The organism is Ructibacterium sp. SJQ-7 (assembly GCF_054696575.1).
This window is the reverse complement of sequence record NZ_CP195193.1, coordinates 1,038,086-1,153,428: the sequence shown is the minus strand read 5'-3', so window position 1 is coordinate 1,153,428 and position 115,343 is coordinate 1,038,086. Positions and strand designations below refer to the sequence as shown.

Below are 115,343 nucleotides of genomic sequence, written 5' to 3'. Positions count from 1 at the left end.
CATATGACCAAATGGATAATGAGGGGATTGGTTGGGGATTTGTACGCAAGAAAGGTGCACCGCCCGAAATACCTAATTCACAAAAGGAAGTGCTTAGAAAATACGATTGCTATTATATAGATGAAAATGCACCGAAAACACTATATCTGACGTTTGACGAGGGCTATGAAAACGGCTACACGTCAAAGATTTTGGACGTTTTGGAGCAGACTTCAACGCCTGCGGCATTCTTTGTGACAGGTCCGTATCTTGAAAATCAGCAGGAATTGGTGCAGAGAATGATTGATGGCGGTCACATTGTCGGAAATCATACCGTAAATCACCCGAATTTACCGAAACAGAGCGTTGAAACGGAGCAAAAAGAACTTTCCGATTTGAATAAAATGTGTGAGGAAATGTACGGCGTGAGTATGAAATATATGCGTCCGCCGGAGGGGGAATACAGTGAACGGGTGCTTGCGGTTGCAAAGGATATGGGATACAGGACAATTCTGTGGAGCTTTGCGTACAAGGATTGGGACATAAATATGCAGCAGGGGGCGGACTATGCGTTTAATCAAGTTACGCCATATCTGCATGACGGAGCTGTTTTACTTCTTCACGCAGTGTCCTCCGACAATGCAAATGCTTTGGAAGATATAATAAATTACGCAAAAAATGAGGGATATACGTTTAAAAGCCTTGATGAATTGCAATAATTAAGAAAAAAACATAAAAACTCTTAAAAAACACTTTATTAATTCATCATTTTGGTGTATAATTAAATTATTATAATGTATTTTAGAGAGGAAATTGATAAAATGAGAGAGGCAAGTTTTGATTTTGGTAAGAAACCGCCTGTTGACGGTTACACAAAAGTGACTGAAAAATCTGTTTACACAAAGGAAAAAGGTTTTGGACTTTCGGAAGCCGCAGAGGCTGACGAAAGAAAAATCGGTGAAAAGGAATTAAACAGAGATTTTCTTTTTATGGGCGGAAAGTCATTTATCGTTGATATTGAAAACGGCGAATATATTGTACGCGTTTCTACGGGCGACTATGTTGACGAAGGCGATGTTATGACATTCTACAACGTCAACGGTGAAAAATACGGCGTATGGGTAAGTGACGGTACTGTTGTGGAAAGAGTGTTTCCTGTTACAGTTACTGACGGTAAGATTGAATTTGCATTTGAAATGGGTAAGCATACTTGCCTTAACAGCATTGATATTGCACAAAAGCAAGACATTGAAGTTAAGAATGTTAAAAGTGCCGTTATCGCAAAACGTGATACAGCTTCGGTTAAATTGACTTGGGATAAAGCCGACGGTGTTATCGGTTACAGAGTGTCACGCAGAAATCCGAAGAATAACGAAATTGATAAGGTTCAGGAAGTTATTACAGAGGAATTTGTTGACGGTGACGTTACAATATGCGATAAATTTGAATACAGCGTGTGTGCATTGTATGCACATAAGTTCTGTTCGGATAAGTCTGTTACGATTGATGTTGAAGTCGTTGACGGCAAGAGCGTTGCAGGCGAGATAACAGAGCTTGACGCAAAGGAAACTCCTAATTCCGTAACACTTGTATGGAACGGATTTAAGGAGGCGGTTTGGTACAACATTTACCAAAAAGCACCTTACGGTATTTACAAGTACATAGGAAAAACAGAAGAAACACATTTCATTGATGATAAAGTAATAACAAACGTACCTTTCGTATATGCGGTTGAGGCTGTTACAACAAGCGGTATATCAAAACGCAGTGAGGTAACAATAGATATGGAGGCTAAGCCGAAGAAACGCAAAATGGAAACGTTGGGCAGAGGTGCCGTTGCAATGATGACAGAAAACGGCGTATTCCTTAGCTGGCGTCTTAATGCGTATGAATACGAACAGGACATTAACTTTATAATTTTAAGAAACGGTGAAAAGATTACAGACGTAATCACCGATTCTACAAACTATCTTGACAAAGACGGTAAACCGGAAGACGTTTACACAATCAAAGCCGTAAAGGGTAATAAGGCTGAGAAAAAGGGTGCGGAAGTTAAAGTCGTAAATGCACCTTATATATCAATTCCTCTTGACAAGCCTGAAAACTTTATTGACCCTGACGGCAATTCATATCCTTATACCGCAAATGACGCGTCTGTTGCAGACCTTGACGGTGACGGCGAATACGAAATTATTCTTCGTTGGGACGCAAACGGTAAGGATAACTCACACAAGGGTATAACGGGTGAATGTTTGCTTGACGCATACAAGCTTGACGGTACAAAGCTATGGAGAATTAATCTCGGACGTAATATCCGTTCGGGTTCACACTATACACAATTTATGGTGTATGACTTTAATAATGACGGTAAGGCAGAACTTGTTTGCAAAACAGCAGACGCAACTGTTGACGGCAAGGGTAACGTAATCGGTGACAAGGACGCGGATTACAGAAATAAGGACGGTTTCATTCTTGAAGGTCCTGAATATTTGACATTGTTCAACGGTGAAACAGGCGAAATTATGGATACTGTCGATTATGATCCGCCGAGAGGCAACGTTCGTGAATGGGGCGACTCTTGGGGTAACAGAGTTGACCGTTTCCTTGCCTGCGTGGCATATCTTGACGGTGAAAATCCGAGCGTTGTAATGTGCAGAGGTTACTATGACCACGGTTGTCCGACAGTGCTTGTTGCATATGACGTAATTGACAATAAACTTGTTAAGCGTTGGAAGTTCCTTGCTAACAAGGATCAGAATATCGAATACACAAATCAAGGTAACCACAATCTTGGTGTCGGTGATATTGACGGCGATGGACTTGACGAAATCGTTTACGGCGCAATGGCTGTTGACCATGACGGTAAGGGTATTTACTCAACAGGCCTTGAACACGGCGACTGTATGAACCTTGGTAACTTCACAAAGAAAACACCTAACCTTGACTTCTTCCAAATTCACGAACACGACAGTGCCGAATACGGTTTTGAAGTGCGTGACCCTGCAACAGGCGAGATTAAGTGGGGTAAGTTTACAGGCCGTGACACAACAAGAGGACTTTGCGCGAAGATTGACCCGAGATATGAAGGCAATCAGTGTTGGGTAATGGACGACGGTATCTACACAATGGAGGGTGAACTTATCAATGAAAAAGGCCCTGAATCAATAGATTTTGCTATTTGGTGGGACGGCGACCTTATCCGTGAACTTCTTGACCACGAATTTGATGATGAAAAGGCAGTCGGTTATCCGAAAATTTATAAGTGGGATTATGAAAACAACAAACTTGTGACAATTCTTGACCCTAAGGGTACTCTGTCAAACAACTGGAAGAAGGGTACACCTTGTATTCAAGCTGATATTTTGGGTGACTGGAGAGAAGAGGCTGTTTGGAGAAATGAGGATGATACGGAACTTCGTATTTACACAACAACAGATCTTACAGACCACAAGTTCTATACGTTTATGCACGACAGTGTTTACAGATTAAGCGTTGCATTCCAAAATACCGCTTACAATCAGTGTACACAAACAGGTTTCTATATAGGCCCTGAAATGGATAAACCGCCTGTACCTAACAACGAATATGTGAGAGGAATTAACATTCCTGACTTTACGGAAGATATTGATGAAATTTAGCATTTAATGTATACTATGTATCAAATCCTTTACAAAACGATTGATATTTTATGTAAATTAGGAAAAAAAACAATAACATTGTTGACCTTTTGCAAAAAGTAGGTTAGAATATAGAAGAATAATATGGAGGATTGTGCATGAGGATAATATCTGGAATCAGACGCGGACATAAACTTTTTGAATTTGAGGGTGATGATGTTCGTCCTACGACTGACAGAGTTAAGGAGTCTGTATTTAATATAATTCAGACGTTTATACCCGATGCGGTGTGCCTTGATATGTTTGCCGGCAGCGGTGCTTTGAGCTTTGAGGCGATTTCACGCGGTGCAAAAAAAGCCGTTTGCCTTGATAAAGACAAGCGTTCGATTGATATTATCAAGAAAAATGCAAATTCTTTGGATTTTTCGGATTACTGTGAAATTATTAATACGTCATGTTTTGATTATATGGAGAGGGCAAAGGAAAAATTCGATGTGATTTTCCTTGACCCTCCGTATAATAAAAACTTTATCGAACCTGTACTTGAGGGTATTGTTAAAAACAATCTGTTAAACGAGGATGGTATAGTGGTTCTGGAAAGTGACGGAACTGATTTTCATGATGATTTTGACGGACTTGAAATGTACAGACAGAGAAAGTACGGCAGAACATATATCACGGTATATAAGAAACATAATTGAGCTTGTCGCTAAAATGTCGGCAGCTACCCAAATTACATCATACGATGTAAGCAATTAAATCGGCTTTTGTGGGATAAGCCTAAGAGGAAAGAAGAACAAATGAGAATTGCAGTTTATCCGGGAAGTTTTGACCCGATAACTAACGGACACCTTGACATTATCGAAAGAGCAAGCCGTGTCTATGACAAATTGGTGGTCGGAGTTTTAAGCAATGCAAGCAAAACCCCTCTTTTTTCTGCCGAAAAAAGAGTTGAGATGATTCGCTTGGTAACTAAACATTTGGATAATGTGGAAGTGGATACTTTTACGGGATTATTGGTTGATTTTGCTGCCAGCAAAAATGCAACGGTGATTGTTAAGGGCCTGAGAACCGTAGCTGACTTTGAATATGAATTTCAAATGGCACTTCTGAATAAGGCTCTTAATCCTGAATACGAAACTATGTTTATGATGACGAATACGAAGTATTCATATATCAGTTCGAGCATGGTTAAGGAGCTTGCGGGATTTCATGGAGATTTGACAGGTCTTGTACCTTGTGAAATAATAGAAACAATCGAAGAAAAATATAAGTAGGGATGAAAGGATTGAACGAAATGGATATGGATATGGATATCATGGAAATTGTCGATATGATGGAGGAGGCTATTGAAAAAGCATCGGCTGTACCTCTAACCGGAAAGGTTATGATTGACAAGGGTGAACTTTTAGACTACATTCAGGAAATTCGTCTTGTATACCCTGACGAGCTAAAGGAAGCAAAGTGGGTTAAGGAAGAAAGACAAAGAATTTTGTCAGAGGCTGAAAACAGAGCCGAGGCTATTCAGAAGAATGCCGAAGAAACTCAAATGCAGCTTATTGACGAACACGAAATTACAAAGGCTGCATATGAACAGGCTAATGAGCTTGTTAATGCCGCACAACAGAAGTCTATCGAAATTAAGACTGATACAGACCAATATGTTGATGACGTTCTTAACGACGTTGAACACAGATTGGACTTGCTACTTAGAAAAGTTCGTGAGGACAGAGGTTATTTCAATAATAACTGATTAAATAACGATTAAATATTTTCGAGCTGGATTAATTTTACTGTTCAGCTCTATTTCACTTTATAAAGATATTAACATTTTAATGCACAATAGAGAATTTAAGGGAGGATATGAATATGCTATCAGATATTGAAATTGCACAAAATGCAAAAATGAAGCATATCCGTGATGTTGCCGCATCAATCGGCATAGCAGAGGACGATTTGGAGTTTTACGGAAAGTATAAGGCTAAGATTGCCTCTGAACTTTTGGGAAAGGTTAAGGACAATGAAAACGGAAAGCTGATTCTTGTTACGGCAATAAATCCTACTCCGGCGGGTGAAGGTAAAACAACGACAACAATCGGACTTGGCGATGCACTTACCAATATGGGCAAAAAGTGCGTATTGGCACTTCGTGAGCCGTCACTCGGACCTGTTATGGGAATTAAAGGCGGTGCTGCAGGCGGCGGTTACAGTCAGGTTGTACCGATGGAGGATATAAATCTTCATTTTACAGGTGATATGCACGCTATAACTGCGGCAAATAACTTGCTTTCGGCAATGATTGACAATCACATTCATCAGGGCAACGCACTTGATATTGATGTTACAAACATTGTTTGGAAACGTGTTGTCGATATGAACGACAGGGCTTTGCGTCACGTTGTTGTCGGTATGGGCGGTAAGGTGAACGGTATTCCGCGTGAGGACGGTTTTATGATTACCGTTGCATCGGAGGTTATGGCGATACTTTGTCTTGCAAACGATTTGGAGGATTTGAAAAACCGTTTGGGTGAAATTATAATCGGATATAACCGCAGCGGTGAGCCTGTTAAGGCTTCGGATTTAAAGGCACAGGGTGCAATGGCGGCACTTTTGAAGGACGCTATAAAGCCTAACCTTGTTCAGACGCTTGAATATACACCTTGCTTTATTCACGGCGGTCCGTTCGCAAACATTGCACACGGCTGTAACAGTGTACAAGCTACAAAGCTTGCTATGAAACTTTCGGACTATACAATAACGGAAGCCGGCTTCGGTGCTGATTTGGGTGCCGAAAAGTTTATGGATATTAAGTGCCGTATGGCCGGAATCAGCCCTGACGCGGTTGTTATTGTTGCGACTGTTCGTGCACTTAAATACAACGGCGGAGTTAAAAAGACCGACCTTAAAGAAGAAAATGTTGACGCTTTGAAAAAGGGTATCGTAAACCTTGAAAAGCATATTGAAAATATGAAGTCATTCGGTGTACCGGTTGTTGTGGCGGTAAACCGTTTTGATACGGACAGTGAAGAAGAACTTAACACTGTCATTGAAAGATGTCACGAATTAGGTGCAGAATGTGCACTTAGCGAAGTCTTTGCAAAAGGCGGTGAGGGCGGATTGGAACTTGCCGAAAAGGTTATTTCGGCGGTTGAAAACCAAAAGGCTGACTTTAAACCGGCATACGATACCGATATGTCAATCAAAGATAAGATTAATGAAATCGTGACAAAAATTTACGGCGGTAAGGGTGTTAATTACACACCGAAAGCACAAAAGCAGATTGCAAGACTTGAAGAACTCGGTCTTGATAAAAAGCCTGTATGTATGGCAAAGACGCAGTATTCATTGTCTGACAACGCAAAACTTTTGGGCAGACCTGAAAATTTTGAAATTACGGTAAGCAACGTAAGAGTTTCAAACGGTGCGGGATTTATCGTTGTTGAAACGGGTAATATAATGGTTATGCCGGGACTTCCGAAAGTACCGGCGGCTGATAACATAGACGTTGATGCAGACGGAAAGATAACAGGGTTATTTTAATTATGGAATTTGAGTCAAACAGTTACGAAGAAACACAAAAATTTGCCGAGAAGTTTTCCAAAACTTTAAAGGCAGGTGACGTACTTTGTATGTACGGTGATTTGGGTGTCGGCAAAACCGCATTCGTGCAGGGACTTGCAAAGGGACTCGGAATTGACGAGCCTATCACAAGTCCGACTTTTACGATTGTGAATGAATACAGCGGCAGACTTCCTTTGTATCATTTTGATGTGTACCGCATAGCAGACAGTGATGAAATGTATGAAATCGGTTATGAAGAATATGTTTACGGTGACGGCGTAAGCGTTATCGAATGGCCACAGCTTATTGACGACATACTTCCCGAAAAAAGATATGACGTTACTATATCAAAGGATTACAGCCGTCACGATAATTACAGAAAAATCGAAATTCAAAAAACGGAGGCAGAAAAATGAGAGTTCTTGCAATAGATACCTCGTCCAATGTCGCTACTGTTGCGGTTATGGAAGATGAGCTTTTGCTTGGTGAGTATATTTTAAATCATAAAAAAACTCATTCGCAGAAGATTATGACAATGATAGAACAGATTTTGTCGGAGCTTGAATTGACCGTTCAGAATATTGACATATTTGCGGCGGCTATCGGACCGGGTTCGTTTACAGGACTTCGTATAGGTGTTGCAACTGTCAAAGCTCTTGCACACGCAACGGGCAAACCTGTGGTGAGCGTCGGAACACTTGAGGCACTTGCATATAACGTGCCGTATGCGGAGCATATAATTGTGCCGATAATGGACGCAAGACGTGACAATGTGTTTACGGCAAGCTATATTTGGGACGAGGGCTTTAAGGAAATCGGAGAGCCTGAGGCAATCAGCATTGATGAATGTCTTGAAAGTTGCGGTGAATTTCTTGATACTATATTTGTCGGTGACGGTGTTAAGGTGCATAGGGAATATATTAAAGAAAAACTTGGTGACAAGGCGATATTTCCGCCTGCAAATGCATTAAATTCAAGAGCGTCATCGGTTGCGGCACTTGCACTTGATAAGGCAAAACGCGGTGAAACGCAATCGTATCTTGAAATGAAACCGTATTATATAAGAAAATCTCAAGCCGAAAGAGAGCTTGAAGAAAAAGAAAACAAAGAAAAAGGAGAAAGCAAATGATAGCAATAGGCAGTGACCACGGCGGTTTTGAATTAAAAGGACATATAATCGAACATTTAAAGGAAAAGGGTATCGAAGTTAAAGACTTCGGAACATACAGTGAGGCAAGCGTTGATTATCCAGACTGTGCAAAGCCTGTATGCAAGGCTGTTCTTGACGGTGAATGTGAATGCGGTATACTTATCTGCGGTACAGGTATAGGAATATCAATGGCGGCAAATAAGTTTAAGGGTATAAGAGCGGCACTTTGCGGTGATGTGTTCAGTGCGAAAATGTCAAAGGAACATAATAACGCAAATGTTATTTGTATGGGCGGTCGTGTTTTGGGCAGAGAGCTTGCAAATATGATTGTTGACACTTATCTTGAAGCGGAATTTCAAGGCGGCAGACATGCCGACAGAATTAAAAAAATTCACGAAATAGAAACTATGTAATAAAAGACAGATTGTCTGCAAAGCCGTTACGGTTTTGCAGACCGTTCATAAAAGAAAAAACATTCAGTCAAATGCTGTAATTGGGGAAGCGTAATGACTGAATGTTTTTTTGTTGATAAATAATTACCAACTGAAATGAGTATAACATAAATCGACATTTTAGTCAACCGTTATTTTAATAAATTAAACTGTTTCTTGATTATAATTTAAACTATTAGTTGATAAAATACAATTAGTATTTTATCTGGAGTGGTAATATGAATAAGAAATTGTTTGAGGATATAGGAAAGAGAGTTAAAAAGAGAAGAATTGAGCTTGGGTATACGCAGGAGTATTTGGCTGAAAAAATGGACGTCAGTATACAGATGATTTCGGGAACGGAATCCGGCAAGAAAGCTTTGAAACTTGAAAACTTTATAAAATTTTGTGAAATTCTCGAAACTACTCCCGACTATTTGATAAAAGGACGTGATCCTACATCAATATTGATTGAAGAAATGGAACAGTTGACAGATACACAGATTGAAAGAATAAATGCGGTGATAAAGCAGTGTATCGAGATGTGCAAAGAACAAAATGAGCAATAGGAGATATTTGCAATCAGAATATTAAATTCAATTTACATTATATACAAAACTATTGACATATATCGAGTATAAGATTTATAATTTTTACAGAGAATAAGGGGTAAAAAGGGGAAAATTATGGAGTTTATACTGCCTGACAGCGTTATGAATATTTTAAGTCGCCTGAACACAGACGGCTTTTCTGCGTTTGTGGCAGGCGGTGCGGTGCGTGATACGATTATGGGCAAAACTCCGCATGATTACGACATTGCAACGAGTGCAAGACCTGAAGAAGTGAAAAAACTTTTCCGCCGTACGATTGATACGGGTATAAAGCACGGTACGGTTACGGTTGTTCACAACAAGACAGGTTATGAAGTTACCACGTTCAGAACTGACGGTGAATACAGTGACGGCAGACATCCGCAGAGTGTATGTTTTGTCGATGATGCAAGGGAAGATTGTGCAAGACGCGATTTTACCATAAATGCGATGATGTATTTGCCGAAAACGGGTATAATTGATTATTTCGGCGGTCAGCATGATATTGAAAATAAGATAATCAGATGTGTAGGTAATCCCGAAAAACGATTTAAAGAGGACGCACTTAGAATGTTAAGAGCGATACGTTTCAGTGCGGTGCTTTCGTTCAGAATTGAGGACGAAACATGGAAAGCAATAAAAAAATGTGCGGTGCTTATAAAAAAAGTCAGTCATGAAAGAATTTTGGAGGAAGTGAATAAAATACTTCTTTCAGAAAATCCCGACTATATCCGAAAATTGCACGAGTGCGGACTACTGCAATATATAATGCCGGAACTTGAAAGATGTTTCGGTGAACCGCAGAGAAACAAGTATCATATTTATGATGTCGGTGAACATATTATGCACACCGTTAAGTGTACGCCGAATGATTTGGTATTGAGATGGGCGGCACTTATGCACGATATTGGCAAGCCGTGTTGTTCGAGTACGGACCAAAACGGTATAATTCATTTTTACGGACATCACAGAGAAAGCTGTAAAATTGCGGTTGACCTTATGCACAGATTGCGTATGGATAACGACACAATTCGTGAAGTTTCGATACTTGTTGAAAATCATGATGTAAGAGTTGAGCCGTCGTTGCCTGCTGTTAAGCGAATGATGGCAAGAACGGGTGAGGTGCTTTTTGAAAAACTTTTGATACTGCAAACGGCGGACAATATGGCGAAAAATCTTGAGCATTTCCCAGAAAAGAAAAACAGAATAGACGCGTCAATGCAGATTTATAAGCAGATTTTGGCTGAAAGACAGCCGTATCTTGTTTCGCATCTTGCGGTAAACGGCAAGGAGCTTATACGTCTTGGCTACCGCCCCGGCAGAGAAATCGGCGATGTGCTGAGAAAGTTGATAGACGAGGTTATCATAGATGCGAACCTTAACAACAGAGATTATCTTTTAAAAGAAGCAAGAATATTAAAGAAAAGCAATTCAAAAAACGGCTCACAAAGGTGAGCCGTTTTCTGTATTCTCTTGTAAAAGTTCGGTATAGTATTTTTCAAGTTCGGGATATTCCAAAAGTCCTTTGCGTCCTTCTGTCGTTATACCGTAGACTCCTTTTTTGATGTTATAAAACCAACCGTAAACATTCATTCTTAGAATATTATACGCGCGATCAATACCGCTGATTTCCTTTATGCGTTTCGGCGACAAATCGCCGTACATATCAAGGATACACGCGATATGTATACATTGTTCGGTGTAAGCGGTTATGATTTTGGTGTTCGTCACACCGCCTGTGTTTGTGTCAATCGTTCTGCCGTTGATTTCTGTGAGAATTTCACGCCTTTTTCGATAGTCGCGTGTTGTCGGTTTGAATTCGGTCGGCTCAAATACGATTTCCGCAAATGAATGACTGCCGCGAACTGAAACGAATATAAGTCCGAGTTCAAGTTTTTTTATAACCGCAAAAGTGTTACGGAATTTTTTCAGTGAATATTTTTTCGGCTTGGGTACGGCGATATATACGTCTGCGCCTGTTTTGAGCCTTTTCAGACCTTGTGCCAAAAGTGTTACGGATAAATTTTTCTTTAACTCGATAATAATAAATTCGTCATCTTTCGTTGCGGTAACGTCACAGTCACGCACCTCTGCATTGACTTTGTATCCGCGTTTTACGAATAAATCACGTACAGGAGGAAAAAGTTCTTTTTCCGTCATATTTCTTTAAGTTCTCCCGGTTTGATTTCGTAATGCTGACCATCAACTTCAATCCATACAGATATTGCGTTGGGGTTGTAAACTTTGTCTCCCTTAGCGGTGTATTTAAGATTTTTGGCGGCATTCATATAGTCAACGATTTCAATATTTGTAGCGTACCATATATCGTCACGTCCGCCGATAAATTTACAGAAACCTTCGATTAAATCCCAGCTGTTGTCGCGGTCAAATTCATAACTGTGTCCCCAAACGTACATCATATAAAGATATTGTGTCTTATGTAGGTCGGCAAAACGTTCTGCATTCTGCATAAGGTTGTGACCGTGGTGACAGGTAGATTTCCATTCAAGGAAGTTGTCGGGAAATGCAAAATCGTCCGTACTTCCGACAACACGACTGTATTCTATGCCGCAGGCAGGAAGAAGATTGATAATATCCTTGCTGTATGAGCCGTTAGGGTAGCTAAGACCTCTTACGGGATAGCCGACTGCGTCCTCAAGTGCTTTTCTGTCCTCAATTACTTGCTGAACAACTTGGTCAAGCGGACAACGTTCAATAGTTGGGTGAGTGCTTGTATGGCACGATACTTCGTGGCCTTTGTAAAGTTCCTTGACTTCCGAAAGCTGTATTCTGTCCTCATCAACAGGCATAATACCTGTGTTAAGGTGGAATGTACCCTTGATACCGTATTTGTTGAAAATCTCGATAAGCTTTCTGTCGAAAATCTTACCGTCATCGTAACTCATTGTAAGTACCTTGTGTTTTCCTTGTGGGAAACAAGTGTAAATTGTTTTGAAAGGTCTTTTGTTTTCCATTTTTTATATCTCCTTTTTGTGTTTTAATGTAATGACCGTTATTTCAGGTCGGTTAAACAATCTCGGCAAAAGCATAGGGTTGCCTATACCTCTGTTTACAATCATATCGGTGTGCGGTGCGTGGTAATGCCCGGCAAAGTATTTCGGAAAAAACATTGACGATTTACTGCCCCAGCTTGATTTAGGTGCAACGACACCTCTGCCTTTCGGTATTCTGAATTGCCCGCCGTGCATATGACCTGCAAGAATAAGGTTGAAACCTCGGTATTTTAATCTGTCAAATAAATTCGCACGGTGAAAAAGCAGTATGTCATATCCGTTGTAACGTGGCAGTTTCGCAAGTGAATCTTCGATATTTTCGGCGATTTTGACACTGTTTAAAGCAAACGGATCGTCAATTCCCGAAAGTGAAATTTCACTTTCGTTACGATTTAAAATGACACGCTCGTCATGCAATGTTTTAACGCCGACTTCGGTAAGTTCCCGCTCAAATTCATCGTAGTCACTTCGCCATAAATCGTGATTGCCCGTTACCGCATAAACGGGTGCAATGTCGATAAGATGTTTGCATAGACGTACTCCGGGTGTGTATGAGCCTGTGTCGTGAACAAGGTCGCCTGTCGAAACTATAATGTCGGGCGATTCGTGTTCGATTTCCTCAATCAGCCCCGGTACGCTGTCTGCATGGTAATCTGAAATTTGCAAAATTTTATATCCGTCAAATCCTTCGGGGATTTTCGGTGACGATATATCGTAATGTGTAACTTCAATTCTGTTGTCCAAACCTTTGACGGCAAATAATATTCCGCCCGTAAGCACTGCTGTTTTTAAAAGCTTTTTCACAATAATCTGTCCTTTCAGATATTTATGGGTTTATTATACCACTATTTTTTAATAAAAACCACATATTTTATTGAAAAAATTAAAATAAGATGATATAATAAATGTATATGTATTTAGGAGGAATTTAACGTGGTTAAGCATATAGTAATGTGGAGAATGGCAGAGAGTGAAGACAAAGAGCAGAGAGCAAAGGATATAAAGGAAAATCTTGAGGCTTTAAAGGGTAAAATAGATGTTTTGGTAAACATTGAAGTCGGACTTAATTTCAACGATACAGACGCCGCGTCAGATGTAGTACTTGTATCGGAGTTTGAAACAAAAGAGGATTTAAACACTTACCAAAATCACCCTGAACACAAAGCTGTCGGTGCAACGTATGTGCGTCCGTATGTAGCGGAAAGACGTGTTTGCGATTATGAATTTTAAGTTGTAATTACAATTTAAATGTGATATAATTAACTTTACTTTTGAAGTATAGGAGAAATGTAAATGGCAAAGCTTATAACTAAGGAGCAGATGGCGGAGCAAGAAAGCTATATAATGAAACTCAAAGAAGAAAATATGCGTTATGCTGCTCAAAACGGACACGCAAAATTAGCGCTTACCGAAACATACGGTTGTCAGCAGAATGAAAACGACACTGAACGTATAAGAGGTATGCTAAGACAGGCAGGGTTTGACTTTACGGACGACAGCAACAAAGCTGATGTTGTTATATATAATACTTGTGCGGTGCGTGAAAATGCGGAGCAAAAGGTTTTCGGCAGACTCGGTATTTTAAAGCACATCAAAGAAGAAAGAAAAGATATGGTTATCGGTGTATGCGGTTGTATGGTACAACAGGAGCATATTACCGAGAAAATCAAAAAAGTACACGAACACGTTGACCTTGTTTTCGGAACACACGCACTTTACAAAATGCCGGAGCTTTTATACAGAGCAATTCACGAAAAGAAAACAGTTGTCGATATTGACAGCAGTGACGGTGCAATCGCAGAGGATATTCCTATTATGCGTGACGATGATAAAAAAGCATGGGTATCTGTAATGTACGGCTGCAACAATTTCTGCTCATACTGTATTGTACCGTATGTACGCGGACGTGAAAGAAGCCGTACACCTGAGGCGGTTATAGCCGAAGTTAAGGAACTTGTGGCAAGAGGTTGCAGTGAAATTGCACTTTTAGGACAGAATGTAAATTCATACGGCAAAGACCTTGACACAGATGTTGACTTTGCAGACCTTATTCGTATGGTAAATGATATTGAGGGCGTTGAACGTATCAGATTTATGACATCACACCCAAAGGATTTAAGCGATAAACTTATTGATGCGATTGCGGAATGTGACAAGGTTTGTAAACAACTTCATCTTCCTGTTCAAGCAGGTTCAAACAAGATTTTGAAAGAAATGAACAGAAAGTACACAAAAGAAGATTATCTTGCAAAGATTGAAAAGGTTAAAAAGAGAATACCGAACATTTCTCTTTCAACCGATATTATAGTCGGTTTTCCAACGGAAACAAAGGAAGATTTTGAGGAAACACTTGACGTACTTCGTAAGGTTGAGTATGATAACATATTCTCATTTATATATTCAAGACGTGAGGGAACTCCTGCGGCAAAGCTTGATTTTGTACTTACAGACGAAGAAATACACGAGAATTTCAACAAGCTTTTGGAAGTACAGAATGAAATTTCAAAACGCAAAAATGAGGCGTATGTAGGACTGGTTGAAAAGGTGCTTGTCGACGGTGTAAGCAAGAATGACGAAACAACACTTTCGGGCCGTTGTGACAGTTCAAAGATAGTAAACTTTAAGGGCGATAAATCGCTTATAGGAAAATATATAGACGTAAGAATTACCGAGGCACACACATGGAGCCTTAACGGTGAGATTGCAGAATAAGAAAGGAATTTAATAATATGAACGAAATAATCGAAAAGACAAGAGAACTTGGAGAACTTATCCAAAATTCAGAAGAAATGAAAAATGCAAAGAATGCCGAGATTTTACAAGAAAATGATGACGAGGCACAGGCACTTTTAAAGGAATTCAACTTGCAGAGAATGAACCTTGCACGCGATATGCAAAACAACAAGATTTCGCGTGAAGAAGCTATACAGAAGAATAATGAAGCATTTGAAGAAATGCTTGAAAAATCGGAATCAATAAAGAAGTACATTGATGCAAAGAAAGAATTTGACGCAATGGTTAATCAAGTTAATCAAATGCTGAATTTCTACATCACAGGACAAGATCCAAACTGTACGCATGATTGCAGCACTTGCGGCGGCTGTCACTAATTTATACACAAATCTAAAGACAAGGAGATAAAGCGGAATGGCAAAAGAGCAGATGACGCCGATGATGACTCAATATCTGAAAACAAAGGAGGAATACGAGGACTGTATATTATTTTACAGATTGGGTGATTTCTATGAAATGTTTTTTGATGATGCCATAAAAGCTTCAAAGGAGCTTGAAATAACGCTTACAGGTAAAGACTGCGGACTTTCGGAACGCGCACCAATGTGTGGCGTTCCTTTTCACAGTGCGTCGGTTTATATTGCAAAGCTGATTGAAAAGGGGTATAAGGTTGCTATATGCGAACAGGTTGAGGACCCTAAAACCGCTAAAGGTATTGTAAAACGTGAGGTTATTCGTGTAGTGACACCGGGTACGGTTGTTGATGAGGAGTTGCTTGACGAAAAGAATAATAATTATCTTGCGGTTATATACAGTCAGCGTGACAAATACGGATTTGCGGTTTCGGATATTTCAACGGGTGAGATTTATACAACCGAAATCAGCGGAGCGGACGAGGCACTAAACGAAATAGCGAGATATGAGCCGAAAGAAATACTCTTAAATTCGGACGCAGCGGAAAAATTATCTGCACAGGTTGAGTTGAGATTTCATATAACTCCCGACGAATGTACGGACGATTTCTTTGAAAATTCGGAATTTGAAAAGAATATCCTGCAGCAGTTCGGTAAAAATTCCTTGTCGGAAATAGCACTTGACACAAAACCTTATGCGGTTCGTGCGGTCGGTGCTATGATTGCGTATTTGGAACATACGCAAAAAACAAGTCTTACATATTTAAACACGATTAATACATACGAAGTTAATCAGTATATGGATATTGACGTGAATACAAGACGTAACCTTGAAATAACCGAAACAATGCGTGACAAGGTTAAAAGAGGTTCGCTTTTGTGGGTGCTTGACAATACAGAAACGTCAATGGGTGCAAGACTTCTAAAACAGTGGATTGAAAAGCCGCTTATCAATCCTATTGAGATAAACAAGAGACTGTATTCGGTAAAGGAGCTTACGGAGAATATAATGCTCCGCGATGACCTTTCGGCAGTACTTTCGGGAACATATGATATATCAAGAATCATCAGCCGTATTTCGCTTGGCACTGTTACACCGAAAGATTTAATTGCACTTAAAATGACGCTTTTACAGTTACCTGAACTTGAGTACACTTTAAGCAACGTCAAGTCACCGATGCTTGGTGATATGCGTAAAAATTTTGATTTGCTTGAAGATGTGTGCGATTTGCTTGAAAGAGCGATAAATGACGAACCGCCGGCACTTTTGCGTGACGGCAATGTTATAAAAGAGGGCTTTAATGAGGAAATCGACAATTTGCGTATTGCAATGCGTGACGGTAAAAAGTGGCTTGCGGCACTTGAAAACGAAGAACGTGAATCAACGGGCATAAGCAAGCTGAAAGTCGGCTATAACAAGGTTTTCGGTTACTATATAGAGATTACAAAATCGGCGATAAAAGACGTACCCGATTATTATATCAGAAAGCAAACGCTTGCAAACTGTGAAAGATACATTACTCCGAAACTAAAGGAAATCGAAAACACAATTCTCGGTGCATCGGAAAAAATCGTGACGCTTGAAAGCTATGTTTTTGAACAGGTCAGAACAAGCGTGAGTGAGGAAATCGAGCGTTTGAAAAATGCGGCACATATTATCGCAACGACTGACGTACTTTTGTCGCTGGCACAGACTGCATACAAAAACAACTTTACCATGCCTGAAATATCGGATAACGGCAAAATCGAAATTACGGACGGACGACACCCTGTTGTTGAGAAAATGTCAAAAAATTCGATGTTTGTACCGAATGACACTCTTTTGAATAACGATGACGACCGAATGATTATTATAACAGGTCCGAATATGGCAGGTAAGTCAACGTATATGCGACAAGTTGCACTTATAACTCTTATGGCACAAATCGGAAGTTTTGTGCCTGCAAAGTCGGCTAAAATCGGTATTGTGGACAAGATTTTTACAAGAGTCGGTGCGTCTGACGATATTTCGTCGGGACAGAGTACGTTTATGCTTGAAATGACGGAAGTAAGTCACATTTTGAAGAATGCAACGTCAAAATCGCTTATTATTCTTGATGAAATCGGACGCGGTACAAGCACATTTGACGGATTGTCAATAGCTTGGGCGGTTGTTGAGTACATACAAAATAAGCACAAAATCGGCGCAAAGACGCTTTTTGCAACTCATTATCACGAGCTTACCGAACTTGAGGAAGAACTTGACGGTGTTAAAAATTACAGAATTGCCGTTAAAAAACGTGGTGACGATATTACGTTTTTGCGTAAAATCGTCAGAGGCGGTGCGGACGACAGTTACGGTATTGAAGTTGCGGCACTTGCAGGTGTTCCGAAAGAAGTAATCAACGGTGCAAAGAAGATTTTGAAAAAGATTGAGAATGATGAAATCGTTGTAGAACATACGGCGAAGAAACACGAGGACACAACAAATCAAATCGGTTTCGGTGACAGTATAGCAAACGAAATTGCAGACGAACTTAAAAATATGGACGTCACAACGTACACACCGATTGAGGCGATGAACAAGCTTTACGAATTGGCAAACAGGGCGAAGGAAATATAAACATTTGTGGCTGTTAAAGTCACGAGTATTAACGGTTGAAAGGGTTTAAAATGGGAAAAATTCATGTACTGAGCAGTGAAGTTTCAAATAAAATAGCGGCGGGCGAAGTTGTTGAACGTCCGTCAAGCGTTATAAAGGAACTTGTTGAAAACAGCATAGATGCCGGTGCAACTCTGATAAGCGTGGAGATAAAAAAAGGCGGAAGCATATATATGCGCGTCAGCGACAACGGCAGCGGTATGTCGGAGGAGGATGCGAAAATATGCTTTTTACGCCATGCGACAAGTAAGGTGCAGACGAGCAGTGACCTTGACGCAATTTATACGCTTGGTTTCAGAGGTGAGGCACTTTCAAGTATAGGTGCTGTTGCCGAAGTTGAACTTTTTACAAAGCGACACGAGGATGAAACAGGCGTATGTGTAACGTGCAAAGGCGGAGAAATACTTTCTTCTGACGAGGCAGGTATTCCCGACGGTACATCGATACTTGTCGAAAATCTGTTTTTCAACACACCTGCAAGACGTAAATTCTTGAAAAAAGACGCAACTGAGGCAGGATACATAACGGATATAATGACAAGATTTATATTCGCACACCCCGAAATATCCTTTAAGCTGATAATCGACAACAAAGAAAAATTGTTTTCACCGGGCGATAATTCGCTTGAAAATTCGGTTTATACAGTTTACGGCAGAGATTATGCCAAGGGTACAATTCCCGTAGAATACGAATCGGACGGCATTAAAATTACAGGTCTTATCGGCAAGGGAACTCTTGCACGGCCTAAGCGAAATTATCAGAGCTTTTTTGTAAACAGAAGATACATAACAAGCAGAACAATAATCGCCGCACTTGAAAATGCCTATAAAAATCAGATTATGATAGGCAAATTCCCTATGGCGATACTTAATATAGAAATCAATCCGTCACTTATTGACATTAACGTTCACCCGACAAAACTTGAAGTGAAGTTTTCAGATGAAAAGGCGGTTTATAATGCGGTGTATTACGGTGTGAAAAACGCACTTTACGAAATACCGAATGTACCGAAAATCGAGCGTACTTCGGAAGAATTTAAACGTGATACGCCAAAGGGACAGTTAAATCTAAGCGACATTGCGGTTGCACTTCCGAAGACAATGACAAAACGTCCGGAAACGACCGCATATAATCCACGAGAAAATCATTTCCTGAAAAACAGTGGGGACACTAAAAATAATTCGGTGAGTGACAATAAAACGGATAAAGTTGGGGACACTAAAACACAAAATAATTTTGTATCACTAAAACCCGATTTTATAAAATCAAGACAACCCGAAATTCCTTATACAAGAACTGTATCGCTTGAAACTCCGAAGGCGGAAACAAACGGAATACTTCCTAAAAAGGACGCGGTTAAAGCGGAAGAAGCCACAGTTGAAGAAATAAAGAATGAGGAAAAAACTGTTACTGAAACATTAAGGGTTGAAACCGTTAAGGAAGAAAAGCCGACAGAGCAAAATGTTGAAACCGAAGTTCCGAAACGCGAAGAAACTGTTTTTGCAGACGAATATTTTGAAATAGTCGGTCAGGTTTTTGATTCGTACATCATAGCCGAAAAGGGCGACGAAATGATGATTATAGACCAGCACGCGGCACACGAACGTTTGAAATATGAAGAATTGAAGAAAGATATTGCGTCAAAACAAGTTGTGTCACAAATGCTTATCGAGCCTGTTATAGTAAATCTTACCGGCAGTGAAATGACTGCGTATCGTGACAATAAACAGCTTTTTGACGATATAGGCTTTGAGTCGGAAGAATTCGGCGATGACGCGGTTATTGTACGAAGTGTTCCGGGTGAAGTTGAACTCGGTGAAGTTGAACCGCTTGTGCTTGAACTTGTCGCACAAGGCGAGGAACTGAGGAAAGAACTTATAACGGAAAAGAACGAAAGACTTTTATATACGATTGCGTGTAAATCGGCGGTTAAAGCGAATATGCGTATGAGTAAGATAGAAATGGAAACGCTTGTGAGAAATGTGTTAAGGCTTAAAAATATTAATACTTGCCCTCACGGCAGACCTATTATAGTAACAATGAGCAAAAAGGAACTTGAAAAGGAGTTTAAGAGAATTGTCTAAGATACCTCTTATTGTTGTTGTCGGACCGACCGCGTCGGGAAAAACGGCACTTGCGATTGATATTGCAAATTATGTCGGCGGTGAAATCGTCAGTGCCGACAGTATGCAGATTTATAAATATATGGATATAGGCTCGGCAAAACCGACTGCGGAAGAAATGAGTCAAGCCGTTCATCATCTTATCGGTTTTCTTGAACCTGATGATGAGTTCAGTGTTGCGGACTATACCGAGCTTGCACATAAGACTATCGCCGATATTACCAGCCGCGGCAAAATTGCCGTAATGGCAGGCGGTACGGGACTTTATATAAATTCTGTTGTAAATGACGTTACATTCGGTGAGATTGACACTGATTACGAACTTCGTGAAAAACTGCAAAAGACAGCAGAGGAAAAAGGCAGTGAATATTTGCTCGATATGCTTGCGGAATTTGATAAGGAGTCAGCTGAAAGACTGCACCCTAATAACGTCAGACGTATTATTCGTGCGATAGAGTTTTATAAAACGACAGGCAAACCGATTTCTAAACACCAAGAGGAAACAAAGCGAGTTGAAAGCCGATATAATCCGCTTATGATTTGTATTGATTGGGATAGGGACGTACTGTATGACAGAATAAACAGACGTGTCGATATTATGATAAAAAGCGGACTTTTGGAGGAAGTTAAATGTCTTATGGATATGGGCTATACGCAGGAATTAAATTCAATGAAGGGTATAGGCTATAAAGAAGTTATGGACTATTATGACGGTAAAATGAGCCTTGAAGATGCCGTAGAACTCATAAAGCAAAGCTCACGCCGTTATGCCAAACGTCAGCTTACGTGGTTCAGACGCGACGATAGGATACATTATGTAAGCAGTAAAAATCCTTTTGAAGAATCGAAAAAATTAATTGATGAATTTTTGAATAGGTAGTTTTGAAACGGTTAAAAAATAAAGGCAAGCTATAGATGTGGCTTGCCTTTTGTTTTATCTTCGTTTATTATCTTCTGTATCTTGAATTTGAACCTTTTGTTTCGCGGTCAATTCTTTCTGTTCTTGATGCATTTCTGTTTGGTGTGCGTGTACCTGTTTCATTTTCTGATGATGAACGCTGTCTGTTTTTCTTTAACTGCTGAATACGTCTTTGTCTTTCGCGTTTCTTCTTCTGATATCTGGCGTACATAATAAGAAGTATAAGAAGTATTGCCGGAATGAAGAAGAATGGACTTGTTATAACCTTTAACACAAGGTGGAATGCGTGAAGAATATTATTTCTTTCAACATCATTTGTTGCGATAAGGTTAGCCGAACCGACTTCAATACCTTTATATGAATATGTCACTGTACCAAGTACGTCACCTTTTGTAATAGGTGCCTCTAATTTTTCGGGCATATCGATATTCGTTGTTATTTGCTCTGCGTTGCCTTCACCGCTCGGAATAAGTGCTGACACGTCGTTTTCAACAGTTACAGCAACACGCATATCTTGTTTTGCCTCATAAACCTTTGAATCGGAAACTATATCTCCGACTGCCGCAAGCGGTTGATGTGTGTAATTATCAAAACCAAAATTGAACAAAGTCTTTGAATCGATATATGAATAAGCCTGTTCCTTTGTATCTACGTTTTTACAGTTCATAACGATTGCAAGAAATTCAGTATCGTTATATGAAGCGGCTGATACAAGACAGTATCCGGCTTGTGAGGTGTGACCTGTTTTAATACCTATTGCCGGTGGGTAATAGTAGTAAGTCGAACGTGATGTTCCGAGGAATAGGTTTGTATTTACAAGAATACGCTCTGATGCATACTTATTTGTTGCCGGAATTTTGTATATAGGCATTTTTACAATTTCACGGAATTGATCGTTTTTCATTGCGTACTTTGCAAGTATTGCAAGGTCGCGAGCCGTTGTATAGTGGTTATCGTCATGTGAACCGCAAGGATTTACGAAGTGAGTGCCTGTCATTCCTAATTCCTGTGCCTTTTGATTCATCAAATCGACAAATGCGTCCAGCGAGCCTGCAATGTGAATTGCAATAACATTTGCCGCATCATTGGCACTGTATACAAGCATACCTTTTACAAGTTGGTCTAAAGTAAGTTCCTCGCCGGTAAGTATACCCATATGAGAATCTTCAAGAGTTATTGATTTCAGCGCGTCATATGTGGCGGTTACCGTATCGTCCATATTACCCATTTCAAGTGCAAGTATAGCTGTCATAATCTTTGTTGTACTTGCAGGGTAAACTTTTTCGTCAAGGTTTTTACTGTATAAAACTCGTCCCGACGCCATATCCATAAGAAGTGCGGACTGTGCATACTGCACGTTCGGAGGCGTAAGTGACGGATCTTCCATAGTTATGCCGTTCGGAAGTGAATTTGCGTTTTGCGATGTTGTATCTGTATCGCTTTGCGAAGTTGTATCAGATGTGCTTGATGTATCCGATGAAGTATCTGACGGTGTTTCGGTTGCGGATGTTGTTTCCGTATCGCTTGATGTATCTGTGCTTTCGGTTGCCTTTGGTGTTGATTTTACATCATTGCCGTCGGAAGTTACTGTTCTGGTTGTTCCGTCAGGTGAAGTTACGGTTGAAGTTGTGTTATCAGTAGTCGGCTCCGGAGTCGGTGCCGCAAAAGAAAATGATAGCGGCATAACCGTTATAAATGCCGCAAGCAGTAAAGAAATTAACCTTTTCTTTTTCATTATAGTATCATTGCCTCCATAAATCTATATTCTAATTTTAATACATTATATCTCAATTTACTATTATATCGAAATTCTAATTATATTGCAATAAAATTTTCTTTAAATTCGTAAAAAAAGATGAAAAAATGAAAAATTTATGTTATACTATTAATATAACACATTTTCAGAGGTAGCAAAATGTTAGTTTTGAACAAAAAATCAAAAATATTCTTATACATAATCATTTTTGTATTGTTGGTTTTGGGCGGATTTGCCGTTGAACACTTTGAAAAAGACGCTTTTGTTATGGAAACCGTGGCAACGGAGGATTATATTCCGTATGAATCGGACACGAAAGAAGTCACCGACGGTAAAATCAATATCAATTCCGCAGATACAGAACAGCTTGTAAAGCTGAAAGGTATCGGAGAGAAAATGTCTGAAAGAATTATCAAATACAGACAGGAAAACGGCCCTTTTATGTCAATAGAGGAGATAATGAAGGTGTCGGGAATAAGTGAGAAGAAATTTGAGGATATTAAGGAATATATTTCGGTAGAATAAATCTGTTTTTTAATTAATATAAATATTACAGTGAGTTGAAAGGATGGGACAGATGAAAATATTAGTGGTAGATGACGAAAAACTTTTGGTGAAAGGTATAAAGTTTAACCTTGAGCAAGACGGTTATGCGGTAGTGACTGCATTTGACGGTGAGGAGGCTATTCGTCTTGCACATGATGAAAGCATAGACTTAATTTTGCTTGATTTGATGTTGCCGAAAGTGGACGGATTTACCGTATGCCGTACGATAAGAAGTTTTTCAAATGTACCTATAATTATGGTTACGGCGAAAAGTGAAGATATAGATAAGATACTCGGACTTGAATACGGTGCGGACGATTATATAACCAAGCCTTTTAACATTCGTGAGGTTACGGCAAGAATCAAGGCGATTTTGCGCAGAGTAAATCCTGCACCGAAAGGCGAAAGGGACAAGCTTATCATATCGGGCGATATAACTTTGGACTATAATTTCAGACGCGTTGTGATAAATGATAAGGTTATTGAACTTACAAGCAAGGAATTTGACCTTTTGGAACTGTTTATGAGAAATCCGGGTAAGGTTTATACAAGAGAAAATCTTTTGGATATAGCGTGGGGCTTTGATTATCCGGGTGATGTACGAACGGTTGACGTTCATATAAGAAGGCTTAGAGAAAAAATTGAGAAAAATCCTGCCGAGCCTTCATATATAAAGACAAAGTGGGGAGTTGGTTACTATTATAAGAAGGATTAAGGAAAAGATTAAAAACATCACCAATTCAATGCGTTTTACGATGATTGCAACTTATCTTGCAATTATTGTTACAACGCTTGTTTTGATGAGTATTTATATAATCAGTCTGCTTAGCGAAAATCTGTACAGTACGGAAACGATAAATATGTTTGCAAAGGCGAATATTATATCTGAAACCATTGCGGACGTATGGGGAAGTGATACATCTGCGACTTCGGCTCAAAAGTTTTCGGATGTTGTTGAGCGAAGCCTTGCAGGTACGAATATAAGAGGTGTTGTGACAAATAAATCGTATTCGGTTTTGTATGACACGAACGAAGAATCACAGCTTATCGGCAAGGTTTTTATGCGTGACGTTTTAAAACGTGCGCTTGACGGCGAACAAGCCGATATTATAACGACAGGCGAAAACAATATGCGTCTTATAAGCGTTGCGGTGCCTGTAACATTCAGCGGTGAAATAATCGGAAGTGTGTATTTGGCAGAATCGATAAACACGATTGATGATACAGTCCGAACGACAAGGAACAGTCTTATAGTTTTCAGTACGCTTATTGTAATTCTTATCGGTATGCTTAGTTTGGGTATGAGCTATATTATAACGTCACCGATTGAAGAATTTATTGCCGTTGCAAAGGAAATTTCAAAGGGTAATTTCTCAAAGCATGTTGAAGTTAAAGGTCATAATGAGATTGCACAAATGGCACAAATGCTTAATTATATGTGTGACGAACTTGAACTTTTGGAAGAAAAAAGACGTAAGTTTGTTTCGGACGCGTCACACGAACTTAAAACCCCTATGGCTGGTATAAAACTTATATGCGACAGTCTTGTTGCGGCAGAAAATCCCGATCCGGCTATGGTAAAGGAATTCCTCGGCGATATGTCGGACGAGGTTGACAGACTTACAAGAATTGTCGAAAGACTGCTTGTGCTTACAAAACTTGACGCAGGCGGTAATTCGCTGAAACTTGAAGAAGTCGATATTAAGATGCTTATAAGTCAGGTTGTAAAAAAACTCACACCGATTGCAAATGCAAAGGATATTGTTATATATGTTGACAATCATCAGACAGAATTTAGCCCGATTTTGCTTGACTATGACAAAATGTATGAGGCGATATACAATATCGCGGATAATGCGATTAAATATTCGCCGGAGGGCGGTTTTGTCCATATCGACCTTACGGCTGATAATGACTATCTGACAATAAAAATTGAGGACAACGGTCCGGGAATACCGGAGGGCGAGCGTGACAGAATATTTGAACGTTTTTACAGACTTGACGATTCGAGAGCGAGAGATACCGGCGGAACGGGTCTTGGACTTGCTATCACAAAAGAGGCTGTACTTATGCATAACGGTACTATAGACGTTGCAAATGTGTCGGATATAGGCAGTGTATTCACAATACGTTTACCTTACAAGATTACTATTGGAGGACAGAATGAAAAGTAAAAAGGGAGTAATAGCTATCGTTGCGGTTGCGGTGCTGACAGTGGCGGCGGTTGTCGGAATACTTATAAAAAAAGATTACGGCAGTTATCGCTACAACAGTGAACTGTATTTCTTTAATGAAACGGCGACTTCGATAGTTATGGAAAATCGTGAAATTAAATATAAGGACGATAAGGAACTTGCGGAGTCTGTAATTGAGGCACTTATGAAAGGTCCCGACAACAGCCGTTATATGAAAATTATTGAAAAAAATACGAAGTTGCTGTCGCTTAACGACGTTGATTCCGGTAATATTGTTGTAAACTTTTCAGGTGAATTTTTGACAGGCGACAATACAAAAGATGTGCTTGCGGTTTATGCAGTTGTGAAATCGTTGTGTGCAATCAGCAGTGTTGACAGTGTTAAAGTAATTGTTGAGGGCAAGGATATTGCAACGGCGGACGGCTCGATTATAGGGTATTTGAGAAATCAAGACATTAATCTGTCAACCGATACATATAACAGTGAAACACGTGAAATTGCATTGTATTTTCCAAATAAAGACGGCAACAAGCTTGTTATGGAAACAAGAACAATTAAAGTCACCGACCAACAACCTTTGGCACAATATATTATAAATGAACTTATCAAAGGTCCTGAAAACAAGGAACTGTCAGTACCGCTCAGCAAGGATACCGTACTTTTGAGTGTGGAAACTTCGGATAATATTTGCTTTGTAAATTTCAAAGCTAATTTTACCGATAAAAATTCAGGTACTGCGGAAAAAGAAAAAATGACGATATATTCAATCGTTGATTCGCTTACAGAGCTTGACAATATTCAGCGTGTTCAATTCCTTATGGACGGTAAAAAAGTTGATAATTTCGGTAATATCAATATCGGAAGTATGTTCGGACGTGACGGAAGTATAATTGCCGAATAAATTTAGAATATGCAGTTGACAGTTTGGTAATAATATGATATTATACAATCAATAAAGGGGAGTAGCTTGCGCATTTTATATGCGTAATATGATGTCGTCAATACACGTTCGGAAGAACCGTATCATATTCTATGAAGCAAGACTTTTATTGCAGATAATTTTTTGTGCTGCAATAAAAAGTCTTGCTTTTTTGTTTGCGGCATAAGTGAGAAGATGGAGGAATTGATTATGAACCCATATCAAATGAAAAAAGAAGATGTGCTTACAATGCTCGGGACTGATGAAAATGGTCTTACGCAAAATCAAGCAAAGGAAAATCAGAAAAAGTACGGCAAAAACGAACTTGCGGAGGGTAAAAAGAAAAATCCGTTTATATTGTTTTTGGAGCAGTACAAGGATTTTCTTGTTATAATTCTTATTATTGCGGCGATTATATCCGGTGTGCTCGGCGATATAGAAAGTGCGATCGTAATATTTGTAGTTATAACGATAAATGCGATTTTGGGTACTGTACAGCATATCAAAGCGGAACAGTCGCTTGACAGTCTTAAAGAAATGTCTGCGCCGACTGCAAAGGTTATCCGTGACGGTGAAATAAAAGTCGTTGAGGGAAAAGATGTGACAGTAGGCGATATTGTGGTCATTGAGGCAGGTGATTACGTCTGTTCGGACGGACGTATAATTGAAAATGCCTCCTTGAAGGTTGATGAAAGTGCAATGACCGGCGAGAGTGAGCCTGTCGAAAAACAGGAAACTGTACTTGACGGCGAAAAACCGCTGGGTGACAGAGTGAATATGCTGTATTCGGGAAGTTTTGCGACTTACGGCAGAGCGAAAATGGTTGTAACGTCAGTCGGTATGGAAACCGAAATCGGCAAAATTGCGTCACTGTTAAAAAGTACGCAGGAAAAGAAAACACCGTTGCAGGAAAGCCTTGATAATTTCGGTAAAAAGCTGTCGCTTATCATAATCGGAATATGCGTTATTGTTTTGGGTTTGGAACTGTTCCGCAGTGACGGTATAAATTTGACAGTGTTTACGGACGCATTTGTGTTTGCGGTTGCACTTGCCGTTGCGGCAATTCCGGAGGCTTTAAGCTCGATTGTTACGATAGTTTTGTCAGTCGGAACACAGAAACTTGCAAAAGAAAATGCGATTATACGAAAATTGCAGGCTGTTGAGGGACTGGGCAGTGTTTCTATAATTTGTTCAGACAAAACGGGTACGCTTACGCAAAATAAAATGACTGTTCAAAAAATTTATTTTGACGGTCAAATTATTGATAAAGACGATGAAATCAATGCACGTCAAGGTCAGCTTATAATAGACGGTGCATTGTGTAATGACTCCGTTCAAAAAGAAGGTCAGGAAATCGGTGATCCGACAGAAATTGCACTTGTGAATTTTTCGGAAAAGCATGATTTGCCTGTTGAAAAAATGCGTGAAAAATATCAGCGTTTGGGTGAAATCCCTTTTGATTCAGACAGAAAATTGATGAGTACCGTTCATAAAATCGGCGACAATTATAAAATGCTGACAAAAGGTGCGGTTGACGTTTTGTCGGGCAGAATTGATGAAGTCAAAACTATGGACGGAAAAAGACCGTTTACTGCCGAAGATTTGGCAGAGTTAAAGAAAGTTAATACGGAATTTTCTCAAATGGGACTTCGTGTACTTGCTGTGTGCGAACGTGACGTTGATACAGTCGACATAAGCGTTGACGATGAAAAGGACTATATCTTGCTAGGACTTGTTGCAATGCAAGACCCGCCTAGAGAAGAAAGTGCAGAGGCAGTAAGAAAATGTAAAACCGCCGGAATACGTCCTATAATGATAACCGGCGACCACCTTGTGACCGCGTCGGCGATTGCAAGAAAAATCGGTATATTGGATGATAACGGCCGTGCGGTAGAGGGCAGAGAGATTGAAAATCTGTCAGATGAAGAACTTGATGAATTTGTTTCGGACGTGTCGGTTTATGCGCGAGTTTCGCCTGAACATAAAATAAGAATAGTCAGCGCATGGCAGAGAAAAGGCTACATCGTTTCAATGACCGGTGACGGAGTGAATGACGCACCGGCACTTAAACAGGCGGATATAGGTGTGGCAATGGGTATAACGGGCAGTGAAGTGGCAAAAGACGCCGCGTCAATGGTGCTTACGGACGATAATTTTGCAACGATAGTCAAGGCAATCGAAAACGGACGTAATCTGTACAGAAATATTCAACGTGCAATTCAATTCTTGCTTTCGGGTAATACGGCAGGTATACTTGCGGTATTGTATGCGTCATTTATGGCGTTGCCTGTTCCGTTTAAAGCGGTGCATCTGTTGTTTATAAACTTGCTTACGGACAGTTTGCCTGCGATTGCACTCGGTGTTGAACCGCACAGCAGTGATGTTATGAATGAAAAGCCACGACCGAAAAATCAATCTATACTTACAAAAAAGGTACTTACAAATATATGTGTTGAGGGCATTGTGATAGGTGTTATGACTATGATCGCATTCTATGTCGGATTTATGAGAAATGCCGAAGTTGCAAGTACAATGGCTTTTTCAACATTGTGTCTGTCAAGACTTGTACATGGCTTTAATTGTAAATCGGATAAACCTGTTTGGTTTACAAAAACAATGTGGAACAATAAAAGTATGATAGGTGCGTTTTTTGTTGGATTTGTGCTTTTAAATGCCGTATTGCTTGTACCTGTACTGCAAGGTATATTTGCGGTTGCACCGCTTACGATTGCGGAACTGTTGACGGTTTACGGATTGTCGCTCGGTACATTCGTGATTGTGCAAATTTTGAAAATGATTAGAAAATAAATTAAAAGAGGTGACGGTCTGAAAAGACTTGATGTGACCCCAAAAAGTTAGACTTTTTATAGCGTAGTAGTTTTAACGACTGCTACGCTATTTTTATGCAGCCAAGGTGTTGAGCCGATACTCAACCGGACTCATCCACCCAAGTTTTTCTTTTATTCTTTTCTCGTTGTAATATTTTATATATCTTTCAATAGCATCTTTAAGCTCTTCAAAGCTGTAATATGTAGTTCCATAATACATTTCCTGCTTTAATATTCCAAAGAAATTTTCCATCACAGAGTTATCATAACAATTTCCTTTCCGAGACATACTTTGAAATATTTTGTTTTCTTTAAGAACAGAGGAATATGCACCCATTTGATATGCCCAACCTCTGTCTGAATGGAATGTTCTTCTGTATGGGCAATCAGATGTTATTTCTATTGCTTGTTTCTGTGCCGATAAAACACTTGCCGCTGATGGAGTTTTGCTTATACCATAGCTTAACACTTCACCATTAAACATATCAAGAAATGGGTCTAAATACAATTTCTTAATTACCATTCGGCCTTTGTTGTCAATCTCATAATACTTAAATTCGGTCGTGTCAGTAGTTATCTTTTGATGCGGTACAGATGTATTAAATCGCCTGTTAATTCTGTTTGGTGCTATTTTACCAACATTGCCTTTGTACGAATTATATCTGCGACTTTTTCGAGTAAATGATGTGACCTGGAAACATAATTTTTGCATGATTCTTTGAACTTTCTTTTTATTCACAAAAATCTTTCTGTTTCGTAATTCTCTATATACCCGTCTGTAACCGTAATCCTTGTTTTCTATATGGATTTTAGTGATTTCATCCTCCAACTGTTTATCAGGATTTTCTCTGTCAAATCGTTTTTGCCAATACATATATGTTGCCTTTGGAAAACCGACTACTGCGAGAATGTCTTTTAATTTGAACTGTCCTCGGAGACTGTGGACAATTCTCGCTGTTTTTTCAGAAGAGTTTCCTCCTCTAAACGCAGTCTCCTCAATTCTTTTAAATATGCATTTTCTATTCTAAGTTTAAGTAGTTCGTCTTCAAGTTCTTTGACATGCTCGGCACTTGTATCCACGGGTTTTTCTCCGTCATATTTAGAAGGCTTTTTACATTCTCTTATATCCAATGTTTTCTTACGACCTTTCTTTTTAGGTCTCAAAGCATCAGGTCCGGCAATTCTGAAATCATTGACCCATTTTACAATCAATGATGGATTACTAATTCCTTGTGATAGTGCTAATTCCTGATATGAGACCTCACTTGATAGATACAATTCTACCATAGAAAGCTTAAATTGAAAAGTATATTTCTTATTTTGTCTCGAACGCATTAACCCTTCTTCACCAAATTCTCTGTATGCGTGTACCCATTCTTCAATTCTCCTCTTTGCAGGAATGTTATATTTACTTGCTAAATATCTATACCCACCTTCAGCATTTAGATATGCCTGCACAACCTCCATTTTAAATTCAAAACTATATTTTGCCATGAAAAAACCGACCTCCCAATAGTTAGATTTTTGGTCTAACTTTTGGGGGTCGGTTCAACTGTCACCTCTTGTTTAATTTTTGTTGTCATTTGAAGAAAGCCAAGCACCGATTACCATAAAAATTAATGCTATAAAATAAGTAACCGTAGGAATTTGCTTGAAAATAATTAATGACAGAATAGCGGCTATAAACGGTGAAATTGCGTAATAAGCACTTGTCCGTGCCGCACCGAGAATCCTTTGAGCGTAGACATAAAAATATATACTCAATCCGTATGCGATAAATCCGACCAAAAGCACAGGTATAATGCTCCAAAATACAGTTAAACGTTCACCTATGCACAAGCCTATAATTATCGAGCCTAAGCCTGAGAAAATACCTTTAAGTAAAACGATTTGAAGCGGATCTTTTGAAGATAGTTTTCTTGTACAGTTATTTTCAAATCCCCAACAGACGGCGGCAAGAAGTACGAACAGCGAGCCGTACGTAAATTGCAGACTTGATAAATCTTCAAACGACAAAATTCCGCATGAAACAGTTATAAACAATATACCGAACCACAATCGCGGACTGATTTTTTCTTTGAATATCATAAGTGCGATAATTGCCGTTGCGACAATTTCAAAATTGTTAAGCAGTGACGCATTGGCGGCGGTTGTCGCGTTCAATCCGAACATCAAGCAAATCGGTGCGGCTATGTCCAAAAGTATCATTGCCACAGTGTACGGCAATTCCGATTTTGTCAGTTTTAATTCGTTTGTTTCTGTTTTTCTGATTTTGCGGACGAGTGCAATTATAATCATTCCTATTCCTGCACCGACATAAAGAAAACCCGCCATTAAAGTCGGCGGAATGCAGTCGAGCAATATTTTTGAAAACGGAGCGTTGACGGCGTATAATGCAGCCGCAAGTATTGCAAATGCTATGCCTTTTTTCATATTTAAACCTCCAAAAACCATAGTAAGGATATTGTATCACAAATTTTTGTGAAAATAAAGGTATTAAATCATTATTTTGGTCATAAAAAATTAACAATTTGTTTATAGACAATTACGGTTACATTTGATATAATGTAAACTGTAAATTAATCTGTTAAAAAGGAGTTGAGGTGTTTGAAGGTCAGGAAGAAGGCAGTATTATGTGCTATATTAGCCGGAATAATGTTGTCAACAGCTACACCCAGCTTAAAATTAACCGTTTTTGCCGATTCTGCAATAACAGAAACAGAGGCTTTGGATAAGGCAGTTGCTTTATATGAACATCTTACGGATAAAGAAGTCGAAATCCCACAGGGACTTGACGAAACGGGACTTGATACAAATTTAATAAAACCTATTGTGTTGGGATATATTAATTTTGAAGATACCGAAGAGGCAAAACAAGAGAAAAGTATAACAAAACAGGATTTTATGACAATCCTATACAAAACAATAATTACATACAACGACAGTTACACGATTTATGAAGATGAGGCAAACTCAATTCTGAATGAATGTTACGACAACGCATATATTAATGATGAAAACAGAATTGCATATGCGTTTATGATGAAACAAGGCATAATTACAGCAAAATTCGGTACAGAGCCGAACAAAGAGCTTACAAAAGAAGAATGTGAAACTCTTATCGACACTGTATATGATTATTTTGCACAGAATGTAATGGTGACAGTCGGCGGAAAAGAAATAAGAGTCGGTGCGAATGTCAGCACAATTCTTGATACGTTCGGCGAGCCTAACAGAATTGACCAGACAGAATACGGATTTGAATGGTATGTTTATGATTCAAACTATTCGGAATTTTGTATGGTAGGTGTTGAGGCAGACAGAGTTTGTGCCTTGTACACAAACAGTTCAAGCTTTGATTTTAACGGGATGAAGTCGGGTGATGACTATTCAAAAACAGCGGATTATCTTGATAATCGTTGTTACAGATTTTATGCCGACTCGGAAGGACATCTTGATTCGATATTGTACAATCCGCGTTATCGAGGTGTTGATGACAGCACATCTGTAAAACGTTCAAAGTCAATGCTTCTTCTTGATATGATAAACTCATACAGAAGTAAACATAACAAGACTATATACGTTGAAGATTCCGATATGAATGCGGCGGCATGGCTTTCGTCACTTGATTTTATGAATGAAAAGGAATATGAAAGTGATGTGATTACACAGTCGGGTTATGATGTGTTCTCTGTATATCGTCAGTTGCTTGAAAGCGATAACGATATTCTTGTACAGGACACACAATACACATCTCCTATCGGTTTGAATACAACAACAGACTTATCGGGTGGTATTCAGGCAAAAATAGTTGCGGATACAACATCAATAGCCGTACCGGAAGAAAAGACAACTGTTGAAATACCGCAAAAGGATTACAGAATAACACCTGTTGAGGAGGTTACAACGCCTATACTCAATTCGCCGGTAACGGAAGATAATTATGAAGAAGGCGATGACGTTGTAATTGAGCTTGCTATGCAGGCGGCAACGGAATATCATATAGAAATGTTTGACGTTGAAAACGATGAATATGCGGTAAATGAGTATATCACTACCGATTCAACGGAAATTACATTGCCGTCTGAATTATTCAAAACGGGCAGAGATTACAGACTTATCGTAAGCTCAATCACAGATGACGGCGAAGCTTTAAGTGCCGATGAAGTGCTTATAAGCTACGGTACTGCATACGATACAGGCGTTAATATCGTTACTCCTTACAATAACGGTGTTACAGATGACGACTATGTGTCAATCGCATGGGAATCCGACAAGTATCACGATTTTTACGTCGATTTGTATGACTCGGACGGAAATCTTGTTGTGAGCAAGATTGTCGAAGACGAATATGAGGCACTTATTCAGGGCGTTGATCCGGGTAAGTATTTCTTATATATAACTGCGTTAAGACGTGGAAGTAAAGTTGAAAAGGCACAGGATTGCGTGACGTTTGAAGTAACTCAGGCAGAGCCTGTTATAAATGAAATTATTCTTGATAAGGATGATACATATTACTTTGTTTATGAGGACGAGGCTTTGGGACTTTTGTACTTCTATGACGAAGAATTGGTTGACGTTGACGAAGAGGACGAAAACGGCAACATGCAGACAGTCACAAAGAAGAAAATCATTCAGAAACAAGTTAAGGCGACAAAGGGGTACAGACAACTTGCCAAGTATAGAAATAAAATGGAATACACAACGGGCGACCCTGTTATAAGAACGCATATGCTTACGGGCGATAATGAAAAGGGTAATGCGATAGTGAGCGAGGCTGAGAAGTATTTGGGCGTGCCGTATGTATGGGGCGGAACAACTCCGAACGGCTTTGACTGCAGCGGACTTGTTCAGTATGTATGTAATTCGCTTGGCATAAACGTAAATCGTGTTGCGGAAGACCAGTTTAAGAACGGTACTGCGGTGAATAAAGATGAACTTCAACCGGGTGACCTTGTATTCTTTGAACAAAACGGATACATTCACCATGTCGGTATTTATGCCGGTGACGGAATGATGATTCACGCACCGAGAACAGGTGATGTGGTAAAATATCAGTCTATGGAAACTGATTATTACCGCAGTCAGTACGCAGGAGCAAGAAGAGTTTACTAATGATACAGGGGGGATTGAAATGGCATCATCTGTAAAAGCTTGTACAAATTCACGTTACAGAAAAACCAATATAGTGATTATTACAATATTGAGTTTGCTTTCGTGTTTTGCACTTGTAATGGTGATATATAATCTTATAAAGGGCAGTTATTTGTTTTCGATTGCGTGGTTTATCGCTACGGTATTGGCGTCAACATATGTTCTTATAAGAATTAATACCGTCTTTGCAACATATATTTCAACAGACAGAATGAATTTGTTTATGAAAAATTGGAATAATGACTTTTTACCGTATGATTACGATAATAAAGTTAAAATTTTGAGTGAATTTATACCGGCGAAAACGAAAATTGTTGAGATACCTCTTAATGAAATAAGTAAGGTGCTTATCGGTACAAAGAATTTTATAAAGAGAAATGTTGCACCTGATTCTGATTTTGTGAAGAATATACGCGTGCTTGAAAAGTCGAAAGATTTTTATAAGAAGAAAACCGTTTCGAGTATGGATATATTATATGTAGAAACTTTTGAAAAAGAGTGCTATTATATGCCGATTGTAAAGTTTGATACGAGAAATGTGACTAAAATTGTGCAAATAATTCAAAGGATTAATCCTGAATTGCTTATAAGAGTAAGCAGTAGGGAATACAGAACGCTTAGAATGGCGTCAAAATAATTAAAAGCGAGCCGTAAGGTTCGCTTTTTTGATGTTTAGTTGTTGAAAATGCACAAAATATAAATGCTGATTTAATTCATAATCACGAAAAATAACATAAAACCAAAAAAGAATTGAAATTTTTGTTCTTATAGTTTATAATGTAAATATATGAATGTAACTTGTATGCGTGTCCGGATTTTATAGACACTCAAACAAAAAAACAAAAAATTTATTTTAGAAAAGGGGTAAAACAAAATGAAGAAATTCTCAAAACTATTTCTATCATGCGCAGCAGTAGCAGCAGTTACAGCTGCAGTCGCAACATCAGCTATGGCAGCTGGAGAAGTTTCAGCTACATACACACCGGCAGAAACTGGTGCTACAACAGCAAGTCTAAAGATCACAACAAAATATACAGCTGATCAAAAGACATTGCTTATCGTTCCTTCAAGTGTAAGTCTTGATAAGGTTACAGCTGACGATGTTGTACAAATCGACCAAAATGCAGAAATCGTAGACGTTGTACTTCCGGCAGATCTTAAAGACGGTACATACACAGTTTACATGGGTGGCGACGGTCAGGTTTACAGCGATACATTTAGAGTTGGCGCAGGTAAAGTCCTTATCGGTGACGCAGACCAAGACGGATTTGTTGATGGCGGTGACGCAACAACAATTTTGAAGTATAATGTTGGTAGTGTTGAACTTGTAGGCGATGGTCAAGCTGCAGCAGACGCAGACCAAGACGGATTTGTTGATGGTGGTGACGCAACAGCAATCTTGAAGTATAATGTTGGTGTTGTAGATTCAAGTACAGAAAAAATCGGTACTTACAAATAATATTATAATCTCGTAATATGAAATAGCCATAAATTTTAAATTTATAGGATATTGAAAGGGGTAAAAATTAAAATGAACAAAAACAAAAAAATTGTAGCACTAATATGTGCTATGGCGATGATTTTCTCTATGTTTGCAAGCTTTACAGTAGTAAACGCAGAGGAAATAACAAAAGGTATTGTGCTTGAATATGAATCAAGCAGCCGTACAGCTGATACAGCTGTAGTAGTAGCGAAAGCCGTAGGCTTTGAAAAGGTAGATTCATACACAGTAAATATCAATGTTCCTGATGGTGTAACAAAAGTAACAGCTTCAGGTTTGTTGATTAGCGGTGGTGTAGAAAACCTTGCAAACGGTGTTTACGGATACTCAGTTGCAACAGCAACAGCAGTAGATGTACCATCAGATGGCGTACTTGGTAAGTTTGAAATTTCTCTACCAAGTTCAGTAACAGATTCATTTGATGTATCATTACAAGAAAAATCAGGTATTTCATATGGTAGTGAAAAGCTTTCAACAGTAAGAAATAACCTTACAATATCAACTACAACAGTTGAAAAGTATGTTGATCCAAGCATTACTCCAGCTCCAACCCCTGTTACAACTCGTGCTCCTAAGCCAACAAAGGCTCCTGTTCCTACAGTAGATCCTGATGCAACAGTAGTTCCAACAAAAGCTCCTGTTGAGGTAACAAAGGGTATTTCTCTTGAAGCAGAAACAGCTGCAAATGGTAAAGTTGCAGTAGTAGCAAAAGCCGTAGGCTTTGAAAAGGTAGATTCATACACAGTAAATATTAATGTTCCTGATGGTGTAACAGAAGTAACAGCTTCAGGTCTATTAATCAGCGGTGGTGTAGAAAATCTTGCAAACGGTGTTTACGGATATTCAGTTGCAACAGCAACAGCAGTAGATGTACCGGCAGATGGCGTACTTGGTAGATTTGAATTTACTTTGCCAAGCACAGTTACAGATTCATTTGATGTAACTCTACAAGAAAAGTCAGGTATTTCATATGGTAGTGAAAAGCTTTCAACAGTAAGAAATAACCTTCCACTTGCATGGACAACAGTTAAAATTTCTTCAGCTGAACCAACTCCAACAGCTGCTCCAAGCGTTGTAGGTTCAGTAGCTTTGAATAAACTTGTATCATCAGATAAGGTAACAGGTGAAAATGTTGCAAATAATGAATCAGATTATCGTATCGGTATCGTTGTAACAAAGAACGGTGCTGAAGCTGAATATGGTACAGACTTTATTGCTTTCTATGGCGATAAGGAACTTACAGAAGATGAATATGTGGGTCTTGTAAATGGTTACCTTGATTCTATTGATGGCGTTACAAGTCTAAAGGATGTTATTGATAACATTACATTCAAGACATATAATTCTGGCGTTAAGATTTATGCTGAATTGGTAAATGCTAATAATGAAGTTGTTGACAACAGTACAGTAAATGCTGATCCAACACCAACAGCTAAGCCAACAGAACCATCAATCTCAGTTAAGGCTTCATCAACAACTGTTGAATTTGATAAGAAGTTCACTGTAACAGCTACAGTTAAGAACGCAAAAGACGGTGCTAAGGTTGCATTCACAACAAATGATGATGAAAAATATGCAGTAATCTTCGGTACACCTACAGAAATCAATTCTAAGGGTGAAACAAAGGCTACTTACGTTGCAAATGATAAGGCTGGTACAGTTACAATCACAGCAACATACAAAGATACTGAAGGTAACGAAAAGTCAGCATCTGTAAAGGTTACAGTTAAGAAGGCTTCTACAACAACTGGTGGTAATGACGGTACAACTTCAGGTGGTGGCCCTAGCATAATCGCTCCTGGTCACACAGGTGCTGTAACAACACCTAACACAAATACTAACTACAAGCCAGACTTCCAGGATCTTGACTCAGTTGAATGGGCAAGAACAGCTATCAACGGACTTGCTATGAGAGGTATGATTAGTGGTAGAGATCAATATACATTCGATCCTAATGCAAACATCACAAGAGCAGAATACTGCCAGATTCTAATGGGTGCTATCAACGCTCTTAACGCCAAAGGTGAATCAACATTCGCAGACGTTCCTTCAACCGCTTGGTACTACAATGCAGTATCAGTTGCAAGTCAACTTGGTATCGTTTCAGGCTACGGTGACGGTAACTTCGGTCCTAATGACCTAATCACAAGACAAGATATGGCTCTTATGACATATAAGACAGCTAAAATCATGAACAAGTCACTTGAACCTGTAAATGCTGAAATCACATTTGAGGATTCACATGAAATCTCAGATTACGCATTTGAAGCAGTTATGACTCTTCAAAAGGCCGGTATTATCAACGGTATGACTGAAACAACATTTGAACCACATTCAAATGCTACAAGAGCTCAGTCAGCTAAGGTAATCTTCGATACATTCGTTGATGCTCAATAATTGATATTAAAGTATCTTAAAAGAACAGTCCATATGGACTGTTCTTTTTTGTATTTCAAATCAAATCTATTTTACAAATATAAATATTTGTTTATAATTTTATAATCTAATTGCAATTTAAACGATTTTTTGGTATAATATATATAAGATAATTATTTAGGAGTGAATTGAGTGGTTAATATAGGAAATGATTGGGACGAAATTCTTAAAGATGAATTTAGTAAAGAATATTATCTGAAACTTCGAGCTTTTTTGAAATCTGAATATAAATCGCATTGTATTCATCCGGATATGTATGATATTTTTAATGCTTTGAAATGGACCTCTTATGCAAATACGAAGATTGTCATTCTTGGTCAAGATCCGTATCATGAAGTAGGTCAAGCACACGGATTGGCTTTCTCTGTTCAAAAAGGTGTTAAAATTCCTCCGACATTATTGAATATGTATAAGGAACTTTATAATGAATTGGGATTGTACATTCCAAATAACGGTTATCTTGAAAAATGGGCAAGACAAGGTGTGTTGTTGCTTAACTCAGCATTGACTGTCCGTGACGGTCAGGCAAATTCGCACAGAAACAAAGGTTGGGAGATATTTACCAACAGAGTTGTCGAGTGCTTGAATGAACGCAAAGACCCGGTAATATTTATGCTTTGGGGTAACAATGCGAAAGAGAAAATAAAGGTTATTACTAATCATTATCATAAAATTTTAACTGCCGCACATCCGAGTCCGTTGTCGGCAAACAGAGGATTTTTCGGCTGCGGTCATTTTGAAACGGCAAACAGAATGTTGACGGAAATGGGTAAAACACCGATAGATTGGCAAATTGAGAACATTTAAGAGGGGATAGAAATGGTTGTTTTCGGTATAACAGGTGGAAGCGGAAGCGGAAAAACATCTGTTTCAAAAATGCTTGAAAAACTGGGTGTGCATATTATTGACACAGATGTAATTGCACACGAAATCGTAGAACCAAACAGTGATTGTCTTAATGAATTGGTCGATTATTTCGGTGATAGCATACTAAATGACGATAAGACATTGAATAGAAAGAAATTAGCATCAATCGCTTTTTCTGACAAACAAAAAACAGAGGCATTAAGCAACATAACGCATAAATATATAAAGGCGGAAGTGGTAAAAGACATAAACACGACTGATGCCGAATGGGTTGGTATAGACGGAGCAGTGATAATCGGAAGTAATGTTGAACCGCTTTGTGAATTTATAGTGTCGGTTATTGCTGATAAACAAAGCAGAATCACACGAATTAAGACGCGTGACAATATTACCGATGAACAGGCGATACAAAGAATTAATGCTCAAAATGATGATGAGTTCTATAAGGAAAATTCAATGTATATCATATATAATAACGGTGATATTGCACAGCTTGAAAGTGATGTTGTCGGGTTATTTAATAAAATAAAGGGGAATAGTTTTGAGTAAAATTTTTAAAGCATTCCTTGTACTTCTTGCAATATTTGTTGCGGTACTGGGTATATTAGGCGGTTATCAAACAAGTCAAAAATTCAAATATCCTGTTGCGTATGCAGATTATATTGTAAAATATTCAAAAGCCAACGACCTTGATCCGTTCTTGGTTATGGCGGTTATAAAGGTTGAAAGTAATTTTGTGCCTGAGGCACATTCGGGTGTTGCCGGCGGACTTATGCAGCTTACTAAGGAAACTGCCGAATGGAACGCTAAAGAATTAGGGATAACGACTGAATATGATTATATGGACCCCGAAACAAATATACGTTTTGGCTGTCATTATTTACGTCACTTGATTGACGTTTACGGAAATATTGACACCGCCTTGGCGGCTTACAACGGTGGTATGGGAAATGTTTATAGTTGGCTTAATGACTCGCGATACAGTGATGACGGAGTGACACTCAAGTATATTCCGTTTTCTGAAACTCGTAATTATGTTGTAAAGGTAAATTCGAGTTGGGAACACTATAAAGAAATGTATCAGTAATGTATATCATTAACATAAAATTAAAACAGAGAGGAGAATGAATTATGTCATTGATAATTACAATAGGAAGACAGTTCGGAAGTGGCGGACGTGATGTAGGTGAAAAGGTTGCGGAGTATTTTAACATACCTTTTTATGACAAGGAGCTTGTTGAACTTGCGGCACAAAAGAGCAATATCAGCAAAGAGGCGTTAAAAGAGGTTGACGAACACGCAACGAACAGTTTTCTTTACTCGCTTGCAAGCGGCAACTACTCAATGAGAGGTATAAACGCACCGATTTATTACGAAATGCCTATAAACGATAAATTATTTATCGCACAGGCTGACGTTATTAAAGAGGTTGCAAAGAGAGGCTCTTGCGTTATCGTCGGACGTTGTGCAGATTATGTTCTTGAAAATGAAAATGTGGACGTTTTAAGTGTATTTGTATACGGCTCGGTTGATTATCGTGCAAAGAGAGTTATGTCGGCACTTGATATTACTCAAGCCAAAGCAAAAGACAAGGTTTTGAAAACCGACAAACAACGTCGTACATATTACGATTACTACACAAGCAAAAATTGGGGAGTTATGTCTAATTACGACTTGTGTATTGATGCTGAAAAATTCGGCATTGAAGAAACTGCAAATATGATAATAAATGCAGCAAAGAAGAAAATTAAATAAGGAGTTGTTATATTTTGTTTCTCGAAATGATTAAATCGATTGTTCTGGGCATTGTTGAAGGTATATCCGAATGGTTGCCTATAAGTTCGACAGGACATATGATACTTGTAAACGAACTTATAAACAATACAGAGGGATTTACCGCATCTGATTTGTATTTGTATGTAATACAGCTTGGCGCAATTTTGGCGGTAGTAACGCTATATTTTCACAAGTTAAATCCGTTTTCACCGAAAAAGACAAATGCTGAAAAAGAGAATACTTGGAAAATGTGGTTCAAGGTTATTATTGCCTGTGTACCGGCTGCGGTTATCGGTCTTGTACTTGATAACTTTATGTCGGCTTGGGAAAATTGGCAGGTCGTTTCGGCGATGCTTATTTTGTACGGTGTAGCGTTCATAGTTGTTGAATCGTTGCATAAGGAAACAAAAATTGAAAGCATGGACGATATGACATACAAAACAGCACTTTTAATCGGACTGTTTCAAGTGTTGTCAATCGTTCCGGGTACATCGCGTTCAGGTGCAACAATACTTGGTGCAATGCTTATAGGTTGTTCACGTTCGGTTGCGGCTGAATTTTCATTCTTCTTGGCTATACCGGTTATGTTCGGTGTAAGCCTACTGAAAGTGCTTAAATACGGCTTGGCTATGCCTATGCAGGATGTAATTGTGCTTTTGACAGGTATGGTTGTTGCGTATATTGTGTCAATGCTTGCAATTAAGTTCTTGATGAACTATGTAAGAAAACACAATTTTAAATCATTCGGTTATTACAGAATTATACTTGGTATATTGGTAATTTTATATTTTAGTTTTATACACTAAAAACAACAACAAAAAAAGCTCCGTAAGCATTGCTTACGGAGCTTTTATTATACAAGTCTTATTGTTTTTATAATTTGGTCTTCGATTGGCTTATCCTGCATATCTGTCGGTGTCTCTGCTATTTCGTCAACAACCTCGATACCCTCTGTAACTTTACCGAAAGCGGCATACTGACCGTCAAGATGAGGTGCATCCTCGTGCATAATGAAGAATTGACTTGACGCACTGTTCGGGAACATTGTTCTTGCCATTGAAAGCACACCTCTTGTATGCTTTAATGGATTTGTAACACCGTTACCGTCAAATTCGCCCTTGATTGAATCTGCTTCTTTGTGTTGACCGTCTGCCGTAAAACCGCCGCCTTGAATCATAAAGCCCGGAATTACACGGTGGAAAATAAGACCGTCAAAGAAGTTTCTTTCGATTAGTGAAACAAAGTTTTCTACTGTGATTGGTGCAACGTCCGGATAAAGCTCTGCTTTTATAATTCCGCCGTTTTCCATTTCGATTTCAATATTCATAATTTATCTCCTTGATTTTTAAGAATTTGACTCTGTTGAGTCTGACTGTAAGAATGGAAGAATGTCATTAAGTTCATCTTCACTTAATTCATCATCATTTGAACTGTTTGATTTACTGCTTGATGAAGAATTTGAACTGCTCGATTTTGAACTTGAATTTGACTTAGGTGTTGATTTCGGAGCAGTTGTTGATTTTGATGATGATTTAGATGACTTTGAAGATGATGTATCTTCGTCTTCATCATCAGTATCTTTTGAGTTTTTATCTGTGTCTTTATCTTTTGACGGCTTTGAAGTAGCCTTTGTTTTGCTTGATTTACCGCTTGATACAGATGTGTCAATGGTGATTGTGTCAATCACGATAGGCTCGATAGGGACGTCCTCCATATTTGATGAGGCAACCGTACCTGTTTTTACAGACGCGATTTCATCAACTATATCCATACCCTCTGTAACTCTGCCGAATGCGGCATATTGACCGTCAAGGTAAGTCGCATCTTTTTGAACGATAAAGAATTGGCTTGTTGCACTGTCATAATCCTGTGCTCTTGCCATTGAAATCACACCTCTGGTGTGAGAAAGTGTGTTTTCAAAACCGTTCTTTGCAAATTCACCTTTGATAGACTCAGTTTTTTGCTCTTTCAGATTTTCGTCATAGCCGCCGCCTTGAATCATAAAATCTTCAATAACTCTGTGGAATATTGTGCCGTCATAAAAACCGTCTTCTGCAAGTTCAACGAAGTTTTCAACCGTATCAGGTGCAAGGTCCGGATATAATTCAAGCATAATTTCGTCACCGTCTTCAAGTTCTATTGTGGCGTTGACTGTGTTTTTTACAAGTTCCGGATCGGGTGTTGAAACGGGCTCTTCATCTTTGCCGTTTTGGTTTGTGCCGCATGACGCAAGCACCATTACCATTGATAGAATTATAGCTATAACACTAATTGATTTTTTCATAATTACTCGACATCTCCTTCTGTTTCGCTTTCGTCAGCAATTTGAGTTTCGGTTGTATCATCAGCAATAACTTCTTCAGAATTTTCTGCTTCTTCATCAGTTTCTTCTTCACGTTCTGTTCGTGCGATACTCATAACACTTACACCGTCGTCAAGACGCATAACTCTTACACCTTGAGTTTGACGGCTGTATGAAGAAATTTCATCTGTGTGCATTCTTATAATAACACCGTCAGATGTGATAAGAATAATATCGTCATTATCTGTGACAGTTTTCATACCGGCAAGTTTGCCTGTTTTATCGGTAATACGATAAGTGAAAATACCTTTACCGCCTCTTGACTGAATACGATACTCGTCAAGCGGTGTTTTCTTGCCGTAACCGTTTTCTGTGACAGTAAGAAGCTGGCTGTCAGGCAGTGCAACAGACGCACCGATAACATAGTCGCCGTTGTGAAGGCGGATACCCATAACACCTCTTGTTGTACGGCCTGTTGAACGTACCTCAGTTTCGTTAAAGCGGATTGCATAACCGTCATGTGTGGCAATAATAATATCTTGAGTATTATCTGTAAGTTTAACTCTGATAAGTTCATCGTTTTCGTCAAGGTCAATCGCACGAAGTCCGCCGTTACGGATTTTTGAGTAATCCATAACGTTTGTCTTTTTGACAATACCGTTTTTGGTGATGAATGTAAGGTATTTGCCGTCCTCGAAGTCCTTAATAGGAATCATTGCGGAAATCTTTTCATCATTTTCAAGCGGAAGTAGGTTTACAATCGCCGTACCCTTTGCCTGTCTGCTTGCCTCAGGGATTTGATAACCTTTCAGCTTGTACACAACACCGCGAGTTGTAAAGAATAACAATGTGTGGTGCGTTGTGGTTGTAAACAGGTGTTCAACGAAGTCCTCTTCACGAGTTGTAAGACCTGAAATACCGCGACCTCCGCGTCTTTGCGATTTATAAGTATCAACAGGCAGACGTTTTGTGTAACCTTTATGAGTAACAGTAACGACAATATCTTCTTCGTCGATAAGGTCGTCAATATCAATTTCAGTTGTAACCATTGATATTTCAGTTCTTCTTTCATCGCCGTACTTATTCTTAATATCGGTAAGGTCGTTCTTAATTATTTCAAGAACTTTGCTTTCATCTGCAAGAATTGAACGTAAGTCTTCGATTTTTACAACAAGTGCTTGATATTCTTCCTCAATCTTGTCACGTTCCATACCGGACAAACGACCGAGCTGCATTTTTACGATTGCGTCTGACTGTGCGTCTGTAAGTGAGAAACGTTCGCACAAGGTCTGCTTTGCGTCAGGAATACTCTTTGATGCGCGGATTATTCTGATTACTTCGTCAACATTGTCTATAACAATTTTGTAACCCTCTAAGATATGTGCACGGTCAAGTGCTTTGTCAAGTTCAAACTGTGTACGTCTTGAAATAACATCTTCCTGGTGGGCGATGTAGTAGTCAATCATCTCACGAAGTGTAAGAATTTTCGGCTGTTTGTCTACAAGTGCAAGCAAGATTATGCCGAAAGTATCCTGCATTTGTGTATACTTGAACAGATTGTTAAGTACAACATTAGGGTTTGCGTCACGTTTAAGTTCGATAACAAGACGAATATGTTCGGTGGATTCATCGCGTGTTGATGAAATACCGTCAATCTTGCCGTCACGAACAAGTTCGTTAATATGTTTTTCAAGCTTTGCTTTGTTTACTTGATAAGGTATTTCTGTGACAACAATTCTGTTTCGGTCATTGTGTTCTTCTATTTCGGCTTTCGCACGAAGAATGATTTTTCCGCGACCTGTTGTATAAGCGTTTCTTATACCGCTTTTGCCCATAATAACGCCGCCGGTTGGAAAATCGGGACCTTGAATATGAGTCATAAGTTCCTCGGTTGTTATCATAGGGTCGTCTATAACTGCGATTATACCGTCAACAACTTCTGTAAGATTGTGCGGCGGAATATTTGTCGCCATACCGACTGCGATACCGGCAGAGCCGTTTACAAGCAAATTCGGAAATCTTGACGGAAGAACGTCAGGCTCTTTTAATTTGTCATCATAGTTAGGTACATAGTCAACCGTATTTTTCTCAATATCGGTAAGCATAAGTGCCGATATTTTAGACATTTTCGCCTCGGTATAACGGTAAGCTGCAGGCGGGTCACCGTCGACAGAACCGAAGTTACCTTTACCTTGTACAAGCGGATATCTAAGTGAGAAATCCTGTGCCAAACGTACCATTGCGTCATATACGGACGCGTCACCGTGAGGGTGATATTTAGCAAGCACGTCACCGACAGTTGCGGCAGACTTTTTAAAATCATTTTCGTATAATAGGTTTGCCTCATACATATCATATAATATACGTCTGTGAACAGGTTTCATACCGTCACGAACGTCAGGAAGGGCACGGCTTACTATAACGCTCATAGCATAATCAATATAAGCTTTTTTCATTTCACTGTTAAGGTCAACATCAATAATATGTTGGTTATTGATTGCGTCCATATCCAGTTTCAATTCTTTGGACTTTTTTGCCATAATTTCCTCCTAATTTTCAGACTTGAAATGTAAATTCCAAGTACAAAATTTAATACTTTTAACTTATTTATTATACCACAAATTGGGCTTAAAATCAAGGAAAATCCTATAAATATTCAGTATTTAACGACATACGAACACTATGCGTTCGCTGTCTTTTTTCGGTTTGTCAAACGACAGTTCGTCATATGTATCGACAGACTTAAAACCGGCTTTTTTGAGAAGTAATGTAAGTTCATTTACCGAATATGCTCTTTGCAGATGACGTTCTTCAAAACGGCTGTATTTTTTGCCTTGCTTTACAAAGAAAGTAAGGAACATATCGGATAATTTGTGTTTTTCGATAAAGCGATTTTGCCAGGTATAAAATATGTTTTTATCGCTGTGCACAAATGTGTTTGAGCCTATCACGTTTTTTAACTTATATTCCGTGCTTATATCAAATATAAAAAGACCGTCGGGATCGATAAAGCAAGTTTTGATTTTGGTAAAAAGAGTTAATAACGATTTCGGCGGAAGAATGTAATTTATACCGTCAATCATACATAGAAATGCACCCATTGTGCCGAAAAGGTCAAGATCGGTCATGCTTTGGTTCAGAAAAAGTATGTCAAGTCCGTTGGCTTTTTCGCGGGCAATGTTAAGCATATCCTCCGAAATATCAACACCTGTCATATCGTATCCGCGTTTGGCAAGAGGTATTGTTATATTGCCCGTACCGCATGCGAGGTCGCATACAAGGTCGGGGTTTACGTCATACATAATAAAAAGATTTTCTATATAGTCCGCCCATTTTTCATAATCAATATCCTTGTGCATAAGCGAATCGTAAATATAGGCGAAATCGGTATAGCTATTCATCTTTATTCTCCATTCTGTCAATTACTAAATTGTAGCCGTCTGAGCCGTAATTTATACATCTGTTTACGCGACTGATTGTTGCGGTTGATGCACCTGTTTTTGCGGCAATGTCCGTATAGATGTTTTTGTCTTTAAGCATAAGTGCGACTTCCATACGTTGACTCATTGATTTAAGTTCCGAAATAGTGCATAAATCAGTAAAAAATCTTCTGCATTCATCAACGGTTTTTAATTCAAGAACTGCTTTGAAAAGCGTGTCAATTCGTTCGTCATTTATTTCTTTCATTTGTTATCAGTAACCTTTCTGCTCACAATAAATCACTAATGCACATATATCTGCGAGCCGATAGTGTGCATTACAAAATATACTTTGATTATACCACTTTAACGCGTGAAAGTAAAGTGAAATACATAAATATTGTGCTTAAAGAGAATAATATGCAAAAGAAAATGTCTGAGGTGAAATATGCTTATACTTGTTGTTAGAACTTTGATTTTGTACGGTATGGTTATTGCCGCTATGCGTATAATGGGTAAAAGACAGCTCGGGGAATTGCAGCCGTCGGAGCTTGTTGTCGCTATAATGATTTCCGATTTGGCGTCTGTGCCTATGCAGGCTATCGATATACCGCTTTTGTCGGGGATTATTCCTGTGCTGACGTTGATTGTTGCGGAAGTTATGATGTCATATTTGAGCCTTAAAAGTAAAAATATTCGCAAGTTTTTGAGCGGTGAACCGAGTATTGTCGTGTATGACGGGTGCATAAATGAAGCCGAGTTAAAAAAACTTCGGTTCAATATTAATGATTTGCTTGAGGAACTTCGCCTTAACGGTTGTCATGATATATCCGATGTGGCGGTGGCGGTTTTGGAAACAAGCGGTAAATTGAGCGTTATACCGAAAGATAAGGCAAGACCTGTGACGGTGGAGGATTTACAGCTTGAAAATGTTCGTCACGACGGATTGCCTTGTGTTATCGTGTCGGACGGAACACTTAACGAGGGTGAATTGACTCGCGCGAAAAAAGACCACATTTGGCTTACAAAGGAATTGAAAAAACGTAATATTAAAGATGTAAAAGAGATATTTGTTGCGTCACTTGACGCGGAGGACGAATTATTTATACAGTTAAAAGGGGAATGGAGAAAATGAAAGGAGTTATAGCATCAGCGGTTATTGCGGTGGTTATTGTGGCAGGGAGTGTTGCGTATACAAATCATATTGATAAAGTGTCGAGAGATCTGGGGGAGATTAATGACAGAGTTATGGCGTTTTTGTATGACGGCGATTATGAGAGTGCCGGTGATGAAATCGAAAAACTTGTACAGTATCTTGACGAAAATCGTACTGTACTTGCCGCAACAGGCAATCACGAGGATTTTGATAAAATTGAAATGAATATATCCGAAGTGGAGGGGTATATTAACGGCGGAGAGCAAACAGACGCAGTTTCACATTGTCGTGTGCTTGGTTTTTTGTTTGAACATTTGCCGAAAAATTATAAGTTTAAATTGGAGAATATATTGTAGGTTTAGGGCAACCGATGGTCGCCTGTACGAAGGATTGCACAAAATGAGAGTATTAAAAAAGCGACTGTCAGTCGCTTTTTTTAATTAAAGAATTGATATGAGACATCGTCAACTTTTGTCAATGTACCGACTATTGAATCATCATTGCGTTTAATGATGTAGTTATCGCCGTCAGCTACGAGTTTTACGGGAACGATTGTTCTGTCATATTCTATATTATAAAAATTGCAAACACCCTCAATATCAATAAACGGTTTAAGTTTATGAATATCTCCGTAAGTGAAAGGCATAACGTTATTTGTATTCGCAGCGCCGGTGATATGTCGCATACAACCTGTAAAATCAGCATAATTACCGCTGACGCCTCTTATATGATCGAGCCAGCTTACACATTTTGTTTCGTCATAGTAATGCTGACCGCTGAATACATATACGTTTTTGTCTGTATTCGTGATATTCTCTTTGGTGTCAAGGTTTATAAGCTGTGATGTAAGAGCGACGTCAATGTCAGATGTTTTTTGATAATCGCTTACTTCACCGATACCTGTAACTGTAAATGAAAATGCCGAAACTGTAAGTAAAACCGCACATAAAATTCTGCTAAACGATAGCGGTAAAAGAACTATAAGTTCATCAATTACTATGCCTATTCCGAGATATGCGAAAAATACAAGTCTTAACGGTATTCTGTCAGAACCGAGAATGTAGTTTAGCGAAAGTCCGCCGAAAAACATCACAATTCCAAGCACAAGGATTTTCCAAGAAAATTTACGCTTTTTAATACATACAGCCGAAAATACACCGAATATAATCGAAAGTATTGCGATAAGTAATATTTTTATAAATTTATGACCGCCGAAAACGATAATAATACCTTTATCGTAACCGTTTTTAAATATTGAATTTGTAAAATCGGTGAATATATTTTTCGTATAATCGGTAACGAGTGCGGTATGCTCCAATATATCTGTTTCAAGGAAACCGCCTCGCGATTCTATTTCGCCGGAACCGGAATTTAAAATGTAGTAAATTCCGATAATCGCTATATGTGCCGCCATTATTGCAAGCGGAAGCAAATCTTTTTTATTCTTATAATTGTTCCAAACAATGAAAAGCGTAAGTATGATATAAACCACTATTGCCGGTTCGTAAAAACATACACTGAGCATACCGAATACGGCAAACATAACTAAAAATTTCACTTTATCCGATTTATAACAGTAATCAAGCGAAAGTGTGGCACAACCTATAAACAGCAGTGAATATACAACTCTTGTTGCGGCGGCAATCCAATAAGTAGCCTCAAGTCCAACAGGAAAAAGGCACACAAGGCACAAGAAGAATCCGCCGCTTGCAAAATTGTTTCTGCGAAGTGCTTTTATAATCAGAAATGAACCGAAAAGCAGTGAAAATGTCAAAAACAATTCGACAATCCACAAATGATTAAACAACGGTGCGTTTACGAAACAGTCAAACACTCCTGCGAGCGGGCGTATTGCAAACTTTTCGTTCGGAATTGCAAAGTTTGCAAGTCGGTTTGATATACCTTTATACAAATCACCGTACAGAAACCAGTCGTCCATAACAGGCTTGTATACTCCGCTCAAAAATCGTTGAACAATCATAAGCAATCCCAAAGCGAAAGTCATAATATATTCACAATGTGAAGAAAGCAGTTCAAAAAACGAGGATATTTTGCTTTTTCGATTGATTTGATTCATACGAAAATCCTCCCAATATAATAGTTTTTACAAAAATAGGCGTGTTAAAAAGCACGCCCGAATTTGTTGTATTTATAATATTATTCGTATAAATGTTCAAGAATTTGAACAACTTCTTCCTTCGTAGGTACGCGAGGATTTGTTGCTGTACAAGCGTCTGCAAGAGCTTTTTCAGCCATTGAGTCGATTGCATTGAAGTATTCTGTTCTGTCAACACCGCATTGTGAAACCGAAACAGGAACGTTCATTTCCTTTAACATAAACTGAATCCAGCTTACAAGAGCGCGAACTGTTGTGATTTCATTGAAGTTATTTACACCAAGAAGTTTAGCAACGTTTACATACTTTTCAACGCACTTAGGATAGTGGCTTTGACTTCTTGAATGTTTGTTAATTCCTGAGTTGTATTCGATAACGTGAGGAAGTAACATTGCATTGGCTCTGCCGTGCGGAATGTGGAACTTAGCACCGATTGCGTGAGCAATACCGTGGTTAAGACCAAGTGATGCACTGTTAAATGCAAGACCTGCAAGACATGACGCAACGTGCATTTTCTTTCTTGCGTGTGTATCGTTATTGTCAAGATATGAACGAAGTAGAAAAGTACCGCATATCTCGATTGACTTTTCTGCAAGTGCGGCTGAAAATTCGTTGTTGTTGATACTTACATAGGCTTCAATTGCGTGAGTAAGTACATCCATACCTGTGTCGGCTGTTATGTTTGCCGGAACACTCTTTACAAGGTCGGCGTCCAAAATAGCCTCTGTCGGCAACATACTGTCTGATACAAGCGGATATTTTATATCATTTGCCGGATCAGATACAACGGCAAAACTTGTAACTTCACTGCCTGTACCGGAAGTTGTAGGAATAGCGATAAGTGCAACTTCTTTTTGAGATGCTCTTGTTGCAAATTCACGAATTGATTTTGCGCTGTCAATGGCACTGCCGCCGCCGATTGCGATAACAACGTCAGGATCATAGTCAAGCATTGCCTTAACACCAAGAGAAATTTTTTCAATCGGTGGGTCCGGAACAACGTCTGAAAATACGTCAAATTCAGTATAACCGTCGTTTAAACGATATGTAATCATCTGTAGCATACCGCTCTTTACAACAAACGGGTCTGTGATGATAAGCGCTTTCTTATAAGGAAGGTCTGCAAGTCTGTCAAGTGCATTGTCACCGAAATAAATTTTTGTTTTTATATCGAAACTTTTCATTAAGTTTTTCACCCCTGTTTCATTGATACATTTATTATACAATATTTAAACAAATATTACAAGGGAAATTTGAAAAAAATAATGTAGAAAATTCGATTTTCCGGTATTGCATTTTTTGTTATGCTATGCTATAATAAATTTAGATTAGACGAGATGAGCAAAATTAAAAAGATGTTTTATATTCTATAGGGATATTACGCTCGTTTTGGTCAAAAACGGGCTTTTCTTTTACATTTTGCCTGAGATTAGAGGAGGACTATAATTATGAAAGAACTATTAAAAAAAGTAACAGAAGGACAAAATCTTACGCGTGAAGAGGCTGCAAAAGCAATGGATATGATGCTTGAGGGTACAGCGTCACCGGTGTTGGTGTCGGCATTTTTGACGGCACTTCGCATGAAAGGCGAAACGGTAGACGAGATTGTCGGTTGTACGGAAATGATGAAGTCAAAGGGCGGCAGCGTCAAGCTTGATACTGATGAGTACATAGACTTTGTCGGAACGGGCGGTGACGGTGCTAATTCGTTTAACATATCGACAACATCAATGTTTGTTTGTGCGGCGGCAGGTGTGACTGTGGCAAAGCACGGAAACAGAGCCGCATCTTCAAAGAGCGGTGCGTCCGATTTGCTTGAGGCACTCGGTGCAAACATTATGCTTGAGCCGAAACAGGTTGAGCAATGTATAAATGAAACAGGTATGGGCTTTATGAATGCTATGAAGTTCCATAAGGCAATGAAAAATGTAGGACCTATCAGAAAACAAATCGGTATCAGAACTATATTCAATATGCTTGGACCGCTTTCAAATCCGTCAAATGCATCAAGACAGGTTATAGGTGTTTTCTCACCTGAAAAAGTCAGCGTTTTTGCTAAGGTAATGAGTGAAATGGGCGTTAAACGCGCTATGATCGTTTGCGGCAGTGACGGTATGGACGAAATTACGGTTACGGGTAAAACATTGGTAAACGAAATTATTGACGGTAAGATTGTCGTGTATGAAATCGATCCACACGATTACGGTATCGAATATGCGGCTGCAAGCGATATTACCGGCGGTGACGGTAAGGAAAATGCCGAAATCGCAAAAAGTATTTTTAACGGCGAAAAGAGTTCAAGACGCGATATTATCGTTCTTAACAGTGCGGCAGGTATATATATCGGCGGTAAAGCAGATTCATACAAAGAGGCTGTCGAAATCGCAAAACAGACTATTGACAGCGGTAATGTTATGGATAAAGTAAACGAATTTGTGGCTGAAACTAAGAAATTTAATTAAGAAGAAAGGCTGCGGAATTTGATATGATACTTGATAAAATTATTGCATCTACGAAAATCAGAGTAGCGAAGGCGAAAGAAAATTTAAGCCCAAGCGGGCTTTTAAAGGCTTTGGATAAAGTGGAACTTAAAGCACTGAATTTCAAAAACGGACTTGTGTCGATTGACGATGTTTCAATTATTGCGGAAATAAAAAAAGCATCGCCGTCAAAGGGACTTATACGCGGAGATTTTGACCATATGAAGATTGCCGAAGAATATGACAAATGCAATATTCAAGCAATGTCGGTACTTACCGAACCGGAATATTTTAAAGGCAATATAGAATTTGTTAAGGATATTAAAAGTAAATTCAGCATTCCCGTACTTCGCAAGGATTTTACGGTTGACGAGTATCAGATATATGAGGCTAAACTGTACGGTGCGGACGCAATTTTGCTTATAATGGCGGCACTTACCGACGCGGAATACAAGAAGTTTCACGCTTTGGCAGACAGTATCGGACTTGATGTGCTTGTTGAAACGCACAACGAAGAAGAAGTCAAAAGAGCGGTTGAATACGGCAGGATAATAGGCGTAAACAACAGAAATCTTCAGACGTTTGACGAGGATATAACGACGTGCGAAAGACTTTTACCGCTGATACCCGACGGTAAAGTAAAGGTTGCGGAAAGTGCGATAAGGAAACACAGTGACTTTGAATATCTGAGAGGATTAAAGTTTGACGCCGCACTTATCGGTGAGGCGTTTATGCGTGAAAAGGATATTAAAAAAGCTGTTGATAATTTGAGATATGGAAATTAAAATATGCGGTATTCGCCGTAAGGAAGATATAGATATAATTAATAAGTACAAACCCGATTACATCGGTTTTATATTCGCAAAGAGCAAACGTGAAGTCACACCAGAAACGGTTGCTGAAATCACGAAAAATCTTGATAAGAATATAAAAAAAGTCGGTGTGTTCGTCAATGCAACGTATGAAAAGATAAATGAGGCGATACAGGTAGCAAAGCTTGACGTTGTTCAGCTTCACGGAGATGAAAACGAGGAGTATATTTCAAACCTTGACTGCAAATGTGAAATTTGGAAAGCCGTAAGAGTGCGTGACGGAGAAGATATTTATGATGTAAAAGGGGTTGACAGACTGCTTTTAGACAAGTATACTGATAAAGAGTACGGTGGCAGCGGTCAAACTTTTGACTGGCACGGCGGCAGTAGGATAAAGACCGATAAGCCGATTATGCTTGCCGGAGGAATTAAAACCGAAAATGTTATAGAGGGTATTAATATTTTTAAGCCTGTCGGAGTGGATATTTCTTCTTCGGTTGAAACGGACGGTTTTAAAGATGAACAGAAGATAAAGAAATTTATAGAGACAGTGAGGAGTTATGAGAATGAATAGAATAGACGAGAGATTTGCTAAGGTGAAAGCAGATGGCAGAAAGGCACTTATTACATTTTTGACGGTAGGCGACCCTAATATGGAAGTGAGTGAAAAGGCTATATACACAATGCAGGAGGAGGGCGTTGACCTTATTGAATTGGGCGTACCTTTTTCGGATCCTGCGGCGGACGGTCCTGTAATTCAGCGTGCCGATGAAAGAGCTTTGGCGCAAGGTGTGGATATTTTCAAGGTGTTTGAACTTGTCCGAAAAATCAGAAATAATGTGGAAGTACCTATGGTATTTTTGCTTTACTATAATGTAATGGTACAATACGGAATTGAAAAATTCTTTAAACGTTGTCAGGAAACAGGCGTCGACGGACTTATTATTCCCGATTTGCCTTATGAAGAAAGTGATGAAATCAAGGAATATACCGAAAAATACGGTGTATATCAGATAAGCCTTGTATCACCGACTTCAAAAGACAGAATTAAAAATATTGCGAAAGACGCAAAAGGATTTTTGTATTGTATTTCTTCACTCGGCGTTACGGGTGAGAAATCATCATTTGTCACAAATTTTGATGAATTTGTGGGAACGATAAAGAAATATACTGACGTTCCGGCTTGCGTGGGATTTGGTGTTTCAAACGGCAGGCAGGTTAAGGAACTTACAAAATATTTCGACGGTGCTATTGTCGGCAGTGCAATCGTTAAGTCTATTGCAACCGGTGAGAGTGTAGAAGAAAGAATTAATAATCTTCGTGCAAAAATAAAAGATTTAAAGTCGGGATTGTGATAAATGTCCCGAAGAAGGGGTAGTTTAATTATGAAATTAAAAAAAACGGTCAGTGCGGTACTTGCAGGTGCAATGCTTTTAGGCACAAGTGCATTTGCAAAAGATAACATATATGCTTATAATAAGTTTATTTCGACAGTGATTGGCCCTCAGGTCGGTTATTGTGATTTTGCGGCGTCATTTGCCGGTCACGAAAATGAATATGACAATGTAAATAATTATTTTTCGGGACTTATCTCTGCATTTTACGATGATATAGATATGGACTTTGACAATGAACTTATTACTGTTGAGAGCAGCGGTGTATCGGTTTATCAAGGCAGCGAAAACGGTGTTACGTTCCTTGGCTCGATAGATACCGATTTAATTGCAAATTACGGTAATTCTTATGCAAACGTTTTTACTATCCCTGTCGGAAATAAGAAATATATAGGTGTTGAAACGTTCAGCAGTGTTGATACGACATATCTTCTTCAAATGTATATGCTTGATCCCGATACGGACGAATTACAGCCGAAAGTAAAAATCGAAAAGACTGTAAATGAGGACGGCCGTGAAGAAAATGTTTGGGCAAACGGTAAAACATATTATTCATATACGTTGGGTGAGGGATTGCAGACTGTTATGAATCCTGATAATTATAAGGATTCGGTTGCGGCGGCAAGAGCGGCTTTGACAGAAAGCAATATTCCGGATGCATTCGTTGCGTCATATGATAGAATGTGGTTTGGTGACGATAAAAACAATACGGATAATTTAACTCAAAATCAAATTTCAAACAGAGATAATTTAAAGGATCAAGATGATTTCAGAATTTCTCATATTGAAAGCAATGCAAGTCAGAAAACTTATATTCGTGCAAAGGGTGTAAGATTTGACGAAAAGCCTGTTGTGCTGTTTGAAGATTACAGCAGTTTGAGCGAGCTTAGCAAAAAGCCTGATATTGTGACTGTAGTTCTTGACGGTCAGACTTTGCAGTTCCCGACGCAAGACCCTGTTATAAAAAATGACTCTACACTTGTGCCTATGCGTACGATTTTTGAGGCGTTGAATGCAGAAGTTGAATGGGTTGATGAAAACGGTGTGCAACAAATCATTGCAAAAACGGCAGATAAAACTATAACAATGACAATAAACAGCAAGGAATTTTATGTGAACGGCGAAAAACAACCGGAACTTAACGAGCCTGCGCAACTTATGAATGATAAAACAATGGTACCTTTAAGAGCGGTAAGCGAATCGCTTGATTGTACCGTTGAATGGGACCAAGAAACAAAAACTGTTATAATACAGTCTAAAAAATGATAAAAAGGAGAGATAAGGTATGTCTAACATTTGGCACGATATTAACCCAAGAAGAATTTCGCCTGAAAAATTTATGGCGGTAATCGAAATTCCGAAAGGCGTTAAAAACAAGTATGAAATGGATAAGGAAACAGGACTTTTGCGTCTTGACCGCGTACTTTACACATCAACTCACTATCCTGCAAACTACGGATTTATTCCGAGAACGTATGCGGCGGATAATGACCCGCTTGACGTTCTTGTACTTTGTCAGGAATCAATAGTTCCGATGACGCTTGTTGAATGTTATCCGATTGGTGTTATGAAAATGATTGATGATGACCAAGTCGATGAAAAGATAATTGCAATTCCGTTTAATGACCCGTCATATGCGGAATTTAAGGATATTAACCAATTACCTCAACATACTTTCAGTGAAATTTCTCACTTCTTCAGAGTGTATAAATCTCTTGAGGGTAAGGAAACTGTTGTAAATGAGGTGCTTGGTCCGGACGAGGCAAAAGAAGTTATTAAGAATTGTATTGCGGCATACAAGGATATGTACTGCTAACGAAAATGACTGTCGGTTTATCGGCAGTCATTTTTTTGTTCACTTTTGAAATAAAATGTCGCATTGTGAAAAGTGTTGTATAATTATAAATTAGAAATAAAATATTTTTGCAGGTTTTACAAATATTCCTTGACTTTTTGGAATTAAAATGATATACTACGGTTTGTACTTATATCAGAGGGAAGAATAGGTGACGGTATTGGAAACGGAAAGAAAAAATCTAAAGACGTTATCGGACGAAGAACTTGTTAAAGCCGCTCAAAGTGGCAATAACGAGGCTTTGGAGGCGATATTGTCGAGATATAAAAATCTTGTTTATGCAAAATCAAAACCTTATTTTCTTGCCGGTGCCGATGATGACGATATTATTCAGGAGGGACTTATAGGACTGTACAAAGCCGTTATGGATTTTGACGGCAACAGATTTCCGTTCTTTAAAGTCTTTGCAGGAGTATGCGTGACAAGGCACATTATAACTGCCGTTAAAGCGGCGTCGAGAAAAAAACACCTTCCCTTAAATTCTTATGTATCACTTGATAAGAATACTTATGACGATGACAGCGATACAACCTTGCTTGATATCATAGCGTTCAGTGAGCTTCAAGACCCTGAGGCCATATTGATTGATCGAGAGAATATGGATGGTATGGAGTATAAAATCAATAAAGTACTCAGCAAGCTTGAAACAGAAGTGCTTGTATATTATCTTGAGGGGCTTTCCTATCAGGAAATTGCGGAAAAGTTGGGAAAAGATACGAAAGCGGTTGACAATGCCGTCCAACGTATTAAGAAAAAACTTGAAAGCACTTTGCGTGAGGGCAACGAGGGGAATTATTGAAGGCAGAAAACAAACAAATAACCAAAGTGAGGTAAAAACAATGTACGAAGACAAGACATTAGTATGTAAGGATTGCGGTAAGGAATTTACATTCTCAGCCGGTGAACAGGAATTTTACGCTGAAAAGGGTTTTGAAAATGAACCTCAGCGTTGTAAGGAATGTCGTCAGGCAAGAAAGAACAGTATGCGTCAAAACAAGGAGATGTATGAGATAGTTTGTGCATCTTGCGGTAAGGTTGACAAAGTTCCTTTTGAACCGAGAAACGACAAGCCTGTATATTGCAGTGAATGTTTCGCAAAACAAAACAACTAATACGGTCCAAGACCCGTATGAATAATTGTCTTTCGGACAGTTTTTCATAGAAATGATTTAAAAACAGTATCTTTCCTCAAAGATACTGTTTTTGTTTTGTACTTTATTACGTTAAAGTTGCATAAAATGTGTTTTAATGTTTTGGAAATATCGTTAATTGACAATCTTTGCGATATGTGATAAAATTTTATTGCATTTTTGTAAAAAGGAAGGATTGATAAAGAAAATGACAGGTGAAGGTTTTAAGACGTTCGGCGAGATTTTGAAACAAATCGACGGATTTGTATGGGGAGTTCCGCTTATTGTATTGATAATTCTTACAGGTATTTATCTTACAATCAGAGTAAGAGGATTGCAGGTAAGACACCTCGGTAAGGCTTTGAAGTTTATGGTTAAAAACGAAGAAGGCGGAGAGGGCGAAGTTACAAGTTTCGGTGCTTTGTGTACGGCACTTTCGGCGACTATCGGAACAGGTAATATTGTCGGTGTTGCAACTGCTCTTGCGGCTGGTGGTCCGGGTGCGTTGTTCTGGATGATTGTAGCGGCATTTTTCGGAATGGCCACAAAGTATACCGAAGGTTTCTTGGCTATTAAGTATCGTACTATAGATGAAGAAGGTCACGTTCTTGGCGGACCTTTCTATTACATAGAAAACGGTATGGGTAAAAAGTGGAAGTGGCTTGCAAAGATTTTTGCGTTTTTCGGTGTTTGTGTAGGTCTTATGGGTATAGGTACTTTTACACAGGTAAACGGTATCGCAAGTGCGGTTACTAATTTCTTTGACCCAAATACAAGCTGGGCAATTCATTTGTTCGGCAGAGATATTTCTTGGGTGGTTGTAATTGCCGGTCTTATTGTAACGGTATGTACGGCACTTGTTATTATTGGCGGTATCAAGAGAATTGCTAATGTATCACAAGTTGTTGTACCGTTTATGGCAGTGCTTTATGTTGTATTTGCTGTGTTGTTGTTACTTTGCAATGTTACAAAAATTCCTGATGCGATTGTGCAAATTGTTCAAGGTGCGTTTGGATACGGTGACGGCATACAGGGAATCAGAGCGGTTGCCGGAGGTGTGCTTGGTGCAATGATGGCGGCGATGCAAAACGGTGTTGCAAGAGGTATATTCTCGAACGAGGCAGGTCTTGGTTCTGCTCCGATTGCGGCAGCTGCGGCAAAAACTAAGGATACAGTTCGTCAAGGTCTTGTTTCAATGACAGGTACATTTATTGATACTATCGTTATTTGTACAATGACAGGTCTTGCAATCGTAATAGCAGGTTCATGGGCAAATCCTGACTTAAAGGGTGTTGCGATAACGACAGTCGCATTCCAAAGCGGTCTTCCGTTCCCATCGGTTGTGTCATCATTTGTTCTTATGATTTGTCTTGCATTCTTTGCATTTACAACAATTCTTGGTTGGGACTATTACAGCGAACGTTGTCTTGAATACCTATCAAACAGAAATAAAACTGTTGTTAAGGTTTATAGATGGATATATGTACTTGCAGTGTTCATCGGTCCGTACCTTACTGTTGCGGCTGTTTGGACTATTGCAGATATTTTCAACGGACTTATGGCGATACCAAACGTAATCGCACTTATCGCACTTAGCGGTGTTGTCGCGAAAGAAACGAGAGATTATTTTAAAGAATTTGATAGATTGTCAAAGTGATTTAAGCGGTCGGAAACGACCGCTTTTTTGTATGTTAGAAAAGAATGTATAAAAATAACGGTTTATTCTGTAACTAAGAATAAACCGCTATCGGATTGATTATATAATTATTTGTTTTTTATAGCCTCTAATAACTTGATAATCTCGGCAAAGCTTAAGCAAGTAATTCCACTTGTTAATGTAATTCCCCAATAAATTAGAGCAGTAAAAAATGAAAAATCGCTATATCTATCAGCATTTTCAACTCCCATATAAATGCCAAGAATAAAACCGAGAATAAAAATAATACAAGCTATAACGGTTAATATATTGGCTATAATATTGTTGTTAGATATTACTTTAAATTCGTTGGTGTTTATTGCTTCTTTTATTGATTCAAGTTCTTCATCGGTTAAAGAAATTGGTTCCTTTTTATATTTTCGCAAACATTTTAAGGTGGAATCATATTCAGTAAATGGATATTCAGAATATTCATCTTTTTGTATTATATCTAATTTGTCAATAGTAACCTTAACTTTTTCATTGTTATCGGTAATCCAAATTTCATCACCAACTTTTACATTGGTAGAAGACTTAACTGTGAAATTTAAAGTCTTATTGCCGGTATGCCCATGACAAACTATTTCAAATGGAGCATATATGGTGTTATATATACCATTTCTTGTTAAATAATCAGATATTTTTTTCTTTTCAATTAATTTTTTGGATTGTAAAAATTGTTCTACCTTTTCGTTCATATGTATTCCTCCCATTAAAAACTTTTCATAATTATATCATTATTAGATATAGTTGTCAATATTGATAGAGTAGGGTCGGCGCCCACGACGTCTCGATTAGGAGATTTGCAGGGGCGACCATTGGTCGCCCGTTAAGAGAGATAACCGAAAGAACGTCGAGCCACCCCTCAGTCAACTGTGTTGACAGCTCCCCTCAATGGGAGCCTTTTGAAAGCCTCTCCTTGAGGAGAGGTGTCACGAAGTGACGGAGTGGTGGCAATATAAAAAATCCGCAAAAAAACAGGTATGCGTTGCACACCTGTTTCAAAACAAAATTAATCAACGATTGTCTTAACGTATTCGGCAATCTTATCGCATTTGCAGTTAGCGAAGAACAAGTCTTTGAATTGCTTACCTGCAACAGCACCCTTAACAAGGTCTTGGTCAAGGTTAGGAAGAATATCAAGAAGGTCTCTGTGAGTAACCTTTTTAACTTCGTTAAGAATTTTAGCGTTTCTCTGTTCAGGAACTGCTCTTTCTTTAGGATAACCGCCGCCCCATTCTTCAACGAACAGTTTTTCAAACACATATTGTAGGTTAAGCTCAGCACCCCAGCCCCAGCCTTTTGCGAAAGGCATTGCGATACAGTTACCGTTATTAACCTGTGTAAACTGATAAGCGTCTGTAGGATCTACAACGTGACCGCAAAGTACACCAGGGAATGCGTTACAAGCAAGGCAAGCACCTTCACCTGTACCACAACCTGTGATTACAAGGTCAGCTGCACCTGAGTTTAGAAGTATTGCGGCAAGAATACCGATTTGTACATATGTAAGTTGTTCTGCATCGTCAGCTGAGTACATACCGTAGTTAAATACTTCGTGACCAAGCGGTTCAACAACTTTCTTTAGTGTTTCAACAATAACGCCATTCTTTGCAGCTTGGCTGTTTTCGTTAATTAAAGCAATTTTCATTTGAAATTTACCTTCTTTCTTTTATTTTACACTTCTATTATATCTAATTCTCAATAAGTTTGCAATATATAAATTAAAAAATAATATACTATTGACAAATAATATTATACGGTATATAATATTATTAAATTAAAACATATTATAAATAAAACAGTAAAAGGCGGTGAATATATGATATTTAATATTAATGCGGCACTGCTTGACGCACTCGTACTTGCGATAGTGAAAAAAGAGGACACTTACGGATATGAAATAACAAGAGTTTTAAAAAACGAACTTGATGTATCGGAATCTACTTTATATCCCGTTCTTCGCAGATTGCAAAAGGACGATTGTCTTGAAATTTATGACAAAGAGTATTCCGGACGAAACAGGCGTTATTACAAGATAACCGACAGAGGTCGGAAACAGCTTGATATGTACCGTGACGAATGGCAGAACTACAAAGCGACTATAACAAATATATTTGAGGGAGTGATAGATGATGAATAAAACGGAATTTCTTGCGGCGTTAAGGCGTGAGCTTGGTTTTCTTCCGAAAGATGAGCTTGATGACGCTATTCGTTATTATGATGAATATATCAATGACGCCGGAGATGACGAAGAGAAAGTGATTGCGGAAATGGGTACTCCGCATAAAGTGGCGGAAGAGTTTAAAAATGAGTATTACGACAGAAAAATCGTTAATGATGAAAGTGCAAAACACAATAACCAAATTTCTTGGAAAACAGTGCTTGTATGTATATTGGCGGTTGGGTTTGGCGTACCTGTATTAAATATGATAAGAAACGCTCTTCCGGGGATAACCGGAATTGTAATTCTTGTTGTGGTAATAGTATTGCTTATAAAATTTCTCGGCAACAAGACCAATCAACAAATTGCTGTTTCAAATGCAACAGTTCAAACTTGCTCTGATATTGAAAACATATATCTTGACTTGAAAGCAGGAAATTTTGAATTCAGAACGGGTGACAGCTTTGCTGTTGATACAATGTCAGCCGGTGAAGTAAAGGTTAAAAGTTATATTGCAAACAATACTTGGACAGTTGAGGGTTCAAAGACTATCGGAAATAATGAAAACGGGGTTGTTTCTATAATAATACCAAAAGGATTTCACGCAAAGAAAGCTGTTATGAAATTAACCGCAGGAAATATTCTTGTGTCGGGATTGTCAGCCGATAATACAAAAGTTGAAGTCGGTATGGGAAAATGTGAAATTAAAAATATGTATTCTCAGCGTTTGGATATGAAGTGCGGAATGGGTGACATAGTCGGCAGTTGCAGTATGAACGGTGACGTGAATGTTGACTGCGGAATGGGTAATGTAACTCTAACGCTCACAAACAGTGCAGACAACTTTAATATGTCGGCGACGGCGGGTATGGGATGCGTTGATATTGGCGGCACGAAAATTCATGGTGCAGGAAGTAAGTTGGATAACAATATCGGCGCGTCGCATAATATTAATGTAAAATGCGGAATGGGTAACGTCAAAATTGGATTTAATGAAAGGGATGAGGCTTAATGACTAAGGAAGAATTTTTAGACGAAATCAAAAAAGAACTTGGATTTATGCCGTATGAGGAAGTAATAAAAGCCGAAAAATATTTTAAATCATATTTCAATGGCAGTGAGGCGGACGAAAAAGTGATTGAAAGATTCGGAAGCCCTAAATATGCGGCACAAAATTATTACAGAACGCATGTAGCAAACAGCAATGCAAACATTAAACCGCCAAAGAAAAACGGCGTCGGAATATGGGCGTTGATAATTATTCTTATATTATTGTCACCGATACTTATACCGTTGGCAATAGTAATCGGATTTTTTGCGGTAGCGATAATATTCGGTATATTGTGCATTTTTCCGTTTGCATTTTTCAGCGGTGTTTCAATGTGGCTCGGCGGTGCGGGAATGATAATTAAAAGCTTTTTTGCTCACGCAGGATTTGCAAATATGGTTATGCAAATAGGCATTGGATGTATATTCTTCGGCTTGGGACTGTTTATAGCTTGGGCGACTGTGGTTGTATGTATAAAACTGTTCCCATGGGTAATCAGAAAAATCGTTGATTTAGGCTCAAGACTTTTTAATAAAAAAGCGTGATGGATAAGGAGGACAAAATGAGAAAGACTATAACAAAAGTTGTACTTATTATCTGTGCTGTGTCGGTCGCACTCGGAATTGCGTTGTGTGCAAGCGGTGTTGTGATGGGCGCTGATGTTGAAAAAGCACTTCGCGGAATTGGAATTAACGTCGAAACAAGAATAGAGCCGAATAATATGTATGATGATTATAATGATGATATAAATGATTTCTTTAAAGAATTCGGAATAGATAATATGGAGGGTGATTATAATGAAGAAACTGTTTAGAAGTTCAACTGACAGAAAAATATGCGGCGTGTGCGGCGGTATTGCCGAATATTTCAATATTGATTCTACTTTGGTAAGGTTGGGTGTGGTATTGTTATCGTGTCTTGCATTCGGTACGGGTGTGCTTGCCTATATTATTGCCGCAATAGTAATGCCGGAGGCGTAAAACTTTTTGTCATTGACAAACTATTTGTTAATATGTATAATAGAAGTAATATGATAAATAGTGAGGATTGAAAAAATGGCAATATTTAAAAAGAACAAAAAAGAAGAAACGAAAAAAGTTTCAACTCAAGAGGATAATGAACTAAAGGACGAAATATCCAAGGCTTATGATGAAATAATGAGCGGCAACAAAGAAGAAAAAGCTGAAGAGCAACCGCAACAAGCACCTAAAGACGACATAGCTTTTGAAAATGAAGTTTTTAAATCGAAGGTGAAAGCATTTAAACAAGAAAGAAATCAACAGAATTTGATTGCTGTATTAAAAATGCTGTCAGGCAGAAAGTTTTTGCTTCCGTCAGTATGTAATGTGGAAGACCCGTTTGAAAAACTTGAAAACGGTAATGTAAGATTGAAAGAGGGAACTGTATTTAACCCGGCATTTTTGACAAGTACGGATAAGAAGGTATTTCTACCTATATTTACTGATGAAGAATCTATGGTTCAAAAGTCACCGTCTGGTGTATTATTGAAACTTAACTTCGAGCAATGCGTTACAGTAGTGTATGATGAAAAGAATCCTGTTGAGGCGGTTGTAATTAATCCGTTTACCGAAAATATGATAATCGGTATTGATTTGCTTAAGATGGTTTTCAAAGAAAAGAAAAAAGAAGAAAAACAAGATTAATATGAAATATGCCGACGGAAGTCGGCATATTTTTTTGATTTTATAGCATGAATAGTATATATGAAAGAAAGTGATCCACAATATATAGTGTAGCAAAAAGAAAAGCAAAAAAAGTTCAAAAAAAATGAAAAAAAGTGTTGACAAAAGGGGTAATAGAGTGTATAATAATCAAGTCGTCAGTTGAGAGGGCTAAAGAACACGGGGAAGAAAAGTGTTCGGGTTGAGAGAAAGTTAAAAACTTTTTCAAAAAACTTTTAAAAAAGTCTTGACAAACTGAAAACGATGTGATAGAATAAAAAAGCTGTCGCAAGAGAGCATGTACATTGAAAGATGAATAGTGCAGGTTTTATGTCAAACATTTGCTTTGCAAATGTAAAACTATTGAGTTTTTTATGACAGAAATTCGGATAAAAATTACGAAGAGAAGTCAGTTAGTAATTAAGAGCTAACAAACAATCGAGTATATAAGAGCAGAGATGCTTTAATATAACCATTTAAACGAGAGTTTGATCCTGGCTCAGGACGAACGCTGGCGGCGTGCCTAACACATGCAAGTCGAACGAGAATCTTTGAACAGATCTTTTCGGAGTGACGTTCAAAGAGGAAAGTGGCGGACGGGCGAGTAACGCGTGAGTAACCTGCCCATAAGAGGGGGATAATCCATGGAAACGTGGACTAATACCGCATATTGTAGTTAAGTTGCATGACTTGATTATGAAAGATTTATCGCTTATGGATGGACTCGCGTCAGATTAGATAGTTGGTGAGGTAACGGCTCACCAAGTCAACGATCTGTAGCCGAACTGAGAGGTTGATCGGCCGCATTGGGACTGAGACACGGCCCAGACTCCTACGGGAGGCAGCAGTGGGGAATATTGCGCAATGGGGGCAACCCTGACGCAGCAACGCCGCGTGCAGGAAGAAGGTCTTCGGATTGTAAACTGTTGTCGCAAGGGAAGAAGACAGTGACGGTACCTTGTGAGAAAGTCACGGCTAACTACGTGCCAGCAGCCGCGGTAATACGTAGGTGACAAGCGTTGTCCGGATTTACTGGGTGTAAAGGGCGCGTAGGCGGACTGTCAAGTCAGTCGTGAAATACCGGGGCTTAACCCCGGGGCTGCGATTGAAACTGACAGCCTTGAGTATCGGAGAGGAAAGCGGAATTCCTAGTGTAGCGGTGAAATGCGTAGATATTAGGAGGAACACCAGTGGCGAAGGCGGCTTTCTGGACGACAACTGACGCTGAGGCGCGAAAGTGTGGGGAGCAAACAGGATTAGATACCCTGGTAGTCCACACCGTAAACGATGGATACTAGGTGTAGGAGGTATCGACCCCTTCTGTGCCGCAGTTAACACAATAAGTATCCCACCTGGGGAGTACGACCGCAAGGTTGAAACTCAAAGGAATTGACGGGGGCCCGCACAAGCAGTGGAGTATGTGGTTTAATTCGAAGCAACGCGAAGAACCTTACCTGGGCTTGACATCCCTGGAATCGAGTAGAGATACTTGAGTGCCTTCGGGAATCAGGTGACAGGTGGTGCATGGTTGTCGTCAGCTCGTGTCGTGAGATGTTGGGTTAAGTCCCGCAACGAGCGCAACCCCTATTGTCAGTTGCCATCATTAAGTTGGGCACTCTGGCGAGACTGCCGGTGACAAATCGGAGGAAGGTGGGGACGACGTCAAATCATCATGCCCCTTATGCCCAGGGCTACACACGTACTACAATGGCCGATAACAAAGTGCAGCGAAACCGTGAGGTGGAGCGAATCACAAAACTCGGTCTCAGTTCAGATTGCAGGCTGCAACTCGCCTGCATGAAGTTGGAATTGCTAGTAATCGCGGATCAGAATGCCGCGGTGAATACGTTCCCGGGCCTTGTACACACCGCCCGTCACACCATGAGAGTCGATAACACCCGAAGCCTGTGAGCTAACCTATTAGGAGGCAGCAGTCGAAGGTGGGGTTGATGATTGGGGTGAAGTCGTAACAAGGTAGCCGTATCGGAAGGTGCGGCTGGATCACCTCCTTTCTAAGGAGAACCGATTGAGCGAATAGCTTAGTCAAAATTCCTAAGGTCGAACGATAGAAATATCGTCAGAGACAGAACTTGTACTGTTTATCTTTGAATGTACATGTGAAAGCATGAACATTTAAAACACAAAATATTGATATAAGTGGGAAAAGGAAACTGAACCCAATAGAAACCCTGCATGGGCCTATAGCTCAGCCGGTTAGAGCGCACGCCTGATAAGCGTGAGGTCGGTGGTTCGAGTCCACTTAGGCCCACCAATTTTGCGAATTTCGAATTTTTTCTCGGTCTTGCGTACAATGAGTACGCGACGACGTCGAAGAAAATCCGAACTTCATCAAAATTAACCAAAGTAAAATTTGGGGGTGTAGCTCAGCTGGGAGAGCACCTGCCTTGCAAGCAGGGGGTCAGGAGTTCGATTCTCCTCATCTCCACCAATTCAAACAATTTCACGCACATTTCGCATTTTTTCTCAGTCTTGCGTACCGATGTACGCGACGACGTCGAAGAAAAAGCGAACTGCACGCAAACTTGTTTGAATTTAAAATCAATATAAAAGATTGTACCTTGAAAACTAAACAATGTAACAAACGATGATAGAGAGAAACGAGGAAATGACATAGTAATGTCAAACCCCGATAACTAAATTAGTTATCAAACTAATGTGGAAAGGTTTTTTCGATATACGAGAGTATATGGGTAAAAACTTCAATTTCAAAAACAAATCTCTAATTCTTATGTAATTCAAGAACCAAACCAAGTTGGTCAAGCTATAAAGAGCGTAGGGAGAATGACTTGGCATCAGGAGCCGAAGAAGGACGTGACAAGCTGCGAAAAGCTGCGGTTAGGAGCAAATATCCATAGACCCGCAGATATCCGAATGGGGAAACCCGGTACGGCAATACCGTATCACTGCATGGTAAATACATAGCCATGTGGAGGAAACCCTCTGAACTGAAACATCTAAGTAGGAGGAGGAAGAGAAAGAAACATCGATTTCCTAAGTAGCGGCGAGCGAAAGGGAAAGAGGCCAAACCAGAGATAGCAATATCTTTGGGGTTGCGGACTGCATAATTGATTTAACATCTTTAGCAGAAGTGTATGGGAAGACACACCATAGTAGGTAATAGTCCTGTAAGCGAAAGGGATGTTAACATGGCAGTATCCAGAGTACCACCGGACACGAGGAACCCGGTGGGAAGCCGGGGGGACCACCCCCCAAGCCTAAATACTACCTGATGACCGATAGTGAAAAGTACAGTGATGGAAAGTTGAAAAGAACCCCGGAAGGGGAGTGAAAAAGAATCTGAAACCCTATGTTTACAAGCTGCTAAAGCACTATATATGTGCGATAGCGTACTTTTTGTAGAACGGTCCGGCGAGTGTATGTTGCAAGCGAGGTTAAGGTGTTAAGCACTGAAGCCGAAGGGAGACCGAGTGTGAATAGCGCGTACAGTTTGCAGTATACGACCCGAAACCGGGTGACCTAACCATGGACAGGTTGAAGTGGAAGTAAAATTCCATGGAGGACCGAACCCACGTCTGTTGAAAAAGGCGGGGATGAGCTGTGGTTAGCGGTGAAATTCCAATCGAACTCGGATATAGCTGGTTCTCATCGAAATAGCTTTAGGGCTAGCCTCAGGATAGTTTAGCGGAGGTAAAGCACTGAATGGGCTAGGGGGCTTCACGGCTTACCGAACCCTATCAAACTCTGAATGCCGCATAAATGTTTCCTGGGAGTCAGACTGCGTGAGATAAGTTTCGTAGTCAAAAGGGAAAGAGCCCAGACCTACAGCTAAGGTCCCTAAATGAATTTAAGTGGAAAAGGATGTGCAGTTGCGTAGACAACTAGGACGTTGGCTTAGAAGCAGCCACTCATTTAAAGAGTGCGTAATAGCTCACTAGTCGAGTGATTGTGCGCCGAAAATGTAACGGGGCTAAAATTCATACCGAAGCTTAGGAATGATAGTAATATTGTTGGTAGATGAGCGTTGTGTAAGTCTGCGAAGCTACACCGAAAGGAGTAGTGGAGATATCACAAGTGAGAATGCCGGAATGAGTAGCGAGAATTATGTGAGAATCATAATGGTCGAAAATCTAAGGTTTCTTGAGGAAGGTTCGTCCGCTCAAGGTAAGCCGGGAGCTAAGGCGAGGCCGAGAGGCGTAGTCGATGCACATACGGTAAAGATTCCGTAGCCACCGAAGTCGTTAAATACAGGGACACAGGAACATAGCCTAACCCCACCGTTGGTTGAGTGGGGCGTAAGGGAGCGAAAATTAGTAGCGAAGTAGGTGATTGTACACTGGCGAGAAAAGCTGTATGGATTGACAAGGTGCCCGTACCGCAAACCGACACAGGTAGATGAGGAGAGAATCCTAAGACCAGCGGGAGAAGTGTTGTTAAGGAACTCGGCAAAATGACCCCGTAACTTCGGGATAAGGGGAGCCTACGCGAGTAGGCCGCAGAGAATAGTCTCAAGCGACTGTTTAGCAAAAACACAGGTCTATGCTAAATCGAAAGATGATGTATATGGGCTGACGCCTGCCCGGTGCTGGAAGGTTAAGGGGAAGTGTTAGAGCAATCGAAGCACTGAACTTAAGCCCCAGTAAACGGCGGCCGTAACTATAACGGTCCTAAGGTAGCGAAATTCCTTGTCAGGTAAGTTCTGACCCGCACGAATGGCGTAACGACTTGAGAGCTGTCTCAACAACATACCCGGCGAAATTGAAGTACTGGTAAAGATGCCAGTTACCCGTGATAAGACGGAAAGACCCCATGGAGCTTTACTGTAACTTGATATTGAATTTTTGTATTACATGTACAGGATAGGTGGGAGACAGAGAACTAATGCCGCCAGGTGTTAGGGAGTCGATGTTGGGATACCACTCTTGTAATATGAAGGTTCTAACCTGCACCCGTGAATCCGGGTGGGGGACACTGTCAGGTGGACAGTTTGACTGGGGCGGTCGCCTCCTAAAAGGTAACGGAGGCGTTCAAAGGTTGGTTCAGCACGGACGGAAATCGTGCAACGAGTGCAAACGCATAAACCAGCCTAACTGCGAGACCGACAAGTCGAGCAGTAACGAAAGTTGGAGTTAGTGATCCGGCGGTATGAGAGTGGAATTGCCGTCGCTCAACGGATAAAAGCTACCCTGGGGATAACAGGCTGATCTCCCCCAAGAGTCCACATCGACGGGGAGGTTTGGCACCTCGATGTCGGCTCATCGCATCCTGGAGCTGTAGTCGGTTCCAAGGGTTGGGCTGTTCGCCCATTAAAGCGGTACGCGAGCTGGGTTCAGAACGTCGCGAGACAGTTCGGTCCCTATCTATCACGGGCGTAGGAAATTTGAGGAGAGCTGACCTTAGTACGAGAGGACCGGGTTGGACGTACCGCTGGTGCACCTGTTGTTCTGCCAAGGGCATAGCAGGGTAGCTAAGTACGGACGGGATAAACGCTGAAGGCATCTAAGCGTGAAGCCCCCTTCGAGATAAGATTTCCCATAGCGTAGGCTAGTAAGGACCCATGAAGACTACATGGTTGATAGGCCGGAGGTGGAAGTGCAGTAATGTATGCAGCTGACCGGTACTAATAGTCCGAGGGCTTGACCAAGCATTTTAATCTGCGAAGCAGATAAAAATGCGAATATGTACGTAAGCAAAGGAGCAGAAGCAACTTGAAAAGTTGCGAGGAGCGACTGGTTGCCGTAAGGCAATGCGGAGTACATACAAGCGTTAGCTTGAGCATAAAGAAAGCAAAAGCAGATTAAAATACAGATGTATCGCTACATCAAAGGTTAGGAACGAGAAAGATAAGAAATTAGAGAAAACGCATTGTGAAGTTATGTTGTTTAGTTTTGAGGGTATGACCTCAAAAGAGAAGATCCGGTGACGATAGCAAGGAGGAACCACCTGTTCCCATGCCGAACACAGAAGTTAAGCTCCTTAACGTCGATGATACTTGGTGGGTGACTGCCTGGGAAAGTAGAAAGTTGCCGGAACGAAGAATGCTGAAGATAACGACAAAAGTCGTTATCTTTGGTGTTTAAAGAAAAAGTTAGCGAAAGCTAAAGAAGATATTCCTCTATAGCTCAGTTGGCAGAGCGCATGACTGTTAATCATGATGTCGCTGGTTCGAGCCCAGCTGGAGGAGCCACACAAAAAAATCAGAATAAGCCAATTACTTATTCTGATTTTTTGACTAATATGGCCCGTTGGTCAAGCGGTTAAGACACCGCCCTTTCACGGCGGTAACGCGGGTTCGATTCCCGCACGGGTCACCATAAAAAAGCTTTTCATTATGAAAGGCTTTTTTTGCTTTTATATTACCCACGTTTACGTGTCAATTCGATTGCTTCTTTACCTGTCATATGTTCTATCTTGATTTCAATACAGGACAGGGCATTCCACTCACGTTTAATTTCCTTTTCCACTGCGGTCACATCATTATTATACTTCAAACCAAAAACTTTTGCCGAGTGAAAAATTTCTTTATCTGTCTTGAATTTACAATATAAGTGCAACAAGTAAAAAAATAATGACTCAAAGGGAAAAATCCAGTATAATAGAATTGCAACGACTATTATTGAAAGGATGATTCCCATGAGCCACTACAAACATTTTACCACAAAAGAACGAGAAAAGATACTATTTTTTCTTGCACAAGAAAAAACAATTAGTTTTATAGCCAAAGAATTGCAGAGAGATAAATCATCGGTATCTCGTGAAATTAAGCGTAATACTAATACTGAAGTCATTTACTCGCCATCATACACACAAAAGCAATATGAAATTCGCAGACGCAAATGTGGTAGAAAACCATTGTTATTAAATGTAGATATTCATAAAACTGTTCAATTCTTGTTTCTTCAATATCAATGGTCTCCAGAGCAAATTTCATTTCGTTTAAAACATGAGAAAAATCCTATACAAATTAGTTATGCTACAATTTATCGTGAAATATATCGAAGATTTTTAGAAGAAGGGAAATTATCTCCCGGTCAACGTGGAGTTGCAAGAAAGTTAAGACATAGAGGAAAAACCAGACATAAAAATGGTTGTATTGAAACGAGAGGCAAAATTAAAATTAGTCATCACATTTCAGAACGACCAGAACAAGCAAATCAACGAGAGAGAATAGTCGATTGGGAAGCTGATACTGTTGCAGGCGTAACAGGAAAAGCGTGTTTAGTAACGCTTGTTGACCGAAAGAGTCGTTATTTGTTGTGCGAAAAAGTAGCAAAAAAAGATTCTATCAGTGTAAAACAAGCGATAATTCATATGTTAAAAGATAGTCAACCAAAAACAATTACACCTGATAGGGGTAAAGAATTTTCACGACATGAAGAAATCAGCAAAGCTCTAAATGATGTGCAATTCTATTTTCCTGAACCACATCAACCATGGCAAAGAGGTACTAATGAGAATACTAATGGACTTCTACGCGAATATTTTCCTAAAAAACAGGATTTGACAGAAATTAAACCATCATTAATTAGAGATAAAACTCTTATTTTAAATCAGCGTCCACGCAAATGCTTGAACTGGAAATCGCCTTTTGAAGTTTATTTTGATATATCGTTGCATTTGACTTGACAATTCAAGGTATTTAAAATGCTTGCTTTACCGAACAAAATAACGCTTTTAAAATAAGTTGTAAGTTCTTCTTCAACAACATCGTCTTTATCAACAACGCAAAGCGACACTTTATTACACTTGTTTATAGCGTCGATTTTATGACCGTTTTTTGCACCGTGGAAATATATTTTATCATTTGCATATACAAAATTAATCGGCACGGTATAAGGATAGCCATCATCACCGACAACACCTAGTACGGCTGTTTTAGCGGTTTGTAATATATCAATACATTCTTCTTTACTCAATTCCTGTTTTTTTCTACGCATTTCTCTAAACATTTCATTCACCTTTCAAAATTATACAATTAAAAATAAGTACACTCGTTATACATCTTCTAAGACCTGACGATGTGTAACGAGTGCTTTGATTTATTCTACCCGGTGGCAGACTTATTATATTTTTTAGAATTATACCACAGTAATTTTTTTTGTGTCAACAAGACTGTTAAAAAAGTATGAAGAATAGTTTAAAATTTGAATAAACTATGAATATTTCGTTGATTTTTTAAATTTTTTATGATAGAATGTAATCTACAAAAACAAAAAATTAATGAAAGGAAATTTACCATGGAAAAACTTTTCAAACTAAAGGAACACGGTACAGATGTCAAAACTGAGATTATTGCCGGTATTACAACATTCCTTGCAATGGCATATATTCTTGCCGTAAACCCATCATATTTGGGTGGAATTGACGGAATGTCAGCCGGAGCGGTATTCTCTGCAACTGCAATTTCAGCAGGTATAGCTACATTATGTATGGCGTTCTTTGCAAACTATCCTGTTGCTCTTGCGTCAGGTATGGGACTAAATGCATTCTTTGCATTTACAGTATGCGGTGCTATGGGTTACAGCTACAAAGTTGCATTGACCGCAGTATTTATTGAAGGTATCATATTTATGTTGCTTTCACTATTCAAATTCAGAGAGGCTCTTGTAAACAAGATTCCTTCAAACCTTAAATTTGCTATCACAGCAGGTATCGGTCTGTTTATTGCTATCATAGCATTGCTTAATGCAAACGTTGTTGTAGCAAGTGAATCAACAACTGTTGCACTTGGTGAACTTTCTTCACCGACTGTTGTACTTTCGCTTGTAGGCTTGCTTATAATCGGTGCTTTACAGCACTATAAAGTTCCTGGCGGAATACTTTTAGGTATACTTATAACTTGGGTTCTTGGCATTATAGCACAGCTTGTAGGTTGGTATGTGCCAAATCCTGAGGCAGGCGTATATTCAGTTATTCCTCAATTCTCACTAAGTTCTTTTGAGGCTCCGAAGATGTTCCAATTTGACTTTGGATTTATAGCAAAGAATGTTCCTGCATTTATACTTATCGTATTCACATTCTTGTACACAGATATTTTTGATACAGTAGGTACACTTATAGGTGTAGCGGAAAAAGGAAAGCTTCTTGATAAAGACGGTTCACTTCCAAACGCAACAGGCGCTCTTATGGCTGACGCTGTAGGTACTGTTGTAGGTGCTTGCTTCGGTACATCAACTGTTACAAGTTACGTTGAATCAAGTGCCGGTGTTGCGGCAGGCGGTAGAACAGGTCTTACAGCAGTTACAACTGCGGTATTGTTCTTCATATCATTGATATTTGCACCAATCTTTACATCAATACCTTCATTCGCAACAACTCCTGCTATGCTTTATGTTGGCTTGTTGATGCTTTCATCAATCAGACAAGTTAAGTTTGACGGTGATATTGCCGATGCAATCGGTGCATTCTTGGCAATCATTATGATGCCGCTTACTTATTCAATCGCTAACGGTATTATGTTCGGTATCGTATCATGGGTAATACTAAAGCTTGTTACAGGTAAGGCAAAGGACATCAGCGCTGTTATGTGGATTTCAGTTGTATTATTTGCAATCTACATCGGTCTAAAAGCAGCAGGCTTGGCTTAAGACAATTTGTTAATTTTAGAACACTCAAATTTTGAGTGTTCTTTTTTTATTAATTAATTGCAAAAATATTCAGTGTATGTTATAATATAAAATACAAATTAATGAGTAAACGGAGAAAAACAATGACGTATTTTCTTAAAGAAGATTATGAAATATATGATTCATTGCCGTGCAGTGCGGTGGTGTTTTCTGTTGATGATGATTACAAAATATATTACACCAATGACACATACAACAACGGAAATTTTAACCAAGATAATATTATAGTTGAAGAAGAATGTCGCAAATCATTTGATGATACAATCCGAAGTGCCGACACTCCCAAGCGACTGTATTTCAAAAGTAAAAACTTGAGCGGTGGCAGTATATATATTTGTATGTTTGCCGTAAAGCTTGATGATAAGCACATATTTGCATTGTTGTTTGACGACTCTGAAAACAAGAAGAAATTTATGGAGCTTGAAAATCAATGTTCAAAGTATATCATCGCATTAAGTGCGACAAATGAGTACTTTTTTGAATATGATTCTCAAAAAGATACAAACACGATATTTTATATGTCGTCTATCGACAATGAAATGTTGGAACGTCCTGTTCCGAATTTTATGAAAAATCTTGATAATAATACGTATATGTTTCAGGAAGATACAATACTGCTCAAGTCTTTAAAAGGGAGACCCGTAAAAGGCGAATTGACGATTGACGCACGTATGCGTATGAATGACTCAGAGTCGTTTGAATGGTACAGACTTGTATTGAAACCGTCCGAGAAAACGAACACATATATCGGCTGTGCACGAAACATAAACGAAACAAAGAAAAAGGAAGAACAGCTGAAATTAAAAGCACATATAGATCCGCTTTCAAAAGTGCTTAACAGAGAAACGGCAATCGAGAAAATTCGAGAGAGATTGAAAACTCAAAAAATGAACGAAGAATGTGCATTTATCGTTCTTGATATAGATAATTTTAAAAACATAAACGATACATTCGGTCATTTGTACGGTGACGCGGTTATCGCGATGGTTGCGGGAAGTATAAAGAGTACGCTTGACAGCAAGGATATAATCGGTCGTTTCGGCGGTGATGAATTTCTTGTGTATATAGATAACACAAAGCCGGAAAAGTTGGAGAGAAAACTTGAAAATATACGTCTTGCCATACTAAAAATGCGTATAGATAAAAATGACGAAAAAGATATTTCGTGCAGTATGGGTGTTACTTTGGGACGTGGCGGAGTGAAGTATGAGGATCTTTTCAGACAAGCCGACAGTGCTTTGTATACGGCAAAGACGAACGGAAAAAATCGCTTTGAATATTTCAACGGTGAATTTATTGATAAAAATGCTTTGACATACGCCGGAATTATGACCGAAGAAGACGAAAGCGAAGAAGTTTCGGAAAATCACGATATAATAATGGTTGCACTTGAAATTGCGTCTAAATCAACCGATTCGGATAATGCCATATCAAATCTTATGCGTCATATCGGTGTTGCAGTTAATCTTGACTGTATTCAGATTATGAAATACGATATGATTAACGATAAAGTTGAAATAGAATTTCAGTGGTGGAAAGAACATGACGGTGATTATAATGTTGTGTTCACCGATAAAAAGAGCGGTTATTACGAGCATAATGACCTTGTTTTGTTTAAAAAGAAATTTCAAAAGGATAATATATTTAAGTATACTCCTGATTTTAAAGAGGGATTTACGAAAAAATACAGGAACATATTTGAGGCGGCGGAACACGTTCAAATGATATATTCATCAAATACCGAAAACGAAGATGTATATTATGTTGTCTGTTATCAGTGTTGGGACAAACAACGTATTTGGGAAAAGAACGAATTTGACGATATGTTTGAAATAACAAAGATACTGTCAATGTTTATGAAATCGTCACACATAATCACGGAACGTGAAAAATTCCTTCAAAATAAAGTTGATAATGACGATTGTGGCGTATTTACGTTGAGTAAGTTTGAAGAAGAAGTCGGACGAATTACGAGAAACGCTCACGTGACAAACAAAAAAATCGGATTTGTGTATTTTAATTTTAACAGATTTTATGAGTTTAACCGTATTTACGGTCGTGAAGAGGGTGACAGAGTTTTAAAACAATTTGCAAAGTTCTTGCTTGTTAGCTCTGAAGAGGTATGCGTGAATTGTCATTTGAACGGAACGGATAAATTTATCAGTTGTTTTATGTTTGAAGAAGGTGTGGACTTAGAAACGAAAATACAACAAAAGCTTGAAGCTTTTTCTGATACGGTCGGAAATTATAAAGAATGTCCTGTTGTGATAACCGCAGGCGTTGCGACGATTAATCCGGGTGAAAACGTTACCGAGGCACTTGATTTGGCTAATCATACGTTGAAAGGTGCAAATGCAGAAAAAAGCATTTGCATAATGGCTAAGGAATAGTAGCCACTTGATTTTAAAAGTAATATATGTTAAAATGTAATGTAGAAAGTATTTAATACAAGGAGGAATTTTAAAATGGATTTAAGATGTGCATCAAACCCAAAAGATGTAAAGCATTACACAACTGAAAGATTAAGAGAGGAATTTCATATCAGCGGATTGTTTACTCCGGATAATTCAAAAATGGTATACAGCCATATTGACCGTATTATCACAGCCGGATTTATGCCTGTAAAACAAGAGCTTGTATTGGAGGCCGGTAAGGAACTTGCTGCTGACTACTTCCTACAAAGACGTGAAATGGGCTGTATCAATATCGGCGGAAAAGGTATAATCACAGTTGACGGTACAGATTATGAAATGAACCCTCGTGACGGTATCTATATCGGCAGAGGCAATAAGGAAATTACTTTCAAGTGCGTTGACGAAGCAAACCCACCGAAGTTCTATGTTTCATCATGTCCTGCTCATAAGGAATATCCGACAGTAAAGATTGATATTACAAAGGCTAAGAAAGTTCCTTGCGGCAGTGTTGAAGATTGTAATAAGAGAGTTATAAATCAATATATCCACCCTGAAGTTATGCAGAGCTGTCAGCTTGCAATGGGTCTTACAATGCTTGACGTAGGTTCAAACTGGAACACTATGCCTTGTCATACACATGACAGACGTATGGAAGTTTATCTATATCTTGATATGGGCGAAAATGACGCAGTATTCCATATGATGGGCGAGCCTGACGAAACAAGACATATCATTATGCATAATGAAGAAGCTGTAATTTCACCAAGCTGGTCAATACATACAGGTGTCGGCACAAAGAATTACTCATTCATTTGGGCAATGTGCGGTGAAAACCAAGAGTTTGACGATATGGACTTCATTGAAACAAAGGACTTGAAGTAATAGGAGAAGTAAAATGTATATTGGAATGAGAGGTCATGACTTCGATACTAATACGCTTGACGCTTTGTGCGAAAAGTGTAAAGAGTACGGCGTTGGCGGTGTTCAGCTTGTGCTTTTGAGATCGTTGGCTGATTTTAAGAAAGGTAATTTTACACCTGAATATGCTAAGTCAATAGGTGATAAATTGCGTGAAAACGGTATTCGTGTGCCGATTTTGGGCTGTTATATCAATCCGTCTGACGCAAACGAGGAAAGCCTTAATGAAAGCCTTGATTATTTTATCGAGAATTTGCATTATGCAAAATATATCGGTGCGGAAATGGTCGGTCTTGAAACTTGCCGTTTCAGTGATGACGATGAAATAAATAACTCCGAAGAAACATATCAGTATCTTTTGAAGAATATGAAAAAACTTGTTTCTGCGGCGGAAGAAATAGGCGTAAATGTGGGTATTGAGGGCGTTCATTTTCATGTTATAAATACTCCGACAAAGATGAAAAGATTGGTCGATGACCTTAATTCACCAAATGTCAGAGTTATATTTGACCCTGTTAATTATATCAATACCGCAAATTATAAAAATCAAGATGAAATTATTAATACTCATTTTGATTTGTTGGGCGAGAAAACAAAGTTGCTTCACTTGAAAGATTTTAAACTTGTTGACGGTGAAGTTGCTTATGAATTCCCGTGCGACGGATTGCTTAATAAAGATTTGCTTTGGGATAAGCTAAAGCAATATAATCCGGATATTGCAGTTATTCTTGAAGAAGTTAAGGAAGATCACCTTGCAAAAGTTAAGACTGCGGTTGAAAAGAGATTTGTATAAATAAAAAGCCTTGATGTGGGCGGATGACTCACATCAAGGCTTTTTTACTGTGGTATAATAGGTAGACGGTGAGGATAATAATATTAAATTGTATGAAGTAAAAGAAATAATCAGCTTATAAATTCTCTTTTGAATGTTTGGGGAAATTCCGTTCGTGCAATACATCTTTTTCTTTCTGATTAGCAAGTAAATAAGATTAAAGAATATGTTCCGCAAACTATAAAAAGCGTAAAATATCTTGTTGTTGCCGAAACGGATAACATTGTCGGTTTTATGGGAACTTAAAATAATCGTTTGAAAATGTTGTTCATTTCACCATAGAAACGAGAAAAAGAAATAGGTAAACAATTTGTGCGATATGGCGTTCAAAATTATAATATACAGTAAGTAACCGTCAATGAAAATAACCTTAAAACGGTTGGATTTTATAAACACTTAGGCTTTTAAATATATAAAAGAACAGTCTGCAATGAAGAAGGAAATCCCTATCTGAAGTTGTTGGGATAAAGTTTTGAATTTAGAAAGGAAGAATTATATGATAAAAATACTATTTGTCTGCCACGGCAATAGTATGAGTGTAAAAGACGTATCGCCTTTTGATTGGGTAAATCGGGGCAAATCGTGCCGTTAGAAAAAGTCCTGTACTACGGTTTTACTACTATTCAGCAGATGAAAAAATATATATGTACTTATCCTATTTTATTGTGATTAGACACCATACAGGTGTCTTTTTTGACAAATAAATATTGTATATTTTTTATATAATGCCGGAATTTAAAATTTTGGCTTTATTAATCTAACTTCTTTTGATTCATAAAAGTATCTCTAATTTAGTGAATTTTATGATAAAAAATTATTTTAGTCTAATGAAAATATAAGTGTATCAATATTTATTAATGTCTATTAAATTTAAAAAATTGCATAAAATCAATAGATTTATTCGATTTGTATGAAGATTTGAAAGATACATTAATAAGGAAAAATAGTACATTGTTAAGACTTTATATCTAATGGATTGCCTAAAAAATTATAATAAATTTCTTTGAAAAAATTAAATAATTGGACTATAATAAAAGTGATAGAAACATTTGTAAAAAGTTGATTGTGTTTATTATTAAAATATGATATATTGTATACAAGATAAATTGCTATTTAAGTGCTTATTAAATTGTTATACATACACTTTAATAATTAAAAAAAAGAAGAATAGATTTAAAGGAGGTTATAATATGTCAGCATACGCATATAGAGATAGGAATAGAACAGAGGTTATATATGCATCTGAGGCAATGACAGAAAATATAGATACGCTCTTTTTCTGCCCTAATAAAGATTGCAATGCACATTTGCATATATGTGCAGTAGATGGTAGTAGAAAAGCATATTTTAGAGCTACTCACAAACAATTTCCTCATATAGACAATTGCCCTTTTGCTTCAAGTGCGAATCATTTTGATTCTGATAAGTTTAATGAAGAAGCATTTTCATTTGATGATGCAATAAATAATCTTTTTTTGGTAAAGAAGGAATCAGAAAGGAATAGGAATCAGAGGAATATAGGAGAACATAATAATGGAGAACCCAACAAACAACCGATAAAAACATTACGACAGATATATTCAATGTGTAAAAGTCGTCCGGTGACTGATATGTATGCAGGTAAAAAAATACGAGATATGATATTGGATGATAGAAGTGCATATTACTATACTAAAGGTTGTTTTGAAAATAAAATCGTTGAAGCACGACGACAAGTAGGTCACTTTTTTGAAGATGAAAGCAAACGAGTTTTTTTAAAAGCACCAACTGAAAGTGGAAAATATACGTTTGTTTTGCAATTTGATGAAGAAAAAATTTATGAAAAAATTAAAACGGAAATTAAAAAAAATCGTGATAAACTTTTTATTGTAGCAGGTAAATGGGAAAGTGCAGAGAAATATAATCACTTTATTTCGAATATTTATAGCGACAGACAAGTAAAAGTGATTAGATAACTTGATGTATTGGTTAGTTTAAAAGATGTTAAAAAATGCAAAGAGTCTCATTTAGAATTGAGTATTACACAATATGACTAAGACATCTAAACCACTAATGATTTATCTGCGCTTATTGATGAATGCTCAGATTATATTTCATTAAATGCAATAGGTTTCCGTGTGAATTTGTATGAATTACTTAATGAATAGATAAAACATACAAAACAAATAAGTTTATTGTTTTTTCAAAACTGTCATTTTTGTAATTCCCGTCATTAAAGCAAAAACCGCCTTGAAATTCAAGGCGGTTCTCTAAAGAATAGTTATTTGGCAGGCGTGGCGTTCTCCTGCATCTCTCGGGTTACCCCTGTCGTTACCATCGGCGTGTGGATGCCACGAAATTGTCCACCTCAAATAACCTTATCTTATCCTACTAATATTATAGCACTTTTATTCATTTTTGTAAAGAATTTTTTTAGTACGAAGATAACGATTATATCTTTTATCATCAACTTTAAGAAAGGTTATAACAGAGTTTTTATAACCAATAGGGTCTTGTGATGTCTTCAATCGCAATATAAGTTGATAATTCTTACCATTATCACAAATGTGTTTTAAAATAAATGCCGTATTTGGTTTGTTAGCCTCAAGTATATAATCTGGACTTTCCAATATTTCATTTACATATTTAAAATATCGTTCGTAATCGTTAGGGTGACGTTCTTGTATATGCTCAATCTGTTGTTGTGTTATGATAACATCGCTTGTCTGTATATCAGCTGTCACGCATCGATATATTTCAATGTCTATTTTTCCAATAATATGCACAACTGTACCTACCGTGAATACAGCGGACAAGGTTGAACACCTCGGCCGCTAAAGTTGAACAGTGTCGTCGCTTAAAACTGAACACCTTCGTCGCACAAATTGAACAGTGCGGATTTTTGCGGTAAAATGTTTGCACGTGCTTATGCACGAATAAATATTAAGGAGGTCAACATTATGACCAATTACCGTGAAATTCTGAGACTGAGCAGCTTAGGATTAAACAAATCTCAAATTGCTCAAAGTATAGGCTGTTCCAGAACTACAGTAATTCAAGTTCTGAATATCGCCGAAGAAAAAGGAGTTTGTTATCCTCTTCCGCCGGAGCTTACGGACAGGAAACTGGCTGAATTGTTGTTCCCAAGCAACAAATCTCGCCCCGGATACAAAATGCCAGATTATGAATATGTCCATAAAGAGCTTCAACGTTCGGGTACAACACTTAATCTGTTATGGTTAGAGTATTGTGAGCAATGCAGTGCATCAAACGAGGTTCCCTATCAACTGACACAGTTCAAAAAGCATTACCGTGATTATGCTGTAAAAACCAATGCAACAATGCATCTGAAGCATAAACCGGGCGAAATATTGCAGGTTGACTGGGCAGGACAAACGGCAGAGGTTATTGACACCGATACAGGCGAAGTGATTCCGGCGTATATTTTTGTTTCCTCATTACCTTACAGCGGATATGTTTATGTAGAAGCCTTTTTCTCTATGAATCAGGAGTGCTGGATTTCTGCCCATGTAAACGCTTTCAAATATTTTGGTGGCATAACGAAAATATTACAGTGTGACAATCTTAAAACAGGCGTTATCAAACACGGAAGAAGTGAGATCACATTAAACAAGGCATACAATGAAATGGCGGAACATTATGGAACAGCAATTCTCCCGTGTAGAGTTCGTTCTCCAAAGGATAAAGCGATGGTCGAAGGCTCCGTAGGTGTTATCTCTAATTTCATACTGGCAGCATTGCGTAATCGTCGTTTTTTGTCCCTTAAGGAATTGAACGAGGCAATTTTCGAACGCTTATACAAATTCAACCACAAGGATTTTCAAAAGCGTGACGGAAGTCGTGCCGATGCTTTTGAAGAAGAAAAAGCTTTCCTGCTTCCGTTGCCGCCAAAACCATTTGAACTTTCGGAATGGAAAATTGCAACGGTTGCGCCTAACTATCATATATCCGTTTACAAACAAAATTACTCTGTGCCATATGAATATATCAAGCAAAAGGTTGATGTTCGCATTACAAAATCAACAGTAGAAGTATTTTATAGCGGTAATCGCATATCTTCTCATCCAAGGCTTTATGGGCATTCCAATCAATACAGCACTCTTGAAGCACATATGCCGCCAAACCACCTGCAATATGTTCAATGGAACGGTGAGCGTTTCAGAAGGTGGGCATCAAAAATCGGCAAAAGCACTGAAACTGTTGTTTCTGCCATATTAAGTGGCTACAAGGTTGAACAACAGGGCTACAAGGCTTGTATGGGTATTTTGAAGTTGGCAGACAAATATTCCGCCGAGCGTTTGGAAAATGCTTGCTTTAAGGCATTGACTTTTACACCAAGACCATCTCTCAAAAACATACAGGCAATACTGTCCTCAGGTCAAGACAGAATTGAACCTGAAAAGCCGGAAAAACCATCAACATCACAGTATGGATTCACTCGAGGTGCTGAGTATTATGGAAGGAGAGATGGATGATGTTAATTGAAAATACCATAAGCAAATTACAGGAAATGAAGATGGCAACAATGGCAAAAGCATTTAGGGAGCAGCTTACAGATACTAATATTACAAGTTTACCATTTGAAGATCGTTTTGGATTAATAGTTGACCAAGAATGGACTTCACGAAAGAACAACCATTTGAAACGTTTAATCAAACAGGCAAAATTTTCGGATGCGGGGGCTTGCGTTGAAGATATCGAATATCATGCAGACCGCAATCTTGACAAAACTCAGATTGCAAGGCTTTCAACTTGTGATTTCATTATCGAACATCACAATCTTTTACTGCTTGGAGCAACCGGCAGTGGTAAAACATATATTGCTTGTGCTCTTGGTATGTCAGCTGTTCGCAATTTTCTTCCGGTAAAATATATACGTTTACCTGAATTACTTACAGAACTTGCAATTGCACGCGGAAATGGTACATACAGAAAAGTTGTTCAACAATACAAAAAGCCGGCTCTATTGATTCTGGACGAATGGCTTCTTTATCCGCTGAAAGAAACAGAGGCAAGAGACCTGCTGGAGATTGCGGAAGCAAGATACAAGAAAGCTTCAACCATTTTCTGCTCTCAATTCGATATTCCGGGTTGGCGCGAAAAAATCGGTGATCCCATACTTGCTGATGCGATATGTGACAGAATTGTACATAACTCATATTCAATTTTAATTGAGTGCAAGGAATCAATGCGAAAGCGTAAAGGTGTAACAGATATTTAAGACACCTTCAGTGCATCGGGCTTTGACCAAACCCAAGTTTTAACGCTTTAAGGTTTTCCAAGGAGGGTGGTTATGTACCAGCAAAAAGAAAAGAGTGACATACCCAAAGTATCACTCTCCTTGCTAAACCCCATATGCGGCGCTCAGGTCGCTCCTCAGTGTTGCCTTATCCTCTGAAATGGTTAAAAGCAATTTAATGATACCATTCATATTAAGGAATGTTAATGTACGGTTATTCCGTCGCTACTGTTCAGTTTTAAGCGACGAAGGTGTTCAATTTGAAACGGCCAGGGTGTTCAATTCGATCGCCGTATTCATACCGTTCTAATCTGTAATATTCAATAATATTATTATACATTATTTAATGATTTTTTACAAGATATTTCGTATTATCGACAAATTAAAAGTGTGACAATTTTGTGAGGGTATATAATAAGTGACACTGAATGTAGGGGAGAGTATAGTAAACGAATGCAACTGTATGTTTGCTAAATACATAATTTACAACCAAATGCAATACATACAACTAAGCTGATGAAATGAAGAGATATATTGGAGAGAACAAAACCAGAAATGAAAAGTCAATCATATAAATTAATTTTATACTTGTTTTTGGTTATTTTATAGGGATTTTTAAATCGTAAATTGAACGCATTAGTAGAAATAAAGGTATTAATGGAACAGCTTTAGTTATTACAAATCTTCTTTTGTGTGTAGAGGTATATAAAGCTGGTCGATTTACACATGAAAAATAAAATGTCTAATAATGTTGAACTCGTATTATAATGTTCTGACATTGCGGCGGTAATTGCCACTTCATAAATCGCACAAAATTCGAGAATCATTTTAACCAAACTTCTACGATATAAATGCTTTTTCTTTGCCGATATTAGTTGCTATTTTCTGAGTTTTGAGTTATATATGTAATAACAAAAAGGTTATTGTACATGAAATAGGAGGCAGTAATATGGCTAATCAAAAAGATATCAGTAGCATTAAAAATAACATTCCAATAAGCGAAAAATATATGTTGACAATATATGAGGCTTCTGCTTATTTCAATATCGGAGTAAAAAAACTCAGACGGATGGCAGAAAACAATGAAGGAAGATTCGCTTTCTACATGGGAAACAGATATTTGATTGTAAGAACAAAGTTTGAAAACTATATTGAGCAGTTGATTATGGACGAATTTGATGTGAATGAGGATGAGTAATGCAGGTTATAAGAAAAGGCTTTATATTAGATAATAGAAAGTTTTACAAACATATACATCTTGTAAGAATATCATGAAGTGATTACAATAATTGTTTTGAACTATACCGAGTATTTTTTCCGTGCGTGCCGGATTCGTCTGTAACAATATTGCTCCGTCTGACTTTTTCTTACTGTACAGCATTAAACATCTCTTTTGAAATGATGGACAAATGGCTGTCATATTCTGTATTATATAATGTGTTTTGAATGTGTGCTATATAGAAAAAGCGGAAAATTATTTTATCGAAGGGCAGATTTCATAATATATGTAAGATTTCTTAACGGTATTTTACTTTGAGCAACTTGATATTCACAGGTAGAATGCTGAGTATATGAAAGGTGAGGTGCTTATGAAAAGTAAGGTGCTTATGAAAAGTAAGGATATCACCATATGTAGGAAAAATCATTTCAAGTAACATTCAAAGTAATAGTGGAAGCTATTATATTAGTGATAATTTTTGCTGAAAAGCACAGCAACTAAGATATTGGTTACTAAGCAACTGTTCGAGAGGCATACCCATTTGCGTTTTTATCTTTTTCTATTACTTAAAATTGTCAAGCGTATGACTTTTTTGTGTTAGGGAAAAATATGCTGTATTATGTGTGATTTTTGATGTGTTTTTAAATATTTATTGTAAATACTTTACAAACATGCTATTATCGTCGAAAAATACATATTAAGTCTATATGTGTTTATTTATTTTTACTGTTTCAAGAATGAATGAAAATATCTAATTAGAACATTATGAATCACACAAGATATATATGTATATGAACGTTTTTTTTTGCAAAAAGCATTTGTTTGGCAGTTTTATACAAAAAAATCACACAAAATTTATGAGATTCTACACTTTTGTTTTTATTAAAAGTGTGTTACGATATTGTTACATTCTGAAACGAAGAAGGTGATTTGCAATGAAGGAAGAAAATAAAGAATTTTTCAAACAGAGTATATTAATTGACCGAGTGCAACATGCAATGGCTCAACGTGGAATAGATTTTGATACTTTATGTGATGTACTGAACCAAAATGTAAAATATTCCATAACTAAGAGTAATTTGAAACTTTACATTTCAGATAGGACACCAAATGCAAATTTCTTGATAGCACTAAGTCGAAGCTTGGGAGTGACTACTGACTTTTTGTTGGGTGAAAACAATAAAGGGTTAAAAAAGGGTATTAATCAAAGAATTTACAGTAAAAGTTATAGAAAATATGCCGGTAAATATAACTTGTATTTTTATGGAACAGTCAACTGTGAATCGGGAACGGTGACAGTTGCTACATTGGAAATAAACTTCGCTAAAGAAGAAGCAGTCACTATGAAAATCGCAACTAGTGAAGGCGGAGAAAAGTTATATTATGGAGATCTTCAGATATCGGAAATGTCACCCAACGTGTTTATAGTCTTAAATTCTGATTTTGGAGAACAGGTGTCTTTAACTTTCTATGATGAGCCAATGAATTGTGAAACATTCCAATGTGCTGTTGGGGCTATGCTTTCGATTTCTGCCGGTGACTTAAAAAGAGCGCCCGTTTTGAACAGATTTATAATTACAGGTTATGATGTAGATGAAGCACATATGAAGTTTATTAAAGCCCATCTCAAACTTAATACCAAATATATTGACATCAGTCCTGAGATGTTAAGTACGTCAGTTGAGGGGGTTTTTGGTAAATGTGAAATGGCTGATCGGATTACAGACAGACTTAAAAAGGCATTTTATTCCAAAAGATACTATGCAATCGAAGATAGTTTCATAGTTAATACTTTACGGAAAGATGAAAATTTGTCATTGCGTCAAGTTGATGAGCTGATTGCTGAACTGAGAAATAATTCCCTTAGTAACATTAATTTTAAAATTAACAAGTCGCTTGACAGCACAGTATATAGGTGTACGAATCCAAAAAATATATCACAAGAATAACAAGAGTAGGAACGGTGATTTTATAATGAACAGAATTACATTTAATTGTGGAATTTTATATCTAGGAGTCAATTCGAAATTAGATATCTTGAATTATCATATAAATAATATGGTATATAACGGTGACAAACCACTGTACCTATTTGCAGTAAAAGGTAAATAGGTGTGAGATGTCAATACTTGGAGGTTATAAACAATAATTACAGCTTATAGTATATTTGCCAATATACCTCCCAACAATGTATAACTGATTCTGCTATCTTACACCTCAAAGGAAGCACGGAGGTGAAAAATAATGGCGCAATCCAAAAAGTATACGATTCAAATAGAAAGAGTTTTAAAAGAATATCCATATATATGCTGGCGCATAAATAACCAGCAAAGTAGCTTAAATAAAGAGCTCAAACAAATGGGCATCAGAAAAGAATCAATAGAATTTTTAAAAAATATATTTTTCCAAAATAGTGATATAAAAAAATTCTATGATTGTGAGCAGGAACTTTATTACTTGACCGAAATAAAGAAAATAATTGATATTGCATTGGAAAGACTAGAAGCTTATCCCAAGAAAGGAAAACAGCTATACGATATAATTAATGCGATTTATTTTCGTGAGTATGATGTAGCGGATATTACCGTAGAAAAGATATATAAAATATTCAATAAGAATTTGGAGGATGCAAATGAAAGAACATTTAGTTTCTCAACTTTCAAAGGTCGACGTAAAGAGGCAATTGAGTTAATGCAGTCAATAATTACATCATATTTTAATACAACAATTAAATAATGAATTTGAAATACCCACTGGATTGGTTGCTAAATCAATGCAGTGTTTTTTTTGACTTAAATTTAACCTAGATTTGATTAAATTTCAAACAATATACACTTATTTTTTCTATTGTATGTGTCCTACGGATGAATAAAGTTTATACAAAATTATATCTTGAACTTGTATTTTGGCATATGATATAATGTATAATAGAATTTTATATATTGATTTGTTTGTAAAGTCGAGATGGCTGTTATATTTATAAGCCATAACGACTTTTTTATTGCTCTTAATAAAATGAAAGGAGTGATGGTTGTGATGTAATGCAGAATGTGAAGAAGGAGGTGAAATTGATTTATTGTTATAGAAAATTGTTCTGTAACACTGTATGGAGTTATAAATAATGTGGACTAGTTGTCAAAAGGAGGTAAAATACCATGCCAGACGAAAACAAAAGCTATGCATTTATTACAGATACAGAGGGGTATATATACTGTTACGACTCAGAGAATGAAGAAATTATATACTACACATCCCCTAGCGATGGAAGCTATCCAATACAAACAGTAAATTGTTGAGAGAAAAAAGCTGTATACTGATATATAATCAGTATACAGCTTTTTTGATCAAGGAGCCTATGGAATACTAGCTTAAAACGGTTCTCCAAAAAGATTAAACGAATGAATTCTTCTTAACAAAGTGGAAATATATTTTTTATAAATATATTTCCGCTATAAAAATTATTCTTATAAATGTCAATTCTTTTTTGTTCTATTACTAAAAAATTATTTTTTATATTTTTGTGTTCATATAGATGTTTTTTGGGAAATTTTTTATTTATAAAAAAATTTGTTGTTATAATGAAAATATATGCTATTACGACATTTTTTGAGATAAGTTTACATTATACCCATATTTTTTCTCTTTTATTTATATGGAGGAGAAATAATATGGGTATTTTATGTGATTTAATAGTATCAGCAAAAGATAAAAATAAAGATAGCTTAATGGAAATTATAAATAAATTTAGACCGTTAATAAAAAAACAGGCATATGCCCTAAATTATGAAGATGCAGAAAATGATTTGATAGTTGATATGATAGAATTAATATATAATATGCCTTTTTTTCAGCATGATGGACAGGCGGTTACATATATATCAACATCTATCAGACATTCATATGTAAAATTTTTAAAACAAAGAATACGTTTACGTGAAAATGAATGTATATATGATCCAGATATAATAAAGAACATAGAAAATCTATCAGAAGATTTTGAGAAAAAGGATCTGGATTTAATTTTTGCAATTAGAAAATTAAATTATAATCAAAAATGGGTTATTATATATAAATTTTTTTTTATGTTTAAAGATAAAGAAATAATGAACAAATTAAATATATCTCGTCAGGCTGTTTATAACAATAAGAATAAGGCTCTGAAAAATCTAAGAAAAATGTTAGAACAATAGTTTTTTTTTGTAGTTAAAGTCGTTTTGAGGTGCTTTTGGGAAAAAATACACGATAATTAACATAAAAGGTGTAATATATTAATTGGATTCACGATTATTGAATATTTTTGTATAGTCAGCTGATAAAAGATTAATAAAGGACAGAAAATCAATAATGATGACTCTAGACAAAACCATTCAGGAGAAAAAAGAAATGTCTATTAGCAAATGGATTAGTGACAAAATATGCAGTTATTGTAATGTTGATAAAAAGAATTATCAAAAGATGAAATATGGCATTGATATTATTTATATTAATATTAGCAAAACAGCTGTTTTGATTATTTTATCAGTAATATTAGGAATAGTAAAAGAAACATTATTATTATTAAGCGTGTTTACATGTGTTAGATTAAGTGGATTTGGTTATCATTCAAATAATACAATTAAGTGCACTGTTATTGGTATTATTGGATTTATTAGTTCTGTCTATATGGCAATTATGTTGAAACCCATTAATATAATTGCGGGAATGGTGGTTTACTTAATTTGCTTAATTATTTTTTTGCGTTACGCTCCGATTGAAACGATGAAACGTCCAATAGGCAATTCACGGAAGAAATTTTTTAAAAAGATTACTGTAATTACAGCAACCTGTTTATTTATTGTTGCATTCTGTATAGGTGAAAATGTATATAGAAATATAATCATTATAGGAATATCATTAGAAGCAGTGATGATATTGCCTATAATGAAAATAATAATTCAATGAAAGGGATTTTTAGATATGAAGAAAATGAATAATATTATCAATAAGTTATTAATACCATTATGCGGTACAGTTGTAGCTGTATGTATATTTATAGCAAATGCTTCTCCAAACTTATGCTTAGGAATTTGGGGATATGAAGAAGATATGCCTGATGAACTAAAAGACAAATATTAATCTACTGTATTTATTATAAGTTCGGATAAAAAGAAATTATCCTGAATCTTAACATTAAAGAATACATTACTATAATTGTTACAAATATTTTGAACAATAGATAATCCTCTTCCGTGATTCTCTCCTTTGGTTGAATAATTATTTAAGAAAATTTTGGAAATATCAGGTACAGTATTGCATGAATTTTTTATGACATATATTATTTGCGTTTTTAAAGGAATTATACTCAATATGACATTTTTTGATTCGGTTTTGACAGCTTCTTCAAATGCATTGTCTAACAGTATTCCTAAAATTCGAGACATATCTAAAGATGATATTTCAGATACAATATTAATGTTTTCCTGAATATCTATATTAAAATTAATGGAATTGTTTTTTGCTTTCAGTACATAACTATATATAATGCCTTGTATTATGCTGTCTTCAATTAATGTTATAGAGTGTGTAAATGTTACATCTTTTAAAATACTATTATGAAATGGCAGTATTTCTTTATAAAAAAAATCCTTTATCATTTTTAAATTGTCAGATGCTATCAATGTGCTCATTGATGAATATATTTTTATATAATCATGTTTAAAATCTATTATTTCATTATACATATTTTGTATCTCACGTCTGTATGTAGAGGTTATTTCCTGTTTTTTTTCTAATTCAATTTCTTTTGATTTATTAGAAATAATTTTTAGTTCTAACCAAATGGAAATTGTTGAAAAAACAATAGATGTCAAAGTTAGGATATTACCAAATATCAATATATATTTAGTAATGCTTGTATCTACTGTAGCTATGGCAAATTCAACTCCGGCGATAATTATGACTAAAAATAGCACATTTATAAATATTAAATATATTGTTTTATCTGGTTTAACATGGTTAATAAAATTCATTTTTTTATGATGACGGGTAATTTTATAACTTAAAAAATATATAACACAAGAAATGATTAATGACGAAATAATCCATTCTATAGAAAAAAAGATATTATAAGATACCATTTCTCTTAAATGTTCAATTTGATCAGGTGAAAATTTCATTGCATAAAATACCATGTTGGTGATAAATGTAAGTACAAGAACCATTAAAAAAGTAAGTACACAAATAAATATATTTTTAATCAATGGTATTTTGGCATGAGTTAAATATAAAAATAAGGTAAATATTAAGCCTGGTATACCCGCAAATATAAATGTAAGAGATATAATTAAGTAGGTAATTCCCAAACAAGAAAATAATTTGCCAAATGAGATTTTTTTCGTTGTTAATGAAAGAGTTAAAACGTAAGCGATGCAGGTAAAACCAAGTGAAAAAGAAATTGTGTTAGATAGAAGTATAGTAATCTGTGATAAATTCATTTTATAATCTCCTTACATCTTGGTGAATAAATACAATGATAATTGTGCGATAATTCAATGGTATGTTTCTTTTTGTCAATATTGACTATTTTGTTTTTGTTTACTATAATAGATTTGTGACAGCGAATAAATCGGCTGTCAAGTTCCTTTTCAATATCTTTCAGTAATGCATAGAAAGTAATCATGCCATTATCATAATATAAAATCAATTTATGAGTGCTTTTTATTGATTCTATGTAGCATATTTTATCGAACGGGACAGAAAAATTTTTCTGTTTATTTTTTATATTTAAGCACTTCATATAACCTTTTTGTTGTCTTGTTTCTATATACTTTAAGTTCTCACAAATTCGTTGTCTTAATGATGCCAAATTGTTTTTTATGATAAAATCAAGAGCCTCTAATTTATATTCATATGTAAGTGACATCATTTCTTCATAATTAGTAATGAATATTATAGGGCTCATATAATCATTTTCGCGTATAATTGATGCAATATCGAAGCCGCTTTTATTATTTTGAAGTTTTATATCAAGATAATAAATTGTTATTTCAGAATTATTGTGGATATAATTTATAACATTGTCTGGATTAGATGTCGTCAAAACAATTTTAGAATTAAAGTGATTATTAACTATATATTTTTCAAGTATAGATTTTATGTAATTACAAAATTGTATATCATCTTCACATATTACAATATTCATATTATTCTCCTATATAATAATTAAATTTTATTTAGATTATTATAACATATAGACGTATTTTTGTCAATTAATGTATTAGGATGAAAAAATTTTAAAGAATACGGACATTTATATCCATTTGATAATATAATTGATTTTTCTCTTTTATCGACACCGATAATTTTCGTTCTATTAATAATTATAGATTTGTGACATTGAAAGAAATCTGTGTTTAATCTATATAAAATATCTTTTAATTTACCGTAAAATTCAACTACATATGAATCAGTATGAATTTTTAGTTTATGGTGTCCAGAAACAGTATCAATAAAATAAATGTTTTTATACTCTATAGAAAAATTGGTACTGTAGTTTTGAATATTTAAACAGTTGATATACCCATTGCGTTGACGTTGTTCTGTAATTAGTATACAGTCTGTAATTCTTTTTTCGTAATTTGAAATATCATATTTTGAGATATAATCAAAAATTTTTAGTTTATACTCAAAAGTTAGGCTTAATTTATCTGAGTAATTAGTTATAAGTACGATGGGACTTATTTCATCTGTTTCACGTATAACATTAGCAATATCAATACCACTTATAAATTTTTCATGCAGATTAATATCTAAAAAATACAATGTAATTTGATTATTTTTATTTGCATAGTTTAATACGTCTGCTGAATTATTTGTAGAAAGTATAATTTCACTGTTTAAATTATTTTTTATTAAGACCTTTGTTATTGCTTTTTCAAGTTTATGTCTGTCAGAGATGCTATCTTCACATATTACTATATTCATTACTATACTCCTATTTTTAATATTTAGTTTTCTCTATAATAATATATTTCCTAATTGGTATAAAAAACAACATCATATTAAAACACAGTATTTCCTTGGTTTAAGAATTATATAGTTTGTTGTAATAAGAGATAGTCATTATTATAATTACTGTTGGATATGCTTATATTGGAGGAATTCAAATGAAAAAAATTAAAATAGGCAAAAATATGAAAGAAGTTCGAATTATGCGTGGCCTTACACAAGAAAATTTGGGAGAAAAAGTACATTTAAGTACTAATTATATTGGGTTAATTGAAAGAAATGTCGATACACCGTCACTTAGTGCGATTATAGATATAGCTAATGAATTAGGAGTTAGTTTAGACTATTTAGTCGGAACTCATATTAAAAAAAAGAAAAATTATCAGGAATGTCGGAAATATGAAAATCAAATTATTGAAAAGGTGAAATGCTTAAATAAAATGCAACTTTTGTATGTTTTAGATACTATAGAATTATTAAATAAATACAACTGGGGTGACGAGAAAATAGAATGATAAATGAAAATACAAAAAAAGATGATGTTGGATTTTTTAACCGCTTATATAATCAATACTATCAAAAAATATATAAATATATTCTTTTTATAACTGGTGTAAGGTTTTCGGAAGATATAGTACAAGAAACATTTTGTACAGCATGGGAAAAGTTATATGAGATAAAAACACACCCATCACCTCAAAATTGGCTTTATAAAACCGCAAGGAATAAAATAATGACAACAATGAAGAAAAAAATGAATATATGCGAAACACCTATACCAGAATGTGAATTAGATACATATGAAGCTGTAGCATATGAGGAACAATTTGCTTTTGATGACTTGAAAAATATTTTAACAAGTAATGAAATAAAAATGCTTAGACAACATTTTATAGAAGGATATAGTATAAAAGAAATATCAATAGCAAATTCTATGAAAATAGGTACAGGGACGATGAAATTTAGCAGAATGTATAAAAAAATAAAAAATTCAAAATGTTAGAACTGTTAGAACGAAAATATTTATGCGTGTTTTAAATATCGCTAATAAACTTTACATTTTTATTTGAAAAATACTCTTTAATATATAGTTTTAAAGAGAAAGGTGATAAAAATGACAAGTGATAATATTACAGTTATTATGAAACCAACGAATCAATGCAATTTACGTTGTAAATATTGTTATCATGCAGATAATGGATATGACAAAGAAAAAATGACGGATCAAGTATTAGAAAAAGCTATAGCTGTTACAGCTCCGTTTTTTAAGAGAGTTGAATATAATTGGCACGGAGGAGAACCTCTGATTATGGGACTAGATTTTTATGAACGTGTATTATATTACCAAAAGAAATATCGACAAGGTCCGGAACATCACATAATAAATACTATGCAAACTAATGGAACATTAATAACACAAGAGACTGCAGAATTCATAAAGAAATACGGTTTTGGTATAGGATTATCATTTGACGGACCTTTTAATGATCAGACACGTGGAAAAACAGATTATACGCTTAATGCGTATGATTTACTTAAACAAATCGATAAAAGACACGGAACCATTTCCGTTATTGGGGCACATAATATTCATAATTTAATAGACATATATAAATATTTCAATGAAAAAAATATATCATTTAAGTTTTCACCTATGTTTGATTCAGGAGAGGCTAAAAATCATTGTGAATTATTACTTACCGATCCTGCTGAATATGCAGATAAAATATGTGAATTATTTGATTACTGGATGAATGATGTTGATGGTAATATAGAAGTTCGTCCGTTTGCTAGTTATGTTAGTTCTTATTTCACTCACCATATGCGAAGCTGTACAAAAGGAAATTGCATGTATCATATGGCATCAATATATCATGATGGAAAAGTTTATCCGTGCGGGCGTTCATATCCGGAAGAATATTGTTTGGGTAATATTTCTGAGGTTAAGGATATACGTAATCTTTTCAAAGAAAAGGTTTATCAACAGATAGTAAATAAGAGGTATATAAGAGAGAATGAGTGCAGAAGACAGTGTAATATTTTCAGTTATTGCAATGCTGGATGTAATAATGATTGTATTTTATCTGGAGATATAACTAAACCCAATATGTTTCAGTGTATATCTCATCAAATTATTTTAAAGCATATCCATAAACGTGTAAAAGAAGTAATAGAAACAAAAAGAACAATAAATAATTATATGATGCGAATAATAAAACGTTATTCACGCTAATATCATTATATATAATGTTTAAATATATTAGGAATATTTCTGCGAAAAATCAAACGATTATACCGTTTGATTTTTTGTTTGGTGTATTTTTAAATGATGTTGGTGAAAAAAACTTGACATTTTGGATATTAATCATAAAATATAAATAACAAAACCATAGAGAAGTATATTAGATTTGAGAAAGTGTGAAATACTATGAAGACTAAAATTTTTATAATTATTATTTCTTGTTTTTGTATATGGAATTTAGCAGTATATGCAAATAACGGAGATATATCCAGTACACTATATAACACTGATATTATAACATATTTTGACGGAAAACAGATAGAAGGATATTCGTTGGACGGAAGAATGATGATTTGCTTGGAAGATCTGAAGAATTATGGATATACAGTAGAATATGACGATAGTATACGTACATTGTTTGTTAACAAAGACGGGGAAGTGGCGGATGATTTTAGCCCGTATTTTGAACGAGGCACTGCAGGCGGTATAGCTGGATACACTTATGAAACAGATATTAAAGCATATGTAAATGGTGTTTTCGTAAATACAGAAAATATAGGAGGACGGCTTGTAGCAGTTGCAGAGGAATTAGCAGATGTAACAGAAACAGATAATCCAAATAAAGTGATTGGAATGTCTAAATACTTTATGAATTATAATTATGATGATGTCGAAAGGATATTAAACATTTACAGCACAACAGATTCTTTTCTTAATGCAGAACAAATGCTTAATAATCTAAATAATATGAAAACCCCTTTAGGACAAGAATTTTATGCGGCATTGGTAAAAAAAGTTTATCCGATATATGATATGGGATATTTGGTATATGTTAATCAAAGCAGTTCACATGGTTATAACAGCTTTTTGTATTTGCTGAAAAATAATGGAGAATATATTGATTTGAATAATATTTTTAAACAATATAATTTTATTACCGAATGGGGAAAATTAAATGTTTCTGGAGAAGAAGACGGATTATTTATATCTAAAGACAATACTTCCGTATTATTTTCAAAAAATGTTGATGCCAATATCTATGACAAAAGTGAAGAAACTAATAAATATTGCTTGGATTTAAGATCACTTATTATATATAGAAAATAGGTTAATAAGCAAAAGACTATGTCAGAGTATTTATATAACTCAGACATAGTCTTTTTATATTAATGTGTATAAGACTTGTTGTAGTAGATATTAATAATATCTTTACTGTCGTTTCGAGTATGATCTATACAGTCAGTATCATATATATATGAATATTGAGGCGGGTCGCTTGTTGCGGTAAAGCCATATGCAGTTCCCTGCTGATCTGTACTTGTATAAAGATAGCTTTCTAGAATTACATTTTTTAAATATGCTCCGTCACGCAAGTCCTGCATTGAATAAGTATTATTTTCATAACCTAAATCTGGCACGAAAGATACTGCAGTTAAAAATCTGACTTTATTGCCTGCGCGTATTTTACTTGTGCTTGATAGATTTATAGTACCGCTGTCTTTTAATTGACCAGATGCAGTTTCAATACGATAAGAATATCCCGGATTTCCCGTATTAAGTGACATTTTTATTACAATATCGTCATTGGCAGTATAAACACCTGAAGATAAACGTGCAGTTGTAGCAATTGGTGATGCACTGATATTTCCGTTGCTGTCAAAGTGATATGCTTTCCAGGCTTTGCTGGAACGAGCATATTGATCCATCATAATGCCTGTTTCATAAACTTCTGAACCATCTTCACTGATTGCGGCAACGTATATATATGCATTATCAGCACGATTTTTTGGCGAAAAATATAATTTAGCTTTAGAAAGAGAAACCGTTGTTTTAATTGAACGGAATCCCCAATTGTTACTGCTGAAATTATATAAATATGCACCGTTAGTTGCTTCTGTGCGAAATAAACCACCTTTTAACACCTTGGCGTTACTGCCGTATAACTTTCCTGTCCCGCCATAAATAACATGAGCATTTGCATAATCATTAATCCAACTATCTGCTTCTGTTCTGCTTGCAGTGCTTCCGTAAAAGTTAGTAAACTGAAAAAGATAATATTTAGTAGTGTTAGATTCAAATATTGTAACACCTGAATCAGTTTCAGTGACCTTTCCGCCTACTTTGAATGCTCGTCCTATAGCTTCAAATGGGCTTGAGAAAGTAGTGCTTATTACAGAATTTCCACCTGAAACCCTGTATTTTGTTGAGACTGTTGTTTTTGAACTATAAGCCATTGTATAATTCCTCCTTTATAATTGTTGTATTAAAACTGTTTCATTTCAAGCTTTCATCAAAATAATCTGCTTGATAAATTATTTTGACATAGAAATAATTTCAATACTACATATAAGGAGAGAAATAAATTTGTTTTTGTAAATGTAGCACACAAATAAAAAAATTTATGCTTTTTTGATTAGACTTTGTGAAAAAAAACTGACATTTTATGATTAAAATGATAAAATAAAAATATTAAATATATACGCAATATTTTTAGAAGAGGAGTTGTTTTTATGAATGTAGAGAAAATGATTAAAAGAGATATATCTGTTGAAATAGCAAATTATTTGACAAATAATTTACCCTGTTATGAGAAAAAAATATTGATGATGAAAAAACATATGAAACAAATTTTTTGCATCTTATGAATGTTATCGGAAAAAATGTAATCAATATACCGAGAAAGGTACATTATTCTCGTGAACTGATTAAAAAAATGAATGAAGAATTTCCGAAGGAATTATGTGATTTAATCAAATTATTTGAAAAAAAATTTGATAAGGGCGAAAGTGTAAAAGGATATTTAAGTAAAAAAGCATTTGATGTAGAATTCAAGGATATATTATTAAATCAATGGGGTATTAAACACTTACATTTAACAGATAAAGAAGCAAACAGTATTGAGGAAATGAAAAATAATCGTTCTAATATCCTGTTGTTTTTTATTGTAGACAATCAGGATGTATATTTTTTGGATGTGAGGAAACATCCTAAAGGTGCCGGATTTATAACACTTGAAGTGTTATATATTGTATATAACAATAGATGGATGGAGAAAATTGGTGCACGGAAGGTGGAGGGGATTATTGACCTTCAGCCTGAAATCGATTCAAATGAGGAACTTTATAAACTTTATAAAAATGGTATAAATTATAATATACTTAAGTTTGGTAATGAAGTATATATGATGGGATTGGGTGTGTCAAGTAAAGGACATAAGATGGATTATAGTATAATATTATGTGAGTTGAATAGAAAAATTTCTCAAATATCATGTAAATATGGTGATAGGTACGCAGGTTTTGAACTGACTCTAGACGGACATTTTGGAAACGTGATTTTAGAGGGATCAGGAAATAAAATTCTGATTTAGATTTTTTAACGGTATAGGAAGTTTAAAGGAGATTTTATAATGAAAAAGAAGTTAGTTTTAGGTGCGTTATGTGTGTCAATTATTTTGACGACGGGAATAGGTGCTTCTGCGGAAGTAAGCGAAAGTCATTCACAATGGGCGGAGGAAAGTTTGATAAGTGCAGATGAAGCGGGATTATTGCCGAATTTCTTTGCGGACAGAGATTTAACCGCTAATATATCGCGTATTGATTTTTGTCATTTGGCATATAAAATGCTTGAACAAAAATCGCTGATTAGTGAGAATAACGTTAAGAGTTCGTTTGCTGATACAGATGATGCCGAAGTGGCTTTTCTTGCAAATTCGGGAATAATAAATGGACGTTCTGAAACGGAATTTGCACCGAATGACGATATTACGCGTGAGGAGGCGGCAGTAATACTGACGAATACAGCGGAATTTATGGGCGTAAAAGAGGACATAGCTTTATTTGATACTGTATTTTCTGATTATGACACAGTTTCGGATTGGGCAAAGGAATCTGTGCGTAAAATGGATTCTCTCGGAATAATGCGAGGAGTAGGTGATAACAATTTCTCGCCAAAATCAAATTATACAATGGAGCAGTCGGCAATAACAATGCTAAAGTTGTTTAATCTTGATGTGAGTGACTACGCAAGCAATGTGTATGAAGTAAAAATTAACGGTGATTTATCACTTTTTAGCGGTGAGGATAAGCAATGGATAAAAAATGACGGTAAAATAATATTTACATATGACGGTCCTGAGGAAGATATTGCTGATGATGAGAGGTCGTTTGTGTTCTTTGAAAAAAGCGGGAAATGGTATTTTTATATTCATAACAACAAAAGTGAAAATTACAGCAAGAATAATAAATGTACAGGTATATACAATGCCGAAACAGGAAATATGGACTATACACTGATGGTTGATACACTAAATAACAATCAAGGAAGAACAGACCATATTGACTTTGCAGATGATTATTATATGGTAACAACATACGGTTCCGCCGGAGCTGAACCTGTTTCTTATATAACTAATATGGAGCTTTATAGCTATGAAGGCGAAAAGCTTGCTTCTTCTCATTACAGCTCATACTTAGGTGGCGATTTTCTTGATAAGGATGAATATCCGTGTAATAACAGACAGATAAGAGTAGATTTTGAAAAGGCAGAGTCACCGTCAGACAAATATTTTGTTCCAGGTGAAATTTTATTAGATAAATATCCGTACAAGTATAGTGGATATGGAAATGATATTGAGCGTATTTTGTATAGTAAGACAAATGCAGTAAAAGGATATACACCTGTTAAGCTGTCATTGCCTGATTCAGAAGGAAATAATTATGCTGTTTTTAATGAGAAAGGGGATATAATATACAAAAGTGATAAAGAGTTATTTACACTGATATATGATGATAGCATATGTATTGGTGAAAATCACGACAATTCTGTACAGATTTATAATCCCAAAACAAAAGAGTTTGTTGGTTCAATAGAATGGGATACAAATGAATATGATACAGTATATAAGTATATGTATGAATATCTTCAAAAAAATATAGAAAGTGACTGTGTTTCACCAAAAGGCAATTATAGGGTTAAGGGATATAATACATTATACTCTTATCCATACACAAAATATGATTTTTGGAAAAGTGGAGAATTTAACGGATATACACCGGTGTATATGTATTTAGGTCCTAATGAGTGTAAGTATTATTTATATAATCCAGATGGTGAAGTTATAGCAGAATCGGATAGAAAAATTTATCTGATTTCATATGATGGAAACCCTTGTTATACAATCACAAAGCAGGAGTGGGTAGAAACAGCATCAGGAGGACACGATCAATTTTATATTGATGTGTATGATCTTAAAACAGGTGAACTTGTAGAAGTGCCTGAACGTATAAAAGATGTAACGAACTATATGAAATAGAAAAATGGGGGAGAAGAAAATGAAAAAGAAGTTTGTTTTAGGTGTGTTATGTGTGTCAATGATTTTGGCGGCGGGAATAGGTGTGTCAGCAGAAGTAAGTGAAAATCATTCACAATGGGCAGAGGAAAGTTTGATAAGTGCAGATGAAGCGGGGTTATTGCCGAACTTCTTTTCGGACAGAGATTTAACCGCTAATATATCGCGTATTGATTTTTGTCATTTGGCATATAAAATGCTTGAACAAAAATCACTGATTAGTGAGAATAATGTTAAGAGTTCGTTTGCTGATACCGATGATAAAGAAGTAACTTTTCTTGCAAATTCGGGAATAATAAATGGACGTTCTGAAACGGAATTTGCACCGAATGACGATATTACGCGTGAGGAGGCGGCAGTAATACTGACGAATACAGCGGAATTTATGGGCGTAAAAGAGGACATAGCTTTATTTGATACTGTATTTTCTGATTATGACACAGTTTCAGATTGGGCAAAGGAATCTGTGCGTAAAATGGATTCTCTCGGAATAATGCGAGGAGTAGGTGATAACAATTTCTCGCCAAAATCAAATTATACAATGGAGCAGTCGGCAATAACAATGCTAAAGTTGTTTAATCTTGATGTGAGTGACTACGCAAGCAATGTGTATGAAGTAAAAATTAACGGTGATTTATCACTTTTTAGCGGTGAGGATAAGCAATGGATAAAAAATGACGGTAAAACGATATTTACATATGACGGTCCTGAGGAAGATGTTGCTGATGATGAGAGGTCGTTTGTGTTCTTTGAAAAAAGCGGGAAATGGTATTTTTATATTCATAACAACAAAAGTGAAAATTACAGCAAGAATAATAAATGCACAGGTATATACAATGCCGAAACAGGAAATATGGACTATAAACTGATGGTTGATACGTTAGATACATGTCAAAGAGCAACTGATCGTATTGAGTTTGCAGATAATTATTATATGGTAACAACATTCGGTTCAGCTGGATCCGAACCTGCTTCTTTTATAACAAATATGAAACTTTACAGTTATGATGGTGAAATGCTTGCCTCATCTCACAATGATTCATACTTGGGTGGTGATTACCTTGATAAGAATGAATATCCTTGTAATAACCAACAAATAAGAGTTGATTTGGATAAGGCGAAATCGCCGTTGGGTGAGTATTTTGTACAGGGTGAGAATTTGATTAAGTCACCTCCGTATTACAGTCCAACATATAGTAAGGATTTCACATATTTTTATACCGATACGCTGAAAGGATATACACCGGTCAAATATAACGATGAATACATAATTTACAATCCCAACGGAGAAATAATTTATAAAAGTGATAAAAAATTATTTGTAATGCCATATAAAAATAAAATTTGTTTCGGTGAAACCGATGAATATAGTATTGAGGTATATGATATACAGACAAGAGAACATATTGATTCATTGAATTGGGATGAAAATCAGCAATATAAATCCGCTGATGACTATATTGAGGATTTATTGGCAGAAAATATAGACAGCGAGTGCGTATCTCCTAAGGGGAATTATACGGTCGATGGATTTAATATGCTGTTATATACATCTGTATATCCAAAGGAATTTATTGATTTTCTGGATACTGAGGGCTTTAGCGGATATACACCAGTGTACAAATACGAAAAAGGAAGTTCGAAATACTATATATACAATCCCGACGGTGAGGTATTCTTAGAATCTGATAGAAAAGTGTATCTTATCAAACGTGATAATAAAGTTTGTTACACTAAAGTAAATAAAGCGAATAAGGAAGTAGAAGTATATTCACTGTCAGACGGAGAACTTATTTCAACATTGCCATATGATTTTTATACATATTATACTTACAATCAATATGATATAATGGGATAAATCATAGGACAATATTTAAGATAAAAAAGGAGATAATAATGAAACGAAAAATATTTATATTAGTCGCTTTATTTATGTTATTCGGTATTACTGCCACCGCAGAAAATGTCGGTGATGTTATAGGCGCAGTGTATCCGACAGATATAATAACGGATATATGTGGATATGAAATACCTGCGTACAATATAGGCGGCGAAACAGCAGTATTAGTATCAGCTTTGTCGAACTACGGTTTTGATGTAAAATTTGAAGACGGCATTGCCTATGCGGATTATGATTGGCAAAAAGAAAAAACACCTATTTCAGAACCGACAAAATCCGACATAAATGTTCTGTATACGGATATTAAGGTTAAAATAAACGGAATAGAAGTCCCGGCATTTAATATTGACGGTTCAATGGCTATACCGATTGAACGTACCTGTGAAATATATACGGAAGCAAATAAGGATAATGAAATTTCGGATTTCTTTCTGAATTATGTATGGTGTGAACCTGACAAAACACTGTCGCTGGATATCTCTGATGACAGAGTTTCATATCAGGACTTTATGATAGATCTCATCAAAGCAGCTCATATGGATTTTGACAGTAATTTTTATAACCACTATGTAAAAACTGATGATGAAGAAAACACAAATATTGCTTATCTTGAAAAATTCAGCGATATAAAAGATACAAAGTTAGAAAAGTACATAAATTTGCTTGTTAAGGCAGATCTTATAGACGAGTATAGTTATGAAAACGGAAGTAAATTACATCCATACAGAGGTGTCACTCGTACCGACGCAGCATTTTTCATTTCAAGAATTTTGGGATGTTCGTATGACTATGCGGAGGCTTTTGATTACTATATAAGTAAATACGGTCACTATAATCATATAGAGCAAATTTTTGAATCATACAAAGAAACAATACCGGATTATGTTCACTATGACATTCCCTCTTATGACGCATACAAGATTCAAGAATGGTCAAAACCGTATTTTGCATATTTATTGGATATAAATATATTGGCTTTTGATGACAATAATTATATAAAACCAAATGATTTTTTAACAAAAGACAGTGAAAATGAACTAATAACTTCAATGTTAAAATATATGGAAGAAGGTATAACAGATAAAGAAATCAGTTTTACAATAAACAGTAATCGAGTTGGTTTTAAAAAAGATTTTTATATGCTTCATACTCTAACTTCACCTGCACAAATAGTTAATGGTATTTTATATGTTCCGATATATTCAATTTTTAATAAAACATATCGTGAACATTATGTGGACAATATCACTGCTGATGCTTTGAAGCTGAATGTATCCAAAGAAAATGGTATTGTAATTAGCATAGGAGGAGATTTTACTTGTATTTTTAATAATCATTATTTGTTTATGGGCGATTGGGGTATCGTATACAATGTTTTTCCGGGTATTAATGCTTATGTTGAAAAGCGTTTTAGTCAATCGTCGGGAGGAGCATATATTCCAAATTTAATTCGACTTGATTATCCTATTCGAAAGCTCTATGGTGAGCCCATGCTTCCGATATACGATTATAATACCGATTCTCAGATTGAAAATTCATTTGGAATTAACTTTGATACTGAAGCTAACATATATAATTTTAGGTATTTTCAAGCGCTTTATCACGGTTCATGATAATATATAAAAAAGCGGTTCCTCTGAACCGCTTTTTTATGTTTTTATGGTGGCTCTTAATCAATTAAAGATCCTCGTCTTTGTAAATAATGTAATATTTGTCAAAAATATTATGCATATCTTGAATGTAAATATATTTGCCATTCTCGTCAGTATCATTTAACTCAAATGGAGTTCGTCCAGATAAAAGGCAAGTTACAGCTGCAATTCCTGCTGCGTCACCTAAGACACATTGATTCGGCAAGACTCTCATTTCTGACCAAGCAAATGATGAGGCTGATACGGCATACCCAGGAATAAGCAGATTTTTTACATACTTAGTAATAAGAGCTGAGTATGGTATAAATGCAGGAGCTGTTGGAGAGTTTTTGTCTAAAGGATAATTAGGATCATTCATATCTTTGCGGATTTTTTGATAACTTAAATGACCGCAAATATATTTTTTAGAATCATTTTCATCTATATAATCATCTTTTTTGAAAGGATGGATATCGGATTCATAAAAATTGAAACCTATAGATTGACGATTATTAGGATTATCTTTTTCATCAGGATGAGCGGCATAATGGCAGTGATGTTGTGTGACTGCATAATTGTTGTTTTCTGTTTCATTACCTATGGACTCTCTGTCTTGTGAGGTATGTACGGTTTCTCTTATATACAATATATCACCTACAGTTATATGACTTTGATCATTAGCATCTTTTTCCCAAACAAAATCAGCATTTTCAAAACCAGGTAATTGTCTATAAACCATTAGTAATCTTTCAGAATTGTCTTCCAAGAATTTTCTTGAATTTATCCAAGCTTCATCCGTATTTTCATAATCATCTCTAATGTTAGGATAAAAACCAGTGTTTTTATCGCGCTCGTGAGCGCTACCATCCACATTAAAGATTAGTAATCCATTTATCCACCATTCATCTGAGTCAGGACCATCCTGGGCTGCATTAAGTGATTTTAATAAATACTTATCACCGAACTCTTCATTGAATAAATACATTTCAGAAGGATTTTCTGCACTAAATCTACCTCTGTTGTAGAAAGTATCATCTCCGCCTGTGAATTGCCAAGCATGGTGATCATGTTCATCTTTATTATCGTCACTCGGATTATCATCCCACTCATATACGCCATATGTATTATCACCAGTATTCAATTCTATACTTGGTTTAATGCCTTTTAGTTTGAACATAAGTGTAGCTGCAGGCTGACGACCTTTATGCGCAGCGTCAATGTTCTGCCCTAATTCACTATTGTCAAGACAGTGGGTTGGATAGTCAAAACGTCCGGCAGTGGTTGCATTTGTTGTTATACGAGATAATTTTCCATCTTCTGATGCGTCAATAAATATATCTCCGCTTATAATTTCCTTATCTTTTTCAGCGCCTGAAAACTTTATGATACCACTAGGCAAATCGCGATAGATTTTGCATATAGTTATAGATTTTATTATTCCATCTATATCTTGTTCTACGTCGGAAATATCCATTTGGTGCTTTATATTGACACCAAGATTTTTTTCTTTATCATAAATCAAATTTTCTAAGTCAATCGCTTTAGTCTTGGTATTATACCTGTCCTTTTTGGGAATTAATCCTCCGTCATAAGGCATTACATTTGCCACACTACCGCGATATGGGAATCGGCCCATATCAATATAGTGTCGGACATCCCAGAAATTTTGACCACCTACAGTGCCGATACCGCCCAATTCAGGTACAGGTACAGGATTTATAAGAATAATTTCAAAATTTTCAAACCCTGTTGTACAGGCATATTGGTATGCTTTATAAGCTGCACATACACCACCCATTCCAGCACCATAAACTACAATTCTTCTATATGTATCGACTTTTTTGATATCTGCTTCTGTTGCAAATAGAGCTGCTTTATAATCGTCTAATGTCGGGGTGCTTTTATTGATAGGATATAAAGTTAATGATGGTATATCTACTTCAAATCCATCAAAATCAACTGTATTTGTAACAGGATTATAGTGGAATAATTCCTGACGTTTTTTACTGAGGCTATCGAATACATTCTTAAGCTCGCGATTGCGATATTCAATCATTCCAGAATTGATATCATTGACAGTTGCATGGTTTATGTATGATGTATTATCTTCAGTTGCCATCAATTGTACTTCATCTCCTTTTTTGTCAAGAGTGATACAATCAATATTAAGTTTTTTATCATACAAAGTCATTGCATTTAATTGACCTTTTAAATTTTTTGACGGATTAGTTATTTTGTAGTGATTTAATATATATGTTTCAATATCACTTAAATCTGAGAATAAAATATACATAAGACTTTCAGGCATAACAAGGTGGTTATTTACTAATCTTATTGTGGAACGAGTGGTATTTTTGTATAGTGGTGCATAAAAAGCATTGTCAGCAGGTTCTTTATATATAGTGCGTGTTATACCGTTCATAGTTACATTAAAGTATTTTTTCCCGTTAGCATCTATTTGTTCTCTGCTGAAACTTGCTACTTTCCCTTGTGACCATAGACGCCATATACGTTTTTCAAGATACCAGTCACGGTCATTGTGAGAATCATTAATAATGTCCAAATCCATATCCATGCGGAATGTTTCTTTGTTCATATAAAGACCGGAAGCAGTATACGATACCTGTCTTTTATATGCTTGCTCTCCGGATAGAGATTTATAGTATGTACAAGTTTCAGGATTAGAATAAAATCTGTGTTGATATTTTACAACAACATTGGAATTGTTATCAGTCACCGTACATCCTTGCTTCTGTGCGTATGGTATAATATATACCATATTATTAGGTATTGAATGAAGAACGGTGATAACTTGGGTTTGCTCACAGTCCTTAGAATGAGGAATAGACGTCAGCCCTACATCAGCCGGATCTATTGTGGTTCTGCCACGTACTTTTAATGTACATTTTCCTTCCTTATAAAGATTTACAGTCATACTCATAGAACTTGACGGCGCAGTATTATGAAACCACTTTGTTTCTGAATCTGTCTGAACTCCAATAGCAACATGGTCAAGGCAGGACGTAGTAAATGTAATTTTTGCTTGGTTTCCTGCAATGTAAGCATAATTTTCTCCGTTGTTAAGTATAGTTTCAACTTTTGTGATTGATATTGTAGGTGTAAGATTTTTTACTGCGGATAATAATTTAGTCTTATCATAATAAGTACTAGAATTAAAGCTTGTCTGCAGTGTTGAAATGGCATAGGGTTTGCCGTTTATAAAAAGATTTGTGCTGTTTGATGACAGGCGTTCTTTTCGGATATATAGCTTGTCTTCGATATATGATTTTACAGTATTGCTTTCGATTGCTATTGCTCCGAGATAGCTGGCTGATTTTCCAAAAACTGATTCGACTGCTTCTTCAATATTTTTTGTACTAGTTGTAAGGTTAAAATAATTACCGCCTGAAGTATCATTTACGCGGATTCTGTTAGTTATATTAAGTTGTTTACTTAGAAGCCACATAGATTTTGCTTTATACTGTGAAGCTGAATATGAGTGTCCATTATCATCAGTTCCATAGTAAAATCCACAACTGCGGAAATAGTTATCTATATCTACAAAATTAGATTCAAGTGCTGAAATAACATCTTTTCGTTCTGCATATATCCAACCATTAAAGCGAACAGCATTTGGTATATAAAAACTTTTTCCACAGAGAATAATGAAATTATTTTCATCCTGTGTGGCGTCTAAGCCTGTCAGACTTTTGATTTGTGCAATTACCCTATAGTAGTTTTTAGGTACACCTTGTACATCTTTATAATCAAGAACAGCTTCAATAGTTGCATCTGCAGGAATATAATTATCATAATCATAAACAATATAATCAGGCAAATCATTTACTAGAATTTTGTATGTTTTACCGCCTTCTTCGGTAAAGACTATTCTGTCACTATAAACAGAAATATCTGCCTGAGCGACATTATAGTGAATCATAATCCACTCTGATACAGTGCAAAGTTTCTGAATTTGAACATCAAATGATGAGTATACATATCGTTCATCATTGCAGAAAACAGCATCCTGTGCAACAGAAACATAATATAAATCACCTTGTTTTGAACGAGCAAAGGTCTCTTTTGTTTGTGGGTTATAGTCAACTGTATATCCAGCTCCGGTTTCTTCTTCAATTAAATCCTGAACTTTGATATAGTCATGACGATATTCAGTAGCTCCTAAAGGTGCATATGCCATAGAATTACATATAACTTGATTAGCATAAGTAAATGAATAAACCCCTTTGTATATAACTCTTGTACCTTTGTTTGCCGAGATAAACTGTATATCTTCTTCGGCCGCAGCAGAGTATTTTTTTCTTAGGCGATCAATACTTCTTTCCATTTCTGTGAAAGTTACACTTGCAGCAGAATCGACGTAATATTCACCGTTGATTTCTTCTACAGCTGAGACAGGGGTTACTTTAGCAAAAGCTTCTTCCTGATTAGTAACAGCAATCATAACATTAGTTGACTTGTCAAAAATAACATATGTAAATATATAATTATCAACTTGAAAATGACTTGTGGCAATATCAAGAAGGCGTTGCTTGCCTGGAACATAAGGGGGAATATCAGAATCATCATAGCTGTCTTCTACCCTGCATTCAGAATATACTCCGTATCCATAACAGTCACTATGATCAGGACTGTCATCTTCGTCCCATTCCGTATAGTTATCGTATTCGTCCCATGTATCACCATAGTCCACTTCATCCCATTCGTCCCAACAATTATATTCGTTAAAATTATTTGACATTTTCATTCATCTCCAATCTTTTTTTTATAATATTTCTTATATATTTGTTATATATATTTTCAAATTCTATTCCTCTAGATATTGCTTCCTGCATTCGTGTTTTGATATGACTGATGATTATACTAAAAGCTGTACAAGAAAATTCAGGAATATTTTCTATTCCGCCAGCAAGAATAGATTCATTTAAACATCCGCCATTACAAAGATGATATACGTTACATTGTTCTCTACATTTCTGCTTGCGTATGGCACTTTTATTTATAATATTTTTATAAATTTTTGTTTCAAAAACATCATGTAGATCATTAAAGCCCATTATATTTCCAAGACGATACTCTTCAGGATAATATCTTCCGCAGGGATATATGTCACCGTTTGAATGTACACTTAACCAATGTTTTAGACAACTACTGTGTGTACAGTATTTTGGCTTGCCAGATATAACAGATTGTGCATAACTATAGAAGGGACTTATACTGATTCCGGTAGTAGTATCAAATAGCCATAAATCAAATAATTCACATATTTTTTCTGCATAATATTCTGGATCTGTTAATAAAATATCCTCGTTTTCTTTAGCAGATCCAGATGCAAATATTGTATTAAGTTTTAAAGGCTGATTCTTATTGCGGAAATATTCATAAACATCAATTAAGTTATTAATATTATGCTTACCTACAACAGCTATAGTACCAGGGATAATGTTATATTTTTTTAAATTTTCATATCCTTTTAAGGTCATATTTGTATGACTTCGCAAAAAGTCATTGTATGGACCTTCAAATGAAAATCCAATTAAAATGTTATTATCTGCAATAAATTTTGCAACATCTTCAGTGACATAAGTTCCGTTAGACTGCATGCTATTTTTAATATTTTGGTTAGGGTTATGTTTATATTTTTGTTCTAATTCTAGAGCGCGTTTATAAAATGTCAGAGGCATACTTAAAGGTTCACCACCATGCCAGATATAGTGTATACCTGAAAAATGTGGCACGCTTGAAGAAATTAATTTCTCTAGCATTTTGTCTGACATTTGTTCATTATCATAACCTGTTCCAGCGTGATAACAGTGTTTGCAACGTAGATTACAGGCATTAGTAGGTTTTACTATAATAGAAATAAGATCATTTTTATTTATCATAATAAATTCTCCCTTTAATTTTGTATAATATATAATTTAAGATATTTTTTGTTAAATTGCAGAACATAAAATTAAATATGTTCTGCTAAAAATTTAACTGTGTTATATAGACCAATGCATAATAATATTTTTTGATCATCCATGTCTGATATAATATCTGGAGGCAATATATTGTATTTAGAGCACCAATCTATAGCATCTTTTGCTTTTTCAGAAACATCTGTACTATGGGGGCTATTTTTATCCGAAATATATTTTAAATTGAATCCAGTTGCAATTCCTTTTGCAACTGCAGTAGCAAGCTTATTTTTGTTTTTTTGATATATTTCAATATCATTGCTGTTATCTATGAAACATACCTCGAGCAATGCCGAACAAACTCCCTGAGATTTTATTTTTGAAATAACACGGAAATCTTTTCTTTTGACACCTCTGTTGTGATATTTAACGCAATTACATAAGTTTTTTAGAATTTCGTTTTCAACAGTTATTCCACTTTCAGCTGTAGTAACAAATATTTCACTTCCAGAGCCACCTCCTGAATTAAAATGAATTTCCAAAACGTAGTTATATTTTGAAAAATCATAATTATTAGAACCTAAGAATTCAAACCAATTACGATTAGTATCTGCCAATGTTACATTGCAAAAAGATTTTAAATTTTCTTTTAGCAATACAACAAATTCTCTAGTCAACTCAGCTTCTTCATAACCATTGCCGATAGCACCGCTGTCACCATTTCCGTGACCTGCAATTAATAAAACGTTCATCCTCAATTCTCCTTTTTATATGTTAGGTTCATCATATGTCATAGCTTTTTTGCTGTCACTTATACCTTTTGTTGTAGGATCAATTAAAAAATTATAAATACTTATAACCATAATAAAAATTATATATGGGTTTGAAAAAGCTTGACGAATAATCTCAAATAGTTTATACCATGACGTTATTTCAGAGGCTGTTATTCCCATATAGGCAAAAATAGATGAGATTATTGAAACTATTAGCTGAATATAGAACACAGGATTTTTAAATCTTATTTTCCAATTAATCATATTTTTCACACTCCAATCTTTGGATTCGTTGTTCGTTGGATTTTTCTTCTTGTTCAACAATTGTCATCCGTTCAACAAGATTATTGTGAGCTTCAACTTTCTTTTCTAATTGTTCAATTCTGTATAGTGTTTTGTCATTTGATTTCATAACACCTATCATAGAACCAATGATTGTTCCAGCCATTGAAATTAAAGCTACAATAATTGTACTGTCTATAATTTTCATATTTACTCCTCTCGCATATAATATTTTTATAATCCTAAAAAAATATCTTATTATCTATATAAGATAATAGATTGAATACATATAATTCTATAGTTCACCTCCTAAAAACAATATTTTTTTGCATATAGAATGTTGTATCTTTTATATGTAAATTATTTGTTATATGTATATCTAATAATTATAGATAGATAGAAATATATAAATGTAAACTGTTATAATACTTTTTGTTAAATATACGATGTGTTATATTAATTTTTCACATAAGAAAAAAGTATATTATGAAAGCTTAGTTTAAATGTTGAGGATTGAGTGTATAAATAGTGAATCAGAATCTTGTCAGAATATTATGATAGCTATTTTCAAGAACATTTGCTTATGATAAAATAGTTATATTCAGATAATCATTTATTGCCATAAAATAAATAAGCTGGATTCATCAAAATATTTGATGATAAATCCAGTTTGTTTTTTTATTAATATTGAAATAATTGTATAAACAATATATATATATATTGTGATATTTAGACAAAAAAAGATTTTTTTGTGAATTAGGTTCCTTTTTTCACTGCTTTTTGCGATTTATTATTAATGAGGAGCAAAAAAGTTCATTTTCAAAATTACATATAGAGGGGTGGAAAAGTTATGCTTAATTCCTCATATGATGGTGAAATAGAACAATGGGATATGATTGATAAGTATAGTATGAATGTTATATATACTGCATCAGTTGATATACGTCGCAGAATGAGCGCAAAGAAAAGAAGTTTTGATTTTGTTGAGTTTGATACAGATTTAGTAGGAGAACAAGATATATATCCAAGTGAATATGTTATTTCTGATAACAGCGGACATTGTTGCAATGTTAAGAATGAATGGTTGTATGAAGCTATGTTATGTCTTGATGATAAATTAAAAGAAGTGTTGATATTAAAATATTGGTATTTATTATCAAGAAGAGATATTGCAAAGATATTAAACGTTTCAGAGAAAACTATTACAAATTGGAAAAACAAAGCTTTTAAGCTAATAAAAAATTATAAAGAAAGGAGATTGGAGTGTGATATTCGTGGACCTTAAGAATCGAACTGCAGAAAAAGCTATCAACGGGGATTGTGATGCACAGATATTAATGTTGAAACGCTATGAGAGATATATAAATAAAGTTTCAATGGTTACTAAAAAAGATAGGTTTGGAAATTTGATAAGATATGTAGACGAAGATTTTAAAGCAGAGATACAGATGAGGTATCTTGAAGAACTTTTGAAATGTAAGGTGATAAAAAATGATAACAATACAAAGTGACTTATTTGAGTTTGCTTATGTACCCGATTGGTACAGGCATCTTCATGATTTAAATGTATGGTATTGCCGGAGGCATGGCAGTTCAAGAAACCGGCAGTTGAAACAAAGAATGCAGAAACACCGATATTGGAACGATATATACATACAATTTTTCGTAAACAGGCTATTGAATTCAACTCAGAACAAGAAGATAATAAAGCATTAAAATATTTTTACATTGAGAATGAATGTGCCTGCTTTCATACAGGATTATACACCCCGAGCTATAAAGGCATATATGGCTGCTTTTTCAGAAATAAAAAGCAGGATTCTATGCTTGAATGGTATTTTAAAGGCTTTTGTGATGAAATGTCACCATGGCTTAAATATATAGAGCCGTTGCCTGAACGACCGGTGTATCATATGGCACAGCAAGGTTTGAATTTTAATCCCGAATGGTCAATAAGGGTAAATGTTGAGCATATTTTGGGTGATGAAGAAAATCTAAATAGAATTCCCGCAAAAATAAGAAAGGCTAAAAATTTGCCGTTGCTATTGGAAACTGCAGTGGAACTTGCAAGGCGAAAAGCAGTTATAGAACCGGGACTTATTTCTGCACAGGGATATATGGGGAGAGTGCAATATTTACTTCCGATATATCTTACTAAAATGAATAAGCCGGATTTGGCAATGACACTGACAGTTATGGACGGATACTATTTAGGAAATACTTGTCTGACTCTTGAAATGGCATATCTCAATGCTCGGGCAATAGCCAAACCATCAGCACCATGGCTTTTGGAGCTTATAAAATAATTAAAAAACAGAATGCTTGGTAAACAGTTCTTTTTCTGAACTGTTTACCAAGCATTTTTTTATTATCAATGAAAAGGAGACTTTTATATGAAAACTTAATTCAGAGCCGAATGGCTTGCATTTAAAAAAATGCGAGTTTTTTCGGCTTGTTAGAGTGCCGTTTTTCTTGCGGAAAGGCGGTACTTTTTATGAAAATTAAGTATGAGTTTGCGGACGGAGATGTGGAGGTTGATGTTCCTAATGAATGGGCGAGTATTCTTGTGGAACTGGACAGACTGGAGAGGAATAATGATAAGAAGGAAAGACGCAGGCACTATTCGCTTGATGCGTGTGTGTATGAAGGAATTGTTTATGCGTCGGAGGACAAAAATCTTACGGCAATTTTTGAAACAGACAGTAAGTTCGGAAGATTAACAGAAGCGATAAAATATCTTTCGGATAAGCAGAAGTCCCTTATAAAGGCTGTATATTTTGACGGAATGTCTGTAAGTGATTATGCGAAACATATGGGGATAAGTCAGTCGGCAGTATCACAGCAGTTAAAAACAATTTATAAAAAGCTGAAAAAGTTGTTATAAAAAATCTTATATTTCAGTGTTTTTGTGTCCGTATAGTGAAGGGTATTAAAAAAATCAACCTTTCGGAAAGGATGTTTAACTATGAAACATACATTAACAATCAGTGTTTCAAAGAAACCGAGAGCAGATAGTATTGTGAATTTCCGCAGTATATCAATAAGAGAGAAATTTCTCCGTCTTTTGTTTGGCATACCGTGTAAGATGACAATACTTGTTCCGGGTGACAGTGTAGAGAAACTTTCGATATGTGAAGTGAACAAGGAGGGGAGAGGATGAGCAGAACGAAACTTTTGCTTGACGTTGTAAGCGATATGCGTTCGCTTGCTGACAGCTTGGAAACCATGGCAAATGCCGTGGCGGGCAATGACGGCGTATCAAAGGAAAAACAAGCTGATAAGCCGAGTGTTACACATGAAATGCTGCGTGAACTTGCGGTTAAACTGTCACGAAACGGTAAGCGTGAGGAAATAAAACAGCTTATTGAAAAATACGGAGTAAAGAATATTACCGCTGTTGCAGAATCAGACCTTGATTCATTTTATGCAGATTTACAGCAGATGGAGGTATCTTGATATGCCGCCGTTAAATCACGCTGTACTTTCTGCGTCATCGGCATATCGTTGGCTGGAATGTCCGCCGTCAGCACTTGCAACAGCAGATATTCCGGACGAAACAACAATATATGCACAGGAAGGTTCGGCAGCTCATGAAATGGCGGAATATAAAATCAGATGGCATTTAGGTGCAAAAGACCTTGCACCTCCGAATGTCGGAAACTTCAATGCAGAAGAAATCGACAGATATACAGACAGCTATGCGTATTATGCGACAGATAAAATTGAAACAATAAGAAAAATATGTCCCGACGCAATAGTTATGGTAGAACAAAGACTTGACTTTTCAAATTATGTTAAGGACGGATTCGGTACGGGTGACCTTGTTATAGTTGCAGATGATGTACTGCAGGTGATAGATTTTAAGTACGGCAAAGGCGTGACGGTATCGGCTGAGCTCAATCCGCAGATGATGTTGTATGCGTTGGGGGCACTTAATCTTTATGGTTATCTGTATGACATCAAGACAGTGAAAACAGCCATTGTTCAGCCAAGACTTGATAATATTTCCGAATGGGAGATTTCTGTTGATGAACTTCTGGAATGGGCGGAGAATACACTGAAACCGATAGCCGAACTTGCCGCAAAAGGCGAGGGCGAATTCAAAGCGGGAAATCATTGTCGATTCTGCAAATTAAGAGCTGTATGCAGAAAACGTGCAGAACTTATGCTTGAAACAGCAGAATATGAGTTTAAAGACCCCGCGGAACTTAATGACAATGAAATATTGCACATGCTGACAATAGCGGACGACCTGTCAAAATGGGCAGAAGATGTATATTCTTATGCACAGGCGAAAGCTATAAATGAGGGGAAAAGCTGGAGCGGATTTAAAATAGTCGAGGGACGTTCCAAACGACAGTATGTGGATGAAAACAAGATTGCAGAGGTCTGCCGAAATAACGGTTATACCATGTCGCAGATATATAAAAGCACGCTTATAGGTATAACGGATATGGAAAAGCTTATGGGCAGAAAAATTTTTAAAGAACTGCTCGGTGACTATATCATAAAACCGAAAGGCAGACTGACACTTGTGCCGGAAACGGATAAGAGAGAAGAAGTACATACATTGGGTGAGTTTAGAAAGGAATTTTAATATGGCACATTTAGTAACGGGTAAAGTCAGA

General features: G+C 36.7%; 104 protein-coding genes, 4 tRNA genes and 3 rRNA genes (2 of these 111 running past the window's edge). 85 read left to right on the top strand and 26 right to left on the bottom strand.

What is annotated here, in order from left to right; genetic code table 11:
- From ACSAMO_RS05235 to ACSAMO_RS05185, 11 genes are all read left to right on the top strand, one after another.
- Positions 1 to 698: the 3' portion of a polysaccharide deacetylase family protein gene (locus ACSAMO_RS05235; protein WP_412294040.1), read on the top strand. The gene continues 106 nt to the left of window position 1, outside the view; 698 of the gene's 804 nt are visible here — the last part of the coding sequence; its start codon lies beyond the left edge, outside the window; its stop codon occupies positions 696 to 698.
- A gap of 102 nt (positions 699 to 800) precedes the next feature.
- Positions 801 to 3,617, top strand: coding sequence for a rhamnogalacturonan lyase (locus ACSAMO_RS05230; protein WP_499209994.1), 2,817 nt, complete (start codon positions 801 to 803; stop codon positions 3,615 to 3,617).
- A 137-nt stretch (positions 3,618 to 3,754) separates the two neighbouring features.
- Positions 3,755 to 4,297: a 16S rRNA (guanine(966)-N(2))-methyltransferase RsmD gene (gene rsmD / locus ACSAMO_RS05225; RefSeq protein ID WP_412276550.1), complete on the top strand. Its 543-nt coding sequence runs from the start codon at positions 3,755 to 3,757 to the stop codon at positions 4,295 to 4,297.
- Positions 4,298 to 4,396: 99 nt separating this feature from the next.
- Positions 4,397 to 4,873, top strand: a complete 477-nt coding sequence (gene coaD / locus ACSAMO_RS05220; protein WP_022230640.1) for a pantetheine-phosphate adenylyltransferase — start codon at positions 4,397 to 4,399, stop codon at positions 4,871 to 4,873.
- 11 nt (positions 4,874 to 4,884) lie between these two features.
- Positions 4,885 to 5,349, top strand: coding sequence for an ATPase (locus ACSAMO_RS05215; protein WP_483229879.1), 465 nt, complete (start codon positions 4,885 to 4,887; stop codon positions 5,347 to 5,349).
- 116 nt (positions 5,350 to 5,465) lie between these two features.
- Positions 5,466 to 7,136, top strand: a complete 1,671-nt coding sequence (locus tag ACSAMO_RS05210) for a formate--tetrahydrofolate ligase (protein ID WP_499209993.1) — start codon at positions 5,466 to 5,468, stop codon at positions 7,134 to 7,136.
- A 2-nt stretch (positions 7,137 to 7,138) separates the two neighbouring features.
- Positions 7,139 to 7,573: a tRNA (adenosine(37)-N6)-threonylcarbamoyltransferase complex ATPase subunit type 1 TsaE gene (gene tsaE / locus ACSAMO_RS05205; RefSeq protein WP_412322219.1), complete on the top strand. Its 435-nt coding sequence runs from the start codon at positions 7,139 to 7,141 to the stop codon at positions 7,571 to 7,573.
- Complete coding sequence (gene tsaB / locus ACSAMO_RS05200) at positions 7,570 to 8,286, top strand: tRNA (adenosine(37)-N6)-threonylcarbamoyltransferase complex dimerization subunit type 1 TsaB (protein WP_412322217.1); 717 nt, start codon at positions 7,570 to 7,572, stop codon at positions 8,284 to 8,286. The genes tsaE and tsaB overlap by 4 nt, the downstream gene beginning before the upstream one ends.
- The gene (gene rpiB, locus ACSAMO_RS05195) at positions 8,283 to 8,720 is read left to right on the top strand and encodes a ribose 5-phosphate isomerase B (protein WP_337599592.1); all 438 of its coding nucleotides are present in this window, start codon (positions 8,283 to 8,285) and stop codon (positions 8,718 to 8,720) included. Before tsaB ends, rpiB begins: the two co-directional genes overlap by 4 nt.
- A 257-nt stretch (positions 8,721 to 8,977) precedes the next feature.
- A complete protein-coding gene (locus tag ACSAMO_RS05190; protein WP_022230634.1) occupies positions 8,978 to 9,307 on the top strand; it encodes a helix-turn-helix domain-containing protein in 330 nt (109 codons plus the stop codon).
- A 117-nt stretch (positions 9,308 to 9,424) separates the two neighbouring features.
- Positions 9,425 to 10,783 (top strand): CCA tRNA nucleotidyltransferase, encoded by a 1,359-nt coding sequence (locus tag ACSAMO_RS05185; RefSeq protein WP_499209992.1) that lies wholly within the window; start codon positions 9,425 to 9,427, stop codon positions 10,781 to 10,783.
- Here ACSAMO_RS05185 and ACSAMO_RS05180 read toward each other — a convergent pair.
- Genes ACSAMO_RS05180 through ACSAMO_RS05170 form a run of 3 tightly spaced genes read right to left on the bottom strand, consistent with a single transcriptional unit; the run spans position 10,772 to position 13,146 of the window.
- Positions 10,772 to 11,488 carry a DUF2161 family putative PD-(D/E)XK-type phosphodiesterase gene (locus tag ACSAMO_RS05180; protein WP_499209991.1) on the bottom strand — a complete coding sequence of 239 codons (717 nt, stop codon included), beginning with the start codon at positions 11,486 to 11,488 and terminating at the stop codon, positions 10,772 to 10,774. The genes ACSAMO_RS05185 and ACSAMO_RS05180 overlap by 12 nt on opposite strands.
- Positions 11,485 to 12,303: a polysaccharide deacetylase family protein gene (locus tag ACSAMO_RS05175; RefSeq protein WP_337599588.1), complete on the bottom strand. Its 819-nt coding sequence runs from the start codon at positions 12,301 to 12,303 to the stop codon at positions 11,485 to 11,487. Before ACSAMO_RS05175 ends, ACSAMO_RS05180 begins: the two co-directional genes overlap by 4 nt.
- A gap of 3 nt (positions 12,304 to 12,306) precedes the next feature.
- Positions 12,307 to 13,146 carry a metallophosphoesterase gene (locus ACSAMO_RS05170; RefSeq protein ID WP_499209990.1) on the bottom strand — a complete coding sequence of 280 codons (840 nt, stop codon included), beginning with the start codon at positions 13,144 to 13,146 and terminating at the stop codon, positions 12,307 to 12,309.
- Between the two features lie 129 nt (positions 13,147 to 13,275).
- On the opposite strand from ACSAMO_RS05170, the gene ACSAMO_RS05165 reads away from it, so the two are divergent.
- The 6 genes from ACSAMO_RS05165 to miaA all read left to right on the top strand — a co-directional run bounded on the left by ACSAMO_RS05165 (position 13,276) and on the right by miaA (position 21,132).
- The gene (locus tag ACSAMO_RS05165; RefSeq protein ID WP_022230629.1) at positions 13,276 to 13,572 is read left to right on the top strand and encodes a Dabb family protein; all 297 of its coding nucleotides are present in this window, start codon (positions 13,276 to 13,278) and stop codon (positions 13,570 to 13,572) included.
- Between the two features lie 135 nt (positions 13,573 to 13,707).
- Positions 13,708 to 15,054: a tRNA (N6-isopentenyl adenosine(37)-C2)-methylthiotransferase MiaB gene (gene miaB, locus ACSAMO_RS05160; protein WP_499210091.1), complete on the top strand. Its 1,347-nt coding sequence runs from the start codon at positions 13,708 to 13,710 to the stop codon at positions 15,052 to 15,054.
- Positions 15,055 to 15,071: 17 nt separating this feature from the next.
- On the top strand, positions 15,072 to 15,452 hold the full coding sequence (locus ACSAMO_RS05155) for a YlbF/YmcA family competence regulator (RefSeq protein ID WP_022230627.1): 381 nt from the start codon (positions 15,072 to 15,074) through the stop codon (positions 15,450 to 15,452).
- 37 nt (positions 15,453 to 15,489) lie between these two features.
- On the top strand, positions 15,490 to 18,090 hold the full coding sequence (gene mutS / locus ACSAMO_RS05150; RefSeq protein ID WP_308456857.1) for a DNA mismatch repair protein MutS: 2,601 nt from the start codon (positions 15,490 to 15,492) through the stop codon (positions 18,088 to 18,090).
- A 50-nt stretch (positions 18,091 to 18,140) separates the two neighbouring features.
- Positions 18,141 to 20,213, top strand: coding sequence for a DNA mismatch repair endonuclease MutL (mutL, locus tag ACSAMO_RS05145; protein ID WP_499209989.1), 2,073 nt, complete (start codon positions 18,141 to 18,143; stop codon positions 20,211 to 20,213).
- Positions 20,206 to 21,132: a tRNA (adenosine(37)-N6)-dimethylallyltransferase MiaA gene (gene miaA, locus ACSAMO_RS05140; protein WP_117967034.1), complete on the top strand. Its 927-nt coding sequence runs from the start codon at positions 20,206 to 20,208 to the stop codon at positions 21,130 to 21,132. The genes mutL and miaA overlap by 8 nt, the downstream gene beginning before the upstream one ends.
- A gap of 67 nt (positions 21,133 to 21,199) precedes the next feature.
- On the opposite strand, the gene ACSAMO_RS05135 is transcribed toward miaA, so the two are convergent.
- Positions 21,200 to 22,906 carry a D-alanyl-D-alanine carboxypeptidase family protein gene (locus ACSAMO_RS05135; RefSeq protein WP_117967031.1) on the bottom strand — a complete coding sequence of 569 codons (1,707 nt, stop codon included), beginning with the start codon at positions 22,904 to 22,906 and terminating at the stop codon, positions 21,200 to 21,202.
- A gap of 180 nt (positions 22,907 to 23,086) precedes the next feature.
- Between ACSAMO_RS05135 and ACSAMO_RS05130 the strand changes: the two genes are divergently transcribed.
- The 5 genes from ACSAMO_RS05130 (at position 23,087) to ACSAMO_RS05110 (ending at position 29,395) form a co-directional block, all read left to right on the top strand.
- On the top strand, positions 23,087 to 23,452 hold the full coding sequence (locus ACSAMO_RS05130) for a ComEA family DNA-binding protein (RefSeq protein ID WP_117967028.1): 366 nt from the start codon (positions 23,087 to 23,089) through the stop codon (positions 23,450 to 23,452).
- Between the two features lie 52 nt (positions 23,453 to 23,504).
- A complete protein-coding gene (locus ACSAMO_RS05125; RefSeq protein ID WP_117967026.1) occupies positions 23,505 to 24,188 on the top strand; it encodes a response regulator transcription factor in 684 nt (227 codons plus the stop codon).
- A complete protein-coding gene (locus ACSAMO_RS05120) occupies positions 24,163 to 25,647 on the top strand; it encodes a sensor histidine kinase (protein ID WP_499209988.1) in 1,485 nt (494 codons plus the stop codon). Before ACSAMO_RS05125 ends, ACSAMO_RS05120 begins: the two co-directional genes overlap by 26 nt.
- Entirely contained in the window at positions 25,637 to 26,569 is a 933-nt protein-coding gene (locus ACSAMO_RS05115; protein ID WP_117967021.1) for a GerMN domain-containing protein, read from the top strand. Before ACSAMO_RS05120 ends, ACSAMO_RS05115 begins: the two co-directional genes overlap by 11 nt.
- Before the next feature lie 225 nt (positions 26,570 to 26,794).
- Positions 26,795 to 29,395, top strand: a complete 2,601-nt coding sequence (locus ACSAMO_RS05110) for a calcium-translocating P-type ATPase, PMCA-type (RefSeq protein WP_499210090.1) — start codon at positions 26,795 to 26,797, stop codon at positions 29,393 to 29,395.
- 93 nt (positions 29,396 to 29,488) lie between these two features.
- On the opposite strand, the gene ACSAMO_RS05105 is transcribed toward ACSAMO_RS05110, so the two are convergent.
- A protein-coding gene (locus tag ACSAMO_RS05105) for an IS3 family transposase (RefSeq protein ID WP_303693311.1) occupies positions 29,489 to 30,909 on the bottom strand; the annotation gives its coding sequence in 2 pieces (ribosomal slippage) (positions 29,489 to 30,387 and positions 30,387 to 30,909; 1,422 coding nt in all).
- A gap of 72 nt (positions 30,910 to 30,981) precedes the next feature.
- Positions 30,982 to 31,848: a DMT family transporter gene (locus tag ACSAMO_RS05100; RefSeq protein ID WP_499209987.1), complete on the bottom strand. Its 867-nt coding sequence runs from the start codon at positions 31,846 to 31,848 to the stop codon at positions 30,982 to 30,984.
- Between the two features lie 174 nt (positions 31,849 to 32,022).
- Between ACSAMO_RS05100 and ACSAMO_RS05095 the strand changes: the two genes are divergently transcribed.
- The 9 genes from ACSAMO_RS05095 to ACSAMO_RS05055 all read left to right on the top strand — a co-directional run bounded on the left by ACSAMO_RS05095 (position 32,023) and on the right by ACSAMO_RS05055 (position 41,955).
- Entirely contained in the window at positions 32,023 to 34,530 is a 2,508-nt protein-coding gene (locus ACSAMO_RS05095) for an NlpC/P60 family protein (RefSeq protein WP_499209986.1), read from the top strand.
- Positions 34,531 to 34,549: 19 nt separating this feature from the next.
- Positions 34,550 to 35,206: a RasGAP domain-containing protein gene (locus ACSAMO_RS05090; protein ID WP_337870506.1), complete on the top strand. Its 657-nt coding sequence runs from the start codon at positions 34,550 to 34,552 to the stop codon at positions 35,204 to 35,206.
- Positions 35,207 to 35,443: 237 nt separating this feature from the next.
- A complete protein-coding gene (locus tag ACSAMO_RS05085) occupies positions 35,444 to 36,028 on the top strand; it encodes a dockerin type I repeat-containing protein (protein ID WP_499209985.1) in 585 nt (194 codons plus the stop codon).
- A 72-nt stretch (positions 36,029 to 36,100) separates the two neighbouring features.
- On the top strand, positions 36,101 to 38,467 hold the full coding sequence (locus ACSAMO_RS05080) for an S-layer homology domain-containing protein (protein WP_499209984.1): 2,367 nt from the start codon (positions 36,101 to 36,103) through the stop codon (positions 38,465 to 38,467).
- 171 nt (positions 38,468 to 38,638) lie between these two features.
- Positions 38,639 to 39,313, top strand: a complete 675-nt coding sequence (locus tag ACSAMO_RS05075; protein WP_499209983.1) for a uracil-DNA glycosylase — start codon at positions 38,639 to 38,641, stop codon at positions 39,311 to 39,313.
- 12 nt (positions 39,314 to 39,325) lie between these two features.
- Positions 39,326 to 39,922, top strand: a complete 597-nt coding sequence (coaE, locus tag ACSAMO_RS05070; RefSeq protein ID WP_499209982.1) for a dephospho-CoA kinase — start codon at positions 39,326 to 39,328, stop codon at positions 39,920 to 39,922.
- A complete protein-coding gene (locus ACSAMO_RS05065; protein ID WP_308456848.1) occupies positions 39,915 to 40,460 on the top strand; it encodes a lytic transglycosylase domain-containing protein in 546 nt (181 codons plus the stop codon). The genes coaE and ACSAMO_RS05065 overlap by 8 nt, the downstream gene beginning before the upstream one ends.
- 44 nt (positions 40,461 to 40,504) lie before the next feature.
- Complete coding sequence (locus tag ACSAMO_RS05060) at positions 40,505 to 41,128, top strand: cytidylate kinase-like family protein (RefSeq protein WP_118446680.1); 624 nt, start codon at positions 40,505 to 40,507, stop codon at positions 41,126 to 41,128.
- A gap of 11 nt (positions 41,129 to 41,139) precedes the next feature.
- Complete coding sequence (locus ACSAMO_RS05055; protein WP_499210089.1) at positions 41,140 to 41,955, top strand: undecaprenyl-diphosphate phosphatase; 816 nt, start codon at positions 41,140 to 41,142, stop codon at positions 41,953 to 41,955.
- A 47-nt stretch (positions 41,956 to 42,002) separates the two neighbouring features.
- Here ACSAMO_RS05055 and ACSAMO_RS05050 read toward each other — a convergent pair whose 3' ends face one another.
- The 5 genes from ACSAMO_RS05050 to ACSAMO_RS05030 all read right to left on the bottom strand — a co-directional run bounded on the left by ACSAMO_RS05050 (position 42,003) and on the right by ACSAMO_RS05030 (position 47,138).
- Positions 42,003 to 42,476: a peptidylprolyl isomerase gene (locus ACSAMO_RS05050; RefSeq protein ID WP_412294061.1), complete on the bottom strand. Its 474-nt coding sequence runs from the start codon at positions 42,474 to 42,476 to the stop codon at positions 42,003 to 42,005.
- 18 nt (positions 42,477 to 42,494) lie between these two features.
- On the bottom strand, positions 42,495 to 43,433 hold the full coding sequence (locus ACSAMO_RS05045; protein ID WP_412294063.1) for a peptidylprolyl isomerase: 939 nt from the start codon (positions 43,431 to 43,433) through the stop codon (positions 42,495 to 42,497).
- Between the two features lie 2 nt (positions 43,434 to 43,435).
- Positions 43,436 to 45,991, bottom strand: a complete 2,556-nt coding sequence (gyrA, locus tag ACSAMO_RS05040; RefSeq protein ID WP_499209981.1) for a DNA gyrase subunit A — start codon at positions 45,989 to 45,991, stop codon at positions 43,436 to 43,438.
- 123 nt (positions 45,992 to 46,114) lie between these two features.
- Positions 46,115 to 46,852 carry a class I SAM-dependent DNA methyltransferase gene (locus ACSAMO_RS05035; RefSeq protein WP_499209980.1) on the bottom strand — a complete coding sequence of 246 codons (738 nt, stop codon included), beginning with the start codon at positions 46,850 to 46,852 and terminating at the stop codon, positions 46,115 to 46,117.
- The gene (locus tag ACSAMO_RS05030; protein ID WP_022228823.1) at positions 46,845 to 47,138 is read right to left on the bottom strand and encodes a YerC/YecD family TrpR-related protein; all 294 of its coding nucleotides are present in this window, start codon (positions 47,136 to 47,138) and stop codon (positions 46,845 to 46,847) included. The genes ACSAMO_RS05035 and ACSAMO_RS05030 overlap by 8 nt, the downstream gene beginning before the upstream one ends.
- Positions 47,139 to 47,318: 180 nt before the next feature.
- Here ACSAMO_RS05030 and ACSAMO_RS05025 point away from each other — a divergent pair, with 180 nt between their 5' ends.
- Both ACSAMO_RS05025 and ACSAMO_RS05020 read left to right on the top strand, forming a co-directional pair.
- On the top strand, positions 47,319 to 48,005 hold the full coding sequence (locus tag ACSAMO_RS05025; protein WP_117968395.1) for a DUF421 domain-containing protein: 687 nt from the start codon (positions 47,319 to 47,321) through the stop codon (positions 48,003 to 48,005).
- Positions 48,002 to 48,382 (top strand): DUF4363 family protein, encoded by a 381-nt coding sequence (locus ACSAMO_RS05020; RefSeq protein WP_337600263.1) that lies wholly within the window; start codon positions 48,002 to 48,004, stop codon positions 48,380 to 48,382. Before ACSAMO_RS05025 ends, ACSAMO_RS05020 begins: the two co-directional genes overlap by 4 nt.
- Before the next feature lie 80 nt (positions 48,383 to 48,462).
- Here ACSAMO_RS05020 and ACSAMO_RS05015 read toward each other — a convergent pair whose 3' ends face one another.
- Positions 48,463 to 50,103 carry a hypothetical protein gene (locus ACSAMO_RS05015; RefSeq protein WP_412276492.1) on the bottom strand — a complete coding sequence of 547 codons (1,641 nt, stop codon included), beginning with the start codon at positions 50,101 to 50,103 and terminating at the stop codon, positions 48,463 to 48,465.
- Positions 50,104 to 50,183: 80 nt separating this feature from the next.
- Positions 50,184 to 51,326 (bottom strand): 1-propanol dehydrogenase PduQ, encoded by a 1,143-nt coding sequence (locus ACSAMO_RS05010; protein WP_022228819.1) that lies wholly within the window; start codon positions 51,324 to 51,326, stop codon positions 50,184 to 50,186.
- A gap of 264 nt (positions 51,327 to 51,590) precedes the next feature.
- Here ACSAMO_RS05010 and trpD point away from each other — a divergent pair, with 264 nt between their 5' ends.
- The 9 genes from trpD to ACSAMO_RS04965 all read left to right on the top strand — a co-directional run bounded on the left by trpD (position 51,591) and on the right by ACSAMO_RS04965 (position 59,470).
- Complete coding sequence (gene trpD, locus ACSAMO_RS05005) at positions 51,591 to 52,604, top strand: anthranilate phosphoribosyltransferase (protein WP_499209979.1); 1,014 nt, start codon at positions 51,591 to 51,593, stop codon at positions 52,602 to 52,604.
- Positions 52,605 to 52,627: 23 nt separating this feature from the next.
- Entirely contained in the window at positions 52,628 to 53,407 is a 780-nt protein-coding gene (gene trpC / locus ACSAMO_RS05000) for an indole-3-glycerol phosphate synthase TrpC (protein WP_499209978.1), read from the top strand.
- A complete protein-coding gene (locus ACSAMO_RS04995) occupies positions 53,397 to 54,008 on the top strand; it encodes a phosphoribosylanthranilate isomerase (protein WP_499209977.1) in 612 nt (203 codons plus the stop codon). Before trpC ends, ACSAMO_RS04995 begins: the two co-directional genes overlap by 11 nt.
- Entirely contained in the window at positions 54,001 to 54,789 is a 789-nt protein-coding gene (gene trpA / locus ACSAMO_RS04990; RefSeq protein WP_308456840.1) for a tryptophan synthase subunit alpha, read from the top strand. Before ACSAMO_RS04995 ends, trpA begins: the two co-directional genes overlap by 8 nt.
- Positions 54,790 to 54,819: 30 nt before the next feature.
- Complete coding sequence (locus ACSAMO_RS04985) at positions 54,820 to 56,094, top strand: copper amine oxidase N-terminal domain-containing protein (RefSeq protein ID WP_337599376.1); 1,275 nt, start codon at positions 54,820 to 54,822, stop codon at positions 56,092 to 56,094.
- A 19-nt stretch (positions 56,095 to 56,113) separates the two neighbouring features.
- Entirely contained in the window at positions 56,114 to 56,644 is a 531-nt protein-coding gene (locus ACSAMO_RS04980) for an inorganic diphosphatase (RefSeq protein WP_022228813.1), read from the top strand.
- Positions 56,645 to 56,834: 190 nt separating this feature from the next.
- The gene (gene sigH, locus ACSAMO_RS04975) at positions 56,835 to 57,482 is read left to right on the top strand and encodes an RNA polymerase sporulation sigma factor SigH (protein WP_337599374.1); all 648 of its coding nucleotides are present in this window, start codon (positions 56,835 to 56,837) and stop codon (positions 57,480 to 57,482) included.
- 40 nt (positions 57,483 to 57,522) lie between these two features.
- Positions 57,523 to 57,795, top strand: a complete 273-nt coding sequence (locus ACSAMO_RS04970; protein WP_022228811.1) for a zinc-ribbon domain containing protein — start codon at positions 57,523 to 57,525, stop codon at positions 57,793 to 57,795.
- A 226-nt stretch (positions 57,796 to 58,021) separates the two neighbouring features.
- Positions 58,022 to 59,470, top strand: a complete 1,449-nt coding sequence (locus tag ACSAMO_RS04965) for an alanine/glycine:cation symporter family protein (RefSeq protein WP_412276469.1) — start codon at positions 58,022 to 58,024, stop codon at positions 59,468 to 59,470.
- 107 nt (positions 59,471 to 59,577) lie between these two features.
- On the opposite strand, the gene ACSAMO_RS04960 is transcribed toward ACSAMO_RS04965, so the two are convergent.
- Complete coding sequence (locus tag ACSAMO_RS04960) at positions 59,578 to 60,207, bottom strand: hypothetical protein (RefSeq protein ID WP_499209976.1); 630 nt, start codon at positions 60,205 to 60,207, stop codon at positions 59,578 to 59,580.
- A 314-nt stretch (positions 60,208 to 60,521) separates the two neighbouring features.
- The gene (locus ACSAMO_RS04955) at positions 60,522 to 61,160 is read right to left on the bottom strand and encodes an RpiB/LacA/LacB family sugar-phosphate isomerase (protein WP_022229013.1); all 639 of its coding nucleotides are present in this window, start codon (positions 61,158 to 61,160) and stop codon (positions 60,522 to 60,524) included.
- Between the two features lie 171 nt (positions 61,161 to 61,331).
- Here ACSAMO_RS04955 and ACSAMO_RS04950 point away from each other — a divergent pair, with 171 nt between their 5' ends.
- The 14 genes from ACSAMO_RS04950 (at position 61,332) to ACSAMO_RS04885 (ending at position 72,008) form a co-directional block, all read left to right on the top strand.
- The gene (locus ACSAMO_RS04950; protein WP_022229014.1) at positions 61,332 to 61,652 is read left to right on the top strand and encodes a PadR family transcriptional regulator; all 321 of its coding nucleotides are present in this window, start codon (positions 61,332 to 61,334) and stop codon (positions 61,650 to 61,652) included.
- Positions 61,642 to 62,685 (top strand): HAAS signaling domain-containing protein, encoded by a 1,044-nt coding sequence (locus tag ACSAMO_RS04945; RefSeq protein WP_118446694.1) that lies wholly within the window; start codon positions 61,642 to 61,644, stop codon positions 62,683 to 62,685. Before ACSAMO_RS04950 ends, ACSAMO_RS04945 begins: the two co-directional genes overlap by 11 nt.
- The gene (locus ACSAMO_RS04940; protein ID WP_499209975.1) at positions 62,685 to 63,266 is read left to right on the top strand and encodes a DUF1700 domain-containing protein; all 582 of its coding nucleotides are present in this window, start codon (positions 62,685 to 62,687) and stop codon (positions 63,264 to 63,266) included. The genes ACSAMO_RS04945 and ACSAMO_RS04940 overlap by 1 nt, the downstream gene beginning before the upstream one ends.
- Before the next feature lie 17 nt (positions 63,267 to 63,283).
- Complete coding sequence (locus ACSAMO_RS04935) at positions 63,284 to 63,535, top strand: hypothetical protein (RefSeq protein WP_117968409.1); 252 nt, start codon at positions 63,284 to 63,286, stop codon at positions 63,533 to 63,535.
- Complete coding sequence (locus ACSAMO_RS04930; protein ID WP_118446696.1) at positions 63,519 to 63,701, top strand: PspC domain-containing protein; 183 nt, start codon at positions 63,519 to 63,521, stop codon at positions 63,699 to 63,701. The genes ACSAMO_RS04935 and ACSAMO_RS04930 overlap by 17 nt, the downstream gene beginning before the upstream one ends.
- A gap of 75 nt (positions 63,702 to 63,776) precedes the next feature.
- Complete coding sequence (locus tag ACSAMO_RS04925; RefSeq protein ID WP_022229019.1) at positions 63,777 to 64,385, top strand: SseB family protein; 609 nt, start codon at positions 63,777 to 63,779, stop codon at positions 64,383 to 64,385.
- Between the two features lie 494 nt (positions 64,386 to 64,879).
- Positions 64,880 to 66,415 (top strand): 16S ribosomal RNA (locus tag ACSAMO_RS04920).
- A 183-nt stretch (positions 66,416 to 66,598) separates the two neighbouring features.
- Positions 66,599 to 66,675: transfer RNA gene (locus tag ACSAMO_RS04915), tRNA-Ile, on the top strand.
- Between the two features lie 101 nt (positions 66,676 to 66,776).
- Positions 66,777 to 66,852: transfer RNA gene (locus tag ACSAMO_RS04910), tRNA-Ala, on the top strand.
- A gap of 326 nt (positions 66,853 to 67,178) precedes the next feature.
- A 23S ribosomal RNA gene (locus tag ACSAMO_RS04905) occupies positions 67,179 to 70,026 on the top strand.
- 271 nt (positions 70,027 to 70,297) lie between these two features.
- Positions 70,298 to 70,414: ribosomal RNA gene (gene rrf, locus ACSAMO_RS04900) — 5S ribosomal RNA — on the top strand.
- The 16S, 23S and 5S rRNA genes sit together here with 4 tRNA genes alongside, the layout of an rRNA operon.
- A 79-nt stretch (positions 70,415 to 70,493) precedes the next feature.
- Positions 70,494 to 70,569, top strand: a tRNA-Asn gene (locus ACSAMO_RS04895).
- A 52-nt stretch (positions 70,570 to 70,621) separates the two neighbouring features.
- Positions 70,622 to 70,696: transfer RNA gene (locus tag ACSAMO_RS04890), tRNA-Glu, on the top strand.
- 313 nt (positions 70,697 to 71,009) lie between these two features.
- Positions 71,010 to 72,008, top strand: a complete 999-nt coding sequence (locus ACSAMO_RS04885) for an IS30 family transposase (RefSeq protein WP_499210088.1) — start codon at positions 71,010 to 71,012, stop codon at positions 72,006 to 72,008.
- On the opposite strand, the gene ACSAMO_RS04880 is transcribed toward ACSAMO_RS04885, so the two are convergent.
- Positions 71,978 to 72,331, bottom strand: coding sequence for a pyridoxamine 5'-phosphate oxidase family protein (locus ACSAMO_RS04880; RefSeq protein WP_499209974.1), 354 nt, complete (start codon positions 72,329 to 72,331; stop codon positions 71,978 to 71,980). The two genes, ACSAMO_RS04885 and ACSAMO_RS04880, sit on opposite strands and share 31 nt — an antisense overlap.
- 288 nt (positions 72,332 to 72,619) lie before the next feature.
- On the opposite strand from ACSAMO_RS04880, the gene ACSAMO_RS04875 reads away from it, so the two are divergent.
- From ACSAMO_RS04875 to ACSAMO_RS04855, 5 genes are all read left to right on the top strand, one after another.
- Entirely contained in the window at positions 72,620 to 73,969 is a 1,350-nt protein-coding gene (locus ACSAMO_RS04875) for an NCS2 family permease (protein WP_147514872.1), read from the top strand.
- Positions 73,970 to 74,091: 122 nt separating this feature from the next.
- Complete coding sequence (locus ACSAMO_RS04870; RefSeq protein WP_499209973.1) at positions 74,092 to 76,398, top strand: diguanylate cyclase domain-containing protein; 2,307 nt, start codon at positions 74,092 to 74,094, stop codon at positions 76,396 to 76,398.
- Positions 76,399 to 76,473: 75 nt separating this feature from the next.
- Positions 76,474 to 77,304, top strand: coding sequence for a 5-dehydro-4-deoxy-D-glucuronate isomerase (kduI, locus tag ACSAMO_RS04865; protein ID WP_117968860.1), 831 nt, complete (start codon positions 76,474 to 76,476; stop codon positions 77,302 to 77,304).
- 13 nt (positions 77,305 to 77,317) lie between these two features.
- Entirely contained in the window at positions 77,318 to 78,133 is an 816-nt protein-coding gene (locus tag ACSAMO_RS04860; RefSeq protein WP_412295203.1) for a sugar phosphate isomerase/epimerase family protein, read from the top strand.
- 1,229 nt (positions 78,134 to 79,362) lie between these two features.
- Positions 79,363 to 80,127, top strand: a complete 765-nt coding sequence (locus tag ACSAMO_RS04855) for a hypothetical protein (RefSeq protein ID WP_176932129.1) — start codon at positions 79,363 to 79,365, stop codon at positions 80,125 to 80,127.
- 432 nt (positions 80,128 to 80,559) lie between these two features.
- On the opposite strand, the gene ACSAMO_RS04850 is transcribed toward ACSAMO_RS04855, so the two are convergent.
- Positions 80,560 to 80,967 (bottom strand): PBECR2 nuclease fold domain-containing protein, encoded by a 408-nt coding sequence (locus ACSAMO_RS04850; RefSeq protein ID WP_499209972.1) that lies wholly within the window; start codon positions 80,965 to 80,967, stop codon positions 80,560 to 80,562.
- Positions 80,968 to 81,111: 144 nt separating this feature from the next.
- On the opposite strand from ACSAMO_RS04850, the gene istA reads away from it, so the two are divergent.
- The 8 genes from istA (at position 81,112) to ACSAMO_RS04810 (ending at position 89,745) form a co-directional block, all read left to right on the top strand.
- Positions 81,112 to 82,647 (top strand): IS21 family transposase, encoded by a 1,536-nt coding sequence (gene istA / locus ACSAMO_RS04845; RefSeq protein WP_499209971.1) that lies wholly within the window; start codon positions 81,112 to 81,114, stop codon positions 82,645 to 82,647.
- Positions 82,647 to 83,393: an IS21-like element helper ATPase IstB gene (gene istB / locus ACSAMO_RS04840; RefSeq protein WP_499210087.1), complete on the top strand. Its 747-nt coding sequence runs from the start codon at positions 82,647 to 82,649 to the stop codon at positions 83,391 to 83,393. Before istA ends, istB begins: the two co-directional genes overlap by 1 nt.
- A gap of 967 nt (positions 83,394 to 84,360) precedes the next feature.
- Complete coding sequence (locus ACSAMO_RS04835) at positions 84,361 to 84,609, top strand: excisionase (RefSeq protein ID WP_308457169.1); 249 nt, start codon at positions 84,361 to 84,363, stop codon at positions 84,607 to 84,609.
- A gap of 956 nt (positions 84,610 to 85,565) precedes the next feature.
- On the top strand, positions 85,566 to 86,579 hold the full coding sequence (locus ACSAMO_RS04830) for a hypothetical protein (protein ID WP_499209970.1): 1,014 nt from the start codon (positions 85,566 to 85,568) through the stop codon (positions 86,577 to 86,579).
- Between the two features lie 295 nt (positions 86,580 to 86,874).
- Complete coding sequence (locus ACSAMO_RS04825) at positions 86,875 to 87,366, top strand: hypothetical protein (RefSeq protein WP_499209969.1); 492 nt, start codon at positions 86,875 to 86,877, stop codon at positions 87,364 to 87,366.
- Between the two features lie 932 nt (positions 87,367 to 88,298).
- On the top strand, positions 88,299 to 88,820 hold the full coding sequence (locus tag ACSAMO_RS04820; protein ID WP_022229179.1) for an RNA polymerase sigma factor: 522 nt from the start codon (positions 88,299 to 88,301) through the stop codon (positions 88,818 to 88,820).
- 193 nt (positions 88,821 to 89,013) lie between these two features.
- The gene (locus ACSAMO_RS04815) at positions 89,014 to 89,571 is read left to right on the top strand and encodes an accessory gene regulator B family protein (RefSeq protein ID WP_412956990.1); all 558 of its coding nucleotides are present in this window, start codon (positions 89,014 to 89,016) and stop codon (positions 89,569 to 89,571) included.
- A gap of 15 nt (positions 89,572 to 89,586) precedes the next feature.
- On the top strand, positions 89,587 to 89,745 hold the full coding sequence (locus tag ACSAMO_RS04810) for a hypothetical protein (RefSeq protein ID WP_499209968.1): 159 nt from the start codon (positions 89,587 to 89,589) through the stop codon (positions 89,743 to 89,745).
- On the opposite strand, the gene ACSAMO_RS04805 is transcribed toward ACSAMO_RS04810, so the two are convergent.
- The 3 genes from ACSAMO_RS04805 to ACSAMO_RS04795 are packed head-to-tail and all read right to left on the bottom strand — an operon-like array spanning position 89,742 to position 92,592.
- The gene (locus tag ACSAMO_RS04805) at positions 89,742 to 91,103 is read right to left on the bottom strand and encodes a GHKL domain-containing protein (RefSeq protein ID WP_499209967.1); all 1,362 of its coding nucleotides are present in this window, start codon (positions 91,101 to 91,103) and stop codon (positions 89,742 to 89,744) included. The genes ACSAMO_RS04810 and ACSAMO_RS04805 overlap by 4 nt on opposite strands.
- The gene (locus ACSAMO_RS04800; RefSeq protein WP_022229183.1) at positions 91,100 to 91,810 is read right to left on the bottom strand and encodes a LytR/AlgR family response regulator transcription factor; all 711 of its coding nucleotides are present in this window, start codon (positions 91,808 to 91,810) and stop codon (positions 91,100 to 91,102) included. The genes ACSAMO_RS04805 and ACSAMO_RS04800 overlap by 4 nt, the downstream gene beginning before the upstream one ends.
- A 20-nt stretch (positions 91,811 to 91,830) precedes the next feature.
- Positions 91,831 to 92,592, bottom strand: coding sequence for a LytR/AlgR family response regulator transcription factor (locus ACSAMO_RS04795; RefSeq protein ID WP_147515213.1), 762 nt, complete (start codon positions 92,590 to 92,592; stop codon positions 91,831 to 91,833).
- A 182-nt stretch (positions 92,593 to 92,774) separates the two neighbouring features.
- Between ACSAMO_RS04795 and ACSAMO_RS04790 the strand changes: the two genes are divergently transcribed.
- The 4 genes from ACSAMO_RS04790 to ACSAMO_RS04775 all read left to right on the top strand — a co-directional run bounded on the left by ACSAMO_RS04790 (position 92,775) and on the right by ACSAMO_RS04775 (position 95,965).
- Positions 92,775 to 93,131, top strand: a complete 357-nt coding sequence (locus tag ACSAMO_RS04790) for a helix-turn-helix domain-containing protein (RefSeq protein ID WP_022229185.1) — start codon at positions 92,775 to 92,777, stop codon at positions 93,129 to 93,131.
- Positions 93,128 to 93,619, top strand: a complete 492-nt coding sequence (locus ACSAMO_RS04785; protein ID WP_147515211.1) for an RNA polymerase sigma factor — start codon at positions 93,128 to 93,130, stop codon at positions 93,617 to 93,619. The genes ACSAMO_RS04790 and ACSAMO_RS04785 overlap by 4 nt, the downstream gene beginning before the upstream one ends.
- A gap of 111 nt (positions 93,620 to 93,730) precedes the next feature.
- Positions 93,731 to 94,849 (top strand): radical SAM/SPASM domain-containing protein, encoded by a 1,119-nt coding sequence (locus ACSAMO_RS04780; protein ID WP_147515210.1) that lies wholly within the window; start codon positions 93,731 to 93,733, stop codon positions 94,847 to 94,849.
- A 342-nt stretch (positions 94,850 to 95,191) separates the two neighbouring features.
- Complete coding sequence (locus tag ACSAMO_RS04775; protein WP_295573151.1) at positions 95,192 to 95,965, top strand: hypothetical protein; 774 nt, start codon at positions 95,192 to 95,194, stop codon at positions 95,963 to 95,965.
- Positions 95,966 to 96,024: 59 nt separating this feature from the next.
- On the opposite strand, the gene ACSAMO_RS04770 is transcribed toward ACSAMO_RS04775, so the two are convergent.
- Complete coding sequence (locus ACSAMO_RS04770) at positions 96,025 to 97,092, bottom strand: hypothetical protein (RefSeq protein WP_147513803.1); 1,068 nt, start codon at positions 97,090 to 97,092, stop codon at positions 96,025 to 96,027.
- A 479-nt stretch (positions 97,093 to 97,571) separates the two neighbouring features.
- Between ACSAMO_RS04770 and ACSAMO_RS04765 the strand changes: the two genes are divergently transcribed.
- The 4 genes from ACSAMO_RS04765 to ACSAMO_RS04750 are packed head-to-tail and all read left to right on the top strand — an operon-like array spanning position 97,572 to position 103,721.
- Positions 97,572 to 98,228 carry a hypothetical protein gene (locus ACSAMO_RS04765; protein ID WP_499209966.1) on the top strand — a complete coding sequence of 219 codons (657 nt, stop codon included), beginning with the start codon at positions 97,572 to 97,574 and terminating at the stop codon, positions 98,226 to 98,228.
- Positions 98,229 to 98,267: 39 nt separating this feature from the next.
- Entirely contained in the window at positions 98,268 to 100,172 is a 1,905-nt protein-coding gene (locus ACSAMO_RS04760; RefSeq protein WP_499209965.1) for an S-layer homology domain-containing protein, read from the top strand.
- Between the two features lie 19 nt (positions 100,173 to 100,191).
- A complete protein-coding gene (locus ACSAMO_RS04755) occupies positions 100,192 to 102,066 on the top strand; it encodes an S-layer homology domain-containing protein (RefSeq protein ID WP_499209964.1) in 1,875 nt (624 codons plus the stop codon).
- Positions 102,067 to 102,104: 38 nt separating this feature from the next.
- Entirely contained in the window at positions 102,105 to 103,721 is a 1,617-nt protein-coding gene (locus ACSAMO_RS04750; RefSeq protein ID WP_147515270.1) for a hypothetical protein, read from the top strand.
- A 64-nt stretch (positions 103,722 to 103,785) separates the two neighbouring features.
- On the opposite strand, the gene ACSAMO_RS04745 is transcribed toward ACSAMO_RS04750, so the two are convergent.
- From ACSAMO_RS04745 to ACSAMO_RS04725, 5 genes are all read right to left on the bottom strand, one after another.
- Positions 103,786 to 108,498, bottom strand: a complete 4,713-nt coding sequence (locus ACSAMO_RS04745; RefSeq protein ID WP_499209963.1) for an FAD-dependent oxidoreductase — start codon at positions 108,496 to 108,498, stop codon at positions 103,786 to 103,788.
- Positions 108,488 to 109,642 carry a radical SAM protein gene (locus ACSAMO_RS04740; protein ID WP_499209962.1) on the bottom strand — a complete coding sequence of 385 codons (1,155 nt, stop codon included), beginning with the start codon at positions 109,640 to 109,642 and terminating at the stop codon, positions 108,488 to 108,490. Before ACSAMO_RS04740 ends, ACSAMO_RS04745 begins: the two co-directional genes overlap by 11 nt.
- 71 nt (positions 109,643 to 109,713) lie before the next feature.
- Entirely contained in the window at positions 109,714 to 110,412 is a 699-nt protein-coding gene (locus tag ACSAMO_RS04735) for an N-acetylmuramoyl-L-alanine amidase (RefSeq protein ID WP_499209961.1), read from the bottom strand.
- Positions 110,413 to 110,427: 15 nt separating this feature from the next.
- A complete protein-coding gene (locus tag ACSAMO_RS04730; protein WP_022230310.1) occupies positions 110,428 to 110,697 on the bottom strand; it encodes a phage holin in 270 nt (89 codons plus the stop codon).
- Positions 110,690 to 110,923 (bottom strand): hypothetical protein, encoded by a 234-nt coding sequence (locus tag ACSAMO_RS04725; RefSeq protein ID WP_022230309.1) that lies wholly within the window; start codon positions 110,921 to 110,923, stop codon positions 110,690 to 110,692. The genes ACSAMO_RS04730 and ACSAMO_RS04725 overlap by 8 nt, the downstream gene beginning before the upstream one ends.
- Positions 110,924 to 111,565: 642 nt before the next feature.
- Here ACSAMO_RS04725 and ACSAMO_RS04720 point away from each other — a divergent pair.
- The 8 genes from ACSAMO_RS04720 to ACSAMO_RS04685 form a co-directional block, all read left to right on the top strand.
- Positions 111,566 to 112,000, top strand: coding sequence for a sigma-70 family RNA polymerase sigma factor (locus ACSAMO_RS04720; protein ID WP_117968737.1), 435 nt, complete (start codon positions 111,566 to 111,568; stop codon positions 111,998 to 112,000).
- Complete coding sequence (locus tag ACSAMO_RS04715) at positions 111,990 to 112,226, top strand: helix-turn-helix domain-containing protein (RefSeq protein WP_147340641.1); 237 nt, start codon at positions 111,990 to 111,992, stop codon at positions 112,224 to 112,226. The genes ACSAMO_RS04720 and ACSAMO_RS04715 overlap by 11 nt, the downstream gene beginning before the upstream one ends.
- A 57-nt stretch (positions 112,227 to 112,283) precedes the next feature.
- The gene (locus ACSAMO_RS04710) at positions 112,284 to 113,021 is read left to right on the top strand and encodes a DUF3825 domain-containing protein (RefSeq protein ID WP_499209960.1); all 738 of its coding nucleotides are present in this window, start codon (positions 112,284 to 112,286) and stop codon (positions 113,019 to 113,021) included.
- 188 nt (positions 113,022 to 113,209) lie between these two features.
- On the top strand, positions 113,210 to 113,599 hold the full coding sequence (locus ACSAMO_RS04705) for a sigma-70 family RNA polymerase sigma factor (RefSeq protein ID WP_117968739.1): 390 nt from the start codon (positions 113,210 to 113,212) through the stop codon (positions 113,597 to 113,599).
- 81 nt (positions 113,600 to 113,680) lie between these two features.
- On the top strand, positions 113,681 to 113,875 hold the full coding sequence (locus ACSAMO_RS04700; RefSeq protein WP_117968740.1) for a hypothetical protein: 195 nt from the start codon (positions 113,681 to 113,683) through the stop codon (positions 113,873 to 113,875).
- Positions 113,872 to 114,171, top strand: a complete 300-nt coding sequence (locus tag ACSAMO_RS04695) for an rRNA biogenesis protein rrp5 (protein WP_337869631.1) — start codon at positions 113,872 to 113,874, stop codon at positions 114,169 to 114,171. The genes ACSAMO_RS04700 and ACSAMO_RS04695 overlap by 4 nt, the downstream gene beginning before the upstream one ends.
- 1 nt (position 114,172) lies before the next feature.
- On the top strand, positions 114,173 to 115,312 hold the full coding sequence (locus ACSAMO_RS04690) for a DUF2800 domain-containing protein (RefSeq protein WP_117968741.1): 1,140 nt from the start codon (positions 114,173 to 114,175) through the stop codon (positions 115,310 to 115,312).
- Position 115,313: 1 nt separating this feature from the next.
- Positions 115,314 to 115,343, top strand: the 5' portion of a protein-coding gene (locus ACSAMO_RS04685; RefSeq protein WP_022230301.1) for a DUF2815 family protein. 501 nt of this gene lie beyond the right edge of the window; only the first 30 of its 531 coding nucleotides appear in the window; its start codon is at positions 115,314 to 115,316; the stop codon falls past the right edge of the window.

Excerpts from the sequence above, each read along its gene's own strand:
- ACSAMO_RS04970 (WP_022228811.1), top strand. The coding sequence starts at position 57,523 with ATGTACGAAGACAAGACATTAGTATGTAAGGATTGCGGTAAGGAATTT.
- ACSAMO_RS04810 (WP_499209968.1), top strand. The coding sequence starts at position 89,587 with ATGAAGAAAATGAATAATATTATCAATAAGTTATTAATACCATTATGC.
- ACSAMO_RS04995 (WP_499209977.1), top strand. The coding sequence starts at position 53,397 with ATGGAAATTAAAATATGCGGTATTCGCCGTAAGGAAGATATAGATATA.
- ACSAMO_RS04700 (WP_117968740.1), top strand. The coding sequence starts at position 113,681 with ATGAAACATACATTAACAATCAGTGTTTCAAAGAAACCGAGAGCAGAT.
- ACSAMO_RS04760 (WP_499209965.1), top strand. The coding sequence starts at position 98,268 with ATGAAAAAGAAGTTAGTTTTAGGTGCGTTATGTGTGTCAATTATTTTG.
- ACSAMO_RS05210 (WP_499209993.1), top strand. The coding sequence starts at position 5,466 with ATGCTATCAGATATTGAAATTGCACAAAATGCAAAAATGAAGCATATC.
- miaB (WP_499210091.1), top strand. The coding sequence starts at position 13,708 with ATGCGTTATGCTGCTCAAAACGGACACGCAAAATTAGCGCTTACCGAA.
- ACSAMO_RS05175 (WP_337599588.1), bottom strand. The coding sequence starts at position 12,303 with ATGGAAAACAAAAGACCTTTCAAAACAATTTACACTTGTTTCCCACAA.
- ACSAMO_RS04960 (WP_499209976.1), bottom strand. The coding sequence starts at position 60,207 with ATGAACGAAAAGGTAGAACAATTTTTACAATCCAAAAAATTAATTGAA.
- mutL (WP_499209989.1), top strand. The coding sequence starts at position 18,141 with ATGGGAAAAATTCATGTACTGAGCAGTGAAGTTTCAAATAAAATAGCG.
- ACSAMO_RS04780 (WP_147515210.1), top strand. The coding sequence starts at position 93,731 with ATGACAAGTGATAATATTACAGTTATTATGAAACCAACGAATCAATGC.
- istB (WP_499210087.1), top strand. The coding sequence starts at position 82,647 with ATGTTAATTGAAAATACCATAAGCAAATTACAGGAAATGAAGATGGCA.
- ACSAMO_RS04835 (WP_308457169.1), top strand. The coding sequence starts at position 84,361 with ATGGCTAATCAAAAAGATATCAGTAGCATTAAAAATAACATTCCAATA.
- trpD (WP_499209979.1), top strand. The coding sequence starts at position 51,591 with ATGAAAGAACTATTAAAAAAAGTAACAGAAGGACAAAATCTTACGCGT.
- ACSAMO_RS04710 (WP_499209960.1), top strand. The coding sequence starts at position 112,284 with ATGGTATTGCCGGAGGCATGGCAGTTCAAGAAACCGGCAGTTGAAACA.
- ACSAMO_RS05135 (WP_117967031.1), bottom strand. The coding sequence starts at position 22,906 with ATGAAAAAGAAAAGGTTAATTTCTTTACTGCTTGCGGCATTTATAACG.
- ACSAMO_RS04930 (WP_118446696.1), top strand. The coding sequence starts at position 63,519 with ATGAAGAAACTGTTTAGAAGTTCAACTGACAGAAAAATATGCGGCGTG.
- ACSAMO_RS05085 (WP_499209985.1), top strand. The coding sequence starts at position 35,444 with ATGAAGAAATTCTCAAAACTATTTCTATCATGCGCAGCAGTAGCAGCA.
- ACSAMO_RS04795 (WP_147515213.1), bottom strand. The coding sequence starts at position 92,592 with ATGAATATAGTAATATGTGAAGATAGCATCTCTGACAGACATAAACTT.
- ACSAMO_RS04855 (WP_176932129.1), top strand. The coding sequence starts at position 79,363 with ATGTCAGCATACGCATATAGAGATAGGAATAGAACAGAGGTTATATAT.
- ACSAMO_RS04750 (WP_147515270.1), top strand. The coding sequence starts at position 102,105 with ATGAAACGAAAAATATTTATATTAGTCGCTTTATTTATGTTATTCGGT.
- ACSAMO_RS04870 (WP_499209973.1), top strand. The coding sequence starts at position 74,092 with ATGACGTATTTTCTTAAAGAAGATTATGAAATATATGATTCATTGCCG.
- ACSAMO_RS04790 (WP_022229185.1), top strand. The coding sequence starts at position 92,775 with ATGAAAAAAATTAAAATAGGCAAAAATATGAAAGAAGTTCGAATTATG.
- ACSAMO_RS04690 (WP_117968741.1), top strand. The coding sequence starts at position 114,173 with ATGCCGCCGTTAAATCACGCTGTACTTTCTGCGTCATCGGCATATCGT.
- ACSAMO_RS04880 (WP_499209974.1), bottom strand. The coding sequence starts at position 72,331 with ATGTTTAGAGAAATGCGTAGAAAAAAACAGGAATTGAGTAAAGAAGAA.
- ACSAMO_RS04820 (WP_022229179.1), top strand. The coding sequence starts at position 88,299 with ATGGGTATTTTATGTGATTTAATAGTATCAGCAAAAGATAAAAATAAA.
- ACSAMO_RS04925 (WP_022229019.1), top strand. The coding sequence starts at position 63,777 with ATGGCAATATTTAAAAAGAACAAAAAAGAAGAAACGAAAAAAGTTTCA.
- kduI (WP_117968860.1), top strand. The coding sequence starts at position 76,474 with ATGGATTTAAGATGTGCATCAAACCCAAAAGATGTAAAGCATTACACA.
- ACSAMO_RS05155 (WP_022230627.1), top strand. The coding sequence starts at position 15,072 with ATGAACGAAATAATCGAAAAGACAAGAGAACTTGGAGAACTTATCCAA.
- ACSAMO_RS04985 (WP_337599376.1), top strand. The coding sequence starts at position 54,820 with ATGAAATTAAAAAAAACGGTCAGTGCGGTACTTGCAGGTGCAATGCTT.
- ACSAMO_RS04875 (WP_147514872.1), top strand. The coding sequence starts at position 72,620 with ATGGAAAAACTTTTCAAACTAAAGGAACACGGTACAGATGTCAAAACT.
- coaD (WP_022230640.1), top strand. The coding sequence starts at position 4,397 with ATGAGAATTGCAGTTTATCCGGGAAGTTTTGACCCGATAACTAACGGA.
- trpA (WP_308456840.1), top strand. The coding sequence starts at position 54,001 with ATGAATAGAATAGACGAGAGATTTGCTAAGGTGAAAGCAGATGGCAGA.
- ACSAMO_RS04785 (WP_147515211.1), top strand. The coding sequence starts at position 93,128 with ATGATAAATGAAAATACAAAAAAAGATGATGTTGGATTTTTTAACCGC.
- coaE (WP_499209982.1), top strand. The coding sequence starts at position 39,326 with ATGGTTGTTTTCGGTATAACAGGTGGAAGCGGAAGCGGAAAAACATCT.
- ACSAMO_RS05035 (WP_499209980.1), bottom strand. The coding sequence starts at position 46,852 with ATGAATAGCTATACCGATTTCGCCTATATTTACGATTCGCTTATGCAC.
- ACSAMO_RS04935 (WP_117968409.1), top strand. The coding sequence starts at position 63,284 with ATGAGAAAGACTATAACAAAAGTTGTACTTATTATCTGTGCTGTGTCG.
- ACSAMO_RS04755 (WP_499209964.1), top strand. The coding sequence starts at position 100,192 with ATGAAAAAGAAGTTTGTTTTAGGTGTGTTATGTGTGTCAATGATTTTG.
- ACSAMO_RS04825 (WP_499209969.1), top strand. The coding sequence starts at position 86,875 with ATGGCGCAATCCAAAAAGTATACGATTCAAATAGAAAGAGTTTTAAAA.
- ACSAMO_RS04955 (WP_022229013.1), bottom strand. The coding sequence starts at position 61,160 with ATGAAAATTGCTTTAATTAACGAAAACAGCCAAGCTGCAAAGAATGGC.
- ACSAMO_RS04815 (WP_412956990.1), top strand. The coding sequence starts at position 89,014 with ATGTCTATTAGCAAATGGATTAGTGACAAAATATGCAGTTATTGTAAT.
- ACSAMO_RS04765 (WP_499209966.1), top strand. The coding sequence starts at position 97,572 with ATGAATGAAGAATTTCCGAAGGAATTATGTGATTTAATCAAATTATTT.
- ACSAMO_RS04965 (WP_412276469.1), top strand. The coding sequence starts at position 58,022 with ATGACAGGTGAAGGTTTTAAGACGTTCGGCGAGATTTTGAAACAAATC.
- ACSAMO_RS05185 (WP_499209992.1), top strand. The coding sequence starts at position 9,425 with ATGGAGTTTATACTGCCTGACAGCGTTATGAATATTTTAAGTCGCCTG.
- ACSAMO_RS05190 (WP_022230634.1), top strand. The coding sequence starts at position 8,978 with ATGAATAAGAAATTGTTTGAGGATATAGGAAAGAGAGTTAAAAAGAGA.
- rsmD (WP_412276550.1), top strand. The coding sequence starts at position 3,755 with ATGAGGATAATATCTGGAATCAGACGCGGACATAAACTTTTTGAATTT.
- ACSAMO_RS04770 (WP_147513803.1), bottom strand. The coding sequence starts at position 97,092 with ATGGCTTATAGTTCAAAAACAACAGTCTCAACAAAATACAGGGTTTCA.
- ACSAMO_RS05230 (WP_499209994.1), top strand. The coding sequence starts at position 801 with ATGAGAGAGGCAAGTTTTGATTTTGGTAAGAAACCGCCTGTTGACGGT.
- ACSAMO_RS05115 (WP_117967021.1), top strand. The coding sequence starts at position 25,637 with ATGAAAAGTAAAAAGGGAGTAATAGCTATCGTTGCGGTTGCGGTGCTG.
- ACSAMO_RS04940 (WP_499209975.1), top strand. The coding sequence starts at position 62,685 with ATGACTAAGGAAGAATTTTTAGACGAAATCAAAAAAGAACTTGGATTT.
- ACSAMO_RS05130 (WP_117967028.1), top strand. The coding sequence starts at position 23,087 with ATGTTAGTTTTGAACAAAAAATCAAAAATATTCTTATACATAATCATT.
- ACSAMO_RS04720 (WP_117968737.1), top strand. The coding sequence starts at position 111,566 with ATGCTTAATTCCTCATATGATGGTGAAATAGAACAATGGGATATGATT.
- ACSAMO_RS05015 (WP_412276492.1), bottom strand. The coding sequence starts at position 50,103 with ATGAATCAAATCAATCGAAAAAGCAAAATATCCTCGTTTTTTGAACTG.
- ACSAMO_RS04735 (WP_499209961.1), bottom strand. The coding sequence starts at position 110,412 with ATGAACGTTTTATTAATTGCAGGTCACGGAAATGGTGACAGCGGTGCT.
- ACSAMO_RS04830 (WP_499209970.1), top strand. The coding sequence starts at position 85,566 with ATGAAGGAAGAAAATAAAGAATTTTTCAAACAGAGTATATTAATTGAC.
- ACSAMO_RS04805 (WP_499209967.1), bottom strand. The coding sequence starts at position 91,103 with ATGAATTTATCACAGATTACTATACTTCTATCTAACACAATTTCTTTT.
- ACSAMO_RS04740 (WP_499209962.1), bottom strand. The coding sequence starts at position 109,642 with ATGATAAATAAAAATGATCTTATTTCTATTATAGTAAAACCTACTAAT.
- ACSAMO_RS04800 (WP_022229183.1), bottom strand. The coding sequence starts at position 91,810 with ATGAATATTGTAATATGTGAAGATGATATACAATTTTGTAATTACATA.
- ACSAMO_RS05125 (WP_117967026.1), top strand. The coding sequence starts at position 23,505 with ATGAAAATATTAGTGGTAGATGACGAAAAACTTTTGGTGAAAGGTATA.
- ACSAMO_RS05060 (WP_118446680.1), top strand. The coding sequence starts at position 40,505 with ATGTCATTGATAATTACAATAGGAAGACAGTTCGGAAGTGGCGGACGT.
- istA (WP_499209971.1), top strand. The coding sequence starts at position 81,112 with ATGACCAATTACCGTGAAATTCTGAGACTGAGCAGCTTAGGATTAAAC.
- mutS (WP_308456857.1), top strand. The coding sequence starts at position 15,490 with ATGGCAAAAGAGCAGATGACGCCGATGATGACTCAATATCTGAAAACA.
- ACSAMO_RS04695 (WP_337869631.1), top strand. The coding sequence starts at position 113,872 with ATGAGCAGAACGAAACTTTTGCTTGACGTTGTAAGCGATATGCGTTCG.
- ACSAMO_RS05010 (WP_022228819.1), bottom strand. The coding sequence starts at position 51,326 with ATGAAAAGTTTCGATATAAAAACAAAAATTTATTTCGGTGACAATGCA.
- gyrA (WP_499209981.1), bottom strand. The coding sequence starts at position 45,991 with ATGGCAAAAAAGTCCAAAGAATTGAAACTGGATATGGACGCAATCAAT.
- ACSAMO_RS05050 (WP_412294061.1), bottom strand. The coding sequence starts at position 42,476 with ATGAATATTGAAATCGAAATGGAAAACGGCGGAATTATAAAAGCAGAG.
- ACSAMO_RS05045 (WP_412294063.1), bottom strand. The coding sequence starts at position 43,433 with ATGAAAAAATCAATTAGTGTTATAGCTATAATTCTATCAATGGTAATG.
- ACSAMO_RS04945 (WP_118446694.1), top strand. The coding sequence starts at position 61,642 with ATGATGAATAAAACGGAATTTCTTGCGGCGTTAAGGCGTGAGCTTGGT.
- ACSAMO_RS05080 (WP_499209984.1), top strand. The coding sequence starts at position 36,101 with ATGAACAAAAACAAAAAAATTGTAGCACTAATATGTGCTATGGCGATG.
- ACSAMO_RS05180 (WP_499209991.1), bottom strand. The coding sequence starts at position 11,488 with ATGACGGAAAAAGAACTTTTTCCTCCTGTACGTGATTTATTCGTAAAA.
- tsaE (WP_412322219.1), top strand. The coding sequence starts at position 7,139 with ATGGAATTTGAGTCAAACAGTTACGAAGAAACACAAAAATTTGCCGAG.
- tsaB (WP_412322217.1), top strand. The coding sequence starts at position 7,570 with ATGAGAGTTCTTGCAATAGATACCTCGTCCAATGTCGCTACTGTTGCG.
- ACSAMO_RS04980 (WP_022228813.1), top strand. The coding sequence starts at position 56,114 with ATGTCTAACATTTGGCACGATATTAACCCAAGAAGAATTTCGCCTGAA.
- ACSAMO_RS04860 (WP_412295203.1), top strand. The coding sequence starts at position 77,318 with ATGTATATTGGAATGAGAGGTCATGACTTCGATACTAATACGCTTGAC.
- ACSAMO_RS05030 (WP_022228823.1), bottom strand. The coding sequence starts at position 47,138 with ATGAAAGAAATAAATGACGAACGAATTGACACGCTTTTCAAAGCAGTT.
- ACSAMO_RS05100 (WP_499209987.1), bottom strand. The coding sequence starts at position 31,848 with ATGAAAAAAGGCATAGCATTTGCAATACTTGCGGCTGCATTATACGCC.
- ACSAMO_RS04730 (WP_022230310.1), bottom strand. The coding sequence starts at position 110,697 with ATGATTAATTGGAAAATAAGATTTAAAAATCCTGTGTTCTATATTCAG.
- ACSAMO_RS05025 (WP_117968395.1), top strand. The coding sequence starts at position 47,319 with ATGCTTATACTTGTTGTTAGAACTTTGATTTTGTACGGTATGGTTATT.
- ACSAMO_RS05020 (WP_337600263.1), top strand. The coding sequence starts at position 48,002 with ATGAAAGGAGTTATAGCATCAGCGGTTATTGCGGTGGTTATTGTGGCA.
- ACSAMO_RS04950 (WP_022229014.1), top strand. The coding sequence starts at position 61,332 with ATGATATTTAATATTAATGCGGCACTGCTTGACGCACTCGTACTTGCG.
- ACSAMO_RS05090 (WP_337870506.1), top strand. The coding sequence starts at position 34,550 with ATGGCATCATCTGTAAAAGCTTGTACAAATTCACGTTACAGAAAAACC.
- ACSAMO_RS04725 (WP_022230309.1), bottom strand. The coding sequence starts at position 110,923 with ATGAAAATTATAGACAGTACAATTATTGTAGCTTTAATTTCAATGGCT.
- rpiB (WP_337599592.1), top strand. The coding sequence starts at position 8,283 with ATGATAGCAATAGGCAGTGACCACGGCGGTTTTGAATTAAAAGGACAT.
- ACSAMO_RS04745 (WP_499209963.1), bottom strand. The coding sequence starts at position 108,498 with ATGTCAAATAATTTTAACGAATATAATTGTTGGGACGAATGGGATGAA.
- ACSAMO_RS04705 (WP_117968739.1), top strand. The coding sequence starts at position 113,210 with ATGAAAATTAAGTATGAGTTTGCGGACGGAGATGTGGAGGTTGATGTT.
- trpC (WP_499209978.1), top strand. The coding sequence starts at position 52,628 with ATGATACTTGATAAAATTATTGCATCTACGAAAATCAGAGTAGCGAAG.